Genomic DNA, 113,109 nt, shown 5'->3' with positions numbered 1-113,109 from the left:
GACCAGCGAACGCGAGCCGATCCCCCGCTTCATCACCTCCGGCGCCTGGCGGGACCACGTCTCCCCCGGCGGGGTGCTGACCCCGGCACCACTCGCCCTGGACGTCTACCCCGACGGCCAGCGCTGGCAGGCGTACGCGCTGGCCAACCGGCAGGGCGAGTTCGCCATCCCGTCCGGGTTCTTCCTCGGCCCCGGCGGCCCCGACGGCCGGGGCCGGATCGGACCGGTGCCGCGCCCCTTCGGCGCGCTGCTGGACCAGGCTGCCCGCAGCGGCCTGCCACCGATCGTCACCGAGGGCACCCGCGATGAGGTACGCGCGGACCTGGAGCACTGGCAGATCGAAACGGTGGTGCTCCCCGACGCCGTGCACGGCGCGAAGTGGGCGGTCGACGAGGACGCCATCCGGCAGACCCTGATCATGCTGTTCGGCGAGCCGGAGCGGGTCGAGGACGTCTGGCTCTGGCGGGTCCGGGAGAGCTGAGCGGGGTCGCCCGGGCCCAGCGGGGTCGGCGCGGGCTGGCCCGGGCGGTGAGCCGGCTCACCGCTGGTGCAGCACGGCCACAGGGCTAGGCTGAATGCCGTGACCACGACGACCTCCGGCCTGACGGCCATCCGTGCCGGTGTCCTCGACTACACCGCGGCCTGGGACGAGCAGCGCCGCCTGCACGAGGCGGTCGTGGCCAGTGAGAGCGGCGGCACCGTGCTGCTGCTGGAACACCCGAGCGTCTACACCGCCGGCAAGCGCACCGAACCGTGGGACCGTCCGGTCGACGGCACCCCGGTGGTCGACGTGGACCGCGGCGGAAAGATCACCTGGCATGGTCCGGGGCAGCTGGTCGGCTACCCGATCCTGCGCCTGCCCGACCCGGTCGACGTGGTCGCCTACGTGCGGCGGGTCGAGCAGCTGCTGATCGACGTGTGCGCCGAGGTCGGCCTGACCGCGGGCCGGGTCGAGGGCCGCAGCGGGGTCTGGGTGCCGGCCGACGAGCGGGGGCCGGCACGCAAGGTCGCCGCCATCGGCATCCGGGTCGCCCGTGGCGTCACCCTGCACGGCCTCGCCATCAACTGCGACTGCGACCTGACGCACTTCGACCGGATCGTGCCGTGCGGCATCCGCGACGCCGGCGTCACCTCGCTCACCACCGAGCTGGGCCACCCGGTCACCGTCACCGACGTCCTCCCGATCGTCGAACGCCACCTCCCCACCCTCCTCCCCACCCCCTGACCCCCATGTTGATCAATAGGTTTGCGTCAGGATCCGCGCCGGACACGACGCAAACCTTCTGATCAACCCTGGGTATCAGGGGGTGAGGCGGTGTCGGTCGCGGGGGAAGGGTGCCCCGGCGTTTTTCTGCCCTCGGTGGCCGGCGTCACAGGATTTCCAGGGTGACGGCCGTCGCCCGCCGTTCATCGACAGCCACCATCCGGCGTAGGCTCGTTTTGTGACGATCGAGCACTCCGCGCCGACGACCGGCCAGGCCGCGCGTACCGCGACGCCCGCACCGGAGGGACGCCGGCTGCTGCGGATCGAGGCCCGCAACGCCGAGACGCCGATCGAGCGCAAACCGCCGTGGATCAAGGTCAAGGCCAAGATGGGCCCGGAGTACACCCAGCTACGTGGGCTGGTCGCCCGCGAAGGTCTGCACACGGTCTGCCAGGAAGCCGGCTGCCCCAACATCTACGAATGCTGGGAGGACCGCGAGGCCACCTTCCTCATCGGCGGTGACCAGTGCACCCGCCGCTGCGACTTCTGTCAGATCGACACCGGCAAGCCGGCCGAGTTCGACGCCGACGAGCCACGCCGGGTCGCCGAGTCGGTCGTGTCGATGGGGCTGCGGTACGCCACCATCACCGGCGTCGCCCGTGACGACCTGCCCGACGGCGGCGCCTGGCTGTACGCCGAGACCGTCCGGCAGATTCACGCCCTGCAGCCCGGCTGCGGTGTCGAACTGTTGATTCCCGACTTCAACGCCGTGCCCGCGCAGCTCGCCGAGGTCTTCGGTGCCCGGCCCGAGGTGCTGGCGCACAACGTCGAGACGGTGCCGCGGATCTTCAAGCGGATCCGGCCGGCGTTCCGCTACGAACGTTCCCTGGACGTCATCCACCAGGCCCGCGAGGCCGGCCTGGTGACCAAGAGCAACCTGATCCTGGGCCTGGGCGAGGAGCGCGCCGAGATTTCCCAGGCGCTGCGCGACCTGCACGTGGCCGGTTGCGAGCTGATCACCATCACGCAGTACCTGCGTCCCTCGCCCCGGCACCACCCGGTGGAGCGCTGGGTGAAGCCGGAGGAATTCGTCGAGCTGAGTTCCGAGGCCGAGGAGATCGGCTTCTCCGGAGTGATGAGCGGCCCGCTGGTTCGCTCGTCCTACCGCGCCGGCCGCCTCTACCAGCAGGCCCTGGCCGCCCGCAGGACCACCCCCCTATCCGCCCGCTGACTCACCTCGTTCCGACCCTGGCCCCACCCGCCCGGCTCCGTCAGCAGGATCAGCGAGCAGCCGCTCTGGGCCGTCGCTCTTGCCGGAGATCGTCAGCATCGGCCTCGGCGGTCCAGCCGCCGTGCCCCGCGCAGCGCTGTCCACCCGACGGGGCATGAGGTCAGCGCCTGATCTGTGCCCGCTCGCCCGCCTTACCCGCGACCGTACGAAGCGTCGAAAGGCGGCGCAAGGCACTCAGCCGGCCGAGCACCGGGCGCGGATCAACACCACGTCGGGCGACCACTAGACTCGACGCCATGGCAAAGCCCCAGGAGAAGGTCTCGTTCGGCCAGCGGCTGAAGCAGATCGGGTTGGTGTTCCGGTTCACCGCCAAGCAGGACAGATGGTTCGCGCCGATGGCCACCGGCGCGGTGCTGATCCCGCTCGCGCTGACCGTGGTCGCGATCATGCGCTGGGGCTGGCTGTGGTTGCCGTTGGGCATCCTGTTCGCCCTGCTCTTCCTGCTGATCGTGCTCAACCTCCGGTCCAACCGGGCGATGATGAACGCCGCCGAGGGCCAGCCGGGCGCCGCCGCGCAGATCATGGAGAACATCCGGGGCGACTGGCGGGTCTCACCCGCTGTCAGCTCGACCACCCAGATGGACATGGTGCACCTGGTCATCGGTCGGCCCGGCGTGATCCTGCTGGCCGAGGGGGACCCACAGCGGGTACGCGGACTGCTCGGCCAGGAGAAGCGCCGGCTCGCGAAGGTGATCGGCAACGCCCCGCTCTACGACTACGTCATCGGGCAGGACGAGGGCGAGCTGCCGATCCGCAAGCTGCGGATGACGTTGATGCGGCTGCCGCGAAACCTCAGCGGCAAGGACGTCAACTCCCTGGACAAGCGCCTCAAGGCGCTGACCGCCCGCCCTCAGATGCCCAAGGGCGCCATTCCGAAGAACCTCCGCCCGCCCCGCAGCGCCTTCCGTCAGTCCCGCGGCCGCTAACCCCCTTCTCCCTCCTGGTCCCGTCCGCCTTCAATGCCCCGCGATCATGCAGTTGTGGTCGCCACCTTGTCGGTTTCCCGCCATATGTCACCGCCAGAACCGCATGATCGCGGGGAGGCGCGGGTGGGTGGGGGTCAGGCGGGGGTGGTTACCGAGCCGGTCAGGCGGTCGTGCAAGCCACGGCGGTGACGGTCCATCAGCAGCGCGGGGACGACCAAGGCCAGCAGCACGCCGCGCAGCAGGGCGCGGGGCAGGCCGATCCGACCGCCGTCGGTCCAGTCGACGCAGCGGATCCGGGTGAGGTACATGCCGGGGGTCTGGGCGAACAGACCGAGGAAGAAACCGTACGCCACGATCAGCACGACCACCGGCGCCCAGGCGTCCCGGGTGGGGCTGGCGAACAGGCCCGACGCGAGCAGGCAGAGAATCCAGTCGATGACCAGCGCCCCGAAACGCCTGCCCAGGTCGGCCGGAGTGAATTCGGGGTCCGCGGCGGGTGGCGGTGCACGGTGCGGCTGGGCGGTCACAACGGGCAAGCCTAGTCAGCGCCGGCGGTCGCACCGGCCCCAGCCCCGACAGCGGCGCCGACGCCCAACTCCCCACCCTCAGCCCTGACCTAGTCGACTCGCGGCACACGGGCCAGCCGACTCGCGGCACGCGCGCGGCGCCGAAAAGGACCAATGACACCAAGTGTCACTACACTGGCACCAGTCGGACCAGTTCCTCGGGCTCCGGTGTCCGCAACGGACGCCGGGGCGACCTATCGCGAGGGACGTAACACGGCAGAAACACTGGAGACATGGCAGGGCAACCCTCCGGCCATAGCGTCGCCAGGAGCCTAGCTACCCGTGGACGTGCCAGGAGGACGAGTGTTCGCCAATCCCGAGGAACTCCTGCGTTACCTCAAGAACGAGGACGTGAAGTTCGTCGACGTTCGTTTCTGTGACCTGCCCGGCGTCATGCAGCATTTCAACCTGCCGGTGGAGTCCGTCGACGACAACTTCTTCACTGACGGTCTCGCTTTCGACGGGTCGTCGATCCGCGGCTTCCAGGCGATCCATGAGTCGGACATGCTCCTGCTCCCGGACGTCGCCACCGCCTTCATCGACCCCTTCCGCGCGCAGAAGACCCTCGCGCTGAACTTCTTCATCCACGACCCGTTCACTCGCGAGGCGTACTCTCGCGACCCGCGCAACGTGGCGAAGAAGGCCGAGGCGTACCTTGCCGCCAGCGGCATCGCCGACACCGCCTACTTCGGTCCCGAGGCGGAGTTCTACATCTTCGACTCGATCCGCCACGAGACCTCCGCCCACCAGGCCTTCTACTACATCGACTCGATCGAGGGCGCCTGGAACACCGGCCGCGAGGAAGAGGGCGGCAACCGCGGCTACAAGACCGCGTACAAGGGCGGCTACTTCCCGGTGCCGCCGGTCGACCACTACGCCGACCTGCGCGACCAGATCGTCCGCAGGTTGATCGACACCGGCTTCACCGTCGAGCGCTCGCACCACGAGGTCGGCACCGCCGGCCAGGCGGAGATCAACTACAGGTTCTCCACCCTGCTGCACGCGGGTGACCAGCTCCAGCTCTTCAAGTACATCGTCAAGAACACCGCGTGGGCTGCCGGGAAGACGGCGACCTTCATGCCGAAGCCGCTGTTCGGCGACAACGGCTCCGGCATGCACACCCACCAGAGCCTCTGGCTGGGTGGTGAGCCGCTGTTCTACGACGAGACCGGCTACGCCGGCCTGTCCGACACCGCCCGCTGGTACATCGGCGGTCTGCTGCACCACGCGCCGTCGCTGCTGGCCTTCACCAACCCGACGGTCAACTCGTACCGCCGCCTGGTGCCCGGCTACGAGGCGCCGGTCAACCTGGTCTACTCTCAGCGCAACCGCTCCGCCTGCACCCGCATTCCGGTCACCGGCAGCAACGCCAAGGCCAAGCGGGTCGAGTTCCGGGTGCCGGACCCGTCGGCCAACGTCTACCTCGCCTTCTCGGCGATGCTGATGGCCGGCCTGGACGGCATCAAGAGCAAGATGGAGCCGCCGACGCCGATCGACAAGGACCTCTACGACCTCCCGCCGGAGGAGTGGGGCGACGTCAAGCAGGTGCCGGGCTCGCTGCCGGCCGTGCTCGACTCCCTGGAGGCCGACCACGACTACCTGCTCGACGGCGGCGTCTTCACGCCGGACCTGATCTCCACCTGGGTGGACTGGAAGCGGGCCAACGAGGTCGACCCGGTGCGTCTGCGCCCGACCCCACACGAGTTCGCCATGTACTTCGACTGCTAAGCCCGATCAAGGCACTGACCTGCACCAACAGGGATTGACACTGATCTTGGGTACAGCTTGGGTACAAGCTCACGGACGGCGGTCATGCCCGGCTCACAGCCGGCGTGGCCGCCGTCTCGTGTTGACCGAGCGCGCCGTCAATGAGCAGCCGGGTCCGGTCGAGCACGTCCGGCCGCACGTGGGGCCACTTTCGCCGGCCGTCCGCGCCTTGCCGCTTCGCTCCCCGGCGCGGCCCGGCGGTGGCGACCGCGAGACCGGGTAACGATGGAAGTTGATATGTGACGGACGACCTGCCCAGCGGCTTGATCGACGCCCCGCCCCAGGTCAGCCACCATGCGCGGTTTGTTCGCCATGCAGTTCGACTGCCGATCCAGTTCAGCCTTGTTCGGGCTGACTCCGCACCGCGGGGTCGGACCGGGTGCGTGGCGGGCACCAATACCTTCGCGTCCGATATATTGAGGTGTGGACACACCGCTGCGGGAACCAACGTTCCTGATCCTCACCGCGCTCGCCCGCAAGCCGATGCACGGCTACGGGATCATCGGCGAAGTCGCCGCCCTCTCCGACGGGCGGCTGTCGCTACGCCCCGGCACCCTCTACGGCGCGCTGGACCGACTCGCCGACGCCGGCCTGGTCGAACTCGACCGTGAGGAGACCGTCGACGGTCGGCTGCGCCGCTTCTACCGCCTCTCCCCCGCCGGAGACACCACACTTACCGAAGAGACCGAACGACTGCGACGCAACGTCGAGGCGGCGAGCGCCCAGCTCCGCGCCCGCTCGGCGCGCCGAATCGCCACCCGTACCGCCGAGAGCCTGGCATGACCGCGCTCGAACGCCGCTACCGGCGACTGCTGCTGGCCTACCCGGCCGACTACCGCCGCGACCGGGGCGACGAGATCGTCGGGACGTACCTCGACCTCGCCGACGGCGGACGGCGCTGGCCCTCCCCGTCGGACGCCGCCGACCTCGTGCGAGGCGGCCTGCGGCAGCGGTTGCGGGCCGCCGTCGCCACCGACCTGATCCCCGGGGTACGCCTCGCCGGGCTGCTCGCCCTGGCCACCGCCACCTTCCTCGCCGGCTTCTGGATGGTCGTCGAGCAGCAGCAGCCCGTCGGGGCCGGCGTGCCAGGGTTCGGGCCCTTCGTGTCGGCCGGCGTCGTCCTGTGGCTCGTCTGGCTGCTCGCCGCGCTACTCGTACTCGTCGCGCCGGGCCGGCCCACCCACGTCACCATCACCGTGGCGATGCTGGCCACCACGGCGGTGCCGGCGCTGAGCCTGGCCGCCGGCCTGCCCCGCCCGCCGCTGCTGGTGCTGGCCCCGCAGGTAGCGCTCGGCGTGCTGGCGCTCGCGGTCGACAGGCACCTGCCGCTGACGGCCCGGTTCTTGCCGATCGTCACGGCCGCGAGTGGCGGCGCATTCGCCTCCCGGGCTGGCGGCAGCCTCTACTGGGGCTCGTACCGGTGGACGTCCGAGCAGCTGTTGCCGGCGACCGGTGCGGTGCTGCTGGTCGTAACGGTGCTGCTCGCCGTCGGGTTGGCCATCCGGCAGGATACGAGGGGCGGCTGGGCGGTGCTCGCCCTGCTCACCCCGAGCGGCCTGCTCAGCGTGCACATCCTGGCCAGCGCAGTGGACGGCCTCGGTGGAGCCCCACGGCCCACCTACCCGACCCTGGTCGGCACCGCCCTCGTCGTCGGCCTGCTCGGCCCGACCGTGCTGCCAGCGGCCGTCGCGCTGCGCCGCCGGGCCGGCATCCTCTCTGCCGGCCCCCGCCCCACCAAACCCTGCCCCACCTGCGGCACCCACCGCTGACCACCACCCACTCCGCCACCACCCACTTCGCCACCGCCCCCGTCAGGCCCCAGCCCACCCGCCACGCCCATCCGCCCGATCCGCTCGCCCCGATCCGTGGCGGTCGAAGTGGCCGACACGCCGGGACAGCAGCAGCTGAGCTGCCACACATCACGGTGGCCGTCGACCGGTCAGGTGGGTCACGGCCGGTTCGTGGTAGGTGCCCGGCCGGAGGACGGGGGGTGGCGCCGCAGCTGGCGGCGGAGCCGGGGCTGGGCCCAGACCGCCACGGCGATCACCAGCACCGTCATCGCCACCGCGCCGGGCGCCTTCGCCAGCCGGGCCAGGTTGGTGCCGTCCGGCAACGCGAGGAAGGCCGCCACCGCGCCGGGCACCACGAACCAGGCGGTCCGGGTCGCCGTCACCGCGAGCAGGACCAGCGGCCAGGTCGCGTACCAGGGATGGAACACCGGAGCCAGGGCGACGGTGAGGGCCAGCGCCAGCCCGGCGCCAAGCAGCGTCAGGCGGGTACGGCCCGACTCCACTGAGCCGTACCGGCCGCGCACCGCCGACCAGGTCCGCCACCACAGCATCGCCAGCAGCCCAGCCAGCACGACCAGTCCGACGACCCGCGCCACCGGTACCGCGCCGGGTTGCCGACCAACCAGTTCGCCAGCGTAGTCGACGACCATGCCGACGGCGGTCGGCGGCGATGTCCACTGTTCGGTGTCGCCGCTGCGGTCCAGCCCGCCGAGCCAGCCGAGACCGAGACCGGAGAGCAACGAGCTCGCCACCAGCCCGCCGAGCACCCCGCCGGCGAGCGTGCCGCCGTCGCGCAGCAGCGCCGGAACGGTGAGTCGGCCGCGTACCGCCACCAACGCCACGAACGGCAGCACCACCACGGCGGTCGCCTTCACCGACACCGCCAAGCCGAGCAGTACCCCGGCAGCCAACAGCACCCCGACTGTCGCAACGGGCCCGGGCCCAGCCGACCCGACAGGCGCGACCGGTCGGCGGACCAGCAGGAGCAGGCCGAGCAGGAGCAGGCCGAGCATCACCGCGTCGTTGTGCGCGCCGGCCACCAGGTGCACACCGACCAGTGGGCAGGCCAGCACCAGCCAGGTGACCCGTCGGGTCGGCGTCCCGGCCGCCCGGGCCAGGCCGGGCAGGCAGCACGCCACCAGCAGCAGCCCGGCCACCGCCAGCGACCGCAGCAGCACCACCGCGCCGACCAGGCCACCGCCGAGCAGCACGGCCAGCGCGGCGAGCAGCACGAAGAACGGGCCGTACGGGGCCGGGGTGTCCCGCCAGACCGGCGCGACCGCCTCCACCCAGGGGCAGCCGGCGGCAGCCGCCCCGGTGGCGTACGGGTCGCCGCCGTCCGCGTACACCCAGCCCTGGCAGGCGTACGAGTAGACGTCGCGGCTGCCCAGCGGCGCGGTCAGCAGCAGCGGCAGGGTCCACGACCCGGCGGTGACGTACGCCCACCGGGTCGACGGGGCGCCGTCGCGCAGCGACCACCAGGCGGCCACCATGGCGGCGGTGCCGAGCAGCCACAGCGCCACGGTCAGCGGGCCGTCGCCGGAGTGCCACACCCGGACGGTGGCGGTGCCGGGCAACGCGCCGCCGAGATACCCGGCGACCGCCAGCAACAGCGCGCCCGCCAGGCCGCCGTAACGGGCGAGGCGGGCACCGGGGACGGTCACCGGCGGACCTCTCCTCTACTCGACGGGAACCGGGCGGCGGGCCGCCCGCACCGCCCGCGCCGACCGTACCAAGCGAACGGTCACCACGATCACCAACAGCGTCATCAGCGGCGCACCGACCGTCTTGGTGTACCGGGCCAGCCCGGTCCCGTCGGCCAGCACCAGGAACGAGGAGGCCACCGTCACCACGCTGAACCACCGGGTGCGCCGCGCGGTGGCGGCGAGCAGGGCCAGCGGCCAGAACCAGTACCAGGGGTGGAACAGCGGGGCGAGCGCGACCGTCGCCGTCAACGCCAGCGCGGCGTGCCACAGCGGGTCGCGGGTGCGCGCCCGGAACCACAGCCACACCAGCACCCCGGCCAGCACCGCCACTGCGATGCCCCGGGTCACCGGCAGCGCGTCGACGTGCAGCCCGAACGGCAGCACCAGATAGCCGACGGTCTGCCCGACTGCGGTGGATGGTGACGTCCAGGCGACCACGTCGTTGCCGTGCGACAGCCCGATGATCCAACCGAAGTCCAGGCCGGCGGCGAACGTCACACCGAGCAGCGTGGCGACCGCCCCGCCGACCACCGGCGTGCCGTCGCGCAGCAGCGCACGAACCGAGAACCCGCCGGCGATCGCGGCGAGCGCCGCGAACGGCACCACCACCAGCACGGTCACCTTGATCCCGGCGGCCATGCCGAGCACCACCCCGCCGGCCAGCAGCGGCCAGGGCCGGCCCGGCCGGCTGACCACCACCGCCAGCCCGGCCACCATCAGCCCGATCATCAGCGCGTCGTTGTGCACGCCGGAGATCAGGTGCACGCCCACCAGCGGGCTCGCCAGGGCCAGCCATAGCGCCCGGCCGGCCGGCACGCCGCTGCGGCGGGCCAGCACCGGCAGGCAGACCGCCGTCAGCACCACGCCGGCCACCGCGAACACCCGGAACAGCGCGATGCTGCCGAGCAGTGAACCGGTCGCGGCGACCACCGCGCCGGAGAGCACCACGAACAGCGGACCGTACGGGGCCGGGGTGTCCCGCCAGATGTGCGACATGCTGTCCAGCCAGGGGCAGGGCAGCGTGGACACGCCGTACTCGTACGGGCTGATGCCGGCCGAGAAGCTCGCCCCCTGGCAGGCGTACGCGTAGCCGTCCCGGCTGCCCAGCGGCGGCGTGAACAGGAACGGCAGGATCCACAGCCCGGCGGTGACCAGAGCCCACCGGGCCGAGGGCACCCGGTCGCGCAGCACCCACCAGGCGGCGGCCAGCACGGCGGTACCGACCAGCCACAGCCCGATGATCAACGGCCCGTTCGGGCCCAGGAAGATCTTGACCGGGTTGGTTCGCAGGTCTCCGTCGGGCATGGCGCCGCCGAGGAACGCGGCCACGGCGAGCATGATCGAGCCGGCCAGTCCGGTCCAGCGTACGAGGTGATGGGACACGCCCGACATGCTGCCAGTACCGTGATCGCGATACGGAGGTGGGCATGCGCACCTAACAGTGGCCGGACGGCCTCAGGCTGCTGGTGACCTGGAAGGTGCCCGGCGTACGGACCCGCACCGTGGCCCATTCGTCCGAGCCGGGGCGTAGGCATCCGTCCCCCTCACCGAGCGACAGCCAGCGGGACCAGCGGACGCGGACGCTGACATCGGCCGGTGCGTCGACCGTGAAGCGCACGCCCGCGTCGTCCGATTCGACCAGCCGGGCCGGTCGGGAGACCAGTGGTTCCGAGCCGAGCACCTGGTAGAGACGCCACTGCCCGGGTCGACCGACCTCCCGCAGGTACGGCTGGCCCGCCAGCACGAGCGTCGCCTCGTCCCTCCCGTACCGGTCCCGTGCCGCGTCCGGTGCAACGGCGACGTAGCTGACGGCGTTGCGGTGCAGCCATTCGCCGTACCGTTCGGCATCGAGTCGGTCGCCGTAGAACAGGGCGTTACGTCCCGCGTCGGCCTGGCGCTCCCAGCCGCGGGCCAGCGGTACGACCTGCGCCACGTACACGCTCTCCCAGTGGTCACGAAGCGGCACCACCTCGACCCGACCCACCGGTGCCCGCCGGTCCAACTCCTCCAGCAGCGGCCGGTAGAAGGCGACGTGTGCCGGCGCCGATCCGCGGCGGGCGATGTCGTTGGTCATCACCGGGGACTGCCACCAGAACAGCGCAACGAGCAGCGCGACCAGCCACCGCCGACGCAGCGTGACGAATGCCGCGAGGAGCGGCAGGGCGAAGAGCATCGGCAGTCGCAGGGCGTTCGATCCGATCGGGCTAGGCAGGTGGTAGGCCGCGACCAGAAGCAGCGCGGTGAGTGCGGCGCCGATCCGCAGCGCCCGGACCGGTACGAGCGCGAGCACCACCACGGCCAGGGCAAGGTTGATCCGCAACGACTCCGCGCTGAACGGCTGCCGACCGCCGTTGCCGAAGAGCACCGCCATCGGGGCCACCGTCACCAGCGGCGCCAGGCAGAGCACCAGGGCACCGGTCCCGGGCCGCCGCTCCCGCCAGATGTCGAGGACCAGCAGCGCGCTTCCGGCCAGGCCGGTGAAGAGGCCGGCGACCGGGCTGGCGGCAGTCGCGAGAACCGCCGCCAGGCCGGCCGTCGCGAGCCACAGCCCACGCGGCCCTCGGGGCGCGGCCACCGCACAAAGCGCGAGTAGCGCCCACATCAGCCCGACCGCGAAGGTGAGTCGGCCGCTGGCCAGGTTCCCGACGAGTACCACCGCACCCAGCACGCCACCGAGCAGCGGCCGGCGTGCACCCGTTACGGTAAGCAGCCACGCCAGCGCCACGGAGGCGACGACCGCCGCGACCGCGCCGACCGTACGTACCCCCAGGAACGCGCCGAGCGTCTGGGTGTAGAGGCTGTATCCGAACTGGTTGACCCCGCCGTACCACGAGAAGTCCAGCGGGGCGAGGGCGTTGCGGTCAGCGAAGCCCGCGCGGGCCACCTGCGCGGAGAGGTCGGTCCCCATCGGCGGAGCCAGCAGGAACGCGACGGCCAGCAACAGCGACACCACCAGGGCTGCGAGCACGGGATAGGCCCGCCCGGGTCCCCCGGCAGTTGGCGAGAGCCCGGCGCCGTGCATGTCCGGGGCGGCAGCATGGGTCGATGTCGGCACCGAGCAGTCGTACCACGGGGGCCTGGGTGTTAAGCAGGGGCCCCTGCTCTACCACAGGCGTGACAGGGTGCCCTTCCTTACATCTCCAGGACGCGTTCGGTGGCGGCGCGGGAGCGGCGGCCGGTGCGCAGGTACTCGTCGAGGAACTCGCCGGGGTCGTCGCGGCCGAGCAGCCGGACCACGCCGGCCAACTCCACGCCGTGCCGGGGCAGTTGGTCGCCGGCGCGGCCACGGACCAGCATCAGCGCGTTGCGGACCTGCGCGGCAAGCGTCCAGCCGGCCGTCATCGCCTCGGCGTCCGCCGGATCGACAAGGCCCGCGTCCCGAGCGGCGGCGAGCGCGTCGAGGGTACGCGTGCCGCGCAGCGCCGGGTACGCTCCCGCGTGCCGCAGTTGCAGTAGCTGCACCGCCCACTCGACGTCGGCCAGGCCGCCACGTCCCAACTTGGTGTGGGTGGCCGGGTCGGCGCCCCGGGGCAACCGCTCGGTCTCCACCCGCACCTTGATCCGGCGGATCTCGATGATCTGTTCCCGGGTGAGCCCGTCGGCCGGGTACCGGACCGGATCGACCATCTGCTCGAACCGGGTACCCAGGTCGGCGTCGCCGCAGACGCACCGGGCCCGCAGCAGCGCCTGCGACTCCCACACCCGCGACCAGCGGGCGTAGTACTGCTGGTATGCGGCGAGGCTGCGGACCAGGGGCCCCTGCCGGCCCTCGGGACGCAGGTCGGCGTCGACGCCCAGCGGCGGATCGGGGGCGGGCATGCCGAGCAGCCGACGCAGCTCCTCCGCCACGGTGTGGGCGGCGGCACTGGCCTCGCTCTCGCTGACGCCCGCCGGCGGGTCGTAGACGAAGAGCACATCGGCGTCGGAGAGGTAGTTGGACTCGTACCCGCCGAGGCGGCCCACCCCGACGACCGCGAACCTCAGTCCGGGCATGGCCGGCGCGGCCGCCCGAGCGGTCCGCAGCGCGGCGGCGAGGGTCGCGTCGGTGACCGCGGAGAGCGCGGTGCCGACCGCCGTGATGTCGGCCAGGCCGGGCGCCGGTCTCGCGCCGTCCGGGCGGGACGGGGCGAGCGACCCGGCGCGGCTGAGCACGTCGGTGCAGGCGAGCCGGAGCAGTTCCCGGCGGCGCAGCGCACGCACGGCACGGATCGCCTCGACCGGGTCGGTGTGCCGGGCCGCGGCGGCGGCGAACCCGTCCCAGAGCACCTCGCGCGGTCGTGGACTCAGCTCGCTCTCCTCGGCCAGCAGGCGCAGCGCCTCCGGCTCCCGGGTGAGCAGGTCCGCGACATACCGGGAGGAGGAGAGCACCCGGGCCAGCCGGCGGGCCACCGGCCCGGAGTCGCGCAGCAGCCGCAGGTACCAGGGGGTGCTGCCGAGGGCGTCGGAGACCTGGCGGTAGCTGAGCAGCCCCCGGTCGGGCTCGGGAGCGTCAGCGAACTCGCTGAGCAGGACCGGCAGCAGGGTGCGCTGGATGGCGGCCGTGCGGCTCACCCCGCCGGTGAGGGCCTGCAGGTGACGCAGCGCGCCGGCCGGGTCGGCGAAGCCGAGGATCTCCAGGCGGTTGCGGGCCGCCTCCGGGGTCAGCCGCAGCCCGTCGGCGGGTACCCGGGCCACCGACTCCAACAGCGGTCGGTAGAGCAGTTTGGCGTGCAGGCGGCGTACCTCGGTGGCGTGGGTGACCCACTCGGCACGGAACTCCTCGACGGCGCTGCGGCCGGGGATGGCGGTGTAGCCGAGGGACGTCGCCAGCCAGCGCAGCGCCCCCGGCTCGGTCGGCACGGTATGGGTACGCCGCAGGCCCTGTAGTTGCAGGCGGTGTTCGACGCCGCGCAGGAAGCGGTAGCCGCGCAGCAGCGCCTCCCCGTCGGCCCGACCGACGTAGCCGCCGGTGACCAGCGCCCGCAGGGCTGGGATGGTGCCGGGGGCACGCAGCGCCTCGTCGCCCCGGCCGTGCACCAGTTGCAGCAGTTGTACCGCGAACTCGATGTCGCGCAGGCCGCCGGGGCCGCGCTTGATCTCGCGTTCCATCTCCTTGGACGGGATGTTCTCGATGATTCTCCGGCGCATCGCCCGGACGTCCTCGACCGCCTCCGGGCGCTCGGCGGCCTGCCAGAGCAACGGCGCCAGCGCATCGATCCACTCCTGGCCGAGCGCCAGGTCACCGGCGGCGGGGCGGGCCTTGAGCAGCGCCTGGAACTCCCAGGTACGGGCCCACCGCCGGTAGTACGCCAGATGGCTGGCCATGGTCCGCACCAACGGTCCCCGGTTGCCCTCGGGCCGCAGCGCGGCGTCGACCGGCCAGGCGACCAGCCCGCAGATGTGGATCAGCCGGGTGGCCACCGTGGTGGCGGCGGTCAGGTCTTCGTCCTCGGCCGCCACGAAGATCACGTCCACGTCGGAGACGTAGTTGAGTTCGCCGCCGCCACACTTGCCCATCGCGACCACGGCCAGCCGGGGCTCCCGGGTGCCCTCGGGCAGCTCGGCGAGCGCGATCGTGTACGCCGCGGACAGGGTGGCGTCGGCCAGCGCGGAGAGCGCGGCCATGGTCTGCTCCAGGCCGCGACCGCCGGTCAGGTCGGCCGCCGCGATCCGCAGCAGCGCCATGCGGTACGCCAGACGCAACACCACGACGGGACTGCCGGCGGCGGTGACATCCAGGTGTCCGTTGGCGGCGGGGGCCAGCCCGTCGCGCTCGGTACTCAGCACCGGCCACTGTTCGGGGTTGGCGACGAGGTGGTCGCCCAGCGCCGACGACGCGCCGAGCACGGCGATCAGCCGGCGGCGCAGCCCGGGGTCGTCGTGCAGGGCGGCGAGCACCGCCGAGTCCGTACCGTTGCCGCGGTTCCGGGCCGCTGCCGTGCGTTGCTCGGCCTCGGCCAGGCGGTGCAGCTGGCGCAGGGCCAGATCCGGGTCGGCGGCCCGGGACAGCGCGGTGAGCAGCTCCTGGGCCCGCTCGTCGGTGGGTTCCTGCTGTTCCGCTCGCCACAGGTCGAGCCCGTCCGGCCCGAGCAGGTCGGCGGCCCGGGCGACCGCGGTGTCGTCGACGACGCCGAAGCCGTAGCGGGCGAGCCGGCCGTTGGCCCTGGTCGGCCGGCCCATCAGTGCCCGAGCAGCGGCAGGCTGCGCCGCGACCCGCCGTCGTCCAGCTCGCCGAGGGCCAGGGCGGCGAACCGTGCGGCGAACGGCTGCCAGACCTCCTCGACGTCGGCCATCACCGCGTGACACGCGGAGATCACCAGTTGCGGGTCGTAGCCCAGCTCGGCCAGCAGAGCCGAGTCGGTCGCCCACTCGGCGATCATCCCGGTGTCGCACTCGATGTGGAACTGCAACCCCCAGGCCCGGTCGCCGAGCCGGAACGCCTGGTGCGGATAGCGGGTGGAGGCGGCCAACAGGGTGGCGCCGACGGGCAGCTCGGTGATCTCGTCGGCGTGCCACTGGAGCACGTCGGGGATCAACGGGACGTACCGGAAGAGCGGATCGGTCTCGGCGGCGTCGCGTCTGCCGACGACGGCGGGGCCGACCTCCGGACCGGACGGGCTGCGCGCCACGGTGCCGGCGTGGGCGGTGGCGAGCAGCTGCGCGCCGAGACAGACACCCAGGGTCGGCACCCGGTACCGGACGGCCTTGCGGAGCAGCCCCTCCACGGCCGGGAACCAGGTCGTCCCCGGCGCTCCGTCGGGCTGCGGACAGGCGTGCTGGTCGCCGCCGAGCACCACCAGGGCGGCGTTCCCGTCGAGGTCGGCGGGGAGCGGGTCGCCCGCGTGCGGGCGGACCACCGACAGCTCCAGTCCGGCCTCGGTCAGCCACTCCCCCAGCCGACGCGAGTCGTCGGTCGGGTCGTTCTCGATCACCAACGCGGTTGCCACGCCGTCGAGGCTATCCGGTCTCGCCGACAGGGGCGGCGCGCGGGACTAGGCTCTGCCGCTGTGTCCGCACCCACCACACCCGACGACGTCGTACGCCCACCGGCGCTGCGCCCCGGCGACACGGTGATGCTGGTGTCGCCCTCCGGGCCGACCCGGCCGGAGCGGGTCGCCCGGGGAGTCGAGCTGCTCACCGGCTGGGGGCTGCGGCCGGTACTGGCGCCCCACGCTTACGCCCGGCAGGGCTATCTGGCCGGCTCGGACGCGCTGCGGGCGGCCGACCTGAACACCGCCTTCGGTGATCCGCGGGTGCGGGGCGTGATCTGCATCCGCGGCGGCTACGGCGCGCAGCGGGTGGTGGACTCGATCGACATGGACCTGGTGCGCCACGATCCCAAGGTTGTGGCCGGTTTCTCCGACATCACCGCACTGCAGTTGGCGCTCTGGCGAGGTGCCCGGCTGGCCGGCGTGCACGGGCCGGGCGCGGCCTGGCGGGACGAGCGCACGCCGCTGTCCTCGGCGGAGTCCCTGCACGCGGCGCTGACCACCACCGAGCCGGTGACCGTCCGTGCCGTAGAAGGCGAGGAGACCTTCGGCGTACGCACACCGGGCCGGACGGTGGGTCGCCTGCTGGGCGGCAATCTCTGCCTGGTGGTGGCCTCGGTGGGTACCCCGGACCTGCCCGACCTGACCGGGGCGGTGCTGCTGCTGGAGGATGTGCAGGAGCCGCCGTACAAGGTTGACCGGATGCTCACCCAGCTGCGCCGGGCGGGCGCGCTGGACAGGCTCGCCGGGGTGGCGGTGGGCCAGTTCACCGACTGCGCCGACGGCTGGGACACCGGCGTCGCCGACGTGCTTGCCGAACGTCTAGGTGACCTGGGCGTACCGGTGCTGGGCGGCCTGCCGATCGGCCACGGCCCCGGCCAGCTCACGGTGCCGGTCGGCACCCTGGCCACCCTCGACGCCGACGCCGGCAGGCTCACGGTCTCCCCCGCCGTCCGCTGACCGCTCGGCCGTCGGGGCCGGGCACCCGCCCGCGTGGGACCCCGGCCGCGACCGGGGCCGCCGCCAACCTGCCCGGTTTCGCCGGAACTGCCGGTTCATCCGGATCGGGGCGGGGATTGCCAGCCCGCTGACAGCGTCGCCACGGGCCACGCTTAGCCGAGATGGTCACTGTCGGTGATGTCATCGCATCACCGACGAGTTGGAGGACAGATGTCCCGCAACATCTCGAAGAAGCATCTGCTGGCCGGGCTGGCGGCCGCTGGCGTGCTCGGCGCAGGGATCGCCGCCCCCACCGTGGCGCTCGCCGACGACCGGAACACCCCGAGCGCCAGCGCCGAGGCGCAGCAGGGCGGCAAGGCCGACGGCGAGCGGCCGGGTCGCGGCGCGGCGTTCGCCGAGGCGCTGGCCGAGGAGTTGGGCGTACCGGCCGAGAGGGTCACCGAGGCGCTGGAGAAGCTGCGGGAGCAGCACCGTCCGGCGGATCGGCCGGGCGGCGAGGGCCGCAAGGGACACCCGGGTCGCGGCGACGACGAGGGTCGGCCCGGTGACCGCACGGAAATGCGGGCCGAGCGGCTCGCGCAGGCGGTCGAGGACGGCAAGCTCACCCAGGAGCAGGCCGACGCCATCACCGCCGCCGTCGAGGCCGGTGTCCTCGGCGGCCCGGGCTCCCCGGGCGGTCACGGCCCCACCGACGACTGACCCGCGGGCCGAGTGCCGCACGGCACTCGGTCACGGTCGGCCCCGCAACGCTGGTATGGCGGTGTCCGCGCCACGACGACACCGCCATACCAGCGGCACGGGGTGGATCAGGCACGCAGTTCGCGTGACTCAGGCGATGCAGGCGCAGACGATCAGCGCGGCACCGAAGTGGCTGGCGGCGCTGACCCGGGCAACCGGGTGCGGCTCGTCGGAGCAGACGACCTCACCGAGCTTGCCCGGGGTGATCAGGTCCAGCACGAAGAAGGCCAACGCCATGATGCCGAGACCGATCAGCCCGAAGATCACCGTCGAGGCCAGGCCCTTGGCGAAGTCGCTGTAGCTGGTCAGGATCGCGGTGAAGACGATGCCGGCGACACCGAGCTGGTTGGCGGCGAGCAACAGGCCGGCGTTGGCGTTGCGGCGTACCCAGATGAGGTCCCGCAGTCTACCTGGGGTGAGCAGGTCGACCAGCACGAAGCCGGCCGCCATCAGGCCGACCCCGACGACCCCGAACACCACGCTCTGCCAGGCTCCGCTGAGCAGATCCTCCAGCACCGGCTGCCTCCCGACCATCTCCGTCCGGCGGGTGCCGGCACGGTGATCGAGACGATAGCGGCACCACGCAACGCGGGACAGCCCGGCGGCTACAGCGACAGGTACCGCTGGCGCTCGTACGGGGTGACCTCGCGGCGGTACTGCTCCCACTCGGCGCGCTTGTTGCGCAGGAAGAAGTCGAAGACGTGCTCGCCGAGCACCTCGGCGACCAGTTCCGAGCCGGCCATCACGTCGATGGCCTCGGCGAGGTTCTCCGGCAGTGGCTCGTACCCCATCGCCCGCCGCTCGGCGCTGGTCAGCGCCCACACGTCGTCCTCGGCGCCCGGCGGCAGCTCGTACCCCTCCTCGATGCCCTTCATCCCGGCACCGAGCAGCACCGCGAACGTCAGGTACGGATTGGCCGCCGAGTCGGGCGAACGGACCTCCACCCGGGCCGAGTTCGGCTTGCCGTACGCCGGGACGCGGACCAGCGCGGAGCGGTTCAGGTGCCCCCAGCAGACGTACGCCGGGCTCTCCGTGACCCGGTCCGGCAGGGCCTGCGGGAAGAGTCGCTTGTACGAGTTGACCCACTGGTTGGTGACCGCGGTGTACTCCCGCGCGTGGGTCAGCAGTCCGGCGATGAACGCCCGGGCCACCTTGGAGAGCTTCATCGGGTCGCTGGCGTCGTGGAACGCGTTGCGTTCTCCCTCGAAGAGCGACAGGTGGGTGTGCATCCCGCTGCCCGGCTGGTCGGTGAAGGGCTTGGGCATGAAGGTGGCCTGCACACCGGTGGAGAGCGCCACCTCCTTCACCACGTGCCGGAAGGTCATGATGTTGTCGGCGGTGGTCAGCGCATCGGCGTAACGCAGGTCGATCTCCTGCTGGCCGGGGGCGACCTCGTGGTGGCTGAACTCCACCGATATCCCGATCCGCTCCAGCGACAGCACCGCCTGGCGGCGGAAGTCCCGCGCCACCGCGTGGGTGGTGTGCTCGAAGTAGCCGCCGGTGTCCACCGGCACCGGCACCGTGCCGTCCAGCGGCCCGTTCTCCAGCAGGAAGAACTCGATCTCGGGGTGGGTGTAGAAGGTGAAGCCCTTCTCGGCCGCCCGGGACAGGGCCCGGCGCAGCACGTGCCGGGGATCGGCCCAGGAGGGCCCGCCGTCGGGCAGCAGGATGTCGCAGAACATCCGGGCGCTCTCGCCGCTGACCCCGCCCTCGAAGGGGAAGACCTGAAAGGTGGTCGGGTCGGGCATGGCGACCATGTCCGACTCGAAGACCCGGGCGAAGCCCTCGATCGCCGAGCCGTCGAATCCGATGCCCTCCTCGAAGGCCGCCTCCAGCTCGGCAGGGGCGACGGACACGCTCTTGAGCGTGCCGAGCACATCGGTGAACCAGAGCCGGACGAAGCGGATGTCCCGCTCTTCCAGCGTACGGAGGACGAACTCCTGCTGACGGTCCACTGCCCCAACCTTCCGCGACTCTTGTCCGCCTTCGACCGGGCTTCGCCCGACCTGACCGACCAGTCTCCACCGACCCGATTACGCAGACGTTAACCGAACCGGCGCCGTCGCGTCCCGTCCAGTCCCGACCGTCGGTCGCGTCACGGCCCGCCGCCGCCCACGCCCGCGTGTCGAGCCCGCACGGCTGGGGCAAGATTGGGGCATGACCACCCTGCGTCTCGCCCTGTGCCAGGTCAACCCCCGCGTCGGCGACCTCACCGGCAACGCCCGCACCGTGCGTACCTGGGCCCGCCGGGCCGCCGGCTCCGGTGCCCAGCTGGTCCTGTTCCCGGAGATGATGCTGACCGGATATCCGGTGGAGGACCTGGTCTTCCGGCGGTCCTTCGTCGCCGCGTCGAAGGCGGCGCTCGAACAGCTCGCCCGCGATCTCGCCGCCGACCGGCTGGGTGAGCTGCCGGTCCTGGTCGGCTACCTGGACGCCGACGGTCCGCCGCAGGTCAGCGCAGACGCCGAGCCGGGCCGAGGGGCGCGCAACGCCGCCGCGCTGCTGCACCGGGGCGAGATCGTCGCCACCTACTTCAAGCACCATCTGCCCAACTACGGCGTCTTCGACGAGGACCGCTACTTCGTGCCGGGCGACATGCTCACCGTGGTCCGCCTAGGTGGCGTGGACGTGGCGTTGACCATCTGCGAGGACCTGTGGCAGGCCGGCGGCCCGTTCGCCGCAGCCCGGCGAGCCGGCGTGGGGCTGGTGGTCAACATCAACGGCTCGCCGTACGAGTTGAACAAGGACGACCTGCGCCTGCCGGTGGTACGCCGGCGGGCCGCCGAGGCCGGGGCCACCATCGCCTACGTCAACATGACCGGCGGACAGGACGAGTTGGTCTTCGAGGGTGACTCGATGATCGTGGAGGCGGACGGGACACTGCTGGCCCGGGCACCGCAGTTCGTCGAGCACCTGCTCGTGCACGACGTGGATCTGCCCGCCGCAGCAGAGAGCGGCACGGCGGCCGACGGGGTGGAGCCTGCCGAGGGGTTGCGGGTGGTGCGCCGTGCCGTCGAGGGCGCGCTGCCGGCGCCGACCGGCCCGATCTCGGCCGGTCCGGTGGCCACCGGCGGAATCATCGAGCCGGTCGCCGACGAGGCCGAGGTGTGGCAGGCGCTGGTGCTCGGGCTGCGCGACTACGTCGACAAGAACGGGTTTCCCTCGGTGGTGCTCGGGCTCTCCGGCGGCATCGACTCGGCGGTGGTCGCGGCCATCGCGGTGGACGCGCTCGGCGGTGGACGGGTGGTGGGGGTTTCCCTGCCCAGCCAGCACTCCTCGGAACACAGCCGCTCCGACGCGGCCGACCTGGCCAAACGCACCGGCCTGGACTACCGGGTCGAGCCGATCCAACCGATGGTCGACACCTTCCTGGCGAACATGTCGCTGTCCGGGGTGGCGGTGGAGAACCTTCAGGCCCGGGTACGCGGCGTCATCCTGATGGCCCTGTCGAACCAGGAGGGGCACCTGGTGCTGACCACTGGCAACAAGAGCGAACTGGCGGTCGGCTACTCGACTCTGTACGGCGACTCGGTCGGCGGCTACAACCCGATCAAGGACGTGTGGAAGACGCTGGTCTGGCGGCTCGCCAAGTGGCGTAACGCCGAAGCGAAACGGTCGGGTGGGACGCCACCGATCCCGGAGAACTCGATCGGCAAGCCGCCCAGCGCCGAGTTGAGCCCGGGCCAGCTCGACAGCGACTCGCTGCCGGACTACGACGTGCTGGACCCGATTCTGATCGGCTACATCGACGGCGATCTCGGCCGTGAGGGTCTGGTCGCCTCCGGCCACGACCCGGCCGTGGTGGACAAGGTGCTGCGGATGGTGGATACCGCCGAGTACAAGCGCCGCCAGTCCGCGCCGGGTACGAAGATATCCATGAAGGCGTTCGGTCGGGACCGGCGGCTGCCGATCACCAACCGGTGGCGCGAGCACGGCTGACCCACCTCCGCTGCAGTGACATCCTGCACTGCACCCTGCCGCCAGCGGGGCCGCCGGTGCGACGATCGCGGCATAACCCGGGGACCGCGTACGCGGCCTCGAGGAAGGAGAAGCCATGCGGGACTCCACTCCGGCCGAGGTGACCGCCCTGTACGGCGGTCCCGCCACCCGCCGGATCCGCACCCGCGACCTGCTCGCCGCCAAGGAGCGCGGCGAAAAGTGGTCGATGCTCACCTCGTACGACCAGTACACGGCCTCGATCTTCGACGCAGCCGGGATACCGGTGCTGCTGGTGGGCGACTCGGCGGCGAACAACGTGTTCGGCTACGAGACGACCCTGCCGGTGACCGCCGAGGAGCTGCTGCCGCTGGTGCGGGCGGTCGTCCGCGCCACCCGGCAGGCGTTGGTCGTCGGCGATCTGCCGTTCGGCTCATACGAGGAGGGTCCGACGCAGGCGCTGCGCACCGCCGTCCGGTTCATGAAGGAGGGCGGTTGTCACGCCGTGAAACTGGAGGGTGGCCAGCGCTGCGCCGCGCAGATCGAGGCGATCGTCGGCGCCGGCATCCCGGTCATGGCGCACATCGGTTTCACCCCGCAGCGTGAGCACACGATCGGCGGCTACCGGGTGCAGGGCCGTGGCGAGGCCGCCGACGAGGTGCTGGCCGACGCGCGGGCGGTGGCCGAGGCGGGCGCCTTCGCGGTGGTGCTCGAGATGGTGCCCGGCGACGTCGCCAAGCGGGTCACCACCGAGCTGCCGATCCCGACCGTCGGCATCGGAGCCGGCCCGCAGACCGACGCCCAGGTGCTGGTCTGGCAGGACATGGCGGGCCTGCGTGCCGGCAGGACGCCGCGTTTCGTCAAGCGTTACGCCGACCTGGCCGAGGTGCTCGGCGAGGCGACCCGCCGCTTCGCCGAGGACGTGCGTGGCGGCGAGTTCCCTACCGCCGAACACACCTTCTGAGTCCACCTGGTACCCGCCGCTGGCCGTCCCCGGCGGCGGGTACCAGGTGTCGACTGGACATGCGCTCAGGCAACATGGTCGTGAGCGTGGACCCGCCAGCCGGACCAGCCGGACGAAGCTGGCGCTGGTGGAGTGCGCTACGGCCCGGCCCCGGGCTGTTGTGGTGGCTGCCCGGGAGCACCCGTGCTCCTCTGGGTCCCGCCCTCGGCCGGCTCGCGACACTCCTGATCGGCGTCCTGGTCCTGGCGCTTGGCCAGATCCTCGGTTACCAGTGGTTGCCGCGCCTGGACGCCCAGCAGGGCGAGCGAGATTCCGGGCAGGCCACTAGGATCCTCACTCGTGAATCGATTTCGTACCTCCTTTTTTCCGTTGGCCTGCGCCGTGCTGCTCGCGCTGACCGCCTGCGGCGACGAGGACGGCACCGCCGAATCCTCGCCGTCGACCGCCTCGACCACCACCGCGGCTGCCCCCGCCACCGCGGCGCCGTCGACGGCCACGGCGGCGGACGTAGTGGGCGACAAGAAGCTCTGCGAGTCGGCGAAGGAGACCAGTCAGGAGATGAGGAACGCCCTCGTCGAGGCCGTCAAGGCCGGTGACGACCCGTCGCCGGCCCTGTTCAAGGAGATCCTCGGCGGGCTGGAGGAGAAACTGGTGACGCTGGCCGCCACCGGCACCGGCGACAGCAAGGTCGCCGCCGCGCTGGGCAAGTTCGGCACCGAGGCCGGGCGGGCGGCGGCAGCCCCGGATCCGGCAACGGCCGCCGACAACCCGGCCTTCGAGAAGGCCGGCGTGGACCTTAGCGCCGCCTGCAAGACGACCGGCGTCGACGCCACCTTCTGATCCGTCTTTCTCACGAGGGTTGCCCTCCACCGGCACGTCGCCCGCGGCGGGCGGACGCAGCGAATCCGCGCCGGCGGGCCGCAACCGTCCGGGCCACGAGACGGCCGGGTGGGCAAGGGCATCTCAGAGGTCGGTGACGCGGATCCCGGCGTGCGCCTTGTAGCGCTTGTTGATGGCGATCAGGTTGGCGGTGAACGCCTCGATCTGATGGGCGTTGCGCAGCCGCCCGGCGTAGAGGCCCCGCATGCCCGGGATGCGGGCGGCGAGCGCGCCGACTGTGCCGACCAGCTCCCGCTCCTCGGTGCAGATCAGCACGTCCAGCTCGATCCGGTCGATCTCAGGGTCGGCCAGCAGCGGGGCGCTGACGTGGTTGAACGCCGCGCAAACCCGGGAGTCGGGCAGCAGCGCGGCGGCCTGCTGAACGGCGCTGCCCTCAGGCACCGGCAGGGCGTACGGGCCCTGCTTGTCGAAGCCCAGGGGGTTGACGCAGTCCACGACGATCTTGCCTGCGAGTGGTTCGGCGAGGGCACCGACGGTGGCGGCGTGCCCGTCCCAGGGCACCGCGATGATCACCACGTCACTGCGGCGGGCCACCTCGTCGTTGTCGGCCCCGGTGACGCTGCCAGCGGACGGCACGCCAGGCAGGGCGGCGATCTCGGCGGCCGACTCGGCCGCCCGCTGCGCGGAACGGGACCCGATCAGCACCGCGAGGCCCGACCGGACGAACCGGTAGGCGAGCCCCCGGCCCTGGTCGCCGGTACCACCGATGATGCCGACGGTGAGCCCGGAAACGTCGGGCAGGGTGCTCGCGTCGTATGCCATGGTCGTCATCCTGCCAAACCCGCCGCCCGGCAGCAGCGGCCGGCGCTGTGACAATCCCCGCTGGCCGGGCCGGCGGTCCGGACGGTTCAGCTCGACCGGGCAGACCCAGCTCACGGCGGACCGGTCAGCCGGCCGCCTTCCGCGCGGTGCCGGAGCGCCCGGCTGACGCCGCGCGTCCGGCGCTCCTGGGAACCGCCTTCTTCGCGGGCGACCTCTTCGCCACAGCCTTCTTCGCGGCCGTCTTCCTGGCCGGGGCATTCTTCGCTGGGGTCTTCTTGGCCGGAGCCTTCTTCGCCGTCGCCGTCGTGCGCGCCGGGGTCCGGGATGCCGCCGAGGTGGTCTTGCGGGCCGCCGCCTTCTTCGCTGGTGCCTTCGCCGCCGTCGCCGTAGTGGTCCTCCGCGCCGACGCCTTCTGCACCGCCGAACTCGCCTTCTTCCCGGGGGCTGCCTTGCGGGCCGGGGCGGCCCTACGGGCGGGAGCCTTCGTCGCCGTGGTCCGCGCGGTCGCCGTCTTCTTCGCGGGCGTCCGTTTCGCCGATGCCGCGATCTTACGCGCGCCGCTCACGGTCCGCGGCGACGTCGAGGCGGTCTTCTTGGCGGACGCGGCCTTCGCGGCGCTCTTCCTCGCGGGTGCGGCCTTCGCCGACACGGTCTTCTTCGCCGGTGCCGTGGCCGCGATCGTCCTGCGCGCCGACGAACTGGCCCCGGACGTGGGCGCGGTGCCGCTCCCGCGACGGGTGGACTGGTTACGGGCGAGGCCCGCGGTGCGTTCCGTCGCGGCGGTCTTCCTCGCGGACGTACGCTTAGCTGCCGGGCGGGTGGCCTGTTGTGCTTCGGCCATCTCGGTTCCCTCCTTGGGGACGTGCTGCCGCCTTCGCGACGCACGCAGTACCTCGACGCGGGAGGCGTCCCGCGCCGTCTACTTCTCCTCCCCTGTCCAGCGGGCGTCCTCGGCCTCCCACGCCTCGTTACGCTCCCGCACCTGTTGCAGGGCGTTCTCCGCGTCGGCAGCCGAGTCGTACGGTCCAAGAACATGCCGGGCAGGGCACACGTCGGCATCGGTCTCGACCCGGTGGTGCCGCGTACACCAGTAGTGGTGTCCGCGTCCGCTGTCGCTCATGGGATCACTGTGCACCGGGAGACGACCGCCCGCCACCGGAACACCGCAAGTCACCAGGCTCTTCCACAGTAGACGTGCTCGGCGGACGGCGGGCCGAACCGCGAAAATCGGCACCCTGTCTCCCGGCTTCTCGACGCTGCACGCGGGCCGGTAGAACGATCAGGCCGGTAGCGGCTCCACCGGGATCCACAGCTCGGCGTCGGCATGGCCGCCATCCGCCGCGATCCGGGTACGGGAGATCTCCGGTCCGGGCCGCAGCTGGTACGGGTTGGACGGCAGCCACTGGGTGAAGACGTCCCGCCACAGGTGCTGCACCGCCGTCGGGAACGCCCCGGAGGTCTCGAACACCGCCCAAGCCCCCGCCGGCACCGGCAGCACGTCCAGGTCGCCGGGCACCTCGGCGTCGGTGACCACGCCGTACCAGTAGTCCAGCTCGGTGCCTTCCGCCCGGTCGCCGGTGAGGCCGTCGCTGACGTTGACGATTCCCGCCGGCTCCTGGTCGGAGAGTGCCTCGATCCGTTCGCGGACCGCCGGTTCGATGCCCTTGACGAACGCCACGATGGCCGGGTTCATGCCCTCGTGCACCAGCGGCACCCGGGCCCTACGCCCAGCCAGCTGGAACGATTCCTTGCGCACGATGCGGTAACGCATGCTGCTGCTCCCTTCGACGGTGAGGCGGAAGGACATCCGGGGCTGGGCACGCAGTTCGGCGCCGGTACGCCGGGCCTCGCCCGGACCGATCCCGTGCACGGCCTTGAACGCCCGGGCGAACGCCTCGGCCGAGCCGTACCCACAGCGGACCGCGATGTCGAGCAGTGTCTGCTGGCCCGCCACCACCTCCGCTGCCGCGACGGTGAGCCGGCGACGCCGCACATACTCCGACAGTCCGACGCCGGCCAGCGCGGAGAACAGCCGCCGGAAGTGGAACTCCGACGTGACCGCGATCCGCGCCAGCTCGGCGGCGTCCACCGGCCGGTCGAGGTGTCGCTCGACGTGGTCCATGGCCTGGTTTAGCCGCTCCAGCATCCCGGGTCTCCTTCCTTGTGCCAGCCACGCTATGACGTCGCCGACGCCCACGACCCGACATACTGTGCCCGGTCCGGTCGGGCGGCTAGCAGACGGACACGTTTACGAGACATCAGCCGCAGCGGCGGTTCCCGGCCGCCCCGGTGGTCACCCACCGTGGCCCGCTCAGCCTGTTCGCGCTGAGCAAGATGCGGACAGTAGGTTGCCTGTGAAACCCTCTTCCGAGAATCCCTCATCAGTCGACCCTGGAGACGCACGTGGCCAACCTCGACACCGCCCTGAAGGACGCCATGACGATCGACGGCGCGATCGGCATCGCGCTCGTCGACTACACCAGCGGGATGACCCTCGGCGTTGCCGGCGGCACCCCGGAGATCGACCTCACCGTCGCCGCCGCCGGCAACACCGACGTGGTACGCGCCAAGATGCGCACCATCGAGATGCTGAAGCTGAACGACAACATCGAGGACATGCTGATCACCCTCGGCAGCCAATACCACATCATCCGGCCGCTGAACGGCCCCAACGGCAAAGGGCTGTTCCTCTACCTGATGCTCAGCAAGACCCGGTCCAATCTGGCGCTCGCCCGGCACCGGTTGCGCAGCATCGAGGAGCAGCTGGAGCTGTGAACACCGGCGACGCCTTCCTGCCCCGCCGCGCCGCACAGCGACCGGACCTCCCGCCGCCGGTGACGTTCCCACCGTCGCTGGCCGGCAACCCGTCGCTGCCGTACCCGGCGATCGGCAACGAGCTGCACGAACTGCGTCTACAGATCCCCGGCGTACGGGGAAGTGTGCTGGGCGGCGTGGACGGCCTGCTCATCACGCACGACGTACCGGACGGCCAGGACCCCGACGACCTGGCCGCGATGGCGGCGGCGACCTTCGGCCTCGGCCGGCAGGTCAGCCTCCGCCTCGGTCAGGGCGAGTTCCGCCAGTCCACCGTCCGCAACGAGTCCGGCTATTTCGCCGTGTACGCCGTCGGCCCGCAGGCCCTGCTCTCCGTGGTCGGCGCCGACGCCATCAACGTGGCTCGCCTGCACCTGCACGCCCCACCGGTAGCGGAACGCCTCGCCAAACTCCTCGCCGACGCCTAAGCCAGCGCCGTCCCTCATCTGGGCGGTGGCCGGCGGGCGTGGACGCCCGGTCAGACCGCGCCCGTCGAGCCATCGGTCAGCTCACGCAGAATATCCGCATGGCCGGCATGCCGGGACGTCTCCTCCACCAGATGCACCAGGATCCACCGCAACGAAACCTCCCCGAGCTGCGGGTGGGAAACCACATGATCGAGGTCGAAACGCGCCGCCACCTCGCGGGAGTGGGCGCACTCCGCCAAGTACGCCGCGGACAACCGCTCGACGGTGTCCGCCTCGGCCAGGGCGAAACTGGCCGCCGCGTCCTCCTCGGAGGTGAGGTAGAAGTCCCCCGGCCCGGGGGCGAGCAAACACCGGAACCAGTTCCGCTCCACGACCGTGAGGTGCCTGACCAGGCCGGCGAGCGTCGTCGCCGACGGCACCAGCCGGTGGGCAGCGTCGGCGTCGGAGATCCCGTGCAGCTTGCGCAGCACCACGGCACGGTGAAAGTCGAGAAAGGCGTCGAGCACAGCGCGTTCGTCGCCTGTACTCGCCATGATCACAGCGGCTACATGATCGGGCCGGCCCTCCACCATCCCCGGACCCTAACGGCACCCCACGTACCCCCGCTGCCCCGTGCCCGGCGAGCGGGCGCAGCCGCCGTACCGGCAGACCCGGGAGCAGGCAACCTGAAGGGCGGCAACGAGCTGGTGGGCGACGGACGAGTCGACCTGTACGCCGGATTCTGTGCGCGGCGCGTACCCACAGGGGGCTTCGCGCCGGCGGCGGTCATCCATCTCGGCCTGCCGTTGCCGGCAGGCTCTTGCGGCCTACCCGCAGACATCGGGCGGGCAGCCCTCCAGCGTCTGCGCGGGTCGTCATCTTGCGGTGACGGCCCTTTCTTGGCCTTGCTCCGGGTGGGGTTTACCGAGCCACCCCGGTCGCCCGGGGTGCTGGTGGGCTCTTACCCCACCGTTTCACCCTTACCGGCCCCGTTGGGGCTGGCGGTTTGTTTTCTGTGGCACTGTCCCGCGGGTCGCCCCGGGTTGCCGTTAGCAACCACCCTGCCCTGTGGAGTCCGGACGTTCCTCGGCGACGGGCCGCAGCCCGCCGACGCGACCGCCCGGTCGACTCGTCCGTCGCGTACTCATCCTAGCGACACCGCGTCCGCGTCTATTGCCCTGGCTGCTCGGCGTTGATCGCGGGTGCCGGCGCCGGATGATGGCTGGGTGACGATGCCGCCGTTCACCGAGCGAGCAGCGGCGCAGCTGCCTGCCGTCCGGCTGGAGTTCACCTCAGTCGACATTTGTCGATGTACTGCCGGTGGGTCCGCTCCTGTCGGGCGGGTGACCTGGGAGAGTTCGAGGCAGGGGACTAGCCTGCGGATCATGGACCTTTCCAACGCCGCGTTGCTGCTCGCCGCCGGCCTGGCCGCGGGTACGGTCAACGCGGTGGCCGGGGGTGGTTCGCTGATCACGTTTCCGGCGCTGCTCGCGGTCGGGTTGCCGCCGGTGCCGGCGAACGTCACCAATTCGCTGTCGGTCGCGCCCGGGTACGCCGCCGCCGTGGTGGGCAGCCGGATGGACCTGCCGCGCCGGCGGCTGCTGGCCGCGATGCTGCCCACTGCGGTCGCCGGTGCGCTGGTCGGTGCCGGATTACTGCTGGTCACCCCGGCACGGGCGTTCGAGTTGGTTGTTCCCTTCCTGGTGCTGGGGGCGACCGCCGTGCTGGCGTTCCAGGATCCGTTGCGCCGGCTGGTCGGCAACCCCCGTGACCTGCTACCGCGTCGCCGGGCCGGCACGGTCCAGGTAGTGGTGGCGCTGGCCGCAGTGTACGGCGGCTACTTCGGCGCGGCCGTCGGAGTGATGCTGGTCGCCGGGCTGGCCCTGGCCCTGGACGCCACGCTGGCCCGGGTGAGCGCGATCAAGAACCTGCTGTCAGCCGTGATCGGCCTGACCACGGTGGTCGTCTTCGCCATCGCCGGGCCGGTGAACTGGGCTGGGGTGGCGGTGATCGCGCCGGCCACCCTGGTCGGCGGGTACGCCGGTGCCCGGCTGGTCCGCCGCCTACCGCCGGTGGTGTTGAAGACCGTCATCGTCGTCTTCGGCACCACCATCGGCCTATACCTGCTGTGGCGCGCGCTGTCCTGACCGCGCCGCGGCGGTGGAGTGTTGGCAGGGGGCCCTCCTTACACCTCGGCGAGGTGGGCGGTCTCGTTGACGGAGCGGACGGCGACACCGCCGTCGGGCCAGCGGTCCAGCACCGAGACGCCGGCGGCGTCGAGGTAGAGCCGGTGCAGGAAGGCGTCGCCGGCGGCGAGCGCGTCGCGCAGCATCAGCTTGATCGGTGAGACGTGTGAGACCAGCACGACTGTCTGACCGGGGTATGCGGCGAGCAGCCGTTCGGTCACCCGGGCGCAGCGCTGCGCGACCTGGGTGAACGACTCACCGTCCGGTGGGGCGATCCGGGGTGAGGCGAGCCAGGCGTCGAGTTCTCCCGCCCAGCCGGCGCGCACCTCGGCGAAGGTGCGTCCCTCCCAGGCACCGAAGTCGCACTCGATGAGGTCGTCGTCTCGGCGTACCGGGACGTCACCGACGGCGGCGGCGATCGCCTCGGCGGTCGCCGTACAGCGGGACAGTGGTGAACTGGTGACGGCCGCGACGTCGGGGGTGAGCGCGGCCACCCGGGCGGCGGTCGCCCGCACCTGGGCCCGGCCCTTGGCGCTGAGCGGGATGTCGCCGCGGCCGGAGTAGCGGCCCTGCTCGGTGTACTCGGTCTCGCCGTGCCGGACCAGGATCAGCCGGGTGGCGGTGAAGGTGGGCCGGGGTTCCCAGGAGACCGGCGCGGTGCTGAGGTCGGCCCCCGGAGCCTGGGTGCGGGCGGCCACCTCGGCCGCGCCACCGCCGGCCGGCTCCGGGCCGCCGAGGCGGCGCGGCGACTCGACCACGCGTGGCGGCGCGACGGCGGGTACGGCGGTGCCCGAGGTCGCGGCGGCATCCATGGCGGCGTTGGCGAGCGCGTCAGCGTGGGTGTTGCGGTCCCGGGGGATCCAGCTGAATCGGACGGCGGCGAACCGGCCGACCAGCTTGGCGGCCTCGGCGGCCAGCGGGCGCAGGCCGGGGTGCTTGATCTGCCAGCGGCCACACATCTGCTCGACCACCAGTTTGGAGTCCATCCGCACCTCGACCTCGTCGACGCCCAGTTCGGCGGCGGCGGCCAGGCCGGCGATCAGTCCCCGGTACTCGGCGACGTTGTTGGTGGCGGTGCCGATGGCCTCCTTCCGTTCGGCCAGTACCGCACCGGTCGCCGGGTCGCGGATCACCACGCCGTACCCGGCCGGGCCGGGGTTGCCCCGGGATCCACCGTCGGCCTCGACGACGACCGTACGCGGCGCCACCGCTACAGCCCGGACTCGTTGGTGCGGATCATGATTCGGCGGCAGTCCTCGCAGCGGACCACCTCGGCAGGGTCGGCCTTGCGGATGCGGGACAGGTCCGCGCCGGAGATGTCCAGCCGGCAGCCGCCGCAGCGGCCAGCGGCCAGCAGCGCCGCGCCGAGTCCGGTGTCACCGCGGATCCGGTCGTAGAGCTGCACCAGGTCGGCGGGGAGGTCGTTGGCGAGGGGCTGCCGGGCGGAGCGCTTGAACTCCTCCTCGCGGCCGATCTCGGCGAGGCTGTCGTCCCGCCGCTGTCCGGTGACGATCCGCCGCTCGCGCGCCTCGGTCAGCCGCCGCTCGATGCCGTCCAGTACCGCCTGGGCCGTTTCCCGCTGCTCCATCAACTCCAGCTCGGCGTCCTCCAGGTCGCTCTGCCGCCGGTTGAGCGAGACCAGTTCGTGCTGCAGGGCTTCCAGCTCCCGGGCCGGACCGGTACCGACGGCGAGCCGGTCCTCGTCCTTGGACTTGCGGGCCCGGACCTGGTCGACGTCTTTCTCCAGCCGGGCGATGTCGCGATCCAGGTCGTCGACTGCGACCTGGGCGCGGACCCGCTCGTCCTCCAGGGCGGACAGCTCGCGCGCGAGGGCCTCCAGTTCGGCGCGCTCCGGCAGCGACCGCCGCCGGTGGGCGAGCTGGGCGAGCGCGGTGTCGATCGCCTGGAGGTCGAGCAGGCGGCGCTGGACCTGGGGGTCAGCCTTCACGGGCGGGCTCCTTGTCGTCCGCGGCGGGTTCGCCCGCTGCGGGTGGGGCGGCGTGTACGGTCCACGGGTCGGTGGCCAGGTCGGACACCAGCGTCTCGACGCCGGGTGCGGCCCGCAGCACCGCGGCAAGGTCGTCCAGCCAGGGCCGCTCGGTGGCCCAATGGGTGGCGTCGAGCAACGCCGGTCCGTCGCTGGCCAGGTGCTCGCCGGCCGGATGGTGACGTAGGTCCGACGTGAGGTACGCGTCTACCCCGGCGGCGACCGCGTCGGCGAGGAAGCTGTCTCCCGCGCCGCCGCAGACTGCCAGGGTACGCACACTCCGGTTCGGGTCGCCGGCCGCGCGTACCCCGACGGCGGTTCGTGGGAGTACGGCGGCGGCCCGCCGGGCCAGCTCGGCCAGGGTCAGCGGCTGCGGCAGCCGGCCGATCCGACCGGCTCCCCGGCCCTGTCCGGCGGCGGGGGTACCCGGACGGGACGGTTGCAGCGGGCGTAGGTCGACCAGACCGAGCCGGGCGGCGAGGGCGTCGGAGACCCCGGGGACGGCGACGTCGGCGTTGGTGTGCGCGACGTGGAGTGCCACATCGGCCCTGATGAGCTGGTGGATGATCCGACCCTTGTACGTCGTCGGGGCCACCGAGGAGACTCCGCGCAGCAGCAACGGATGGTGAGCGATGATCATGTCGGCGCCGGTGTCGAGCGCCTCCGTGACGGTCTCGGGCACCAAGTCGACGACGCAGAGGATCCGGCGTACGGGGGCGCACGGGTCACCGAGCACCAGCCCGACCCGGTCCCATTCCTCGGCCCAGGCGGGCGGGTAGCGCCGTTCCAGCTCGGCCACCACGTCGGCGACGGTTGGCGCGGCTGTGGTTGTGCTCACGGCGGGCCAGCTTACCGGCGTCGCTGCCTCCTCGGGACGTCACCCGGTCGGACCGGGTGCGAGCCCGGGCCGCGGCATTCGCCGCGGCCCGGTAGGACGTGTGTGCGCCCGCCGGAGAGGCGGGTGCCGGTGACCCGGGGGCGGGGTTGTTGACCGGGGGCTTCCGCCACCGGAGGCGTTAGTCGGGGGCCCTTCCTTTCATCCGGTGCGGCAGAGGTGGTCGCGGACGGCGGTCAGGGGCAGCGCCCAGGGGAAGGCGTGCTGGTGCCGCTCACCCGTGCCGGGTGGGTGCAGCGGAAAGACGTCGTCGCCGAAGAGCACGCTCACCCCCCACTCGGCGAGCCGGGCGATGCCCGCCCGGAAGGCGGGGTGGGCGGCCATCGCCGCGTTGGTGTACGGGACGGCCACCAGCGGCACTCCCCTGCCCTGCGCCTCGACCAGCAGCCCGAGGGCGAGGGTGTCGGTAATGCCGGCCACCCACTTGTTGATCGTGTTGACGGTCGCCGGACAGACGATCATGGCACCGGCGGTCGGCAGCACGTCCGGGTCGCCCGGGTTCTTGTAGTGCGTACGCACCGGGTGGCCGGTCTGGCGGGCCAACGCGGTGCGGTCGACGAACTTGGCGCCGTCCGGCGTGGTGATCACGCAGACGTCCCAGCCGTCCTGCTGGGCCAGCTCGACGAGCCGGCCGACGTCTCGGGCCAGCGGCGAGCCGCAGGCGATGATGTAGAGCACCTCGCGGTGCCCGTCGTGGCGGTGCGAACCGGTCATGCCGGCTCCGAGGTCATACTCCTACTCCCATGTGCTCAGCCAACTCCGCGATCGGAGAAGGCGGCGCACCACGTGTGCGACGCAGGACGTCCGACATCACCTCGTGGGCGATCGGTCGGCAGCGGACCTCGGAGGGTGCCAGCCGGTCACCACGCAGCAACATCTCGCCGGCGTTGGCGGCGTCGCCGATCTGGGCATAGGCCCGGGCCAGGTCGAGCAGGTGATGCGCCCGGCGTTCGGGCAGCATCGCGTCGAGGAGCACGGGTTGGATTTTGGTTTGGTGCACCTCGATCGCCCGCCCGCCGTCGCCCAGCTCGACTGCCGCCGCGGCTCGGTGCAGCTCCACGTTGGTCGGACCGAAGGAGGTCCAGTAGTGGTTCAGGTCACTACCGAGTTCGGCCGCCGCCTCGTACGCCCCGTTGAGCAGATCCTCCACGGTCGCGGCGTCGCCGATGCGGGACGCGGCCATCGCGCCCTGGAGAAGCAGCATGCCGTAGACGGAGAGCCGCTCGGGCCGGCTGTCGTTGTGGCCACCCGGCGCTAGCTGGTTGGCGATCCGGACGTTCAGCTCCAGGGCCGGCCGGGATCGGCCCATCGCCGCCAGGGCGTTGCAGACCCGGGTGGTGGCGACGCCGGCGAGCAGGCGGTCGTCGGCTCGTTGGGAGACCGCGATGGACCGGTCGGCGGCGAGCCAGGCGAGTTCGCACTCACCCAGCTTGCGCAGCACCGAGGAGGCGATCTGGTAGACCTGCCCGAGCAGGTTCGCGGCGCGTCGCGACTGGTCGCCGCCGTACACCGCGTCGGCCGCCTGCGCGTCGCGCAGCAGCTTCGGCAACGCCCGGGTGAGCATGCCGTAGCGGCCGTACTGGTACGTCAGCCAGGCGTGGGTGACCGCCTTGCTCATGTCGGCCAGCGGCGGCGGGCAGGGCGCCGCGTCGAAGTAGGCGCTGATCGAGTCGTACCGCTCCAGGGCCGCCCGGATCTCGTCGACCTCGATCTGGTCGATACAGTTGAGCGCGTCCGTCCGCCGTTCGGGATCCTTGCCGAGCAGCAGTTGCACGTCGATCTGGAGGATGTCGGCGATCTCGTAGAGCACGGAGAACTTGTCCAACCGCCGCACGCCGCGCTCGACCTTGTCGACCCAGCTTTTCGACTTGCCCAACCGGTCGGCGAAGACCTGCTGCGACATCTTCCGGCGGCCCCGCCAGTAGGCCACCCGCCGCCCGATGGGTAATTCGTCCATCTCCCGGTCCTCCCCTTGCTGGTGCCCTGGCCAGGAGCCGGGGGCCGACTGTTGGGCGCGGTGATCCGTCCGTTACAGGTTCCGCTGGTCGCACAGGAAGTGCGTCAGCCATCTGGCTGATTCTCGTACTTTTCGTGCATGTTGCATGAGCCACTTTGTGAGGTCAACGAGCGCCGTCTACGACAGTGACGCTGCTCGACGTACGAGCTGACGCCGGCCAACTCCGGCGAGGGGAGATGGCATCAATGTGGGGAAATGTCGGACCGCGCGTGGCGCGTCTGTCGCCGTTGGAACGGGTCCGGCTGCGCCGGGTAGCGGTCCGCTACGCCATGCACGGCTGGGAGGTGACCCCGGGCGCCTGCCTGGTGCGAAGCCGCTTCGTCTGCGGGCGGGCCGGCTGCCCGACAGTCGGCTGCCATCCCGCTCTGGAGGACTGGGAACACGCGGCAAGCGCCGATCCGGCGAGGGTGGCGACCTGGTGGCAGACCCGGCCATACGGCGTGCTGCTGCCCACTGGTCGCTCCTTCGACGTGCTGGAGGTCCCCGCCCACCTCGGCAGGCCGGTCCTGGACGCGGTACGGGTCCACCCCGTCGGTCCGGGCGTACGCGGGCCGGTGCTGGTCACCCCGACCGGGCGGTGGATGTTCCTGGTCCGGCCGGGTGACCCGCTGCGACCCGAACTGGAGCACTGTCTGCACGTGGTGCGGCACGGACCGGGCTCGTGGATCCCGGCACCGCCCACCCGACTACCCGAGGGCCAGGTCCGCTGGGCGGTCGCGCCGGAGCAGGCCCGCTGGCAGCTGCCGGACTCCTACCTGGTGCAGAACACTCTGGTAGACGCGTTGCGGGTAGCCGGCATCACGCTGGCCTCGGCGCTGGTCCCCGGTCACCTGCCGCTGCCCCGCCGCGGTCGCTGACCGGCCTGCGAGCGGCTGCCGACGGCGGTCGCGGACAGGAAGCCGGCAGCGACCGGTGGCGCCGGGCGCTCGTTGAGCCCTACGACGGCGCACCGGCGCCGGGAGCGGGGATCAGATGTCCACCGACGACACCAGACACCATCCGGGCGGAGCCGAACCACCGCGGCGACACCAACCCGGCCGCCGCCCGGTGGCCACCCGGCCGTTGGGCACCCGGCCAGGACGACCTCGGCCGCCCGGCACCCGCCCGGCCACCACCCACCGTCCGGCACGCTGACCCTGAGCTGCCCGACCACGAACATCGTGCGGCCGGCCATGACCATCGGGACAAACCTCACGATCAGGCGTACCGGAGCCGCCACGGCCGCTCGTGACGATCCCGCCCACCGAACCCACACGCAGGGCCGCCCGCTCCTCCGCGGCGGCAAAGTAGCAGCAGGATGAGCGCGTGAGTCCACACCACAGCGGGTATTCCGCCACGCCGTTGCTGAACGCGTGAGGGGAAGGCACATGCTCAGCAAAGAGGATCAGCGCAGATTTGAGCAGATCACCCGGCACCTGCGGGAGAGTGATCCGGCGTTCTACGCCCGTCTCGATCATCGGGCCCGGATCCGGCGTGGCCGGTGGCTGTTGTTGATGACCATCGTGCTCTGGGCGGCGCTGCCGGCGACGACCGTGCTCGCCGGACGACTGGCGGGTGCAATCTTCGCCGTGGTCCTGCTGACCAACGCGGCGCTCATGTGGCGCTTCCGGCAACGCTGGCTCTGACCGCCCCGGATGGCAGGGGCGTGGCAAGGGCCGGCAGGGCTACTCGCCCAGCTGGCGGTAGGCGTGCCGCAGTCGCTCGGCCAGGCCGGGCCCACCGATGGCCGGCGCGGGCGCACCGAGCTGGCGCAGCAGCAGGTCCGGGCGGCTGGTCAGGCTGGGCGGACGGTCCGGCAGCGGCACGGGCGGCAGCCAGAACCGGTCGACCGCCTCGGCCAGGGGCGCGGCGGGCAGGTCGGCGAGGGCCCGTGCGGCCCCGGCGGCCGGCACATCCGCCTCGCCGTGACCGGGCGGGGCCGGATGGTGCTCGCGGCCGTCGTCGGTGGCACCGGACCTCGCCCGCGCCGGTCGGGTACCCGGCCGCGGATCCGGCAGCTCGCGCGCGTCGACGCCCGGTTCCGGCGCCGAGCCCACCGCGCGCAGCTCGCGTAGCCGGGCGAGCAGTTGCGCCCGGCCTCGCCCGCGCCAGTGCAGCAGCGTGAACGGATCCGCGTCGAACGCCTCGGCAAGCAGATAGAAGGTGGCGGCGAGGTGCTTGCAGGGCACCGCCGCGTCCGGGCATGAGCAGCGCTGATCCAGCTCCTCCACGGCAGCGGGAAACAGCGGCGCGCCGACGCCGGCGAACAACTCCTCCAGCTCGGCCGGTAGGTCACCGGCGAGCAGCCGGGCGCTGAAGAACGCCTGCGCAGCCAACTCCGCCTCGATCCGCGCCCACAGCCGCGCCGGAAAGGGTGGCAGCGCCACCTGGACCTGGTACGGCCGAGGACGGGAACCCTGCACGGCGGCCCGCACCACTCCCGGAGTGACGTCGAGGCTCACCACCTGGCCGGCGCGGGCGTAGGACCGGCCCCGGGTCAGCCTGGTGCCCAGCGCGAACGACTCCAGCACCTCCAGGAACCGGCGGGACCACCAGGAGACCCCGATCGCGCCACGGGTGCTGCGGGCCCGCAGGCCGCCGTCGACCCGACGGGGTCGGCCGTAGTCGGCGAACCCGCCACCACTGCCGTCGCTCACTGCGCCACCGCCCCCGCCTCCAAGCTGAACAGCTCACGCAGTTGACCAGTGGACAATTCGGTGACCCACTGTTCACCGGTGCCGACGACCGACGCGGCCAGGCCACGTTTCTCGGCGATCAGCGCGGCCACCTTCTCCTCCACCGTGCCGACACAGACGAACTTGCGGACCTGTACCCGGCGGCGCTGACCGATCCGGAACGCGCGGTCGGTGGCCTGGTCCTCCACCGCCGGATTCCACCACCGGTCGACGTGCACCACATGGTTCGCGGCGGTCAGTGTCAGCCCCGTACCGCCGGCCTTGAGGGACAGGACGAACAGCGCGGGGCCGCCGTCGGACTGGAAGCGGGCCACCATCGCGTCACGGTCGGCCTTGTTGACGCCGCCGTGCAGGAACAGCACCTCCCGACCGAACCGGGCCGACAGATGCCCGCGCAACATCCCACCGAACTCCGCGAACTGTGTGAACAGCAGGGCCTTCTCCCCCGCCGCCAGCACCTCGTCGACAATCTCCTCCAGCCGGGCCAACTTGCCGGACCGCCCGTCCAGCGACGAGCCGTCACGCAGGAGCTGCGCGGGATGGTTGCAGACCTGCTTGAGCCGGGTCATGGTGGCCAGCACCAGGCCACGCCGTTCGATGCCGTCGCTGGACTCGATCCGGGCCAGCATCTCGTCGACCACCACCCGGTAGAGCGCGGCCTGCTCGGCGGTGAGGTTGCAGAAGACTTCCATCTCCAGCTTCTCCGGCAGATCCGAAATGATCGTCGAGTCGGTCTTCAACCGGCGCAGCACGAACGGGCCGGTGACCCGGCGTAGCCGCTCGGCGGTCTCGGCGTCGCCGTGCCGCTCGATCGGCTCGGCGAACCGCTTGCGGAACGTGGCCGCCGGGCCGAGCAGACCCGGATTGGCGAACTGCATGATGGACCAGAGGTCGGCCAGCCGGTTCTCCACCGGCGTACCGGTCACCGCGATCCGATGCCGGGCAGGCAACGCGCGGACCGCCTCGGCCTGCCGGGTCGCGGCGTTCTTGATGGCCTGCGCCTCGTCGAGCACCACCCGGTGCCAGTCGATGCCGGCCAGGTCGACCGCGTCGCGGGCGGCCACCGAGTACGTGGTCAACACCAGGTCAGCCGCCTGCACGGCGGTCCCGAAACCGTCGCCCCGCGCCCGCTGCGCGCCGTGGTGCACGTGTACGCGCAACTCCGGGGTGAAGCGCGCGGCCTCCCGCTGCCAGTTGCCGACCAGCGACATCGGACAGACAAGCAGCGTCGGACCGGCCTGCTCCGGGTCGGCCGCCAGCAGGGCCAGCAGCTGCACCGTCTTACCCAGTCCCATGTCGTCGGCGAGTACCCCGCCGAGGCCCAGCGACTGGAGGAACGCCAGCCAGGCCAGCCCGCGCCGCTGGTACGGCCGCAGCGTGCCCCGGAAGGACGGCGGTTCCCGCAGCGGAGCGAGCCGGCGGTCCACCGCCCCGGCGAGCAGATCACCCAACGCGCCGTCGGCGGTCACCTCCAGCACCGGCAGGGCGTCCGGCTGCTCGGCGGCGGCCAGCCCGAGCCGCAGCAGGTCGACGACGCTAAGCTCGCCGGTGGAGTGCAGCAGCCGCAGACCGGCCGCCAGCCGTTTCGGGTCCAACTCGACCCAGCGCCCGCGCAGCCGGACCAGCGGGGTCTTCAGCTCCACCAGCCGGGCCAGCTCGTCTGCGGTCAGCGGCTCGTCGCCCAGGGCCAGTTCCCAGCGGTAGTCGACCAGGGCATCCAGCCCGACCCTCTCGGCCGGTCCGGCGACAGTGCCGGGCGCGGTCCGGGAGCTGGCCCTCAGCCGCGCCCCGAGCCGCGAGGCGGGACGCCGCCACCAGGACGGCAGCAGCACCGTGAAGCCGGCCGCGTGCAACGTCGGCGCGCCCTCACGCAGGAACCGGTGCGCGCCCTCGGCGTCCAGCTCCAGCCGTTCCGGTGTCGCGGTACGCAGCGCGACGTCCAGCTCCGGCCAGAGGCGGCTGGCCCGGCCCAGTTCGGCCAGCAACGTCTCCTGCGGCTGGTCGCCGAAGGCGTCGACGTCCTCACCCCGCCACACCTGGCCCGCGTCGACGTGCCGACCCGGCTCGTCGCTGGTGCGCAGCCCGAACTCCACCCGCCACTGCTCCGGTGCCGAGGCGCGGGCGTCGAGGTCGGCCGGTACCACTGTCACCGACTCGGTGATCTCGTCAGAAGGCGGCTCGACCAGCCGGAAGCTGGCTCGCACCGACCCACCGGCGGCGTCGCGCTGCCAGGCGTCCAGCTCGGCCCGCAGGGCGCGCAGCGCCGCCGGATCGGCGTCGAACTCACGGTGCGGCCCGGTCAGCACGTTCAGCCAGGCCGTCACCGCACCATTCGGTCGCACGCCCCGGGCCAGCATGGCCGGCAGCAGCGCCGCGCGCACGGCGGCATCGGTGAGCGCGTCGAGCCCCGCCGCGACCAGCGGCCCCGGCGCCTCGGTGGGACCGACCACCATGGTGGGCAGGTCGGCCTCGACGACAGCCCGGGCGGCCGGCGGCAGGGCCAGCGCCAACGACCGCGCCCAGGCGGCGTCCGTGCCGGTGAGCAGCGGTCGCCACACCGCCGAGGCGCGCATGCCACCGTCGACCGGGCCGGCGGGCCTCGCCGGGGCGGCACGACGGGTTCGGCCAGCACCACGGGTCGAGCCAGCGACGCCGGACTGGCCGGCAGCGATCGTCGAGGAGGCGTAGCGGGCCGACCGGGTGGCCGCGGGCAGTTCGGCGAGGCCGGGCAGGACGCGGCCACGGGCGGCCAGGTCGACGGCGAAGTCGGCCAACTCGACCAGGTGCCGCAGGCTGGCGCCTGGCGCGGCGGCCAGCCCGTCGAGGGCACGCAGCAGCGCCAGGGCGGCGTCCGGGGCGTACACCAGCATGGGGACCCGCCAGCCGGCCAGGGTGACCGGGCCACGGACCGGTGCCACGGCGGCGGTCCGGATCAGCTCCGGCGAGTCCAGCGGCGAGCCGGCCCGGGTTGGCAGGCACAGAAGTACGGTGCCCAGACCGGTCGGTTCGGCGGTCTCGGCCAGCAGGGAGACCAGCGTGGCGTGCCCGGCGGCGAACGGGTGCGGGCGGTCCCGGGGCGCACGGCCCGGTCGACGCGGCGCGTTCGACGCCAAGGTGCTGTCCTCGGCCCACACGACCAGGCCGGGGCCCGGCAGCCACGTCCCGTGCACGACCAGCACGCGCTCCCCCTCCGAAGGAAGGGCCCCTTGTTGACGCTCAAGTTAAGCAGGGGCCCCTCTGTTGACACCCGGGCCAGAATAGGCGGCGCCGGGGCGGACTACCGTCGGCACCATGTACGGCATGTTGGTGATCGGCAAGCTGGGGGCGCGACATGGGCGGAGGCGGCCGGCTACGCCACGCGCGTCGCCGCGGCGGCCTGCACCCACGACGGCATGGAGTACCCCCGGGGCCTGCTTCCCCGCGACCGACGGCTCCCGCTGGTCGGGCAGGTTGATGCGGCTAACCCTGCGGGCCGGCGGTGGGCGCGGCAGGATGGGCACATGGCATCATCGGTTGAGATTCCGCTGGTGGGCGGCGCAGCCGACGGCGAGCACGTCACCGTCGAGCTGGACCCGAACGGCAGGCCCCCGCTGACCCACCATCATCTGGGGCCGGCGGGCCTGGCGGCGGCGGACATCTACGAGCTGGAGTCGACCGACACCGACCGCCAACAGTGGCGCTACTGCTGGCGTGGCCCGGCGGTCTGAGTACGCCTCCTGCTCAGGCGCCGACCTCGACCAGGGACCGGTTGCGCAAACTGTCCAGCACCGCCCGGGTGACCTGCGAGGTGCCCCGCGCCTCGTCGCACACCTCGGCGACCCGCCGGGCGGTGGTTTCGGCCCGCTGGTCGCGCTCGTCCCACAGCTGGTCCACCTCCGCCAGCAGCGGGCCCTCCACCTCACGCTCCACGCCGCGCAGCGCCGGCACGCCCAGGCGCTGCGCGAGGTCGAAGACCTTGCCGGCGTACGGCAGGGGCAGGAATGGTGTACCCATCATCGCGGCGAAGATCAGGAAGTGCAGTCGCATGCCGACCGCGAGGTCGAAGTGGCGCATCAGACCCAGCACCTGCTGCGGCGAGTAGGTGCCGTGCAGGATCCGCCCCCGCTCGGCCGCGATCATGTGAGACAGCACGCCGTGCGAGTGCCGGATGTCGTCGCGCTCCATCGGCACGAACAGCACGTGCGCGTCGATCCGGTGCACCAGGAAGTCGCCGATCTGGGCCAGCAGCCGGTGGTACCCGTCCACGTCGAGACGTTCCGCCGCCCGGCCCGGCTCCCGCACACTCATTCCGACCAGCCGCTTGCCGTCCGGAACCCCCTCGGAGCGCAGCAGGTGCGCCGGGAAGTCCTCCGGTTCCAGCAGGAAAGCCGGGTCGGCGGTGACGGTGATCGGGTTGAGCAGGCCGGCCTCCTCCAGCACCATCCGCGATTCCTGGTCGCGTACGGTCACCTGGGTCGCGCCGGCCAGCGTCTCGCGGACCATGCCGGTGTCCACCATCTCGCTGAGCGGCCCAACGCCGACGGCGTACGTGAGCAGCGGCAGGCCCCGCTCCTGCGCCACCCGGACGACCCGCAGATAGCGGCGCGCCTCCTTGTCGTAGAGGATGCCGCCGCCACCCAGGATCAGCAGGTCGAGTTGGGACAGCACGAGGGCCGAGTCGGTTCGGCTGACCCCCTCCCACGGCACGGCCTCAACGTCCGGGTGGGCCTGCGAGGTGTGCGCCGGGTTCCGCGAGAACACGATGATCCGGGCGTGTGGCTCCTGCTGGCGCAGGTCGGTCAGCAGGCCGGTGAGGATGGCCTCGTCACCCAGGTTGCGCCCGCCGTACGAGCCGAGTACGCCGATAGTCAGTCCGGCACGAGTCATCCGTCGCTCCTCCCCAGGTGCGTCCGGTTCGACGTTTCCCCACTGCAGCGGCGAACAGTCCCCCGCTGACCTGCGTGGATCGGACGGCACGGCCAAGGGGGCTGCTCGTCGAGGAACGGGGCACGCGGGTGGAACGACATACGGGTGAGCACGAGGAATCGGCTTCGCCGGGCCGAGTCACCCCTTGATGTCCGGTCTGGGTGGAGAAGATCCTCGGCGACCGGAGGGATCACGCCGAGCGGTTCGGCAGGGTGTGGGTGAGGAAGGGCAGCACCGCCGCCGGCAGGGCCGGCGAGTCGACGATGTCGTAGTGGGTGAGGCCGGGCAGCACGGCCAGCCGTGAGGCAGGACGACCGGCGCCGTCCCAGGCACCGTCGCGGTGCCCGCCGCCGAGCAGGCCGAAGAACTCCACAATGTGGCCGGTACGGATCGAGTCGGCGTCGGCGAAGATCAGCAACGTCGGTGTGGTGACGGTGGCAACCTCAGGTGACCAGTCGTACTCGCGGCGCAGCAGTGCACCGGTCTTGGCCCAGAGTCGCGGCCAGTCCTGCGGGCGGGGCGCGACCTGCTGGTAGAGCTGTTCCGGCGGGGTGCCCCGCATCCGCTCGCCGGCTGACTCGTCGGGCTCGGGCATGTCGGCGAGCACCTCGGAAAACCAGCCCTGCCGCCGGCACGGCGCGGAGACCACCACCAGCCGGCGGAGCAGGTGCCGGTGCTGGATCGCCATCCGAAGGGCCACCCCGCCGCCGAGGGAGTAGCCCACCACGTCGGCCTCCGGCAGGTCGAGGTGGCTGATCAGCGAGGCCACGTCGTCGGCCAGCGACTCGTACCGCAACGGCCGGTCGACGTCGGCGCTGCGCCCGTGGCCCTGCAGGTCGACACTGATCACCTGGCGCCGCCGTGCCAGCGCGGGGCGGATCGCGGCGAACGTCTCCACCGCACCGAACCCGCCGTGCAGCAGTACCAGCGGCCGTCCCGAGCCGTGCGTCTCGTACCACAGCCGCACCCCGTTGACCTGCGCGTAGCCCATTCGCTCCTCCTATCTTCGGCTGGCCCGGTCGAGATCATCCTGCCCGGACCTCCGATGGCCGCGCAGGCCGACCTGGGCACTGATGTGCGACGGACCCGATTGCCCGTGGTCAAGGCGACCACCATCGTTGAGGTATGCGTCTCGACCTCTCCACCCGGCGAGCCGGACGAGGTAGGAGCCGAGTACAGGGCCAGCGACACCGGCGCGTCGGCGTACGCCGCGCGCAGCTCCCCGTCTGCGGGTGGGGCACGGCCAGGGCAGGTCACAGCCGCCGCAGCTCCACACCGGCAGCACCGGGCCGTGGCTGCTCACCGCACACCACCAGGTGCAGGTACTTCGGATCAAGGGCATGACCGAGACCTCGCCGGGCGTCGGCGTCTACGTCACCGAGTAGGCCACCACCCCGCTCTTTCGACCTTCAAAGCGCTTCGTCTGGCGGGGTCCGTCCGCATCCGCGACCTCGGACCGTTGTCCGCAGGCGGCGGTCTTCGACACGGCGATGAAGTCGTTGGCTGAGAGGACCACCCCACGCTTACCGGGTTGATGGCAAAGTGCTCAGTCGACAGGTTTTCGCGCCGGTCCTTCGGGTCGTCGACGCACTTGACGACCGCCGCCATGCGCCATGCGCTGGTGGTGCGTGGTGGGCGCGGCAGGTTTCGAACCTGCGACCCCTCGCTTGTAAGGCGAGTGCTCTCCCGCTGAGCTACGCGCCCGGGACGCCGTACGACGGACCGACGGTTGGCAACCCTACCCTGCCAACCGTCGGCCCCGCCGGACGGTCACACCGGTCGGGACCGGTCAGGCCGTGGCGTCCGCCAGGGCCTTGCGCCAGCCCTGCTGGTCGCGGGGCTCGCCCGGCATGTTCATCTCGGCGAAGCGGACCACCCCGGTCTTGTCGATGACGAAGGTGCCCCGGTTGGCGATGCCGGCGACCTCGTTGAAGACCCCGTAGGCCGTGGCGACGGCACCGTGCGGCCAGAAGTCGGACAGCAGCGGGAACTGGAAGCCCTCCCGGTCGGCCCAGATCTTGTGGGCGTAGACCGAGTCGACGCTGACGGTCAGCACCTGGACGTCGTCGCTCACGTACTCGTCGAGGTTGTCCCGCACCTCGCACAGCTCGCCCTGGCAGACGCCGGTGAAGGCCAGCGGGTAGAAGACCAGCAGGACGGCACGGCGTCCGTGGAAGTCGGCAAGCCGGACCTCCTGGTTGTTCTGGTCCTTCAACACGAAGTCGGGCGCCTCGGCGCCAACCTCGATGGGCATGTGTTCTCCTCGGGTCGGGATGGGATGGAATGGGCCTCAGCCGGGCGGTGCGGGCGGTGCGGGGCCTACTTCTTGCCCTTGACGCCGCGACGCAGCACGAGTCGGCCGCCGCTCCAGTCCTTACCGGCGTTGATGGTGGAGGTCTGCTGGAGGCCGGCGGTGGGTGCGGACTCGGCGATCTCGCTCGGCTCGACGTGCCCCTCACGGCCGGCCTTGGGGGTCAGCAGCCACACGACCCCGTTGTCGGCCAGCGGCCCGAGGGCGTCGACTAGGAGCTCGAAGAGATCACCGTCGCCGTCCCGATACCACACCAGCACCGCGTCGACCACCTCGTCGGTGTCCTCGTCGACCAGCTCTCCACAACGGTCGGTCAGGGCGTCTCGGAGATCCTGGTCGACGTCGTCGTCGTAGCCCATCTCCATGACGACCATCCCCGGCTCGATGCCGAACCGGTCCGCCAGGCTGCGTACCCCGTCAGCAGCCTGACCAGCGGTCGCGCTCACTGTCGCGTGCCTCCTCATCTCGTCCGTACCGCGGCGTCTGCTCGACGCCGTCAGGCAAGTCCACACAGTTGTGCCGTCCCGCGCAAGTGGCGCACCGGGTGGAACGAAATTTACCGTGCCAGCAGCGTACGGGCACCGTCGGTGATGGCCTCCTCGGACACCAGGACGTGGCGGGCAGCCGGACCCAGCGGCACAAACGAGTCAACTCCGGCCACTCGGCGCGCCGCACCCACATATCCGGCGTCGACCAGGGCGGCGATGACGCCCTCGCCCACCCCACCGGACCGGCGGGTCTCGTCCACCACCAGCACCCGGCCGGTCGCGGCGGCCTCCCGGATGAGGTCGGCGACCGGCAGCGGCGCGAGCCACCGCAGGTCGACCACCCGGCTGCCGATCCCCTCGTCGGCCAGCGCCGACGCCGCCCGCAGCGACATCCGCACCCCGTTTCCGAAGGTGATGATGGTGACGTCCTCGGCCGAGCCCACGCCGTACACCCGGGCCCGCCCCACCGGCACGTGCCCGCCGGCCCACCCGCCCGGCTCGGGATAGCCGGCCAGCCACTCGCCGTCGCCGTCGGTGTAGAGGTCCCGGGTGTGGTACAGCGCGATCGGCTCCAGGAACACGCAGACGCTGCCGTCCACGGCCGCGCTGGCCAGGCAGGTGCGCAGCATCGCCGCCGCGTCGTCCGGCCGCGCCGGCACGGCGATCACCACGCCGGGCACATCCCGCAGTACGGCCACCGAGTTGTCGTTGTGGAAGTGCCCGCCGAAACCCTCCTGGTACGCGAGCCCGGCCACCCGCACCACCATCGGGTTTCGCCACGTCCCCTGGGAGAAGAAGGCCATGCTCGCCGCCTCGCCCCGCAGCTGGTCCTCGGCGTTGTGCAGGTACGCCAGGTACTGGATCTCCGGCACCGGCAGCATCCCGGCCAGCCCCGCGCCGAGCCCGAGCCCGAGGATCGAGGTCTCGTCGAGCAGCGTGTCGAACACCCGTGCCACGCCGAACCGGTCACGCAGGCCCTTGGTCACCCCGTAGACCCCGCCCTTGGCGGCGACGTCCTCGCCGAAGACGGCCATCTGCGGGTGGCTGAGCAGCCCGTCGGTGAGCGCGGCGTTGATGCTCTGCGCGAGGGTGAACGGCCCGGCCAGTTCGGGCGGCTTGCCGCCGAACGCCTCGGCCCGCGCGGCAGCACCGGGACCGGCGGCCAGGGCGCCCGCGCCGGCGATCGCCCTGGCGACCCGCAGCGGACGCCGGGGCGCCAGCGGGGCGACCACATCCACCGGGCTGGTCAGCTTCGGCTCGTCGAGCACCTCCTCGGCGATCCGGCGGACCCGCCAGCCGATCTCGTCGTACCGTTCCAGCAGCTCCGCGCCGCCGGCCAGACCCGCGTCGACCAGCCGCCGCGCGGTGGCGACCACGGGGTCCCGGTGCACGTCGGCGGCGATCTCCTCGGCGCTGCGGTAGGCGCTCTCGGCGTCGGCGCCGGCATGGCCCATCAGCCGTACCGTGGTCAGGTGCAGCACGGCCGGGCGCCGTTGGCGGCGTACCCAGGCCGCCGCCTCGACCGCCACCTCGTACGCTTCGACCAGGTCGGCACCGTCGGCGGCAAAGTACCGGATACCCGGCTTCGACCGCAGCGCGGTCGCCACCCAGCCCTGCGGGGAGCGGACACTGATGCCCAGTCCGTTGTCCTCGCAGACGAACAGCACCGGAATCCGCAGGCCGGTGTGGTCGTACCAGCCGGCGGTGTTGAAGGCGGCGGTGGCGCTGGCGTGGTTGATCGAGGCGTCGCCGAACGAGCAGACCACGATCGCGTCCGCCGCCCAGGGCGCCGGGGCCGGCGGTTCGCCGGGCTGGGCCGGTCCGCGCCGGGCGTCCTGCCGGCGTAGCCGCTCCACCGCGAGACCCATGCCGACCGCCCGGGGCAGGTGTGAGGCGATGGTGGAGGTGGTCGGCACCACGGCGAGGTCGGCGCGGCCGAAGACCTTGTGCCGGCCGCCGGCGATCGGCTCCTTGCTGGAGGCGACCATGCCGCGCAGCACGTCCCGCGCCGCCTCGGTGTACGCCTCGGGCAGCGGCCGGCTCGCCGGCTCGCCGCCGGGCTCGACCCAGTCGCCTCCGACCGGCGTCGCGGAGCTCCGAACGGCGTCGGACGGTCCGGCCGCCGCCAGCACCCGATGGCCGGGCGCGCCCGCCGAGGAGTCCGTCTCCGCCCCAGGTTGCCCGGCAGCGCACTCGGGGTCGGCAGACGGCTCCGGGGCGGCGGGGCCAGCGTCGCTGGCGTCCGGCACGCCGTGGGCTGGGTCCGACGTGCCGTCACCGTGCTCACCGCCGGTTCCGTCGTCGTCGAGGGGTTCCGCGCCGCCGCCGGGGCCGCTTTCGCTCACACCGGTGGTGCCGACGAGGACCGTACCGTCGACGGCACGGTCATCGGTGGCGCCGTCGGCCGGGTCATCGACGTTCCGGTCCGCGACCGCCGCAGGGACCGCCGTGGGGACGGCGGCCTGGGCGGCCCGGACGCAGTAGAACGCGCCGGAGCGGTAGTGCAGCAACGCGGGGTCGGTGGGCCGCAGGGCGGCCGCCACCGCGGCGTTGCCCTCGTGGCCGGCGGAGCCGATCGTGTAGTAGCCCTCACCGAAGCTGCGCAGCCAGCGACCGGCCAAATCGAGTTGCCGGCTGGTGATCTGCGCGTCGAAGAGGTCGAGCAGCTGGGCACCGGTCAGCGCGGCGTCGTCCGCCACCGGTCGCGCCGGGTCGACGGGATGCTGCGGGTCGACGCGGGGCTGCGGCGCGGCGAGCGCGGCCAGGGACTCCCGGAACCGGTCGTCGAGATCCTGCGGCGTGGTCACGTCCGACAGCATTACCGACCGACGCACGCATCGCACAGTCGAGGGTGTTTCGGGAACCGGAACGCTGTCGCGGTCGACCCGTCAGGTCGCTACCGGCCGCAGTCCTGCGGGCAGCCGCCGTCGGAGACCTTCCAAACCAGGTCGCGCAGGACGGCCAGCTCCTCGGTGTCGAGCCCGGCCAGCAGCCGGGAGTCGGACAGCACCCGGTGTACCCGCTCGCGTATCAGCCGACCGGCGACGGTCACCACCAGCGCCTTCTGCCGCCTGTCAGCCAGGTCGACGCGACGTTCGACCAGCCCGGCCTGTTCCAGCTTGTCCACCAGCGCGGTGACGTTGGACCGGTCGCAGCGCAGCTGCTCGGCCAGGTCACGGGCGGGCAGTGGGTGGTCCGGGTCGAGTTGGTACAGCGCGCGGGCGACGGCGGGAGTCAGGCCCAGCGCGGCGATGTCGAGATCCTGGTGGTGTCGCAGCGCGGCGGCGACGTGCATGATCCGGCGCACCGCGTCACCGGCCAGCCCGGGGCGGTCGGTCCGGACTGGGACGACCGGTGTGAGGAGTGACCGCGACATGGTCACATCCTATGTTCGGCGATTCTGGCGCAGCTCAGACGCCCGGCGGGGCATCAGCCGGGCAGAAAGGAGAAGCGGACCTGCCGGGTGGTGTTGTCGCCGTTGGTGTCGACCAGGCAGACCGACTGCCAGGTACCCAGCGCCAGGCGACCGCCCAGCACGGGCAGCGTCGCGTACGGCGCGACGAACGCGGGCAACACGTGGTCGCGACCGTGCCCCGGCGAGCCGTGCCGGTGGCGCCACCGCTCGTCGGTGGGCAGCACGGCGTCCAGCGCGGTGAGCAGGTCGTCGTCCGAGCCGGAGCCGGTCTCGATGATGGCCACGCCGGCGGTGGCGTGCGGCACGAAGACGTGCAGCAGCCCGTCGCCGGCCCCGGCGAGGAACTGCTCGGCCTCGGTCGTGATGTCGCGGACGGTCGGCCGGGAACCGGTCCCGACGGTGATCACCTCACTGCGCATCCGCCCATCCTGCCCCTACTGACGCCGGCCGTTCGAGACCTTGGGCCGTAGCCGCCCTTCGGGAGGGGTCCCGCACCACGTTCTCGTCGGACTCGCCGGGTCGGCCCCGGCGGGCTCCGGGAGGGCGGGCCCGGACGAGCCGGGCGGACAGCGTTACTGGTGGGTACCTGTGTCGCGCGTCGCCCTTCCGCCGGGTGGACGTGACGCCGAGTGCCCCTACGGGGCAGGATGGCGCTAGAGACCTATCCCACACACAACCGAGGGAACGCCTGTGGCTACGGAACGCAAGCGCCCGGTGATCACGGCCGGCCTGCCGAGCCAGCTTCCGGACATCGACCCCGAAGAGACCAGCGAGTGGGTCGAGTCGCTCGACGGTGTCATCGACGATCGTGGCACCAAGCGGGCGCGTTACGTGATGCTGCGTCTGTTGGAGCGCGCCCGTGAGCGCCAGGTCGGCGTGCCGTCGCTGACCACCACCGACTACCTCAACACCATTGCGCCGGAGCGCGAACCGTGGTTCCCCGGCGACGAGCACGTCGAGCGCCGTATCCGGGCCTACGTGCGGTGGAACGCGGCGATGCTGGTGCACCGTGCCCAGCGGCCCGAGATCGGCGTCGGCGGGCACATCTCCACCTTCGCCAGCTCCGCCTCGCTCTACGAGGTCGGGTTCAACCACTTCTTCCGGGGCAAGAACCACCCGGGTGGCGGAGACCACATCTTCTACCAGGGCCACGCCTCCCCCGGCATGTACGCCCGCGCCTACCTCGAGGACCGGCTCAGCGAGGACCAGCTCGACGGCTTCCGGCAGGAGTTGTCGCACTCGGCCGGCAGCCTCCCCTCGTACCCGCACCCTCGGCTGATGCCGGACTTCTGGGAGTTCCCCACCGTCTCCATGGGGTTGGGTGGCCTGAACGCCATCTACCAGGCACGGTTCAACCGGTACCTGCAGCACCGGGGCATCAAGGACACCTCCGACCAGCACGTCTGGGCCTTCCTCGGCGACGGCGAGATGGACGAGCCGGAGAGCCTCGGCGCGATCGGGGTGGCCGCCCGCGAGGAGCTGGACAACCTCACCTTCGTGATCAACTGCAACCTGCAGCGCCTGGACGGTCCGGTCCGCGGCAACGGCAAGGTGATGCAGGAGCTGGAGGCGTTCTTCCGGGGCGCCGGCTGGAACGTGATCAAGGTGGTCTGGGGCCGGGAGTGGGATCCGCTGCTCGCCGCCGACACCGACGGCGCGCTGGTCAACCTGATGAACACCACGCCCGACGGTGACTACCAGACCTACAAGGCGGAGTCCGGGGCGTACGTGCGGGAGCACTTCTTCGGCCGGGACGCGCGAACCCGCAAGATGGTCGAGGGGTTGACCGACGACGAGATCTGGAACCTCAAGCGGGGCGGCCACGACTACCGCAAGCTCTACGCGGCCTACAAGGCGGCGACGGAGCACACCGGCCAGCCGACGGTGATCCTGGCCAAGACCATCAAGGGCTGGACGCTCGGCTCGCACTTCGAGGGCCGCAACGCCACCCACCAGATGAAGAAGCTGACGCTGGAGGACCTGAAGACCTTCCGCGACCGTCTCTACCTCGACATCCCGGACTCGGCGCTGGAGGAGAACCCCTACCTGCCGCCGTACGTGCACCCGGGCAAGGACTCCGAGGAGATGCAGTACCTGCACGAGCGGCGTCAGCAGCTCGGCGGTTACCTGCCTACGCGGCGGACGAGCCACAAGTCCCTGAACATCCCGGGTCCGGAGCGCTTCGCCGACGTCAAGCGGGGTTCGGGCAAGCAGAAGGTGGCCACCACGATGGCCTTCGTCCGCCTGCTCAAGGACCTGATGAAGGACAAGCAGTTCGGCAGGCGTTGGGTGCCGATCATCCCGGACGAGGCGCGCACCTTCGGCCTGGACTCGATCTTCCCGACCGCCAAGATCTACTCGCCGCACGGTCAGCGGTACGTCTCGGTCGACCGGGAGCTGTTCCTGTCGTACAAGGAGTCGACCACCGGGCAGATCCTGCACGAGGGGATCAACGAGGCCGGCTCGGTCGCCTCGTTCACCGCGGCCGGCACGTCGTACGCCACCCACGACGAGCCGATGATCCCGATGTACATCTTCTACTCGATGTTCGGGTTCCAGCGCACCGGTGACGGTCTCTGGGCCGCGGCCGACCAGATGACCCGGGGCTTCCTGCTCGGCGCCACCGCCGGGCGCACCACACTCAACGGCGAGGGCCTACAGCACGAGGACGGGCACTCCCTGCTGCTGGCCGCCACCAACCCGGCGGTGGTCGCGTACGATCCGGCCTTCGCGTTCGAGATCGCGCACATCATGGAGAGCGGCCTGCACCGGATGTACGGCGAGCAGCAGGAGAACGTCTTCTACTACCTCACCGTCTACAACGAGCCGATCCACCAGCCGGCGGAGCCGGAGGGGGTGGACGTCGAGGGGATCGTCAGGGGCCTGCACCGTTACGCCCCCGCCCCGTCGGTGGACGGTGAGGCGCCGCGGGCGAACCTGCTCGCCTCCGGCACCGGCATGCAGTGGGCGCTGAAGGCACAGCAGCTGCTCGCTCAGGACTGGGGGGTGGCCGCGGACGTCTGGTCGGTCACCTCGTGGACGGAGCTGCGCCGGGACGCCGTGGAGTGCGAGGCGCACAACCTCCTGCACCCGGGCGCGGAGCAGCGGGTGCCCTACGTGCAACGCAAGCTGGCCGAGGCCGAGGGGCCGAAGGTGGCGGTGAGCGACTGGATGCGCGCGGTGCCGGACCTGATCTCCCGGTGGGTGCCTGGAGACTGGACCTCGCTGGGCACCGATGGCTTCGGGCTGTCGGACACCCGGCACGCGCTGCGCCGGCACTTCCACGTCGACGCCGAGTCGGTCGCGGTAGCGACGTTGCGGCAGCTCGCCCTGCGCGGGATGGTACCGGCCCACGTCCCGGCCGAGGCCGCCAAGAAGTACGCGATCGACGACGTCAACGCCGCCCCGGTCGGCGAGACCGGCGGCGACAGCTAGCCGGCACCACGCCCGACGGGGCCCGGCGCGGTGGACACCGCCCCGGGCCCCGTCGCGTGTCGCCGGTATGACCCGTCCGATATTGACCGGCATCTTCTTCTTGCAACAGAAGGCATTCACAATTGCCGATAGGTGTTTGAGGTAGCCCACGAACACCAGGCTGGACCGGTGGACCTTCCCCGTCGCGCCCGTCCCCAGCCGACCGGGACGTCTTCGCCGGCGACGGCGCGACGGGAAGGAGCCTTCATGCGAATCATCCGGATCGGCCTCGCGCTGGCCGTCGGCACCCTGATGGTGTCGACGCTCGGGCCGGGCTCGCCCTCGGTGGCACACGACCCCGCCACCCCGGCCGGGCGGGCGTCGGCCCAGGAGTTCATGGCCCAACGCGAACCCAGCCAGCAGGTGGTCGCGGCCGCCGCGGCCACCTGCACCAACGGCCAGGCCGCCGGCTACCCGTGCCGCAACGTCGACCTGCTGTCGTTCCTGCCGTTGGCCAACATCGGTGGCAGCCAGGCCAACGACATCTGGGGCTGGACCGACTCCCAGACCGGCAAGGAGTACGCGCTGGTCGGCCGCCGCAACGGCACCTCCTTCGTGGACGTGTCCAACCCGACCGCCCCGGTCTACCTGGGCAACCTGCCGGCGTACCAGAACCGCAGCGCGGTCTGGCGGGACATCAAGGTCTACCGCGACCACGCGTACGTGGTGGCGGACGTCTCCGGGCACGGCATGCAGGTGTTCGACCTGACCCGGCTGCGCGGCGTGACCACGCCGCGGACCTGGACCGCCAACACGCACTACAGCCAGTTCGGCAACTCGCACAACATCGCCATCAACGAGCAGACCGGGTACGCCTACGCGGTCGGCACGAACACCTGCAGCGGCGGACTGCACATGGTCGACATCCGCACCCCGAGGTCCCCGGCGTACGCGGGCTGCGTCAGCAACGACGGCTACACCCACGACACCCAGTGCGTCGTGTACCGGGGCCCCGACACCACCTACACGGGTCGGGAGATCTGCGTCAACTCCAACGAGGACACGGTGACGGTGGTCGACGTGACCACCAAGTCCGCGCCCCGCCAGCTGTCCCGGATCGGCTACACCGGGCGGGCGTACACCCACCAGGGCTGGTTCACCGAGAACCAGCGGTACTTCCTGCTCGACGACGAGTTGGACGAGACCCGGCGCGGAGTCAGGACGCAGACCTACATCTGGGACCTGGCAGACCTGGACGCGCCCCGGCACATCGGCACCTACAGCGCCCCCAGCGGGGTCTCGGCCACCGACCACAACCAGTACGTCAAGGGCAACTACAGCTACCAGGCCAACTACCGGGCCGGGCTGCGCATCCTGGACCTGCGCAACGTGGCCGCCGGCCAGGCCACCGAGGCCGGCTACTTCGACATCTACCCGTCGAGCAACAGCGCCTCGATGAACGGGGCCTGGAGCACCTACCCGTACTTCCCTAGCGGCAACGTGGTGGTCAGCGGCATCGAGCAGGGGCTGTTCGTGCTCCAGCCCCGCTTGTCATGACCGCGACCGGCCAGCATCCGGCGGCCGTCATCGACACCGTCGAGGGGGCGCCCCAGCCGGGGCGCCCCCACCCCGGCGGGCCACTCGCGCCCCGACCGGACGCCGGCCGGGGCGCGCGCTACGCCGCCGCCGCGCTGGTACTCGCCCTGACCCTGGCGGTCGGCTTCTTCGCGGGGCGGGCCGGAACCGCCGCCGGCCCGTACCGGCCGGCGGCGGTCGGCGCCGGCGCACACACCAACCACGGCCCGGGCGGGCTGGAGGTGTCCCGCGACGGCTGGACACTGGCCCTGGACACCCCGGACCTGCGCGCCGACAGGCCGGGGGAGCTGGTGTTCCGGATCACCGACCCGGCCGGCACCACACTGACCACGTTTCAGAAGAACCACGAGCGGCGGATGCACCTGGTCCTCGTCGGCCGCGACCTGACCGGATACCAGCACGTGCACCCGGAGATGTCGCCGGACGGCACCTGGCGGGTCATGGTCACCCCGACCGCGCCCGGCCCGCTGCGGGCGATCGCCGACTTCTGGCCCACAGGGGCACCGGCCGGGGTCACCCTGGGCGTCGACGTGCCGGTCCCCGGCCGGTACGCCGCCACGCCGCTCGTCGAACCCGAGGAGACGGTCGTGGTCGACGACTACACCATCACCCTCGACGGTGGACTGCGCGCGGGCGAGTCGAACCAGGTGCTCGTCTGGCTCGGCCGCGACGGCCGGCCGGTGCCCGACCTGCAGCGACACCTGGGCGCGTACGGGCACCTGGTGGCGCTGCGCCAGGGCGACCTGGCGTACCTGCACGTTCACCCGGCCGCCGCGAGCCAACCCAGCTCGGTGGTGGCGTTCGGTGTCACCGTGCCGTCGGCCGGGACCTACCGACTGTTCTTCGAGTTCCGACACCTCGACGAGGTTCGCGTCGCCGCGTTCACCGTCGTCGTGTGAGGACCACGGGGACACGCAGCCGAAAGCGGTGGCGGCCCAGGTGCACCTGGTTGGGGCACCTGGGCCGCCACCGTCGCGGGTGACGCCGGGACGCGGCCCGTCAGCCGACGGCGGCCAGATCGGTCAGCCGGGCCAGCGAGTCCTCCAGGTCGGCGCCGACCCGACGCAGTCCGAGCCGGAGTAGGGCGGCCTTGACCGGACCGGCCGGCCAGCGCACGACGATGAGCCGTACGACCGTCCCGCTCTCCTGTTCGTCCGGGGTGAGCTGGACGTATATCTCGGTGCGCGCCTCCGCACGGGCACCGGCGCCCTTGGCGCGTTCGCGCCAGCCGATCAGGGTCGGCTCCTGGTAGGCGATCACCTCGGCCTCATGCGCGGCACCGCGTCCGGCCTGGACCAGCTGCCGCCGACCGAAGCCCTCCCCCGAGAGGACCTCGGCCGCACGGACGCCGGCCAGCCAGGCCGGCAACTGCTCGGCCCGCTGCACCACATCCCAGACCGCTTCCACCGGCGCCACCACGTGCGCGCTGCGTTCCACGAGGATCATTCTTCGTCTTCCTCCAGTGAGGACATCCCACGATATTTGGAACTGTATGCGCAAAAACGGACGTATGTGGACTTGTTCGTAAAAGACACGCCGAAACGTATTGCCTTCCGGTGCCTCGGAGCCTATGGCGTCCCGACAGGCATACCCCTAGAGTTCCGAATAGATTTCGCGTTGACCGGGAGGGCGCATGTCGACCGCTCCGATGCCCGAGTTCCCCACCGGATTCCGCTGGGGTGTCTCCACGTCCGCCTACCAGATCGAGGGCGCCGCCGGCACCGACGGTCGCGGACCTTCCATCTGGGACACCTTCGCCCAACCGCCCGGTCGGATCGTCGACGGCAGCAACGGCGACGTGGCCTGCGACCACTACCACCGGCACGCCGAGGACGTGGCCCTGATGGCCGGGCTCGGCGTCACCGCGTACCGCTTCTCGGTGGCCTGGCCCCGGGTGCTGCCCACCGGCACCGGCGCGGTCAACCCCGTCGGGCTGGACTTCTACGAACGGCTGGTCGACCAACTGCTCGACCACGGCATCGACCCGGTCGCCACCCTCTTCCACTGGGACCTCCCACAGCCACTGGAGGACGCCGGCGGCTGGCTGAACCGGGACACCGCGCACCGCTTCGCCGACTACGCCGACGCGGTGGCGGGCCGCCTCGGTGACCGGGTGAAGCTGTGGATCACCCTCAACGAGCCGTTCGTCCACATGAGCCTCGGACACGGCATCGGCGTACACGCGCCGGGCCGAATGCTGCTCTTCGATGCCTTCCCGGTGGCCCACCACCAGCTACTCGGCCACGGTCTCGCCGTCGCCGCGCTGCGCGCGTCGGGCAGCAGCCCGGTCGCGATCGCCAACAACTACTCGCCGGTGCGTGCCGTCGGTGACAGCCCGGCCGACGCCGCCGCCGCGGCGGCCTACGAGGCGCTGCACAACCGGCTCTTCACCGATCCGCTGCTCGGCCGCGGATACCCGCCCGAACTGGGCTTCGACACCAGCGTGGTACGCGACGGCGACCTGGACGTCATCGCCGCCCCGGTCGACGTGCTCGGCGTCAACTACTACCACCCCACCGGCGTACGCGCTGCCGAGGAGGACTCACCCCTCCCCTTCGACCTGGTGCCGCTCACCGGCTACCCGCGTACCGCCTTCGACTGGCCGGTCGTCCCGGACGGGCTGCGTGACCTGCTCGGCTGGCTGCGCGACCGCTACGGCGCGGAGCTACCTCCGATCCAGGTCACCGAGAGCGGCTGCGCCTACGACGACGTGCCCGACGCCGTCGGCCGGGTACCCGACCCCGACCGGATCGCCTACCTCGACGCCCACCTGCGGGCGGTACGCGCCGCGATCGACGACGGCGTCGAGGTGACCGGCTACTTCGTCTGGTCTCTGCTGGACAACTGGGAGTGGGCCGAAGGCTTCACCAAGCGCTTCGGCCTGGTGCACGTCGACTTCGACACCGGCCACCGCACCCCGAAGGCGTCGTACGCCTGGTTGCGTGAGGTGATCGCGACGGCCCGCCGGGGACCTGGACGGTGACCACCGTCGACCCCAACCCGACCTCGCCGCCGGCCGCCCTCGCCGAGCCGACCACCGCGGTCCGACGGGGGTGGATCGCGCTGCTGTTCGCCGCCAATCTGGGCGTCTGGATGGCCTTCTTCACCCCGATCCAGGTGCTGTTGCCGCAGCAGCTCGGGCAGATCGCACCAGCGAACAAGGAGACCATGCTGGCGGTGGTCACCGGACTCGGCGCCCTGGCCGCCGTGATCGCCAACCCGCTGGCCGGCGCACTGTCGGACCGGACCTGCCTGCGCGCCGGCCGGTGGGAGTTCGGCCGCCGGCACATCTGGACCCTCGGCGGCGCGGTCCTCGGCGCGCTGGCGCTGGTGCTCCTCGCGCAGGCCCGCACCGTGCTCGCGGTGACGGTGGGCTGGGTCGCCGCGCAGGTCTGCCTCAACGCGATGCTGGCCAGCCTGACCGCCGCCGTACCGGATCGGGTTCCGGTCACCCAGCGCGGCGGTGTCTCCGGCTGGGTCGGTATCCCGCAGGCGCTCGGGCTGGTCCTCGGCGTCGTGCTGGTCACGGCGGTGGTCACCGGCACCGCCGCCGGCTACCTGGCGTTGGCCGCGGTCGTCCTGCTGCTCGCGCTGCCGTTCGCGCTGCGAACCGTCGACGACCCACTGCCCCGCACGCACCGGCCGCCACTGCGCGGCCTGTTCCGGGGACTGTGGGTGTCGCCGCGCCGCTACCCGGACTTCGGTTGGGCCTGGATCACCCGCTTCCTGGTCCAGCTCGGAAACGCCCTGGGCACCCTCTACCTGCTCTACTTCCTCACCGACGAGGTGCGGGTGGCCGACCCGGAGGCCGGACTACTGGTGTTGATCCTGCTCTACACCGCCGGGTTGACGGCCACCACGGTGGTCGCCGGCCGGCTGTCGGACCGCACCGGCAGGCGCAAGGTCTTCGTGATCGCCGCCGGGGTGGTGATCGCGGTGGCGGCGCTGCTGCTGGCTATCGCGCCCACCTGGCCGATGGCGCTCGCCGCCGCGCTGCTGCTCGGCGGCGGCTACGGGGTGTACCTGTCGGTCGACGCCGCCCTGATCACCCAGGTGCTGCCGAAGGCCACGGACCGGGCCAAGGACCTCGGCGTGATCAACATTGCCAACTCGGCGCCGCAGGTGCTCGGCCCGGCCATCTCCGCGCCGATCGTGGTCCATCTGGGCGGCTATCCCGCGCTGTACGCCACCACCGCTGCGGTGACGCTGCTCGGCAGCGTCCTGGTCCTGAAGATCCGCTCCGTTCCGTGACCGGCCGCCGTGTTGAGCGCGGCCCGGTACCACGCAGGGCGACAACGAGGGGCCCTTCCTCGATGCCTGGCGGGCGTCCGTAGGCTGGGGGTTGTGACGGTACGTGTGCGCTTCGCCCCCTCCCCCACCGGTATGTTCCACGTCGGCGGCGCCCGCTCGGCGCTGCAGAACTGGATCTACGCCAAGCAGCAGGGCGGGGTGTTCGTGCTGCGTATCGAGGACACCGACGCGGCGCGGAACAGGCCCGAGTGGACCGAGGGCATCCTGGCGGCACTCGACTGGATCGGCATCGAACGGAACAGCTACGAGGGCCCGTACTTCCAGTCCTCCTACGCGGACGAGCACCGGTCCGCCGCCCGGCGGCTGCACGACTCGGGCCGGGCGTACTACTGCGACTGCACCCGGGAGGCGGTGCAGGCCCGCACCGGCAACCAGTACACCGGCTACGACGGGCACTGCCGCGACCGGGGGTTGCCGCCCGGCGAGGGCCGGGCGCTGCGCTTCCGCACCCCGGACGAGGGTTCGACGGTGGTCACCGACCTGATCCGGGGTGAGCCGACCTTCGAGAACAAGCTCATCGAGGACTTCGTCATCGCCCGGGGCGACGGCTCGCCGGTCTTCCTGCTCGCCAACGTCGTGGACGACATGACGATGGGGATCACCCACGTGATCCGGGCCGAGGAGCACCTGCCCAACACCCCGAAGCAGCAACTGCTCTGGGACGCCCTCGGGGTGAAGCCGCCGGTCTGGGCACACGTGCCGGTGGTGGTGAACGAGAAGCGGCAGAAGCTCTCCAAGCGCCGCGACAAGGTCGCCCTGGAGGCGTACCGGGACGAGGGCTATCTCGCCGCCGCGATGCGCAACTACCTGATGCTGCTCGGCTGGGCGCCCGCGGGTGACCGGGAGATCGTGCCCTGGTCGGCGATCGAGGACGAGTTCCAGCTGGCGGAGGTCAACCCGTCACCGGCGTTCTTCGACGAGAAGAAGTTGCGCGCGTTCAACGGGGAGTACATCCGGGCGCTGCCCGTCGAGGAGTTCGTCGAGGCATGCCGGCCGTGGTTGACCGGCACCGGCACCATCGCACCCCCGCCGTGGCAGCCGGAGGAGTTCGAGCCGGCCGCCTTCGCCGCGGTGGCGCCGCTGGCACAAACCCGGATCGCGGTGCTCAGCGAGATCGTGCCGAACGTCGACTTCCTCTTCGTCGCCACCCCGCTGATCGACGAGGCGGCCTGGGCCAAGGCGATGAAGGAGGGCTCGGCAGAGTTGCTGGATGCCGCGATCGCCGCCTTCGAGACCGTCGGGTCGTGGAACGCCGAGACGCTGAAGGCCACTCTTGAGGCGGTCGGCGCGGAGCGCGGCCTCAAGCTCGGCAAGGCCCAGGCGCCGGTACGCGTCGCGGTCACCGGACGTACCGTCGGATTGCCGTTGTTCGAGTCGCTGGAGGTGCTCGGTCAGGAGCGCTCCCTGACCCGGATGCGCGCCGCCCGGGTACGCCTGGTCTGACTGCCGCGACACCCTCGGGAGCCCTCGGCGGCGGGCGACACGCCGACGAGCATTACCCGGCGTACCCTGGGCGCGCTATTCTGCTCCCCATCACAGCCTTCGCAGAGGTAAGATCCGCTCGCTGGTAGCGGGCGGTCGTTGGTCGAGTCGCGATCGCAGACAGATCCGATTAATGTTTCATCAGCTGCAACCGATCGGCGTTCCGCGGAGTCTTTGAGGTGGGTACACCCGTCCTGTGGACGGTCACCGACGTCGGCCTTCCAACGTGTGACCCCTGCAGCACAGCCACCCATCGAACGGGGCGAGGAGGCGGCATATGGTCCGACGGTTCAGGCGACTGGCGGCGATGGTGGTGAGCGGGATCGCGGCCCCGCTGTTGGCGCTCACCCTGGCCGAGCCGGCGGTGGCGGCGCCGAAGACGCCACCCGCCGGTGTGGACATCACCGGGCACGGGCTCGGCCAGCCGCTGCGGCTACGCGCGGAATCCCACCCGGATCACGTCGTCGCCGTCATCGAGCAGGTCAACCACCGTGGCCTCGTCCGCCAGTCCGGTGGACCGAAAAAGGCCGAACTTGGTCCGAAGTACACGGTCGTGGTGCTGGCGGGCGACGTTCCGAAGCAGACCTACGACCTGTACCCGAAGGCGGTCGGCGGTCCCCGGGTGTACCGGCCGGCCAAGCAGCCGGACGACAAGGTCACCGCGAGCTGGTACCTGGGGCGGGTCAGCATGTCCGAGACGTTGCGGACCGCCGGTGTTCCGTTGGAGCGGACGTACGAGGCCGTGACGGGCGGCGTGGGTGGAGGCGAACGCATCATCCCGGAGGAGGCGCTGAACCCCGCCGAGGACCTCAACGAGGCGTTCGGTGACCTACAGCGTCTACTCCTGCTCAACGTGGCGGTGATGCTGGTGATCACCGTCGGCCTCGCCGGGATCGCGCTGCTGATCCGTCGCCGTACTCGCTGATCTGTCGCGGTACCGGAATCCGCTCAGCACCAGCGACGCGGCGGGCGTTCCCGCCGGGGGCTACGGTGCGCGGGACGGACCGGGCCGTGGCGGTGCGCCCCGGCCCAGCCGGGCAGGTCGCTGCGGCAGCCTCCGGTCGTCGACTCGGGCTGCCCGGCGGCCGGCGGCTCGGCGGCGCGCTGGCGGGGCACCGTCGGCTCGACGCCGCGGGGCCAGGTGGACGCGACGTCCTCCCCTTGGACGCAGCCGTGCTCGGCATCCCCCTGCGCCATCGGTGTCTCCTCACCCTCTCGCCCTCGCCCGCCGGTGCCCACCCGACGTGCCCTGTCACGGTACTGGCCGCATCCGACGGCCTGTGCAGCGCGTACCCGGTGGGCGTCGGCGGTCACTCCCGCCGACGCCTGCCGTCGAGGTCCAGCTCAGGGCATGCCAGGCTAGACCGGTGAGCGAGACGGGCGGGACGGACCTGTCGGCCACGCTGCGCCGCATCGAACGGGCGGCCGGGGCGCTGGCCACCGCGAGCGTGGCCCGGATGGACGACACCCTGCCCTGGTTCCGGGGCCTGCCGGCCGACCAGCGTTCCTGGGTGATGCTCGTGGCCCAGGCCGGCGCCCGCTCCCTGGTCCAGTGGTTGCGCTCCGGCGGTGGGGCCGGCGAGGGGACGCAGGAGGTCTCCGACGAGGTGTTCGCCACCGCCCCGCAGGACCTGGCCCGCTCGATCTCCCTTCAGCAGACCGTCGCGCTGATCAAAGTCACCATCGACGTGGTCGAGGAGCAGGTGGGCCTGCTGGCCGCCCCCGGCGAGGAGCCGCAGCTACGCGAGGCGGTGCTCCGCTTCTCCCGGGAGATCGCCTTTGCCGCCGCCCGGGTCTACGCCCGGGCCGCCGAGTCACGTGGTTCCTGGGACGCCCGCCTACAGGCCCTGCTGGTGGACGCGCTGCTGCGCGGCGACTCCCCGGACGTGCTGGCCAGCCGGGCCGCCGCCCTCGGTTGGACGGATGCGCCACCGGTGTCGGTGGCGGTCGGCCCCTCCCCCGGCGGCGAGGTCGCGGCCGTGCTGCACACCGTCTACCGTCAGGCCCGGCGGATCGGGGTGGAGGTGATCGGGGGGGTGCACGGCGACCGGCTGGTGATCGTGCTCGGCGGGGCGGCCGACCCGGTCGCGGCGACCGGCAAGCTGCTGACCGTCTTCGGCGACGGGCCGGTGGTCGTCGGTCCGGCGGTGCCGAGCCTGGACGAGGCCACCGAGTCGGCTCGGGCCGCGCTCGCCGGGTACCGGGCGGCACCGGCCTGGCCGGCCGCGCCCCGGCCGGTCCACGCCGGCGACCTGCTGCCCGAGCGGGCTCTCGCCGGTGACGCCGAGGCCCGACGGCGACTGCGCCACGACGTGTACGCGGTGCTGGTCCGCGCCGGCGGTGAGCTGCTGGAGACGCTGGACGCCTTCTTCGCCGCGGGTGGCACGTTGGAGAGCGCCGCCCGCACGTTGTACGTGCATCCGAACACTGTCCGTTACCGGCTGCGGCGGATCGCCGATGTCACCGGCTTCAGCCCGCTTGCCCCCCGGGACGCCTTCGCCCTGCGGGTGGCACTGACCGTCGGCCGGCTGGATCCGGTGGCACCGAGCCAGACATTGACCCCACCGGTCGGTAAAAGATCACAGGTTGGTGGTGACCAGCACCAATCTTTGTAGGATCCCTCCAACTGTTCTAGTGCGGTTTGGTGCCAGCCGGCACAGCGCAACCCGTGGGTATCCAGGAGAGTCATACACGTGCTCGCCGTTCTCAGCCCCGGCCAGGGTTCCCAGAAACCCGGCTTCCTGACCCCCTGGCTCGATTTGACCGGCGTCGAGGCCCGACTGCGCTCGTGGTCGACGCTGGCCGGCGTCGACCTGGTGCACCTGGGCACCGTCGCGGACGCGGACGAGATCCGGGACACCGCCCGTACCCAGCCGCTGCTGGTCGCCGCGGCGCTGCTCGCCGCCGAGCACCTGCCGATGCGCGACATCTCGCTGACCGCCGGTCACAGCGTCGGCGAACTCGGCGCGGCGGCGCTGGCCGGAGCGCTGCCTCCGGAGGCAGCGATCACCCTCGCCGGGGTACGTGGCCGGGAGATGGCCGCCGCCTGCGCGCTGGAGCCGACCGGGATGGCCGCCGTGCTGGGCGGCGACCCGGACGAGGTGGTCGCCGCGATCGCCGGGCACGGGCTGTACGCCGCGAACCGCAACGGCACCGGCCAGATCGTCGCCGCCGGCACCTCTGCCGGGTTGGAGAAGCTGGCCGCCGAGCCACCCGCCCGGGCGCGGGTCATCCGGCTGCAGGTGGCCGGCGCGTTCCACACCCCCCACATGGCTCCGGCGGAGACGGCGCTGGCCACGGTCGCGGCGGGGATCACACCGAGCGACCCGGCCCGGATCCTGCTGTCCAACGTCGACGGTACCGCGGTCACCGACGGGCGGGAGCTGCTGCGCCGGCTGGTCCGCCAGGTCACCGCCCCGGTCCGCTGGGATCTCTGCATGGCCACCCTGGCCGGCCGCGGCGTGACCGGCGTGATCGAGCTGCCGCCCGCTGGCACGCTCGCCGGGCTGGTCAAGCGCGAGCTCAAGGGCACCGGCGCCCCGGAGATCGTCACCCTGAACACTCCGGACGACCTGCCCGCCGCCCGCGACCTGGTCGCCCGGCACAGCGGCCGGGTGTCCGGCCACGAGGCAGTCGCCGAAGACCGCCCCAACCATTCTCCTGGCGAGACCGACCGTAGGGAGGCCTCGTCATGACGGGCAGCCGCATCCTGTCCATGGGGCACCACCAACCCTCCCGGGTGGTGACCAACGACGACATCGCGCAGCTGGTGGAGACCAACGACGAGTGGATCCGCGACCGGGTCGGCATCGTGAGCCGGCGGATCGCCGGTGACGAGACGGTCGCCGACATGGCCGCCGCCGCCGCCGACAAGGCGCTGGCCAACTCCGGCCTGACCGCCGCCGACATCGACCTCGTCGTGGTCGCCACCTGCACGTCGATCGACCGTAGCCCGAACGTGGCCTGCCGGGTCGCCGCCAAGCTGGGTATCGACGCGCCGGGGGCGTTCGACCTGAACACCGCCTGCTCCGGCTTCGCGTACGCGCTGGGCACCGTGGACCACGCGATCCGGGCCGGTGCTTCGCGCAACGCCCTGGTCATCGGTGCGGAGAAGCTTTCCGACTTCACCGACTGGACCGACCGCTCCACCTGCATCATCTTCGCTGACGGCGCGGGCGCCGCAGTGGTCACCGCCGCCGCCGGGGACGAGCCGGCCGGCATCGGCCCGGTGGTGTGGGGTTCGGTGCCGGAGCGCGGCGACGCGGTACGCATCGAGGGCTGGCGCCCGTACGTCGCCCAGGAGGGCCAGACGGTGTTCCGCTGGGCCACCACCGCACTGGCGCCGTTGGCCCTGCAGGCGTGCGAGCGCGCCGGGGTCGACCCGGCCGAGCTGGCCGCGTTCGTCCCGCACCAGGCCAACGCACGGATAATCGACGGGATAGCCAAGCGGTTGAACATCCCGCAGGCGCTCGTCGCCAAGGACATCGTCGAGTCCGGCAACACCTCGGCGGCCAGCATCCCGCTGGCCCTGTCCAAGCTGGTCGAGCGCCGTGAGGTGCCCTCGGGCGCCCCGGTCCTGCTGTTCGGCTTCGGTGGCGGGCTGACCTACGCCGGTCAGGTCATCCGCTGCCCCTGATACCCCCACGGCGTGACAGCGCCGAGGAGCGACGGGTGGCGTCGCCGCCCCGTCGAGAAACCCGATGAGAGGAACCCACCGCAATGACCCGTGACGAGATCACCGCCGGCCTCGCCGAGATCCTCGAGGAGGTTGCCGGGGTGAGCCCGAACGACGTAGCCGAGGGGAAATCCTTCACCGACGACCTGGACGTCGACTCGCTCTCCATGGTGGAGGTCGTGGTGGCGGCCGAGGAGAAGTTCGGCGTCAAGATCCCCGACAACGAGGTGCAGAACCTCAAGACGGTCGGGGACGCCGTGAGCTACATCGAGGCGCAGTCCTGATATGAGTCGCATCGACGTCGTCGTCACCGGGCTCGGCGCGACCACCCCGCTGGGCGGGGACGTCGCGTCGACCTGGGACGCCATGCTCGCCGGCCGCTCCGGGGTGGGCGCGCTCACCCAGGAGTGGGCCGGGCAACTGCCGGTCCGGATCGCCGCCGAACTGGCGGTCGATCCGGCCACCGTGCTGGATCGGGTCAAGCTGCGCCGGTTGGACCGGTCGGAGGCGATCGCCCTGATCGCCGCCCATCAGGCGTGGGCGGACGCCGGACTGGTCGACGCCGGTCTTGACCCGGAGCGGCTAGGGGTCAGCATCGGCTCCGGCATCGGTGGCGCGGTCACCCTGCTCGCCCAGGACGACATCCTGGAGGCGTCGGGCCCCCGCCGGGTGTCGCCGCACACCGTGCCCATGCTGATGCCCAACGGTCCGGCCGCCTGGGTGGGTCTGGAACTCCGCGCCCAAGCCGGCGTGCACTCGGTGGCCAGCGCCTGCGCGACCGGCGCGGAGGCGATCGCGCTGGGCCTGGACATGATCCGGGCCGGCCGCGCCGACGTGGTGGTGGCCGGCGGCACCGAGGCGGTGATCCACCCGCTGCCGATTGCCGGCTTCGCCTCGATGCGCGCCATGTCGACCCGCAACGACGAACCGGAGCTGGCCTCCCGGCCGTGGGACAAGGGCCGGGACGGCTTCGTCCTCGGCGAGGGCTCCGGCATCGTGGTACTGGAACGGGCCGATCAGGCGGCGGCCCGGGGTGCCCGGGTGTACGCGCGACTGGCGGGTGCCGGTATCACCTCCGACGGATACGACATCGTCCAGCCGCATCCGGAGGGCGCCGGCGCGATCCGTGCCATCGCGAAGGCGATCGCCGACGCGGACGTGGCGAGGTCCGACATCGTCCACGTCAACGCGCACGCCACGTCGACTCCGGTGGGCGACCTGGCGGAGATCACCGCGCTACGCGCGGCGCTGGGCGACCACCCGGTGCTGACCGCCACCAAGTCGATGTCCGGTCATCTGCTCGGTGCCGCCGGCGCGTTGGAGTCGATCGCCACCATCCTGACGATCCGCGACAGCCTGGTGCCACCGACGATCAACCTGGACGACCCGGACGACGGCCTCACCCTCGACGTGGTCGCCCACAAGGCACGCCAGCTGGACGTGCCCGCCGCGTTGAACAACTCGTTCGGCTTCGGCGGCCACAACGTGGCCCTCGTCTTCACCCGGGTCTGACCCGGTGGTGCCGCTTTGCTGACACGTCTCTGGATGAACGACGGGGAACGGACACCGTGAGTCGACGGGCGATCGCGACGGCGACGCTGATAATCGGGCTGCTCGGCGGATGCACCGGGGCTGAGCCGGGCGGGGTCGGCTCGACCGGCGAGCCGTGGCACGACGAGGTGGCCGCCGCCGTGCCGGCCGGCACGGTCGGCGCCGCTGGACCCTGCCCGCTGCCGGTCACGTTCGATCTGGCGCAGGACTGGCGGGCCGAGGCGGTCGAGGCGCCCGATCCCGGAAACGAGCTGGGCAACGCGGTGGCCGAGGCGCTGACCCGCCGGGGCGGGTCGACCGTGCGCTGTGAGCTGGACGGCCGGGCGGTGGTGCCGGGCTTCGTGCGGGTGTGGATCGTCGACGGCGAGGGCACCCCGGCCCGGCAGGCGCTGGAGGCATTCGTCGACGCCGAGGAGCAGGTGAGCGAGCCGCAGTACCGCGAGACCCGCCCGGGTGACCTCGACGTGGTCGAGGCGACCTGGCTGTCCCGGCGGGCGCTGACGGACTCTGACGTCCGGGAGTGGGCCCTGGCCGTGCAGCTGGGCCACCGGACGGTACTGGTCGAGGCGAGCACGACCAGCTTCGGCGAGCCGGTCGACGTGCTGCCGGCGTACCGGCTGGCCCGCGACACCCTCGCCGGTTCGGCCTGATCCGCGACCTCAGCCGGAGCAGGTGGTGGCGGGCAGCCCGGTCACCTTGACCGGGGAGCGGCCCTGCGGGCGGGCCTTGCCGGCGAGCACCTCGGCGAGCGCGGCCATCGAGGCCCGGCTCGTCGAATAGGTGGCCAGCAGCGTCGGCGAGGACGCCCGGGCCAGCACGTACGGGGTGTCCATGGCGACCGTGACGGCGGCGTCGGCGCGCAGGGCGCCAGCCCCGTCGCCGTACCCGACGAGGTGGACGACCGTGCCGCCGCTGGGCACCACCTTCATTCCGGCCGAGGTCAGCGCCTCGGTCAGGGCCGCCCGGGTGTGCGCCCGACTGTCCGAGGAGGTGACCGTCACCGGGCCGCGGACGCCGCTGGCGTCGCAACTGCCGCGCAGCACGGTGACCGCGCCGGCGGCGAGCGCACCCGCCGCCGCACGGTGGGCCTTGGAACTCAGCGTGGACAGCTCCGGCGTGGGCCGGTCGGCCAGGGTGAACTTCATGGTCAGCACGCGGGTGGCCGCCTCCACCAGCCGGGACCGGGGCAGGGTGCCCTCACGCAGCGCTGCCAGCAGCCCGTCGTAGGCCTGGCCGACGTTCGGCGGCATGAGGATCAGGTCGTTGCCGGCCTTGAGTGCCCGGACCGCCGCCTCGCCGGGCTCGAAGCGGCGGGCCGGCGGCATGTTCATCCCGTCTGTGATCACCACACCCTGGAAGCCGAGCTCCCCGCGCAGCACCTCGGTGAGCAGCTTGTACGAGAAGGTGGCGGCGATACCCGGGTCGACCGAGCGTACGTCGAGGTGGGCGGACATCACGGCCAGCGCGCCGGCCTCGATGCCGGCGGTGAACGGTGGCCACGCCTCGGCGGCCAGCTCGCCGCGCGACTGGTCGAGTACCGGCAGGTCCTTGTGTGAGTCCACGGCGCTGTGGCCGTGTCCCGGGAAGTGTTTCAGGGTGGCCGCCACACCGGCCGTCTGGAGTCCGCGTACCGCGCCGCCGACCTGGTTGGCCACGCGGTACGGGTCTGAGCCGAACGACCGGGACCCGATCACCGTGCTACGGGTCACCAGCACGTCGGCGACGGGTGCGAAGTCGACGTTGACGCCCATGGCGGCCAGTTCGGTGCCGGCGGCGTGCCAGGCGGCCTCGGTCAACGCCGGGTCGTTCGCGGCGCCGGCGCCGAGTGCGCTGGGCAGCATGGTCACCCCGTCAGTGATGCGGGTGACCACTCCGTGCTCCTGGTCGGTGCCGATCAGGAAGGGCGCGGCACCGGCGGGCAGCTTCCCGGCAGCCGTTCGCAGTCCGGTCGTCAGCTTCCGGACCTGCTCCGGGTTGTCGACGTTCGTGGTTTCCTGATTGCCCTGGGTGGGGTCGTCCGCGCTGAAACCGACCAGGATCAGCCCGCCGAGCCGATATTTCTCGATCATCTGGGCCGGCGTGTCCACCGCGCTCAGGGCCTGGTTGCCGGCCACCGAGCCGGCCGAGACCTTCGTCGCCTGGTCGCCGTAGGCATACGGCATCAGCACCTGGCCGACCAGGTCCTCGTCGGCGAGTTCGACGACGAGGGCGGCGGCCCGGGTCGCCGGGTCCGCTGGCGGGGCGGGCGACGGCGGGGCGGTTTCCGTGGGCGGGGCGGCGGACGGGCTCGGCCCGGGGCGCTGTCCAGCACCAGCGCAGCCGGAGACGAGCAGCGCGGTCACGACGACGAACGCGGCGGCGACGCGCCGAGGGGTGGTCGACACGCGGACCATCCCACCAGCTCACCGCGTACCGGGGCAACTCGACCTTCGTCGGGATGGCTGGCCACGCCTGCTCAGCCGACCTGGGTGAGCAGCGTCACCGGCGCGCCGTCACCGGCGTAGCGGTACGGCTCGAGTTCGGCGTCCCACGCGGTGCCGAGCGCCTTGTCCAGGGCGTGCGCGAGAGCCTCTGGCGCCCGCACGCCGGCCATGATGCTGCGCAAGCGGTCCTCACCGAGCTGGATGTCCCCGGCGACACCGACGGTCGCCCGGAACAGTCCTCGTCCCGGGACGTGCATGAAGCGTTCACCGTCTGCGCCCTGACTGGGCTCCTCGGTCACCTCGAAACGGATCATGGGCCACTGCCTGAGGGCAGCGGCCAGCTCGGCGCCCGTCCCCGGGCTACCGGACCACCCGCACTCGGCCCGGCGGGCGCCGGGATCGACGGGTTGGGCTGTCCACTGCAGGTTGACCGGCGCGACGAGGACGCGCGCGATCGCCCACTCGACGTGTGAGCACACGGCGAGTGGGGTCGAGTGGACATATACGACGCCACGCGTTGGCACGGTGACCTCCCGGAGTGCGAGGTGCGTCTTCCCCTACGACCTCGCCCGGGTGTTGCTGCAACACATGATGACTGGTGGGACAGATGGTGCGCCAGGGAATCGGGAAATCCGTCGGCCGGAAATACCCGGACAGGTGACCGCCGTTCCACCTCGTGACGGCCGGCTGACCAGCCGGCATCGTGTTCGTGTAAAGTTCCATCGGCGGCCTGTGCCGCGTAAGCCTTCGCGGGTCACACCCATCCGGTGCCGCCCGCATCAGCCCCCGGACGTCCAGTCCTCCGTACGTCTTCCAAGGAGTACCTCCGTGGCGAGCAACACCTCCAAGACCGCGCGCGCGTCAGTCCGGGCCGGCCAGGCTGGCCTGGGTGGCGCACTGAGCGTGCTGGGCGAGTTCAAGTACCTGATTCCGCTCAACGGCGGCAAGCACGCCTACGTGCGGAACCTGACCAACGGTAAGACCGCGCACCTGCGCACCGACTCCGAGGCTTTCGTCGAGGAGATCCGGGTGCTGGCCGCCGCCGGCCACGCCACCAAGATCCGCGCGGAGATCAACGGCCTGAACGACACCCACCCGGGTGACGGCTGGGACGCCACTGAGAAGCGCCTGGTCGAGGCCGGCGTCTTCGACTCCTGACCCTAGCCCGAAAATCACCCGCACCACCCCGAACGCCCGCCGGTCCCCGGCGGGCGATCCCTTCCCACCCCACCGCGTCGGTCATGCGGTTGCTACAGGGGGTCGAGGAGGGTGACTCTGCCGGTGGAGAGGGTGTAGAGGGCGCCGGTCACGGCGACGCGGGCGGCGTCGATCGATGGCCTCAGCGTGGGGTCGGCGCGTAACGTGGCCACCGTCCGGGCCACGTGGCGACGGGTCGCCAGCGGCTGCAGTTGGGGGTCGTCCAGGCCCACCTCGACCACCGCGGGGATGATCCGGTCGACCAGGTGGGCGAGCGCGCCCCCGGGTCGCCGCCCGGTACGCAGCGACTCGACCGTCGCCTGCACCGCCCCGCAGCGCTCGTGCCCCAGCACCATCACCAGCGGTACGCCCAGCACCTCGACCACGTACTCGATCGAGCCCAGCACCGCCCGGTCCAGCACCTGGCCACCCGTACGGATCACGCAGATCGACCCGAAGGTCTGGTCGAAGATCGCCTCCAGTGGCACCCGCGAGTCGATGCAGCCCAGCAGGACGGCGTATGGCTGCTGGTCGCCGGAGGCGCTCGCCGCAGCCGCGGTCACGTCGTGCCCGTGGATCGGCTGGCCGCTGACGAAGCGGCGGTTGCCGGTGAGCAGTTCGGCGAGGGCCGCTCTGGGCGTACCCCCGCGGGCCCGGTGCGCTGCCATGCCCACAGCCTGACCGGACCATCTCCGGCGCGGAGGGGCTTGGCGGGATCTTCTCAACACCCCGCTCCTCGTGGTGTCATGACGAGTAGCCCGTGTTACCACCGGGTATCCCCGGGCTTACGCATCCGTGGGGCCATGTGGAGGTGGCGATGCCGGAGCCGATCAAGGTGCGGCTGAGCGACGACGTACACCTGCACGTGGAGACCGTCGGCCCGGCGGACGCCGAGGTCACCGCGGTGCTGCTGCACGGCTGGACGTTGGACGGACGCACCTGGCACCGACAGCTGACCGCGCTGCGGGAGGCGTTCGGCACGATCCGGGTGGTCACCTACGACGCCCGGGGGCACGGCCGCTCCAGCTGCATGGCGCTGCCCACGGCCACCCTGGCCCAACTCGGCGACGACCTGGCCGCGCTGCTGGACGAGGTGGCCCCCGCCGGCCGGGTGGTGCTGGTCGGACACTCGCTGGGCGGCATGACAATAATGGAGTACGCGCACCGTCACCCCGAGCACTTCTCGCGACGCACCGCCGGGCTGGTCTTCGTCTCCACCACCGCCGAGGGGCACACCCACACCGTCTACGGCCTGTCGCCACGGATCGCCCGGCTCATCCGGCTGGCCGAGACCACCGGTGCCGGGCTGCTGGCCCGCTGCGGCGCCTGGCGGCCGCCCCGGACCCTGCTGCGCGCCCTGCGACCCAGCATCCGCTGGATGCTCTTCGGTGACCGTTGCGAGCCTACCGACATCCGGCTGGTGACCTCGGCTGTGGCCCGCGCCTCGCTACGTTCGATCGGCGGCTTCCGCGCCTCGATCGGCACCCAGCACCGCCTGACGACGCTCGCCGCCCTGGCCCATCTGCCGGCGGCGGCCCTGGTCGGCGACCGGGACCGGCTCACCCCGACGCCGTGCGCGGAGTCGATCGCCGCCGCACTGCCGGACACCGAGCTGACCGTCTGCCCCGGCGCCGGACACATGTTGATGATGGAGCGTCCCGACGAGGTCAACGCCGCCCTGCACGGGGTGCTGCGCCGGGTCCTCGACGCGGTGCCCGCCGGTTCCCGGATCGACGGTTGACGGAGGGCCCGCTCCCCGCCGACCGTCGAGAAGGTGCGCTTTCCCGCAGCTCGACGGTGGGGCGTAATCTCGTGCGGTTGGCCAGGCGGCGTCACGAGGAGAACAAGACGTGGATCAGAGCACCCTGGATCAGGAGATCGCCGTCGAGCAACGGCATCTCGACCGGGTGTACGCACGACTGGCCGAGCTGCGCCGCGGGGCGGTCCGCGCGGAGAAGGAGGGCTACCGCCTCGCCCGGGTGGGCAACTTCGGCGCGCTGGTCGAGCGGGACGCGATGGTCTTCCACGCGGCGCAGCGGCGTCACGTGCTGGACGCCGAGTACGAGGGGCTGGTCTTCGGCCGGCTGGACCTGCGCGACGGGCAGGTCCTGCACGTGGGACGGCTCGGCATCCGCGACGAGGACGCCGCCACGCTGGTGGTGGATTGGCGGGCCCCGGCTGCCGCCGCGTTCTACCAGGCGACTCCCGCCGAGCCGCTCGGCGTGGTGCGGCGACGGACGATCCAGTCCAGCGGGGAGCGGGTCACCCGGATCGAGGACGACCTGCTCGACCCGGACGCCGCGCCACCGGATCTGGCCGTGGTGGGTGACGGTGCGCTGATGGCCACCCTGTCCCGGACCACCGGCCGGGGCATGCGTGACATCGTGGCGACCATCCAGCGCGAGCAGGACGAGGCGATCCGCTCCCCCGGATCGGGGGTCACTCTCGTGTCCGGCGGGCCGGGCACCGGCAAGACAGCGGTGGCCCTGCACCGTGCCGCGTACCTGCTCTACTCCGACCGCAGCCGGTACGCCGGCGGCGGGATCCTGGTGATCGGCCCCTCGTCGGTCTTCGTCGAGTACATCGCCTCGGTGCTCCCGTCGCTGGGCGAGCACGCCGCCACCCTGCACTCGCTGGGCACCCTGTTTCCCGGGCTGACCGCAACCCGCACCGATCCGCCCGAGGTGGCGGCGGTCAAGGGGTCCGTTCGGATGCGCCGGGTACTGGAACGGGCCGCCCGGGACGCGGTGCCCGACTCCCCGACCGAGCTGCGGCTGCTGTACCGGGGGCAGTTGCTGCGGCTGGAGCGGGGCGACCTGGACGCCGTCCGGAACCGGGCGCTGTCCCGTGGGGGCCGGCGAAACGAGGTGCGGCGGGCCGGCTTCGACGGGGTGCTCGCCGCGCTCTGGGCGCAGGCCCGCCGCCTCGGCATGTCCCACCTGCCTGAACAGCGTGCCTTCGAGGACGAGCTGATCGACCGGACGGACTTCCGGGACTTCCTCAAGGCGTGGTGGCCGCGGTTGCACCCACGACACGTGCTCGGCTGGCTGGCCGATCCGCAGCGGCTGCGCCGGTACGCCGGGGGTGTCCTCTCCGGTGCCGAGATCCGGCTGCTCGGGCAGGCGTACCGGGAGTTGACCACCGATGGTCTGAGCGTCGCCGACATCGCCCTCCTCGATGAGTTGGACGCACTGCTCGGCAAGCCGATGCGTCCCGCACGGGTTAAGCGGGATCCGTTCCAGCTGGCCGGGGGGGTCCGGGAGTTGAGCACCCTCGGGGACCGGCAGCGGGCGGCCAGGGAGGCGGCCAGGGAGCGCCCCGAGGACTATCGCGACTACGCGCACGTGGTGGTCGACGAGGCACAGGACGTCTCGCCGATGCAGTGGCGGATGATCGGCCGGCGCGGGCGGCTGGCGTCCTGGACGGTGGTGGGTGACCCGGCGCAGACCGCCTGGACGGGCGACCCGCAGGAGCTGGCGCGGGCCCGCGAACAGGCGCTGGGTCGCCGCCAGCGGCACCGCTTCACGCTGACCACCAACTACCGCAACTCGGCGGAGATCTTCGCGGTGGCGGCGGCCGAGATCCGTCGGGCGTACCCCGAGCTCACGTTGCCCACCGCGGTCCGCTCCACCGGTGTCGACCCGATCCAGCTCGTGGTGCCGGCGCAGGAGTTGGAGACCCACGTCGTGGCTGCCGCGGACTACCTGCTCGGGGAGGTCGAGGGAACCGTCGGGGTGATCACTCCGGTGCCGCTGCGGCACGACGTCGCGGCCTGGCTCGGCGCTCTGGGCGGGCGGCGACTCCAGGTCGTGACGAGCCTGGAGGCAAAGGGCATGGAGTACGACGGCGTGGTGCTGGTCGCGCCGAGCAAGATCCGTGCTGAGCCGGGTGCCGGCGTGCGGAATCTCTACGTGGCGCTCTCCCGGGCCACCCAGCGGCTGACGACGGTCGACCCGACCGGCTGAGGCGGCGCCGGGACGGATCGACCGATGATTGAATACATGGCAATGTCGGCATAGAAATGACCTCGGGCGGGCGCACGGCGGAAGGTGTCTGGGTGGGCGCGGGTCATGACCACCACCATGCCGCGGTGTCGAACGCCGCGCATCGCCACTCTGGCCGGCTGTGGGCGTCATTCGCCCTGCTCAGCACCCTGATGGCGGTCGAGGCGGTCACCGCCCTGCGGACCGGCTCGCTGGCTCTGCTCTCCGACGCCGGGCACATGTTCACCGACGTGCTGGGCATTGGCATGGCGCTCGCCGCCATGGCCGCCACCCGACGGGCCGACGCCGACCCACAGCGCACCTTCGGGCTCTATCGGCTGGAGGTTCTCGCCGCGCTGGCGAACGCCGCACTGCTCTCCGGCGTCGCGGTCTATGTGCTGGTCGAGGCGGTACGCCGGTTCGGCGACCCGCCCGAGGTGCCCGCCGGGCCGATGCTTGTGGTGGCGACGCTCGGGCTGCTCGCCAACGTGGTCGCCTTCGCTCTGCTGAGACCCGGTGCCCGGGAGAGCATCAACCTGCGCGGCGCGTACCTGGAGGTGCTTGCGGACCTGCTCGGCTCACTGGGCGTGATCGGGGCGGCCCTGCTGATCGCGTTGACCGACTGGTGGTGGGCCGATCCGCTGGTGGCGGTCGCGATCGGCACGTTCATCCTGCCTCGGACGTGGCGGCTGGGTCGGGCGGCGGTACGCATCCTCGTGCAGGCCGCCCCGGAGCACCTCCAGGTCACCGCGGTACACGACCGGCTGGCCGCGGTTCCCGGCGTGGCCGGCGTCCACGACCTGCACGTCTGGACGCTCACCTCCGGCATGGAGGTGGCCTCCGCCCACCTGGCCGTCGCCCCCGGCGCCGATGTCGGCGTCGTGCTCACCGCCGCCGGGTCGGCGCTGCGCGAGGAGTTCCACATCGAGCACGCCACCCTCCAGGTCGAGCCGCGGGCGAACCCGGGCGACTGCGGGGCAGTCGAGTGGTAATGACACCACCTTCGGCGAACTGACAAAATTGTCGCTTTTAGCCTGGTTTACTAGTCAGCAAGTGAACACCAGTAGTAACACCAGCTGCACCGGTCGCAGGAGCACCGGTAGGCTCGGACCCGGCCTCCGCCAGGCGGCACCCGACGGTGCCGGCGGCGGCCGCCGCCTAATCGCCCGCCAGGGCGGACCGGGGAACCATGTTCCTGGGGTGCATCCGCGTCAGCGGTAGGGATCTTCCGTCCCGAACCCGTCAGCTAACCCGGTCGGCGGCTGACGGAAGGACATGTGCATGCCAGCAGTGGCAACAGCGAGACCGGCAGCCCTGATCGCCGCTGTACTCGCCCTCACCCTGGGCGCCGCGCTCGCCCCGTTCGCGCCCGCCTCGGCGGCACCGCAGGGGCTGCGCGCGGCAGCGCCCGTTGACGACGAAGGTGGCACCCCGGCACTCCGTGACCAACTGGAGGCCGCCAGCAAGGGCTACCTGGACGCCAGGACGGCGCTCGACAACTCGGTCAAGCGCCAGAAGCAGCTCGCCGAGCAGCTCGCGACGACCGAGAGCCAGCTCGCCGAGCGCAACACCAAGGTCGCGGAAATCGCCGCCCAGGCATACCGCAGCGGGCGCCTTGGCGCCGCGTCCGCGCTGCTCAGCAGCGGCTCCCCGGCTGGCTTCATGGACCGGGCAGCGGCGCTGGACGCGGTGGCCGCCAACGAGGACCGCGCGGTGCGCGAGCTCCAGGACACCCGCGACAAGGTCAGCGCGACCAAGCAGGCCCTGGACATCGAGGTTCAGGAGCAGCGCAAGCAGGTGGCCGTGATGGCCAAGCGCAAGGACCAGGCCGAGCGGGCCTTGACCGTGTCCGTCGAACGGGACAAGGCGGCGGAACGGGCCGAGGCCGCCGAGCGGGCGAGCCGCACGGCACCGCGGAGCAGCGGGTCCAGCCCAACGGCCAAGGCGGCCCCCCGCAACTCGGACGGCTCGTGGCCCTCGGAGTCGTGCAGCGTCAACGACCCCACCCCGGCCAACGGCTGCATCACCCCGCGCACCCTGCACGCGTTGAAACAGGCCAAGGCGGCCGGCTACACCCGGTACGTCTCCTGCTACCGCCCCGGCGGTTCCGGTGAGCACCCGAAGGGCCGAGCCTGCGACTTCGCCGCCCAGAAGGGCGGCTTCGGCGGAGACGCCACCGGCGGCGACCGCACCTACGGCAACAACCTGGCCGCGTACTTCGTCAAGAACGCCGACCGGCTCGCCGTGCTCTATGTGATCTGGTACCGGCAGATCTGGCTGCCCAGCAGTGGATGGAAGTCGTACAGCGGCGCCCGGGGCGACCCGTCCAGCGACCACACCAACCACGTGCACCTGTCGGTGTACTGACCTCCCCCGCACCGGATGGGCCGCCATGCGCGGTCCACCCGGTGCGGTGTTTCCACCGTTCGCCGGTGGGGCATCGACTCCTCGACGCGCGTCGTCGCGTCTTCTTGGTTACCGTCGGACCAAGAGGCAGACATATCGCCGCCAGCGGGAGGAACTGCATGAGCGGACATGTCATGGTCTTCGCACCGACCCCGCTGCTGACCGTCACCATCGACCAGCCGAACGACACGCCGGAACTGCACCTGCACCCCGGCGGCCAGGGGGTTTGGCAGGCCCGGATGGTGCTGTCGCTCGGCGTCGACGTGGTGCTCTGCACGGCGCTCGGCGGCGAGGTCGGGCAGGTACTGAGACCGTTGCTGGTCAGCGAGGGAGTCAACCTCAAGGTGGTGGCCCGGGACTCCGGCGGCAGCGGCGGGTACGTGCACGACCGCCGCGACGGTACCCGCCGGGAGATCGTCGAGGTGACCGGCCAGCCGCTGAGCCGACACGAGATGGACGAGTTGTACAACCTGACGCTCGGCGAGGGGTTGCGGGCGCCGGTCAGCCTGCTCAGCGGGCCGAACGATCCGTCACTGGTCCCCGCCGACCTCTACCGGCGCTTCGCCGCCGACCTCGGGGCCAACGGCGCTCGGGTGGTGGTGGATCTCTGCGGCGAGCATCTGACGGCGGTACTGGACAGCGGCGTCTTCTTCCTCAAAGTGAGCCACGAGGAACTGATCGCCGACGGGCGGGCGGCCGGCGCCGACCAGGAGCAACTCACCCGGGCGATGTACGACCTGCATGCCGAAGGTGCCGAGAACGTGGTGGTCAGCCGGGCCGACCAGCCGGCGTTGGCGCTCGTCGACGGCGAGGTCTTCGAGGTGCGGATGCCCCGGTTGGAGGCGGCTGATCCGCGTGGGGCGGGCGATTCGATGACCGCGGGGGTGGCCGCCACGGTGGCCCGGGGCCACGACGTCCGCACGGCGGTCCGCACCGGCGCGGCGGCCGGCGCACTGAACGTGACCCGGCACGGTCTGGGAACCGGGCGGCTCGACTCGATCACCGGCCTGGTCGACCGGGTTCGGCTGGAGCCTGCGGGCAACCGCCCCCAGGAACGCACCACCCCCGACGAGTTGGCCCAACGGGCGGGCGGCCGATGAGGCTTCGGGTCTTGATCACCAATGACGACGGGATCGCCGCTCCCGGCATCCAGGCACTGGCCCGGGCCGCGGTGCAGCGAGGTCTGGATGTGGTGGTGGCCGCGCCGCTGGAGGAGGCCAGCGGCACCAGCGCCGCGATGAGCGCCGTGGAACAGGACGGTCAGGTGGTGGTCCGCGAGCATCCGCTCCCGGAACTCGACGGGGTGCCGGCCTTCGGTGTCGGCGGCTCGCCCGGCTTCATCGCGCTCATCGCGGTGCACGGCGCGTTCGGACCGCCTCCATCCGTCCTCCTCTCCGGCATCAATCGGGGTGCCAACGCGGGACGGGCGGTGTTGCACTCGGGTACGGTGGGCGCCGCCTTCACCGCCGCCGCCAACGGCTGCCGGGCGATGGCCGTGTCGCTGGACGTGCTGTCGGTCGGTGAGGCCACCGCCGTCAGCGGTGGCGCTGCGGTCGCCGCCGCCGCCCTGGTGCGCGACGCCGAGCGCAACTGGGCCACCGCTGCCCAGGTAGCACTGGCCCTGCTCCCCCGTCTGACGGCTGGCCCGGCGGAGAGCGTACTCAACGTCAATTCGCCGGATCTGCCCCTCGATCGACTGCGGGGGGTGCGTCGAGGCACGCTGGCGACGTTCGGTCAGGTGCAGATGTCCGTCGCCGAATCCGGCCACGGCTTCGTGCGCACCTCGCTTGAGGAACCCGGCCAGGCGGTACAACCCGGAACGGACCTGGCTCTGCTCGCCGACGGGTACGCCTCGGTGACCGCGGTCCGGGCGGTGACCGAGGTAACCGACGTCGACCTGTCCGGGCTCAGCGAGGACTGACCCCCGGTCGTTCCTGGCGGCCCTGGGCAGCGTGCCGAGGGCCGGCGCAGGAGGCTCAGGCGCCGGGGATGACCTCGGGGGTTGTGGCGGCGCCCGCGTAGTAGGGCTCGGGCGCACCGAAGAGGCCGAGCAGACCGGTCACCCAGAGCTGACGGTGCACGAACCGGCTCGGTTCGGTGACGACCAGCTTCACGCCGCTGACCTCGGCGGTCTGGAAACCGGCGACCATCGCGCTGATGCCCACCGAGTCGATGAAGGTGACCAGCCGCATGTTGAGCTCGATCCGGGCTGGTCGCCCCTTGGCCAGCACCTCGGCAATGGCCTCTTTCACCTCGTACGCGGTGTCGACGTCGATCTCGCCCCGCGGGGCGATCTCGATGACACCACCGGGCCGAACCGTCTGCATGACTGTCAGGCTCACGCGAGCACCTCCACTCGCCCGCAATTCGGGCGCCTCATCAGTACGCGGGCCGCGACCGAGAGTATTCCTCCGATGGCCTCGGTCGCCACCCCTCGGGATGAGCAATTCTTGGACAGGGGCGCATCAAAACGCCCTTATCCTTACCTATCTACCCAATCTCTCGACGCACAGCACCGCTACGTCGCCGGACCAGGGTAGCGGGCCGAGGCCGAACCGTCCCATGTCCACGGCGCGCGGCGTGGCCGCCAGCGCTGCTGGCCCTCACCGACGAGCGAAAGGTGGCACGGTGTGCCTAGCATCACGGATGCGCCGGAATGTGCCCCGGCATCACGGACGACGCACGGGGAGGACGACGCGATGCTTCGCAGACTCACGGCGCTGGCCGGCGTCAGCGCCGTGCTTGCCCTCACCCTGACCTACGGGTTCGGCGGCCGCGACGATGACGATGACGACTTCGCCGGGGCGGCCGTCGTCGCGGTCGTGTCCCACTGAGCCGCACCGGATGACGGTGGGTTTGCGGCGACACCGGGCGGGGCACAGCCTCGGTTGGCGAACCGCCACACCCCGGGCAAAGCCGCCGACGTCTGATATGCGCACCGGCTTTCGCACTGTCGAGGAGGGAACCACATGTTCGGAATCAACCTGCTGGAACGCCGAGGCAAGCCCGAGCGGATCGCGGACCAGGCCTGGCACCACCTCGTCTCGGCGGTCAACACCGCTGGTGACAGCATCCGCGAGACCGCCCGCTCCGCCCGCCACAACTCCGCCGGGCTCGCCGATGAGGCCGGCGGCCTGATGGGGTCGGCCGCCGACGAAGCCCACCACCGCGCCGTCCGCGCCTTCGACGCGCTCGCCGGCCGCCGCCCCGCGCTGCCCTGGACGTTGCTGATCGGCGCGGCCCTGGTCGGTGCCGCGGTCGGCTGGGCCGCCGGCACGGCCGCGCGGGCCGCCGGCAGCCACGACCGGGCGTTGGAGGACATCGAGTTCGTCGACGTGCAGCGCCCCGACTCCCCCGCTGATCCGGCCGGTCCGGCCGACTGACGAGACGGCCGACTGACGAGACGGCAAGAGCGCTCCCCCGCCTCGCCCTTTCCGGGCGAGGCGCCCTCACCCGAGCCGCCAGCAGGCTCGGTGCCGGCGGAGGTCCAGCCCGGTCCACGCCCTGTCCTGAGGAAGGAGCAACCGATGGTGAGCGTCCCGACGATCGACCGCAGCGACCCGGAGGTCGCCGCCGCGGTCGAACACGCCCTGGAATGGCAGGCGTTCGTGCCCGTCGAGCGGCTCGACGTGACGGTCAGGCAGGGCTGGGTCACCCTGCACGGGCCGGTGGAGTGGGAATACCAGCGCCGCGCCGCCGAGCAGGCGATCGGCGGGCTGGCCGGGGTACGGGGGGTCAGCAACGGCCTCGCCGTCCGGCCACGGGTACGCCCCGACGGCGCAGATCTGGCCCGCCGCGTCGTCGACGCGCTGGCCCGAAACCACGCCACCCACGCCGAACACGTGGCGGTACGCGTCCACGGCGACACGGTGCTGCTGGGCGGGCTGGTGCACTCGATGCCCGAGCGTGCCGAGGTGGAGCGGGTTGTCCGGTCCACTCCGGGCATCCGTGCCGTGCGGAACCACATCGCGGTCGCCCCGGTGCTGCGCTGAACGGCCGGCCCGATGGCTCGTGCGGCGCGGTACCACCCGGGCCGGGTGAGCCGCGCTCACCCGGCCGGGTACCAGGCTGGCGGGTATGACCGATCGGCTGAGCACGCCACTACAGGTCACTGCGCGGCTGCGAACACCCGTCACCGACCAGGACCACGTCCGGGGGCCGGTGGACGCACCGGTGACGATCGTCGAGTACGGCGACTTCCAGTGCCCCTTCTGCGGCCTCGCCCACGCCAACCTGCGGGAGGTGCTGCGGCGACGGGCCGACACGGTACGCCTCGTCTACCGTCACTTTCCGATCGCCAACATCCACCCGTACGCGGAACGCGCCGCCGAGGCCGCCGAGGCCGCCGGTCGGCGAGGCGGGTTCTGGAAGATGCACGACTGGCTCCACGAACACCAGGACCAGTTGGACCCGGTGCACCTGACGCTCGGCGTCGAGCAACTCGGCCTGCCCGTCGACGAGGTGGAGGCCGAGATCGCGGGGCACATCCACGGCGACCGGATCCGGCAGGACATCGTCAGCGCCATCCGCAGCGGGGTGGACGCCACCCCCACCGTCTTCGTCAACGACGTACGCCACGACGGAGACTTCGACCTGGCCACCCTCCTCACCACGGTCGACGCCACGGCCCCTGCCTGACACCACCGCGGGCGGTCAGATGAGGTGGAGTTCGCGGGCTCGGCGGACGGCGTCGCGGCGGCGGGTGGCATCGAGTTTGCGGTAGATGTTGCGCACGTGGGTCTTGACCGTGTTCACCGACAGCGACAGCTCAGCGGCGATCTCCACGTTGGACAGAATGCTCTGTAGGTATCGCAGGATGGTCAGCTCCCGGTCGGTGAGCGGTTCGTCCGGCGAAGCCACCCGCGTCCGCCCACCGGGGACCGCGCCGTCGTCCGGCACGTCGGCGGCCCGGATCAGCTCGCTCACCAGCGACCAGTGGGCCGTACCGGAGTCGAGGTGGGCGGCGAGCAGGTCGCGCAGCTCCGGCCCGGCCCGGCTGAACGGGCGACGGCAGCCGTCCGGTGCGGCCAGCTCCAGCGCCTGCTCCAGCACCCGCACCGCCCGACGTCGGTCACCCGCCCGCGCGGCGAGCAACGCGGCGAGCAACGCCGCGTCGAGTCGGACCGGTAGCGGCCAGTCGGCCGCCGGTGCCACCGTCCAGTCGGGCAGCAGGTGGGCGGCGGCGCGTGGATCTCCGGCGCGGAGTTCGAGCCAGGCCGCCACCACGGCCAACGGGCCGGTCGGCTGGTCACCGGCGAGTTCCCGGGCGGCCTGCGGTTCACCCCGGGCGCCGCGCAGCTCCAGCTCGGCGACGAGCAACCACGATCCCAGCTCGCCGGCTCGGCCGGCCCAGCCGTCCCGGGCCCGCGTCAGCAACCGGTGGCCGGCGCTCAGGTCCCCCTCGTGGCACAGGTTCGCCCGGCACCAGTCGGCGACCACGCGCGCGGCCGGATCCTCGCTCGCCGGGGCGGCCAGCGCCAGGTTCGCCTCCGCCTCCGCTGCCTGGTCCCGCTGCACCGCCACCACCGCAAGCGCCAGGTACGCGTACCCGCAGTCGACCGGCGCCGACCAGCCCTGGCAGGGCGGCAGGGCGAGCGCGGCCAGGGCCGCCTCCTGCGCCGCCCGCAGCTGACCCCGCAGTGCCGCCAGCAGCGCCGACCGGCTGCCACAGACCAGCTCGGTGCGGGGTCGTCCCGCCTCCCGCGCCGCCGCCAGCGCCGCGGCGAAGCCGCTGCCCGCCCGAGCCAGATCACCGTCGTCCAGCGCGAGCAGGGCCAGCGCGGTGCCGGCGACCGCCCGCACGTCGGCATCGTCACCGGCACCGCCGCGCAGCTGCCCACCGGCCATGGTGGCCGATGCCCCGTCGGGCCACCCCTCTTCTGTGCTCACCTCGTGAGTCGGGCCGCCCGGTCCCGCCCCGGGCCCCGGCGGCGCGGCGAACACGTCGTGGGCCGCGCCGACGGGCCCCACCTCGGCCACACCGGGAAGGCGGGCGGCGAGCAGTCGGGCGGCCGCGGCGCGTACCGCCTCGGGGTCACCGGCCAGCCGCGCCAGGGTGAGTTCGACCGCGGCGACCAGCCGCCCGAACCGGGTCCGGCGCGGTTGCGGCAGGCGTGCGCCGTGCTCGATGGCCTGCCGCAGGTGGGTCCCTGCGGCCTCGACGTCACCGTCGAGGGCCCGCTGGGCGGCGCAGGCCAGCGCGAGTTCGGGATCACGCGCCACGGCCGCCGCCGGAGGCGGCAAGGGCACCGGAGCGTCGGCGGCCACCCGGTCGTGCGGCATCAGCTCCGGCCACCGGGCGACGAACAGGTCGGTGGCGCCCGACCAGTCGCCACCGGTAAGCGCGTGCCGCAGCGCGTCGGCGGAGCGGCCGTTGCGGGCGTACCAGCCGGCCGCTCGCAGGTGCAGGTCACGCAGGTCCTCGCCGGGCAGCCGAGCCAGCTCGCGGCGCAGCAGGTCGGCGAGGAGCGGATGACACCGGTACCAGACCGGCTGGCCACCGTCGCGGTGCAGCAGCCCAGCGCCCTCCGCGAGACCCCGCAGCCGTCCCTCCGCATCCGCGTCGCCGGTCAGCGCGGCGGCGAGACCGGCAGAGACGGTCTCCACGACCGCGGCCCGGCGGAGCAATTCGATCTCCGGCGGCGGCACCCCGGCGAGCAGCTCCTCACGCAGGTACCCGGCGATCTCCGGGTGGTCACCGCCCAGTTGGACGATCCAACGCTCCGGGTCGGGCTGACCGCGCAGGGCGAGCGCGGCGATCCGCGACGCCGCCGCCCAGCCCTCGGTACGCCGCCGCAGCCGCCGTACGGCAGCGACCGGCAGCGCCACCCCGTGTGCGCTGAGCAGGTCGGCGGTCTCGTCGTCGGTGAAGGCCAGCTCGGCCGGGCCGATCTCGGTCAACTCGCCGGCCAGCCGTAGCCGGTGCACCGCCAGCGGCAGCCCGGTCCGCCCGGCCGCCACCAGCCGCAGCCGCTGCCCGGCGTGGCGCAGCAGGAACTCCAGCCCGACCAGGGCCGCCGGGTCGCCGATCCGGTGCAGGTCGTCCACGACCAGCACCACCGGCCGCTCCCGGGCGGCCAGGGCGGCGGCAAGTACCTCCAGCTCGTCGGGGCGCGGCACCCGGTCGGGAACAGGCTGCCCGGTCGGGCCCAGCACCGAGCGCAACGCCGCCGTGAGATAGGACCAGAGGCGGTCAGCGTCGTCACCGACCTCCACCGACACCCAGGCAGGCACCGGAGCGTCCGGACCGGCCTCGCTCACCGATCGGCGCCAGGAGGCGAGCAGGGTCGTCTTGCCCCAGCCCGCGGGCGCCCGGACCAGGGTGACCGGGCAGGCCACCCCGTCGTCGAGCAGCCCGGCCAGGCGGGGCCGCAGCACCACCGGCTCGGGCAGCACTGCCGGCGTCAACCGGGACGCCAGCAGGGGCGGGCCGGCCGGCGAACGAACCGCCGTCTCGGCCCGGACAGTGCTGCGGTCATCCGGCATCCGACCCACCCCCACGGACGCGTTCACCTCCCCCCGGCCCTGCGGCGGGCGGTTACCCCGCCCGAGTCCGTTCACCCCTTCCGGGCGAGCCCGGTTCACCCGGCAGCCGGCGACGGTGGCGGTGTGCCGGGCAGGCGGGCGGGCGCAGACCGGCGTGGACACCGGCGGCCCCGCCGGGCAGGAAGAAACATGATCCGGAGGTGCGAGTGGGACGGATCGGGATGGTGTTCGCGATGGCCGGAGTCCTCGGCACGGCGGCGGCCGGCAGCGCGCGGGCCGCAGTCGCCCGTGGGCGCGCCGCCATCATCCACCCACACGCTGTCGGAGACCGCCCGCGCACCGCCCCGCTGCACCGGCGCGGCGACGTGAGCCGTCCACCGGCCGACTCCCACGACGGCCGGCCCGGGCGTTGGCAGGTGGTGACGGTGGACCGGTCACCGGAGGAGGTGCTGGCCGTGAGCGCCCGACCGGAGCCGCTACGCCGCCTCGGTGGCGGCGTCGAGGTCACCGTCCGGCCCGCTCCCGGGGGGCGGGGCACCGAACTGGCAGCCCGCCCGGTGCCCGGTGCCGCCTGGCCCGGGCTCGCCGCACATCTGCTGGGCGACGACTCCGCGCTGCTGGTGCGGCGCACGTTGTGGCAGGTCAAGCAACTCGTCGAGGCCGGCGAGCAGTTGCGCGCGGACCGTCCGCCCGACGAGCGCGCAGCGAACCAGCCCGGCGACAGCTGGCTGCCGCCGGCCGACCGGCCAGCCAGGTGAGGGCGCTGTGCTGGGCGCCGGGCGGGGAGCTGTCCGTGCGGCAGGTGCCCGATCCGGAACTGCGCAACGACCAGGACATGATCGTCCAGGTGCGGCTCAGCGCCACCTGCGGTGCCGACCTGCCGCTGCTCGCCGGAGGGGTGACGGGCCTGGCCGCCGGTGACGTACTCGGCCGCGAGTTCGTGGGCGACGTGGTCGAGGTGGGCCCGGCGGTACGACGGCACCGGGCCGGCGACCGGGTGGTGGTCTGCGCCTCGGTGGCCTGCGGCGCCTGCTGGTACTGCCGGCACGGGCTGCCCTCCTGCTGCGACAACGGCAACACCGACCCGGCCGAGGCCGAGGCCGAGTGGGGGCATCCGGTGGCGGGTGGATTCGGCCAGCCACGCGCCGCGGGCGGCTTCGCCGGCAGCCATGCCGAGTACGTGCGGGTCCCGTACGCCGACTTCGGCGCGTTCACCGTCCCGGAGGCGATCGGCGACGACCGGGCCGTCTTCGCCTCGGAGGCCGCACCGGCCGGCTGGATGGGAGCGGAGGGGGGCGAGGTACGCCCGGGGGACGTGGTCGCGGTGTGGGGGGCGGGGGCGGTAGGTCAGCTGGCCGCCCGGGCGGCCTGGCTGCTGGGCGCCGACCGGGTGGTCGTCGTCGACCGGCACCCCGCCCGCCTGCTGATGGCCCGGCAGCACTCCGGCGCCGAAACCATCGACCTGCGGCACACCGACGTGGCGGCGGAGCTGCGGGAGCTCAGCGGCGGGCGGGGCCCGGACGTCTGTGTCGAGGCGGCCGGCGGCCTCGCCACCGAACATCGCTCGCTCGCCGGCCGGTTCGCCGGGCGGACCCGGATGCCGGAGGCGATCCGCGAGGCGGTCTACGCCTGCCGCAAGGGCGGCAACGTCGTCGTGTTGAACAGCGGCGCCCGCTTCGTCGACGCCTTCCCCGTCGGCGCGGCCGTCCACAAGGGGATCACGGTGCGTGGGGCCCGACCACACGGCCAGCGCCACATCCCGATGCTGCTGGATCGGATGGCCCGCGGCGAACTGCGCACCGAACACCTGGCCACCCACCACTTCCCGCTGGAGCGGGCCGTCGAGGGGTACGCGCTGTTCCGGGACCGTCCCGAGGAATGCCTGCGCGCCGTCTTCACCCCGCAGGAGCCGTGATCGCCGCCGGGCGACATTGCGGTACGGGTGGCATGATCGCGGGATGGCTACCCAACGGTCGTACGACATCGTGCTGTTCGGGGCGACCGGGTTCACCGGTGGACTCACCGCCCGCTACCTGGCCCGGCACGCGCCGGCGGGGCTGCGCTGGGCGATCGCCGGGCGCGACGCCGACAAGCTGGGCGCGGTCCGGGACGGGCTGGCCGGGATCGACCCGGCGCTGGCCGATCTGCCGCTGCTCACCGCGGACGTCACCGACGCGGCGTCGATGCGTGCCGTGGCCGAGCAGGCCCGGGTGGTGGCGAGCACCGTCGGGCCGTTCGTCCGGTACGGCGAGCCGTTGGTGGCTGCCTGCGCCGCCACCGGCACCGACTACCTCGACATCACCGGCGAGTCGGAGTTCGTCGACCTGACGTACGTGCGCCACCACGCCGCGGCGGTACGCACCGGCGCCCGGCTGGTGCACGCCTGCGGATTCGACTCGATCCCGCACGATCTGGGCGTCTGGTTCACCATCAAGCAGCTACCCGACGGCGTGCCGATCACCGTGGACGGATATGTCCGGGCCGGGGGCCGGTTCTCCGCCGGCACCTACCATTCGGCGTTGACCGCCTTCTCACGTACCGCCGAGGCGTCTCAGGCGGCCCGCGAGCGCCGCGCCGTCGAACCCCGCCCGACCGACCGCCGGGTCCGTGCCGTGCCCGGCCGGCTGGCCCGCTCGCGGGACCTGCCCGTCTGGGCGGTGCCGCTGCCCACGATCGACCCGCAGGTGGTCCGGCGCTCCGCGGCGGCCCGCCCCGAGTACGGCCCGGACTTCCGCTACCGGCACTTCGCGGCCGTGAAACGGCTACCCACGGTGCTGACCGCCGGTGCCGGGCTGGGTGCGCTGGTCGGGTTGGTGAAGCTGCCGCCGACCCGACGGTGGCTGCTCGGCCGGCTCGCCTCCGGGCAGGGGCCGAGCGCCGAGCAGCGGGCGAAGTCGTGGTTCACGGTTCGGTTCGTCGGCAGCGGTGGCGGCCGACGGGTGGTGACGGAGGTGGCCGGCGGCGATCCCGGTTACGACGAGACCGCGAAGATGCTCGCCGAGTCGGCGCTCTGCCTGGCGTACGACGACCTGCCGGCGACCAGCGGCCAGGTCACGCCGGTCAGCGCGATGGGCGACGCCCTGCTGCACCGCCTCACCGTCGCCGGCATCACCTTCCGCGTCCTGAGCGAGAACGACACCGAGAGCGAAGGAAGGGCCCTCTCCTAACGCCTGAGGTAGAGCAGGGTCCCCCTGTCAACACCGCCGGAGCGGGCCAGGCTTGACCCTCGACCAGGTCGAGGGGGCAGGATCGGGTCGTGAAGAGTGACCTGCGCAGCATCGGCGAGCTGGCCCGGGCCAGCGGGCTGACGGTGAGTGCCCTGCGGTTCTACGACGAGGCCGGAGTGCTCGTCCCGGCCCAGGTCGACCCGGGTAGCGGATACCGCCGCTACACCGACGACCAGGTGGCACCCGCCCGGCTGGTGGCCGGGCTCCGCCGGATCGGAATGCCGGTGGCCGAGATCTCCCGGGCGGTACGCGCCGAACCCGTCGTCGTACACCTGCTGCTCGACGCGCATCTGCGCCGGTTGACGGACGGGCTGGCCGACACTCGCCGCGAGGTCACCCGGATCCGCGCCCTGCTCCCGGCCGGCCAGCCGTCGACGGCCACCCGGCTCGTCCTGGCCGGGGTTGACCTGGCCGCCGCCGTGGACGGGGTCCGGTTCGCCGTGGGTACCGACCCGCACCTGCCGGCGCTGGCCGGCGTCCTGCTCGACGTGACCGACGACGAGGTGCGGCTGGTGGCGACCGACCGCCACCGACTGGCGGTGGCTACGGCCGGTGCGACGGTGCACGGTCCGCCGGCCCGGACGCTGCTGCCGGTGGCCGCGGTCGACGTGCTGCGCCGGCTGCTGGACGATCCGCACCTCGACGCCGCCGAGGTGCGGCTGACGCTGGTCGGGCGGCAGTTCGTCGCCGACGTCGCCGGACGCCAGCTGCGAGCCACCGCCCTGCCGTACGGTTTTCCGGACTACCACGCCCTGTTGCCCGGTGTGGCCGGCGACCGACCGGCGCGCCGGTTCCCGGTCGACGCCGGATGGCTGGTCGGCGCGCTGCGGGCCGGCACGCCGACGTTCGTCCGGGAGTACGCCGGCAGCCCGCTGCCGGTGACCGTGCTGGGCCTCGGCGGCGGTGACGCCCTGCGACTGCTCGGTCCCGCCGATCTCGGCGGTGCCGGTGACATCGGCGGTGGTGAGCTGCGCGTCGGCGTCAACGGCCACTACCTGCTCGACGCGGCCGGCGGGCCACGCCTGATGCTGGAGCTGAACGGCCCGATCGCGCCACTGGTGATCCGCCGGCCCAACGACGACGACGCCTTCTCCATCCTGATGCCGATCCGCCTCTGAGCCACCGCACCCGGTCGGGTCGGGGCGTTCCGGACGCGGCGGTAGCATCTGGAGGTCCACCCCAGCCCGGACGGAGGCCACGGAGCAGCATGCTCGACATGGAGTTGATCCGGAAGGATCGCGACGCGGTGGCGACCGCGCTGGCGAAGCGGCTGGAGGCCGCCGAGGTCGACCGGGCGCTGGACGAGATCCAGCAGCTCGACCGGGCGCGCCGCCGGCTGATCAGTGAGATTGACGGAGAGCGCCAGCGCCGCAAGGCCGAGGCCCGGGCGTACGCGCAGGCGAAGCGGGACGGCGTCGAGCCGCAGTTGGGTTCCGAGGCTGGCCGCAAGCAGATCGCCGAGTTGGAGGCCGAGCTCGACGAGGTGCAGGTGCGGTTGCGTACCACCATGAGTGAATTGCCCAACCTGCCCGCCGACGACGTCGTCCCCGGCGGCAAGGAGGCCAACCGGGTGGTGAAGACCTTCGGCGAGCCGCCGGCCATCGAGAAGGTCCGCGACCACGTCGAGTTGAGCCGGATGCTGGGCCTGGTCGACCACGAGCGCGGCGTTAAGCTCGGCGGTTCCGGCTTCTGGATGTACACCGGGCTGGGTGCCCGGCTGGAGTGGGCGCTGGTCAACTGGTTGATCGAAAGCAACGTCGAGGCCGGGTACGAGTTCCTGCTCCCGCCGCACCTGCTGCTGGACAGCGCGGGCTTCGCCGCCGGACAGTTCCCCAAGTTCTACGACGACGTCTACCACCTGGACAAGCAGTCCGCCCCGCGTGGGCAGTTCCTGCTGCCGACGGCGGAGACGGCGATCCTCGGGGCTTACCAGGACGAGATCCTGGAGACCGCGAAGCTGCCGCTGAAGGTGTTCGCGTACACCCCCTGTTATCGGCGGGAGGCCGCCGGCTCGCACTCCGACGAGCGGGGCACGGTCCGCGGCCACCAGTTCAACAAGGTGGAGATCTTCCAGTTCACCCTTCCTGAGCAGGCCGACGCCGCACTGGAGCAGATGCTCGGGCACGCGGAGAGCCTGGTTGAGGCGCTCGGGCTGCACTTTCAGCGCAGCCTGCTCGCGGCCGGCGATGCCAGCGCCTCGATGCGCAAGACCCTCGACATCGAGGTCTGGATGCCGAGCACCGGCAAGTACAAGGAGGTCTCGTCGGTCTCCTGGGGCGGTGACTACCAGGCCCGCCGGGCGGCGATCCGCTACCGCGAGCCGGGAGGAAGGCAGACCCGTTTCGTGCATACCCTCAACGGCTCTGCCCTGGCCACCAGCCGCCTCTTCCCCGCCATCCTGGAGCAGTTCCAACAGCCCGACGGCTCGGTCCTGGTCCCCGACGTCCTCCGCGACCGCCTCGGCACCGACCGTCTCACTCCACGCTGACCGGGTCGTCGAGGGCCGCCACGGGCGGCCCTCGACGCTCGCGCCGATCGTCCCGCACCTCCGGCCTCCCGCACGGTCGTGCGCGCCGGCGCGGCGTGAACAGGGGGCCCTGATCTGTCAACAGGGGTCCCTGATCTACTGCAGGCGTCAACAAGGGGCCCTTCCTTCGCCTCGGTCAGCCGGCCAGTGCGGTGACCCGGCGGGTGAGGTCCTCGCCGTCCAGCCAACCCTGGTAGATCACCCGTCCGTCCCGGTCGATGATCACGAAGGTGCTCTGCTCGACGACCTCGAAGCGCCGCCAGAGCTCTCCCGCCCGGTCCTCGACCTGCGGCATCGGGCCCAGCTCGAACTCGGTGACGAAGTCGGTCATCGCTTTGCGTTCACCGAGCCCCGCGATCCCGACGATCGGCACGGTTTCCCGGAATCCTGGCTCGATCTCGGCGATCGTCCAAGCCTGACTCGCGCAGCTGGCGCACCAGGGCGCCCAGAACCAGAGCACCACCGGGCGGCCGGCGAGGGTGGCGGCGTCGAACGCGGCACCATCCAGGGTCTTTCCGGCGAAGCGGAGGGTCTCCGGCACCGACACCGGACTGGCCGGCGGCGAGTCCGGTGCGCTGGTTGGCGGCGAGCCGGGGGCACTGACCGGCGGGGTGGTGGCGGCCGGCACGTCGGGCGAGCGGGTCGCCTCGGCATCCGCGCCGCACCCGGCCAGGACGGCGGCGAGCAGGGCGGCGGTGAGCACGCCGGTGAACCGTCTCGTCATGCGTGCCGCCCTCATTTGTTTCTCCTCTAGTCGCTCAGGCCTGGGTCAGCCGCAGCGCCAGCTCCGGGCAGACCTTGACCGCCTTCACCGCGCCCTCCCGCAGCCAGGTCGGCACGGGGGTGGGCGGGAAGGCGGGGTATCCGTTCTGATCGAGCCGGATGAAGTCCGGCACCACGTGGGCACAGAGGCCGTGTCCGTCGCATCGGGACCAGTCCAGGACCAGCTTCTGCGGGTCGGCGTCGGGCGCGCCGGGCAGACCCATCACGCCCTTGACCCGCCGGCCGCACCCCTCGCCCGTGGTGTGCTTCCGCAGGTCGTCGGCGAAGACCTCCATCGCCGACAGCGCGAACCGGGACGTACCGTCGGGGTGGCTGCACGCGCCGCGTCCCTTGACGTCGCCGGCGGCGGCCCGGACAACCTCCACCGGCGCGCTCCCGGAGACTGCCAGGTCGACGGCGCGGGCCAGGTCGGGTAGCCCTCGCTTGCACGGGCCGCACTGCCCGGCAGACTCGCCGGACAGGTAGCGCACCACCTGGGCGGCCTCGCCGAGTGGGCAGGTGTCGTCGGCGAGCGGGACGATGATGCCGGCACCGAGGGTGCCACCGATGGCGGCGAGCCCCTTGCGGGAGACCACGGCCTTCCCGGCCGCCTCCCGGGTGACCCACTTTCCGTGGTAGCCACCCGTCAGGATGCCCGGGCCGTCGGGCACCTCGCAGAGCTCAAGAATCTCGGCCAGGGGCGTACCGGCGGCGCACTCGATCACCGCGTGACGTTTCGCCGCGCCGGTCACGCTGAGCAGCATGGTGCCGGGCTCGTCGTCGGTGCCGAGCGCCGCGTACTCGTATGGGCCGAGCCGAACGGCGATCGCCAACTGGGAGTACGTCTCGGCGTTGGAGAGCAGGGTGGGCAGCCCGCCGACACCGGTGTCACTGGAGCGCTTCTTGGTGCCGGGTGGGATGTGCGGCAGCCCGTTGATCCCGTTGACGAGTGCGCCGCCCTCCCCGCTGATGAAGCGGTGCGGCACCGTAACGACGCTCGTCGGCACCGGCATCCGGCGCTCGTCCAGCGCCTCCATGAGGGAGTCCCGGCCGATCATGTCGTCGGCCACGCAGAGCACGATTTCCTCGGCGTCCAGCGCGAACGCGGCCAGGGCGGCGCCGTCGAGGATCAGGTGCGGCGCCCGGGTGAGGATGACCTTGTCCTTCCAGCTGGCCGGCTCGCCCTCGGTGGCGTTGACCACCACCACCGGCGGTAGGTCCTGGCGTTCGCAGGACTCCAGCACCGCGCGCAGCTTCTTGGCGAACGGGAAACCGGCGCCGCCCTTGCCCTTGAGCTGGATGCCCTCGGCCAGCCTCAACAGGTTGGACGGCTCCAACGGGCTGATCGGGCCGTGCACCATCTCGTGGGCCCGCAGGTCGAGCCGGCCGAATTCGGCGAATCCGGCGGTGAGCCGGGGTTCGCCGATGCAGGCCACCGGGGGAACGGTCGTCCGCATCGTCACTTGGCCTCACCCTGCAGGCCGGCCCAGTAGGCACCGTCGACCGAGTCCGGGGCGGGCCGCCGCCGACGGTCTGCCGCCGCCCGTCGGGCACGTCGGGAGGCCAGGTCGACCAGGGTCGGGGTGTCGTCGGCCTCGTCCTCCGGGGCGTACCGTGCCGGCGGACGCCAGTAGTCGGTTTCGGTCATCGGCAGCTCGTCCTCGACGCTGTGGCGTCCACCGCCGCTGCGGGGCGCGGCGGAGATGGGCGAGCCGGAGATCGGTGCTCCGGAGATCGGGTCGGCCGAGATCGGGACGGTGGACTCCCAGCGGCGCGGGCTGTCCCAGGGCTCCTCGGGATCCTCCAGGGACCGCTGCGGCGCAGCCGAGTAGCGGCTGCCAGTCTCGGCGTCGGCCCGGGAGCGGCGGGATCGGCCGATCACCTCGTCTGAGTCGTCGTGGCTGCGCCGACGGACCGGCTCGCGGTCGTACTCCAGCATGTCCTCGTCGCGGCGGGTCGCCCGACGGCCGACCGGCTCGCGTTCGGACTCGTGCCGCGGACGACGGCGGGGTTCCTCGTCTCGACGGCCTCGACCCGGGTGGAGCGGCTCCCGCAGCGTGCCCGGCTCCGGAACGACCGGCACGGTGAAGCGTTCCGGGTCGTTACGCCGGATGGTCGGGCTGGCCCAGGTGCCGGAGGTGCGGTCGGCCCAGCTGGTGTCGCGGCGCACCCGCTTCTCACGGCCGTCGTCGACCTCGGCACGCCGGCCGGTCAGGTTGCCGAGCAGCGACTTGCTCCGGGTCTCCTCGGTGGACTTGCTGCCGGTCATCGCCTCGTTCAGGGCGGCGGCCTGCTGCCGCTCGCGGCTGCGCCGCTGGAGGGTGACCGAGAGGCGGACCATCAGCGCCATCACGACCAGCACCACGCAGGCGACGTAGCTGAATGTGACCCAGCCGGCGGGCGGGCGACCGGCACCGAGGCCGTGGATGATCCCGAAAGGCCAGGAGACGTACGCCATCGAGTGCAGGGCACGCCACAGCCACTTCGGGCCGACGTCGGCGAAGCGGGCCCGGATGATGCCGGTCCACAGCACGCTCACTACGAGCAGCGCGGCGATGGTGCCGAGACCGATGTAGAGGCCACGGCCACCGACGAAGGGTACGGCGGCGTCGGTCACTCCCGCCCGGCCGCTGGCGATCTTCGTGATCACGTGGAAGACCAGGCCGGCGACGCCGAGGATGCCGGTGGCCCGGTGCGCGGACTGCAACAGCACCCGGTGCCTGATCAGCAGCACCAGCCGGTCGGTGGCGAGCAGGCCCATCATCACCGTCAGGCTCAGCGCGACCAGGGCGATCACACCGGCGAAGAACTCGGTGAAGAAGAATCCCATGGCGTACGCCTTCTGGCCCGCGCCGGTGAGCATGGTCAGCGCCCACAGGGCGGCCAGACCACATGCGGAGACCGCGATGACCTGGCCGCGGGACCAGACTCGGATCCCCCGGCTGCTGCTGCTGGTACGGACGGCAGGCGTCTTTTCGTTCTGCGTGGCCCGGGCCATCTGCTCCTCGATCGTCTAGCGGCGGCGCACCGCCGGCCGACCTGTTCCCCACTCCAGTACGCACCGCAGGGGCCGGTCGGATCAGTGTCGTAAGAAGAAATTTCTGCGAGTTGTCGAACCGACCCGCGATCCGGCGCGTATAGCGGTCCCCGCCGCGCCCACCGGCGGTAACCATCCATGCCCATGCATTGACAGCGAATGAAGCGAGCTTGTAATCTTGCGGAAATTTTTCAGCCAGATTGCAAGGTCTGGACAGCACCACCACCGCCCCATCGCCCGACACCCCAGGAGCACCCGATGCACCGACGTCGACTCCGCCCGGCGATCGTCGCCCTCGCCGTGATCGCCAGCCTTCTCCTCACCCCCAGCGCCGTAACCGCGCCACCGGCCGCCGCCGCCCCGTCGGGCGGCAAGAAGGTCATCGCCAACCTCTTCGAGTGGAACTGGCCCTCGGTCGCCAGCGAGTGCACCAGCACGCTGGGCCCGAAGGGCTACGGCCACGTCCAGGTCTCACCACCACAGGAACACGTACGCGGCAACCAGTGGTGGGTGGCGTACCAACCGGTCACCTACCGGATCGAGTCCCGCAAGGGCACCCGCGCCCAGTTCAAGTCCATGGTCGACACTTGCCACGCGGCCGGCGTCAAGGTGATCGTCGACGCCGTGGTCAACCACATGTCGGGCCAGGACAACGGCGGCACCGGCTGGGCCGGCTCGTCCTACCAGCACCACGTCTATCCCGGCATCTACCAGGCACAGGACTTCCACTACTGCGGCCGTAACGGCAACAACGACATCGTCAACTACAACGACCGGTACGAGGTGCAGAACTGCGAGCTGGTCAATCTCTCCGACCTCAAGACGGGGTCGGGCCACGTCCGCTCCCAGCTGGCCGCGTACCTCAACGACCTGCTGTCGCTCGGCGTGGACGGCTTCCGACTGGACGCCAGCAAGCACATGCCGGCCGCCGACATCGCCGCGATCCTCGGTCGACTGAGCCGACCGGCGTACGTGGTGCAGGAGGTCATCCACGGCGCCGGTGAACCGATCACCCCGATCGAGTACACCGGCAACGGCGACGTGCACGAGTTCCGCTACGGCAAGGATCTGGCCCGGGTCTTCCGCTCCGAACGGCTGGCGTACCTGCGCAACTTCGGCGAGGGCTGGGGACACCTGCCCAGCGGCGTGTCATCGGTCTTCGTGGACAACCACGACACCCAGCGCGACACCGGCGGCGTGCTCACCTACCGCGACCGGGGCATCTACGCGCTGGCCAACGCCTTCATGCTGGCGTGGCCGTACGGCTCACCGACGATCATGTCGAGTTACACCTTCAGCGGTCGCGACGCCGGCCCACCCTCCGACGGCACCAACAAGACGCTCGACACGGCCTGCTACTCGGGTTGGGAGTGTGAGCACCGCTGGCCGGTGATCGCGAACATGGTCGGCTTCCGCAACGCCACCGAGGGCGCCGGCGTCGCCAACTGGTACGACAACGGCAACAACCACATCGCGTTCAGCCGGTCGGGCCGAGGCTTCGTCACCATCAACGACGAGGACAGCGCGGTCAACGGCCGTTCCTACTACACCGGGCTGCCGGCCGGCCGCTACTGCGACGTCATCCACGGCACCTTCTCGAACGGCACCTGCAGCGGTCCAGTGATCACCGTGGACGGCAACGGCTGGTTCGCCGCCAACATCCCCGCGCACGACGCCATCGCCATCCACCTCGCCGCCCGCCTGCCCTGAGGTCCCCACCCCAGTGGGGAGAGTGGGAGTTTCGGGGTTTTTGAGGTGTTTGAGGAGTACGGTTGTCGCGTGGGCTTCGAGAGCATCCTGGGGTCGCCGGGGCGGCGGAGGGCTGCTGCCGCATTGGGTGTGGCTGTGCTGCTGGGCGGTGCCGCGTACACCGGATGGGCGCTGACCCCGACGTCCGGCCCGGCGACGGTCGCCCGGCCCGGCGACGTCACGTCGACTGCGGCGGTGCCGTCGGCCGCTGAGGCCGTGCCGTCGGCCGCGCCTGCGCCCGACACACTGCCGGAGATCGACTACGACCCGGCTCCGGCCGGCTTCCCCGACGATCCGGAAACCCTCGACACCGCGCCGCTGGACCGAGGCCTGCACCCGACCCGCAGGCTCGCCGCCTACGACGCGCCCGGGGGGCGTCCGCTGGCCTTCCTGATGCCGAGCATCAGCGGGGTGGAGCTGACCGTGCCGATCGCCGACCGCGAGTCCGGCTGGACGGCTGTGCTGCTCCCGTCGGCCAACCGCAAGCTGGCCTGGCTGCCGCCGGGCGGATTCCGGACCGTCGAGCTGCGCGACCAGATCGTGGTGGAGCGCGTGCCCTTCCGGCTCACCTGGTACCGCAACGGCACTGCGCAACGATCCTGGCCGGTCAGCCTGGGTCAGCGCGGCCAGGAAACCCCACTCGGCCGGACCTTCGTGCTGGGCCGCACCCCACCACCGGAGTCGGTCTACGGCGGGGTGGACATCTTCGCCCTCGGCTCGGTGCCCGACGACCCCGACTCCGTCCCCACCGGCCTGCGTGGCGCGCACATCGGGGTGCACACCTGGCACCACGACGGCGAACTCGGCCAGCAGACCACCAACGGCTGCGTCCGGCTGACCGCCAGTGGCCAGCGGTTGCTGCTGAAGGAGGTACGGCCGGGCACTCCCGTGGTGGTCGTAGACGAGTTACCGGCACCGCCGCCGACCGCCTGATCCGCACCTGGGCGGTGGCCCGGGCCCGTCTCCAGCCGGAGGTCGCGCGTCGACTTGATCGGCGGGCGCGTAGCGCCCCGACAGTCACCAGAACGACATACCGCTCTGGAGACCGGCACACATCCCCTGCGGTGGGCTGGGCGAGAGACGTCACGATCGCGTCCGAGGTGCCCTGACGGCAGGTGACGGTGTCAGCCGCCGCCAGAGGAACTCCAGCGCCAACGCCTTGATGAACGCCCGCTGCTCGTTGTTGGCAGCCGCGCCGTGCCCACCCTCGACATTCTCGTAGTAGGCCACGTCGTGGCCGTGCTCGCGCAACCGGGCGGTCATCTTCCGGGCGTGCCCGGGATGCACCCGGTCGTCGCGGGTGGAGGTGACGAACAGGACCGGCGGGTACCGCACGTCGGCGCGTACGTTGTGGTACGGCGAGTACTCCCGCAGGAAGACCCCGTCTGCCGCCACGTCCGGGTCACCGTACTCGGCCATCCAGGAGGCGCCCGCCAGCAGCCGGTGGTAGCGGCGCATGTCGAGCAGCGGAACGTGCGCGACGACGGCACCGAAGAGGGTCGGGTAGCGGGTCAGCATCACCCCCATCAGCAGGCCGCCGTTGCTGCCGCCCTCGATACCCAACTGGTGCACCGTGGTGACGCCCCGGGCCACCAGGTCGGTGGCGACCGCCGCGAAGTCCTCGTACGCCCTCGGCCGGTTCTCCCGCAGCGCCGCCCGGTGCCACCGGGGGCCGTACTCCCCGCCGCCCCGGATGTTGGCCACCGCGTAGCTGCCGCCGCGCGCCAGCCAGCCCCGGCCGGTGATCCCGCCGTAGCCGGGAGTCATCGACACCTCGAAGCCGCCGTACCCGTGGAGCAATGTCGGCCCGGCCGGGGCGGCCGGATCTCCTACCACGAAGTACGGCACCCGGGTGCCGTCGGCGGAGGTGGCGAAGAACTGGCGTACCGCCAGGCCGTCGGTGTCAAAGAAGGCCGGTGCCCGCTTGAGCGTCTCGACGCCGCCACCGACCTGCCCGAGCCGCAGCGTGGCCGGTTGGAGGAAGCCCTCCGAGGCGACCAGGTAGGCGTTGCCCGACTCGGGGTCGGTCTCGACGAGGCAACCGTCCTCGTCCGCCGGCACCCCCGGCAGGGGTTCACGTCGCCAGCCGGCCTCGCCAGGAGTGCAGATCTCCAACCGGCTGCGCACATCGGTGAGCGTGGTCAGGATCAGGTGATCTCGGGTCCAGGTGAAGCCGCCCAGCGAGGTGTGCTCGTCGGGCCGGAACAGCGCTGTCAGCTCCCGACTGCCGGCGAGGAACGCGTCGAAGCGGATCGCCAGCAGGGCACCCGCCGGGTGGGTCGACTCACCCAACGTCCACGGCGTACGCGGCCGGACCAGCAACCACTCCCGGTGTACGTCCCACCCGGCGTCCTCGGGCACCGGGATTCGGAACCGCTCCCCCGTCCCGGTCAGCAGGAAGCTCTCCGCCCGGTAGAAGTCGCGGCTGCGGCCGACGAAATCACGCTCGAATCCGGGCGTAGCATCGTGCCAGCCGTGCGCGCCGACGTCCCCGGTGGACGCCTCGTAGACCAGTTCGGCCTCGGCCAGCGGTGTGCCGCGCCGCCACCGGGCCACCGTGCGGGGATAGCCGGAGTCGGTCAACGAGCCCGGCCCGAGGTCGGTGCCCACGAAGATGTGATCCTCGTCGATCCAGCTCACGTCGGTCTTGGCCTCGGCGACGCTGAAACCGCCGTCGACGAAGGCCCGCCCGCCCAGGTCGTACTCGCGCACCACCACCGCGTCCGCACCACCCCGGGAAAGGCTGACCAGGCAACGCCGGTGCTCCGGCGGCAGCGTGCTCGCACCGCCCCACACCCAGTTCTCGCCCTCCCGCTCGGCCAGCGCGTCGAGGTCGAGCAGCACGTCCCACTCCGGCTCGGCCCGCCGGTACTGGTCGAGCGTGGTACGCCGCCACAGCCCGCGCGGGCGGGCGGCGTCGCGCCAGAAGTCGTAGTAGAAGCCGTCGCCGCGCCAGACCGGGTACGGGATGCGGTCGTCCGCGTCGAGCACCTGCCGGATCTCGGCCTTACGGGCAGCGAACGCCGGGCCGCCGGCCAGCGCCGCGACCGTCTCGGTGTTGCGCTCGCGCACCCACCCGACGGCCCGCGGGCCGTCGAGGTCTTCCAGCCAGAGGTACGGGTCATCGCCGGCCCAGTTCATGTCTGCCACGTCCGAACTATCGCCGACAGTCGGGCCGATCCCTGCCCCTGCAGTTGTCGACATGGCGACTTCGGGCCCCCATTGACGGCAGGATCCCGCAACGGTCGTTTGGACGCACCGGTGACGTTCGCCTCTGGTATGGGCGCAGGCTGCGGGGGTATGACCGGAGCATGAAGGCGAGTTTCCGGCTCGGTCGGATCGTGGGCGTACCTGTCGGGGTCAACTGGAGTGTTCTGGTCATCTTCGCGCTGATCTGGTGGGGGCTGTCGGCAAACCTGTTTCCCCAGTCGTACCCGGACCGTTCGGTGCTCGCGTACGCACTGGCGGGGCTGAGCGCGGCGGTGGTCTTCTTCCTGGGTCTGCTGGCCCACGAGGTGTCCCACGCGGTGGTGGCCAAGCGCAACGGCCTGGGGGTGCAGGGAATTACCCTGTGGCTCTTCGGCGGGGTGGCCGAGTTGCGTGGCGAGCCCCGGTCCCCGGGTGCCGAGTTGCGGGTCTCCGGTGTCGGGCCGCTGGTCAGCCTGATCATCGGGGCCTTCTTCGGTGGGATCGCGATGCTGCTCGCCCTCGCCGGGGTGCAGGGGCTACTACTGGGCGTGATGGCCTGGCTCGGCGGCATCAACCTGCTGCTCGCCGTATTCAACATCCTGCCGGCGGCGCCGCTGGACGGTGGACGGCTGCTGCACGCGGCAGTGTGGAAAGCCACCGGCGACCGTACCCGCGCCTCGGTGGTGGCGGCCCGGGCCGGCTGGATTCTCGGCGTGGCGCTGATCGGGTTCGGGCTGTGGCGGTTCCTCACCGGCGCGGGCGTCGGCGGGCTGTGGCTGGCGCTGATCGGCTGGTTCCTGATCGGCGCCGCCACCATGGAGGAGCGGCAGGCCCGGCTGGGCAGTGCGCTGCGTGGGATGCGGGTCGCCGATGTGATGACCCCCCAGCCGCAGACCGCATCGGGCGAGCTGACGGTGGCCGACTTCGTGAACAACTACCTGTTCGCGTACCGGCACACGGCGCTGCCGCTGACCGCCGACGGCCGGCCCGTCGGCTTGGTCACCCTCGACCGGGTACGCGGCGTGCCGTCGGACGCCCGGGCCAGCACCACCCTGGAATCGGTCGCGTGTCGGGCAGACGACCTGGTGATCGCCTCTCCCGACGAGCCGTTGACCGATCTTCTGCCCCGGCTCAACGAATGTGCCGACGGCCGGGCGCTGGTCGTGGTCGACGGTCGCCTGGTCGGCATCGTCTCGCCGAGCGACATCAGCCGCGCCGTCCAGCGCGGCAGCATGCGCGATCAGCTCGCCGCGAACCGCTGAGGGCGGCTCAGCGGGGGAAGAGGCGTTCCAGCTCCTCGGTGTGGAACTTCGCCGTCGGGTCCAGGCGGGCCACCAGCGCGGCGAAGTCGGGCCAGCGGGGGTAGGTGGGGGCGATCTCGGCCCGGGTGATCGTGAAGACCTTGCCCCAGTGAGGGCGCGGAGCGAAGGGGGCGAGTGCCCGCTCGACCTCAACGACCACCGGCAGCACCTTCGTGGGGTCGGCGATCCAGGTGAGGTGGATGGCGAGGCTGTCCCGGCCGTGTTGGGGGCTGAGCCAGAGTTCGTCGGCGGCGATCGTGCGCAGCTCACTGGTGAGCGCGACCGGGGCGATCAGGTGCGCCACCTCGTCCAGTGCGGCCAGCGCGTCGGCGGCCACCGCCCGCGACAGGTGGTACTCGGACTGCAACTCGTCGCCGTTGCTGGGGGTGAAGCCGAGCCGGAAGTGCGGCAGTCGCTCGTGCCAGGGGCCGGCCATGCCGAGTTGCTCGGTGCAGTTGACCACCGGCATGCCTGGTACCGGATGCCAGGGCCGGTCGGCCGCCGTGGTGCCGAGCCAGTCCGCCGGGGGCGCGGGCTGGTTCGCGAGCTGCTTGCGCCAAACCTGGGTGCCGAGGGTGGAGCGCCAGTCGGTGAAGACGCTGACGCTGTACGCCGAGGCGAGCGCCGCGTCCAGGGCCGCGCGGGGCAGGTCCAGGCGGACGTACTGGCGGACGTCGAAGGTGGGCACCACGTCCAGCGTCAGGCGGGTGACAATGCCCAACACGCCGAGGGAAACCACCATGCCGGGGAAGTCCGCGTCGCCACGTCCCACGGTGCGCAGCCCACCGTCGGCGGTGACCAGCTCCAGGCCGGCGACCGCGGTGGCCAGGTTCCCGATGGTCTCGCCGGAGCCGTGGGTGCCGGTGGCGACCGCGCCGGCCACCGAGATGTGCGGCAGCGAGGCGAGGTTGGCCAGCGCGTACCCGCGCTCGTGCAGCCAGGTGGCCAGGTCGCCGTAGCGCAGCGCGGCCGGCACGTGGACCACCCGGCGGTGCTCGTCGAGCTGCACGGTGGCCGGCAGCCCCGTCAGGGTGACCAGGTCGCCGGTGGTGTCGCCGAGCCGGTTGAAGGAGTGCCCGCTGCCGACCGCCCGAATCCGGTCGCTGCCGGCGACCAGCTCGCGCAGCTCGTCGACAGACGACGGCCGGTAATACGCCCGGGCCGCGTACTCGACGTTGCCGGCCCAGTTACGGTGCGTCGACACTCCGCCCTCCTCTCCGCGCCGGCGGTTAGCGCCAGCTCCGTCGGGGAACCCTACGCCGATGAGCAGCTACCGTGATCCCGCCCCGCGCGGCGACGTGTACCCCTCCGAGGAGGAGATCGACCCGGCCGGCACCGACGCCGGGCCGTGGGCGGGCCAGCCGGTTCCGCAGCCGATCCCCACCCCGAACCGGTTCCGGAGCCGCCGCAATCGGAGTCGCAACACGCCGACCGGTCAGAGCTGCCGGATCACCTCGGTGGCCACCAGGTCCAGGTGGTCCAGGTCGGCCAGGTCCAGTACCTGGAGGTAGAGGCGCTGGCTACCGACCGCCGCGTACCGGCCGATCTTGTCGACCAGCTCGGCGGGGGTGCCGGCGAGCCCGTTGTCGCGCAGCTCGTCGGTTTCCCGGCCGATCGCGGCGGCCCGGCGGGCCACCTCGGCGTCGTCCCGTCCGCAGCACAGCACCAGCGCGTTGGACCAGGTCAGCTCGGCCGGATCCCGACCGATCCCCGCGCAGGCGGCCCGGACCCGCTCGAACTGGGCGACGGTGTCGTCCAGCGAGACGAACGGCAGGTTGAACTCGTCGGCGTACCTGGCGGCGAGCTGCGGCGTACGCTTCGCGCCCATGCCGCCGATCAGGATGGGTGGATGTGGCTGCTGGACCGGCTTTGGCAGCGCGGGTGAGTCGCTGACCTGGTAGTGGTGGCCGGTGAAGTCGAACGTCCCGCCCGACGGGGTACGCCACAGACCGGTGATCACCGCCAGCTGCTCGTCCAGCCGGTCGAATCGCTCCCTGAGTGCCGGGAACGGGATCCCGTAGGCGCGGTGTTCGGCGTCGTACCAGCCGGTGCCGATGCCCAGCTCGACCCGGCCGCCGCTCATCTGGTCGACCTGGGCGACGGTGATGGCCAGCGGGCCGGGCAGTCGGAACGTCGCGGCGCTCATCAGCGTGCCGAGCCGGATGGTGCGGGTGTCGCGGGCCAGCCCGGCCAGCGTCGTCCAGGCGTCGGTGGGGCCGGGTGCGCCGCTGACCGATCCTATCTTGAGGTAGTGGTCGGAGCGGAAGAAGGCGCCGAAGCCGGTCTCCTCGGCGCGGCGGGCCACGGCGAGCAGGTCGTCGTAGCTGGCGCCCTGCTGGGGTTCGGTGAAGATCCGCAATTCCATGGGTCGAGCATAGAAAGCTGACCGAGGGTGTGACCCTGGCAGTCGGAGAAGCTGCACCACCAAGGACGCGCGTACGCAACATTTTGCAGACCTTGCAGATCGTCTCAAGAACCTTCTCGCCATACCGCTGGTTGTTGCGCAGAGGTTCTCAACGATCATCAGCCCGCGAGGCGAGGCCGACGATGATGCCGAGCGAGGAGCATCCCCCGGGAGAGCTTGCGCACGTTGCGTCCCGGCGGCAGCTGGAACACCTCGACCAGCTCGCTGGGCGAACTCCTCGTCCCAGCCCGGATGGACCAGGCCGGCCCGCCCGCAGGACGTGCCCCACGCGCAGGTTCGATGGGTAGGTCTGGCTCTCCTTGATGAAGGATAGCCGGGAGAGCACCCGCTCGTTCTCATACGGGTGCTGCCCGAAGACGGCGACGGCCCCGCTGGTGGCGAAGTTCTGCGCGGTGAGGATCTGCATCAGGGTGGTCCTGCCGGCCCCGTTGCGCCCCAGCAGGCCGTGGATCTGATTCTCGGTGAGCGAGAAGCTGATCTCGTCCAGTGCGGTGACGCCTCGGTACCGTTTGGTGAGGTCGGTGACGGTGACGACCGGGCTCATCGGCCCTCCTCGCAGGTGTCGATCATGTTCTTGAGTTCCGCCGGGTCCATGCCGGGCTTGCGCGCCTCGGCCAGCAGCGGTCGGACGTACTGCCGGGCGAACTCGTCGCGGCGCCGGCCGCGCCGCTTCACGCGGGCGCCGGGAGAGACGAACATGCCGATTCCTCGTTTCTTGTAGAGGATTCCGTCGTCGACCAGCTTGCTGACCCCTTTGGCGGCGGCCGCGGGGTTGATCCGGTGGAAGGCCGCCAGCTCGTTCGTCGACGGGACCTGGTCCTCCTCGGCGAGCGTGCCGTCGAGGATCGAGTTCTCCAGCAGCTCCGCGATCTGGAGAAAGATCGGCCAGTGGCCCTGCTGCCAAGGTCGGTGCCGGGGCAAGGATCCGACCGATCGGCCCACCCGGCCGCGACCGCCCGGTCCGGGGCGATCCCGGACCGGACGGGCATGGCGGGATCAGACGTACGGGGACCGGGCGTACGCGGCCCGCAGTGCGGCCAGCCCGGTCGCCTTCGGGCTGAGGGTGCCCCAGCCGGAGTTGAAGTAGTTCGTCCGGGCGATGAACGGACCCCGTTCGGCGTTGAGCCGGGCGATCGCCGGGGGCACCGTGGCGATCCAGCCCGCCTGGTCGGGAATCTCGGCCACCCGCACGCCCCACTCGGCGATGAGCACCGGACGCGACAGCGCCACCGGACCGAGATCGGCCACCGCCCAGTCCTTGGTCCGCCGGAACCGATCCAGGGCGGTGTGCCCGGGGCTGGTGGCGTAGACGTTCCACTGGAGGTAGTCCAGCCGCGCCATCAGCGCCTCCGGGTGGGTGCGCTGGAAGCAGGGCCGGTCGAAGCCGCCCAGACCCACCGAGAAGGTGGTGCCCTGGGGCAGCGCCCTGGCCCTGAACCAGTCGACGATGTACGTCATCGCCTGCACGGCCCGCGAGTCCGACTCCGCCCAGGTGTACGCCTTTCCACCCTCGGTGGTGCCGAACTCGTGGTCGGTGTCCAACTCGGAGGCGAGCTGGATGTTCACCCCGAACCCCATCGTCCGGTACTGCGACAGCGCCCGGGCGAACAAACCGTCGCACTGCCCGGCGAGCACCTGGCCGTACCCGTACGCCTTCGGCCAGACCGCGCCCGGACGCTGCTGGATGGTCATGGTCGGCGCCGGCACCGTGTACGTCACACCGTCCACGACGAAGGTCTGCGGCCCGGTGTCGGGCGCACCGTAGTGCTTCAGTTCGAGCACCATGTTGAGCAGCACCCCGGAGCTACCGAGGGTGACCAGCCACGGTCGGTTGTAACCGGGGAAGACGTAGGCGTCGGCGAAGCTGCGGTACTGGGTCAGCGACCGGAAGTTGCCCCCGGCCATGTCGGCGGTCGGATCCGCTCCGCCGGATAGGTAGTAACCGCCGAGCGCCGGCGGCGCGATGGTGTAGTTGGCGGCGGCGGTGGCGGTCTGCCCCGCGGAGTCACTCACCGTCACGGTGACCCGGGACATCACGCCACCGCCCGGTAGACGGCCACCGAGCCGTTGTCCGACAACCGGGTCCAGGCGCGACCCGAGGTGTCGGTGACGGTGAGGGTGAGCGGATCGATGACCGCGCTGACCTTGACCGGGGCGCTGCTGTTGCCCTGGGCGTCGGTGACCACGACGGTGACGGTCAGGGCCTTGTTGTCGGGGTCGCCGTAGGTGATGGTGAGCAGCATCGTGGCACCGGGGGCGAAGCTGGTCGCGTTGAGTGAGGCGGTGACGGTGGGAGCGGCCATTGCTGCTCCTTCCTGGCTCGTCGCCGCCACCGGCGGTTGTGCCGTCGGCGCGCGGCGGGTCGACGGCCGGAGAGTCAGCTTCGGCCCGCCCAGCCCTCGCTATCTGCTACAACAGTGCGTCGGGGTGGGGCCGGTCGTCCTGTCTACTTCTGTACATCTTGACCATAAAATCTTGACCATTATGGAGATGAAACGTGAAGTACCTGATCCTCATTTACGGCAACGAAGAGGTCTGGGGCAGCCTCCCCGAACGTGAGCTGGCCGCGCTGATCGGCGAGGTGGACGCCTTCAACGAGGCGCTGCGCGTCTCCGGCGAGCTGGTGGACTCGCAGGGGCTGGAGATCAGGGCCCGCACGGTACGGATGGTCGACGACGCCCCGGTCGTCACCGACGGGCCGTACCTGGAGGCCAAGGAGTACGTCGGCTCGTACTTCGTGGTCGACGTCGGCAGCGAACAGCGGGCGTTGGACATCGCCCGGTCGTACCCGGGGCTGCGGATCGGCTCCGGCATCGGTGGCGGCCTCGAGGTCTGGCCGCTGATGAACCAGGACGGGGCATCACACTGAGCCTCGACGAGGCCACCGTCGGCCTGCTGCGCCGGCTCGCGCCACAACTGCTCGGCACGCTGGTACGCCGCCACGGCGACTTCACCCGGGCCGAGGACGCGGTGCAGGAGGCACTGGTCGCCGCCGTCGAGAGATGGCCGCGCGACGGCGTACCGGAACATCCCTCGGCGTGGCTGCACACCGTGGCTGCCCGCCGCTACGTCGACCAGGTGCGCACCGAAACCGCACGGACCCACCGGGAACGCGCGATGCTCGACGCCACGCCGCGCGACGCGCTGGTCGCCCCGCCGCCGGACGCCGAGCCGCACCGAGACGACCTGCTGGAGCTGTTCCTGCTCTGCTGCCATCCGGCACTCCCCCCACCCGCGCAGCTGGCGCTGACCCTGCGCGCGGTGGGCGGGCTGACCACCGCGGAGGTCGCGGCAGCGTTCCTGGTGTCGGAGAAGACCATGGGGCAGCGGATCTCCCGGGCCAAGCAACGGCTGCGGGATGCCGAGGCCAGGTTCGAGCTGCCGCCGCAGGAGGAACAGGGCCGGCGCCTGGCAGTGGTCCGCCAGGTGCTGTACCTGATGTTCAACGAGGGTTACAGCGCCAGCAACGGTCCTGACCTGCGTCGCGCGGAGTTGACCCAGCAGGCGCTACGGCTGACCCGACGGCTGCGGGACCGGCTGCCCCACGACGGTGAGACCGCGGGCCTGCTCGCGCTGATGCTGCTGACCGAGTCCCGGGCCGCGACACGAGTCGGGCCGGACGGCGAGCTGGTGCCGCTGGCGGAACAGGACCGCAGCCGGTGGGACCGGGTGGCGATCGAGTCGGGACGGGCACTGGTCACGCAGAGCCTGGCCGCCTCGCCGCCTGGGCCATACCAGGTGCAGGCCGCCATCGCGGCCGTGCACGCCGAGGCGCCGAGGGCGCAGGACACCGACTGGCCGCAGGTGCTCGCCCTCTACCAGTTGCTTGACCGCCTCGCGCCCAACCCCGTGGCGACACTGAGCCGGGCGGTGGCACTCGGCATGGTGCACGGACCGGCCGCCGGGCTGGCCCTGCTGGCCGAGGTGGACTCGGGCCTCCTCGCCGGTCACCACCGGCTGCACGCCGTACGCGCCCACCTCCTGGAGTCGGCCGGCGACCGGGCGGCCGCCGTGGTGGCCTGGCGGATGGCGGCGAGTCTCGCCGGCAACGACCCGGAACGGCGACACCTGCTCAGCCAAGCCGCCGCAGCGGGTGACCTGAATCACAACCAGGTCTAGTAGAAGTGGCGCGTCCGGCTCCGATCCACCAGCGAGCGGGCACCCGTGACGGCTGCCCCCCGGAACCCTGGAGGAACGGATATGACGAAGGTGACCGCGCAGCTGTCGGTGTCGCTGGACGGCCACTACGCCGGCCCACGGCACGACGGGGACGGCGACTGGATGCAGTCGGCGGAGAGCCACGGCTTCTTCCGGGTCACCCGGTGGGCCACCGAGGCGATGGCCTGGCGTGAACGGCAGGGCTTCGCCGGTGGCCGGCACGACGCCGACTCCGAGATCATCGCCGAGTCGTTCGCCGCCGCCGGCGCGTACGTCATGGGTCGCCGGATGGCCGACGGCGGCGAGGCGCCATGGGGCGACGACCCGCCGTTCCGTGCCCCCGTCTTCGTGGTGACCCACCGGCCCCGGCCGAAGCTGCAACGCCAGGGCGGCACCAGCTTCACCTACGTCACCGACGGGGTGGCCAGCGCCGTGGCACAGGCCCGTGCGGTGGCCGGCGGCAAGGACGTCGCGGTGGCCGGCGGAGGCAGCCTGGTCCGGCAGGTGCTGCGGGCCGGCCTGCTCGACGAACTGGAACTGCACGTGGTGCCGGTCGTGCTCGGCACCGGGCTCCGTCTGTTCGACGCCGACCTGGGCCTCGACGACTTCGAGGCGATCGAGCTGACCCCCACCCGCGTCGTGCCCACGCCGCAGATCACCCACATCCGGTACGCCGTCCACGGCCGCTCCCCGCTGGTCCTCGACGACCGCGGCGCCGGCACATCCAAATAAAGGGAAGGGCCCCTGTCAACGTCTCGCGTAGTAAGGGGGGCCCTGCCAACGCGACTACCAGGTAGCAACCCTGCGGGGCTGGGGCTCCGGGGCGGCGTTGGGGCGGCGAGGGGGCAACGCGACAGGGTGACCGCCCCCTATAGTGGCGGCAACCTGTCGATCTAGGAGGGCGCGGTGTCCGAGCCGCCACCCGTCGAGGATTCCCCGAGCACCGGCGAACCCGACGAGGTCACTGTCGCATCCGGCGCCATCCCGGCAGATCCGGCCGCGACGAGCCCCCGGTTGCTGGTCATGCCGCCTGCCGAGGAGCTGCGATCCATCGTCTGGCCCGGTCCGGTGGACCAGCCCGCCTGGGCGATCCCGGTGACCGTCCCGCCCGGTACCCTGGGCTACGCGATCTTTCTCCCACTGCTCGGGCCCGGGGAACCGGCCAACCCTCCCGGCACCACCAGCGTGACCGGCACCACCAGCCCGCATCGCACCACCGGCGCGGCCGGCACCACCAGCCCGTCCGCGCCGGCGGCCACGCACGCCGCCGGGCATTCGACCACGGTGCCCGGCCCGACCGAGGCATCCCGGCCGACGTTGCCGTCGCCGCGGACGGCCGAAACGACACCAGCCCGTACGCACGACCCGGCCCCCGCCGCCACGACCACCGACACACCCCACGTCACGGTGACCGCCGCCACCACATCGAACGGCACAGCGGCGACAACACCGGCACCACATGATGTACCCCCGAGGACCGAGACGCCGCCCGCCAGCGCGCCGGCGAGTGGGACAAGTCCGGCGGGTGGAACAAGCCCGGCCGCTGGGACGGGCCCGGTTCGGTCCGCGGCCGGGAACCGGCTCGGCCCACCGGTGGCAGCCGCCGGCCCGACCGGTCCCCCGCGGCACGAGTCGCCGTACGCCTTCCGACCGTTGCCGCCGCGATCGTCGTTCTTCGACCGGGTGTGGCCCGGTCCCGGACCGGCCCGGGACCGGGCCACACCACTGGCCGTCCTGCTGGGAGCGCTGGGCGTGGCCGCCCTGGTGCCGCTGGGCCGCACCGGCGTCGGCTGGTTCCTCGGCTGGCTGATCCTCACCGCCGGTGTCACCGTCGCGGTACGGCGCCACACCGCCGAGATGCCCCGAGCACAACGCTGGGTCCGAGCCGGCTGGGCCGCCGCGGCTCTGGCGCTGCTCGCCGTGCTCGCCTTCCGCAACGCCTGGTGGTTGGTCACGTTCTGCGTACTGGGGGCGTTGGGCTGCGCGGCGCTGGCGATCGTCGGTGGCCGGCAGGTCCGGTCGATCCTGTTCAGCCTGGTGGCCACCCCGATCGCGGCGGCACGCGGACTGCCCTGGGTCCGCGCCCACGTCCGGGCGCCTGACCGCGACCCGGGGAACGCCCGCCGAGTCGTCGGCTCGGTCGCCGCCACCGTGGCGGTCCTGGTGGTGTTCGGGGCGCTGCTCTCCTCCGCCGACGCCGCGTTCTCGCAGGCACTCGGCGCCATCGTTCCGGAGATCAGCGTGAGCGGCGTATTCCGCTGGCTCTTCCTGGCCGCCGTGGGTGCCCTGGTCGCCGTGGCCGCGGTGTACACGATCGCCGCCCCGCCCGACCTGTCCTCGGTGGACCGGCCGACGACACGCAGCCTCAGCCTGGTCGAGTGGGCTCCGCCGATCGCCACCCTGACCGCCCTGTTCGGCGGCTTCGTCACCGTGCAGTTCACCGTGCTCTTCGGTGGGCAGCGGCACGTGCTGGACACCACCGGCCTCAGCTACGCCGAGTACGCCCGCAGCGGCTTCTGGCAACTGGTCGCGGTGACCGTGCTGACCCTGGTGATGCTCAGCGGGGTGACGCGGTGGGCCTGCCGCGACCGGCGGTGGGAGCGAGTCGTGCTGCGGATCCTGCTGGGTCTGCTCAGCGCGCTGAGCGTGGTCATCGTGATCTCGGCGCTGTCCCGGATGTACACCTACCAGAAGGTTTACAGCTTCACCGGCGAGCGGATCTTCGTGATGGCCTTCGAGCTGCTCCTCGGCGCCGTCTTCGTGATGATCCTGACGGCCGGCGTACGCTGGCGCGGCGGCTGGATTCCCGGGCTGACCGCGGCGCTCGCGGCGGTGATGCTGCTGGGTCTGGCGGCGCTCAACCCGGAGGGCTACGCGGCCCGCCGCAACGTCGCCCGGTATGAGCAGACGGGCCGGATCGACGCCTGGTACCTGCGGGCGCTCTCCGCGGACGCCACCTCCGCCCTGGGCGCACTGCCGGACCCGGTACGCCGGTGCACGCTCAGCTGGATCGCCGACGACCTGGCCGAGCCGGACCCGTGGTATGCCTGGAACCTGGGCCGGCAGCGCGCCCGGACGGTGCTCGACCGACTGGGACCGGACGCGATCGGCGACCAGCGCGACTGCCGCCGCGCCGACCAGTTCGACCTGCCGAAGAGCCCTCGGTAGGCGTCGACGGTAGGCTTTTCCGCCACCGGAGGCAGCAGGCAAAGCCGGGACGTGCTGCGAATCCCGCTCCGGCACGGCACAGTTGTCCCGAGGGGACTGCGCCGCATCCAAGTGGATGCGGCGCAGTCCTGTTGCGTTGGGCTAGTGCGGTGTCCGGGATCGTCGGCGGTGTCGCGGCGGGGCCCAGGCGGCGATCCGGCGGCGTCGGGCTCGGCGCGGCCCGGTGTACGTTCCTGGACACCGTGCTAGCTGATCTTCTTGCGGTAGATCGCTGTCGCGGCGACGTAGGCGGCCACCAGCAGCCCGGCGCACCAGGCGAGGGCGATCCAGATGTCGTTGCCGGCGGGTTGTTGCGCGAACAGCGCACGGAGCGTGTTCACGATGGACGTCGCGGGCTGGTTCTCGGCGAACCAGGCGACCGGGCCGGGCATCGAGTCGGTCGGGACGAATGCCGAGCTGACGAAGGGCAGGAAGATCAGCGGGTAGCTGAAGCCGCTGGCGCCGTCGATGGTCTTGGCGGTCAGGCCGGCTATCACGGCGATCCAGGTGAGGGCGAGGGTGAACAGGGTCAGGATGCCGACGACGGCGAGCCAGTCGACTACGGATGCGCCGGTGCGGAATCCCATGATCAGCGCGACGCCTGTGACGATCACGATCGAGGCCAGGTTGGCGACGAGTGAGGTCAGGACATGCGCCCAGAGCACGGAGGGCCGTGGGATCGGCATCGACTGGAAGCGCTCGAAGATTCCGCTCTGCATGTCCAGGAACAGGCGGTACGCCGTGTATGCGATGCCGGAGGCGATGGTGATGAGCAGGATGCCCGGTAGCAGGTAGTTGATGTACGACTCGTCGGATCCGGTGTTGATGGCACCGCCCAGCACGTACACAAACAGCAGCATCAGCGCGATCGGGGTGATCGCTGTGGTGATGATGGTGTCCGGGCTGCGCAGGATGTGACGCAGCGAGCGGCCGGTGAGGGTTCCGGTGTCGCTGAGGACGTGGGCGGTCATCGGGATTCCCCTCCTGCGGGCATGGCGGCCTCGTCAGTGGTGTCGTTGGTGTCGCGCACGAGGGCGAGGAAGACGTCCTCGAGGGTCGGCTGCTTCTCGACGTACTCGACCTCGGCGGACGGGAGGAGCTGTTTCAGCTCGGCGAGGGTGCCGTTCTGGATGATCGTGCCCTCATGCAGGATCGCGATCCGATCGGCGAGTTGCTCGGCCTCGTCGAGGTGCTGGGTGGTCAGCAGGATGGTCGTGCCATCCTCGGCGAGCTGCTTCACCGTCTGCCACACCTCGATGCGGGCCTGCGGGTCGAGGCCGGTGGTCGGCTCGTCGAGGAAGAGGACAGGCGGATCGCCGACAAGGCTCATCGCGATGTCCAGCCGCCGTCGCATGCCGCCCGAGTACGTCGCCGCCCGGCGGGTCCCGGCATCGGTGAGCGAGAAGCGGGCGAGCATGTCGTCGGCGATCGCACCCGGGTTCTCCAGGTGGCGGAGCCTCGCGACCAGGACCAGGTTCTCCCTGCCGGTGAGCACTTCGTCTACTGCGGCGAACTGGCCGGTCAGGCTGATCGACCTGCGTACGTCGCCTGGAGCCGAGGAGACGTCGAAGCCGTGGACAGTAGCGGTGCCGGTGTTCGCCTTCAGCAACGTCGACAGGATCCGTACCAGTGTGGTCTTTCCGGCGCCGTTCGAGCCGAGCAGGGCGAAGATACTGCCGGCTGTCACATCGAAGTCGACCCCCCGCAACACGTGCAGGTCCTTGTAGGACTTTGTGATGGCCTGCACCCTGATCGCGGGTTCGCGCGTCCTGGTGGTCATGCCCTCTTCTCCTCGCCGTTGTCGCCGGCGGCGATCGCCTTTTGGAGGCGCTCGCGTTCCTTGTCTATCCACTGCCTGCCGGAGTACGCCTTCAGGAACGTCTCGGCGAACTCGACCGGGTCGTCGCCGACCACTGCGCGCACCGGCGTCCCGTCGACCACGGCACGCTCCCAGAGGTCGACGAAGTCGCCGAGCATCGTGATGAGGGTGTCGCCGTCGAGAACCCCGCCGCTGTACATGAAGTACCGCTGAAGAGCCTTGGCCGCGCCGCGATAGGGCTCCGGCAGGGCCTCGATTCGGGCCGTGTGCCGCCTGTACTGCTTCTTCTGCTCGATCGACCCGACGAGCGTCTCGATCCACTTCGTGGCCATGCTCATGCTCCTCCGTCGTGTCGGTTGTCGTTGTGATGGAGGTACTCGATGCGTTCCGCGAGGACGCTCCACGTCGTCCAGAACTCGGCGAGTTGGTCCCGCCCCTTCGCGTTGAGCGAATACACCTTCCGCGGGGGCCCCTTTTCGGAGGGAACCTTCTTCACGTCCACGAACCCGCGCTGCTCGACGCGGACGAGCAGCGCGTAGATGGTGCCTTCCGCGATGTCGGAGAATCCGCGGTCACGCAGCCACGCGGTGATCTCGTAGCCGTACGCGGATCTGCGGCTCAGAATCGCCAGGACGATGCCCTCAAGGGTGCCCTTCAGCATCTCTGTCATCTGGTTGCCCATGCCACCGCCCGCTACCTAACGTCACTTACTACCGGTAGACCGTAACACTAGGTACCAGTAGCTAGCAACGCTTAATACCGAGGGATCTCAAGCCCGGGCCACTCGACGCGAGGTCCAGATCACGATCGCGGGCGGTCCAGGCGCACGGACCCCTCACCGCCAGGACCTGCACGTGGGAGCCCGGCTCATACCGCACATCGTTGAGGCGGATCGCGCCGCTATGAAGCGCCAGCCGGAACGCGCCCCACCTCAGCCCCGTGCAGCCCTGCCGCGCCTCCGGCCGCACGGTGCCGGCCTGAAAGCGGTCGGGTAGCCGCAGCCGCTACCGCCAGCCAGAAGACGTACGGGTACGGCTGCCCGAGACCGAACATCGCCGACTCCGTCACCTGAACCAGCAGCCCGACCGCGACCAGCCACACCAGTCCACCGCCGACCCCGGCCAGCGGCGCCCGCAGTACCACCCACATGCAGACCGTGAGCGCGGCGCCGAGCGGCACGGCCCCGACCAGCCCCAACTCCAGTAGCCACTGGAGGTAGCTGTTGTGGACGTAGTTCACCGCGCTACCGAACAGGTCGGCACCTCGGGTCAGCTCGAACAGTCGCGGACCAGCCGAGTACCCGTAGCCCACGACCGGCTGGTCGCCCCACAACTGGACGGCCGCGTGCCAGGCGCCGGTGCGCCCGCTGGAGTAGTCGCCGCCGGCCGGGTCGGTGAACCGCTGGGTGAGCGACCCCACCCATTCCGCCTGAACAACCAATGCGGTCGCCCCCGCCAGGTAGGAGACCCCGACGACAGCGGCCGACGCACCGGCCAGTCGGGCGACTGACCCGGCGCCGTGACGGGCGATGGCCCATACCGCCCCGACCACGGTGGCGAGCAGTGCAGTGCGCGACTCGGTGAGGACCAGGGCGACCGCGACCGGCACGAAACCGAGCAGCACCGGCCGCCGCCGTGTCTGCCGGTACACGGCCCAGCCCAGGGGCAGCGTCACCGCGCACAACAAGCCCGTCAAGTTCGGGTTGGCGTAGATGCCCTGGAGTCGCCCGTCGAACGCCCACGCCGAATCGACACCTCCGAACGCGGCAGCGAGGCTCACGATGATCGACACGGTGAGGACGACGTAGGCGACCCCGAGGTCACCGGCGATGCGGCTACGGTCGACCCAGCGGCGCAGGACAAGACCGTGGATCAACGCAACGAACAGGAGCATCGCGGCGGCCTGCTGGAGAGTGTGGGTTGGCGACACGGACCACATGCTGCTCAGCGTGGCGAGTGCCGCAGCGGCCCACAGGGCACCGATGAGAACCTGCGCGGGAAGGCCGGAGCGCGACTGGGGCCGGGACGGACTCGCGGCGAAGGTCAACACGACGAGAAGACCGAGTGCCGCATACCGGAGGTAGAAACTCCCGGCGGCAAGCTGTGGTTGGGTCGACGTAGCGGCGACAAGCAGCGTAATGGTGATCGCGAACAGTCGGCGCCAACCGTCGAGGCGACGGGTGAGGTACAGCAACACGATGAGCGTGATCAGCGTGCTGCCGATGGGCGGGTGCTGCACCCCTACCCCAGTTGCGGCGGCCACCACACAGAGGGCCCCTGCGGTGCGGGCTGCTATGCCCCAACGGTCCGTCATGCGGGTTCTCACATTCGTTGTCACTGCCGACCCGGGTGCTCTGTCTGACCGCCAGGCTGGCGCAGGAAGCACTTCCACTGACTTGTCCGTTTAGGCAACTTTGCACAGATTATCGCAGTATCTATCTCCGGCAGGTGCGGCGACCGGCGCGGCCCGACGCGGAGTACGAGACGGTCGATTCGGCGACAGCCACCTCCTCGCGGTCGGGGTGGTGCGGCTATCGCAGGGCGCCGCTAGTGTTCTGTCTCAGTTTTGAGTAGCCGTTTGTTGGAGGGCGACACGTCCACGTCGGAC

At 71.9% G+C, this 113,109-nt stretch carries 99 protein-coding genes, 1 tRNA gene, 1 other RNA gene, 7 pseudogenes and 1 riboswitch (1 of these 109 only partly in view); of the genes and pseudogenes, 56 read left to right on the top strand and 52 right to left on the bottom strand.

Going from position 1 to position 113,109, the window contains the following annotated elements:
- From ACFHWY_RS10035 to ACFHWY_RS10020, 4 genes are all read left to right on the top strand, one after another.
- On the top strand, positions 1–481 hold the 3' end of the coding sequence (locus ACFHWY_RS10035) for a DUF2079 domain-containing protein (RefSeq protein ID WP_416579846.1). 1,337 nt of this gene lie to the left of the window's left edge; the window shows 481 of its 1,818 coding nt (coding positions 1,338–1,818); its start codon lies off the left edge, out of view; it ends in the stop codon at positions 479–481.
- Positions 482–580: 99 nt separating this feature from the next.
- Complete coding sequence (gene lipB, locus ACFHWY_RS10030) at positions 581–1,225, top strand: lipoyl(octanoyl) transferase LipB (RefSeq protein WP_416579845.1); 645 nt, start codon at positions 581–583, stop codon at positions 1,223–1,225.
- Positions 1,226–1,442: 217 nt separating this feature from the next.
- Positions 1,443–2,435, top strand: a complete 993-nt coding sequence (gene lipA / locus ACFHWY_RS10025) for a lipoyl synthase (RefSeq protein WP_416579844.1) — start codon at positions 1,443–1,445, stop codon at positions 2,433–2,435.
- Between the two features lie 296 nt (positions 2,436–2,731).
- Entirely contained in the window at positions 2,732–3,421 is a 690-nt protein-coding gene (locus ACFHWY_RS10020; protein ID WP_416579843.1) for a DUF4191 domain-containing protein, read from the top strand.
- Positions 3,422–3,555: 134 nt separating this feature from the next.
- Here ACFHWY_RS10020 and ACFHWY_RS10015 read toward each other — a convergent pair whose 3' ends face one another.
- Positions 3,556–3,885: an RDD family protein gene (locus tag ACFHWY_RS10015; RefSeq protein WP_416579941.1), complete on the bottom strand. Its 330-nt coding sequence runs from the start codon at positions 3,883–3,885 to the stop codon at positions 3,556–3,558.
- Positions 3,886–4,290: 405 nt separating this feature from the next.
- On the opposite strand from ACFHWY_RS10015, the gene glnA (ACFHWY_RS10010) reads away from it, so the two are divergent.
- The 3 genes from glnA (ACFHWY_RS10010) to ACFHWY_RS10000 all read left to right on the top strand — a co-directional run bounded on the left by glnA (ACFHWY_RS10010) (position 4,291) and on the right by ACFHWY_RS10000 (position 7,523).
- Positions 4,291–5,715, top strand: a complete 1,425-nt coding sequence (glnA, locus tag ACFHWY_RS10010; protein ID WP_416579842.1) for a type I glutamate--ammonia ligase — start codon at positions 4,291–4,293, stop codon at positions 5,713–5,715.
- Positions 5,716–6,177: 462 nt separating this feature from the next.
- Complete coding sequence (locus ACFHWY_RS10005) at positions 6,178–6,537, top strand: PadR family transcriptional regulator (RefSeq protein ID WP_416579841.1); 360 nt, start codon at positions 6,178–6,180, stop codon at positions 6,535–6,537.
- A complete protein-coding gene (locus tag ACFHWY_RS10000) occupies positions 6,534–7,523 on the top strand; it encodes a hypothetical protein (protein WP_416579840.1) in 990 nt (329 codons plus the stop codon). The genes ACFHWY_RS10005 and ACFHWY_RS10000 overlap by 4 nt, the downstream gene beginning before the upstream one ends.
- 179 nt (positions 7,524–7,702) lie before the next feature.
- Here ACFHWY_RS10000 and mptB (ACFHWY_RS09995) read toward each other — a convergent pair whose 3' ends face one another.
- The 5 genes from mptB (ACFHWY_RS09995) to ACFHWY_RS09975 all read right to left on the bottom strand — a co-directional run bounded on the left by mptB (ACFHWY_RS09995) (position 7,703) and on the right by ACFHWY_RS09975 (position 16,176).
- Positions 7,703–9,208, bottom strand: a complete 1,506-nt coding sequence (mptB, locus tag ACFHWY_RS09995) for a polyprenol phosphomannose-dependent alpha 1,6 mannosyltransferase MptB (protein ID WP_416579839.1) — start codon at positions 9,206–9,208, stop codon at positions 7,703–7,705.
- Between the two features lie 15 nt (positions 9,209–9,223).
- Entirely contained in the window at positions 9,224–10,633 is a 1,410-nt protein-coding gene (gene mptB / locus ACFHWY_RS09990; RefSeq protein WP_416579838.1) for a polyprenol phosphomannose-dependent alpha 1,6 mannosyltransferase MptB, read from the bottom strand.
- A 52-nt stretch (positions 10,634–10,685) separates the two neighbouring features.
- Positions 10,686–12,305 (bottom strand): hypothetical protein, encoded by a 1,620-nt coding sequence (locus ACFHWY_RS09985; protein WP_416579837.1) that lies wholly within the window; start codon positions 12,303–12,305, stop codon positions 10,686–10,688.
- Between the two features lie 77 nt (positions 12,306–12,382).
- Positions 12,383–15,409, bottom strand: coding sequence for a bifunctional [glutamine synthetase] adenylyltransferase/[glutamine synthetase]-adenylyl-L-tyrosine phosphorylase (locus tag ACFHWY_RS09980; protein ID WP_416579836.1), 3,027 nt, complete (start codon positions 15,407–15,409; stop codon positions 12,383–12,385).
- A complete protein-coding gene (locus tag ACFHWY_RS09975) occupies positions 15,409–16,176 on the bottom strand; it encodes a type 1 glutamine amidotransferase (RefSeq protein WP_416579835.1) in 768 nt (255 codons plus the stop codon). Before ACFHWY_RS09975 ends, ACFHWY_RS09980 begins: the two co-directional genes overlap by 1 nt.
- Positions 16,177–16,302: 126 nt before the next feature.
- On the opposite strand from ACFHWY_RS09975, the gene ACFHWY_RS09970 reads away from it, so the two are divergent.
- Together ACFHWY_RS09970 and ACFHWY_RS09965 are read left to right on the top strand one after the other, a co-directional pair.
- On the top strand, positions 16,303–17,178 hold the full coding sequence (locus ACFHWY_RS09970; RefSeq protein WP_416579940.1) for a S66 peptidase family protein: 876 nt from the start codon (positions 16,303–16,305) through the stop codon (positions 17,176–17,178).
- Positions 17,179–17,388: 210 nt separating this feature from the next.
- Positions 17,389–17,877, top strand: a complete 489-nt coding sequence (locus ACFHWY_RS09965; RefSeq protein ID WP_416579834.1) for a hypothetical protein — start codon at positions 17,389–17,391, stop codon at positions 17,875–17,877.
- Positions 17,878–18,006: 129 nt separating this feature from the next.
- On the opposite strand, the gene ACFHWY_RS09960 is transcribed toward ACFHWY_RS09965, so the two are convergent.
- On the bottom strand, positions 18,007–18,432 hold the full coding sequence (locus ACFHWY_RS09960) for a DUF350 domain-containing protein (RefSeq protein ID WP_416579833.1): 426 nt from the start codon (positions 18,430–18,432) through the stop codon (positions 18,007–18,009).
- An 89-nt stretch (positions 18,433–18,521) separates the two neighbouring features.
- Positions 18,522–19,871 carry a type I glutamate--ammonia ligase gene (gene glnA, locus ACFHWY_RS09955; RefSeq protein ID WP_416579832.1) on the bottom strand — a complete coding sequence of 450 codons (1,350 nt, stop codon included), beginning with the start codon at positions 19,869–19,871 and terminating at the stop codon, positions 18,522–18,524.
- A 202-nt stretch (positions 19,872–20,073) separates the two neighbouring features.
- On the opposite strand from glnA (ACFHWY_RS09955), the gene ACFHWY_RS09950 reads away from it, so the two are divergent.
- The 3 genes from ACFHWY_RS09950 (at position 20,074) to ACFHWY_RS09940 (ending at position 23,656) form a co-directional block, all read left to right on the top strand.
- Complete coding sequence (locus tag ACFHWY_RS09950; protein WP_416579831.1) at positions 20,074–21,855, top strand: NAD+ synthase; 1,782 nt, start codon at positions 20,074–20,076, stop codon at positions 21,853–21,855.
- A gap of 115 nt (positions 21,856–21,970) precedes the next feature.
- A complete protein-coding gene (panB, locus tag ACFHWY_RS09945; RefSeq protein WP_416579830.1) occupies positions 21,971–22,816 on the top strand; it encodes a 3-methyl-2-oxobutanoate hydroxymethyltransferase in 846 nt (281 codons plus the stop codon).
- 339 nt (positions 22,817–23,155) lie between these two features.
- Complete coding sequence (locus tag ACFHWY_RS09940; protein ID WP_416579829.1) at positions 23,156–23,656, top strand: hypothetical protein; 501 nt, start codon at positions 23,156–23,158, stop codon at positions 23,654–23,656.
- 123 nt (positions 23,657–23,779) lie between these two features.
- Here ACFHWY_RS09940 and npdG read toward each other — a convergent pair whose 3' ends face one another.
- Complete coding sequence (npdG, locus tag ACFHWY_RS09935; protein ID WP_416579828.1) at positions 23,780–24,478, bottom strand: NADPH-dependent F420 reductase; 699 nt, start codon at positions 24,476–24,478, stop codon at positions 23,780–23,782.
- Between the two features lie 146 nt (positions 24,479–24,624).
- On the opposite strand from npdG, the gene ACFHWY_RS09930 reads away from it, so the two are divergent.
- Entirely contained in the window at positions 24,625–25,572 is a 948-nt protein-coding gene (locus ACFHWY_RS09930) for a hypothetical protein (RefSeq protein ID WP_416579827.1), read from the top strand.
- 185 nt (positions 25,573–25,757) lie between these two features.
- Here ACFHWY_RS09930 and ACFHWY_RS09925 read toward each other — a convergent pair whose 3' ends face one another.
- Entirely contained in the window at positions 25,758–26,624 is an 867-nt protein-coding gene (locus ACFHWY_RS09925) for an AraC family transcriptional regulator (protein ID WP_416579826.1), read from the bottom strand.
- A gap of 257 nt (positions 26,625–26,881) precedes the next feature.
- Between ACFHWY_RS09925 and ACFHWY_RS09920 the strand changes: the two genes are divergently transcribed.
- Positions 26,882–27,253 (top strand): hypothetical protein, encoded by a 372-nt coding sequence (locus tag ACFHWY_RS09920; RefSeq protein WP_416579825.1) that lies wholly within the window; start codon positions 26,882–26,884, stop codon positions 27,251–27,253.
- A complete protein-coding gene (locus ACFHWY_RS09915) occupies positions 27,250–27,720 on the top strand; it encodes a roadblock/LC7 domain-containing protein (protein WP_416579824.1) in 471 nt (156 codons plus the stop codon). The genes ACFHWY_RS09920 and ACFHWY_RS09915 overlap by 4 nt, the downstream gene beginning before the upstream one ends.
- A gap of 50 nt (positions 27,721–27,770) precedes the next feature.
- Here the strand turns inward: ACFHWY_RS09915 and ACFHWY_RS09910 are convergent, their stop codons facing one another.
- Complete coding sequence (locus ACFHWY_RS09910; protein WP_416579823.1) at positions 27,771–28,292, bottom strand: DinB family protein; 522 nt, start codon at positions 28,290–28,292, stop codon at positions 27,771–27,773.
- Positions 28,293–28,414: 122 nt separating this feature from the next.
- Positions 28,415–28,831, bottom strand: an RNA gene (rnpB, locus tag ACFHWY_RS09905) — RNase P RNA component class A.
- A 253-nt stretch (positions 28,832–29,084) separates the two neighbouring features.
- Between rnpB and ACFHWY_RS09900 the strand changes: the two genes are divergently transcribed.
- Positions 29,085–29,846: a sulfite exporter TauE/SafE family protein gene (locus tag ACFHWY_RS09900; RefSeq protein ID WP_416579822.1), complete on the top strand. Its 762-nt coding sequence runs from the start codon at positions 29,085–29,087 to the stop codon at positions 29,844–29,846.
- Between the two features lie 38 nt (positions 29,847–29,884).
- Here ACFHWY_RS09900 and ACFHWY_RS09895 read toward each other — a convergent pair whose 3' ends face one another.
- From ACFHWY_RS09895 to ACFHWY_RS09875, 5 genes are all read right to left on the bottom strand, one after another.
- Positions 29,885–31,093, bottom strand: a complete 1,209-nt coding sequence (locus ACFHWY_RS09895) for a bifunctional RNase H/acid phosphatase (RefSeq protein WP_416579821.1) — start codon at positions 31,091–31,093, stop codon at positions 29,885–29,887.
- A gap of 2 nt (positions 31,094–31,095) precedes the next feature.
- Positions 31,096–31,833, bottom strand: coding sequence for a zinc ribbon domain-containing protein (locus ACFHWY_RS09890; RefSeq protein WP_416579820.1), 738 nt, complete (start codon positions 31,831–31,833; stop codon positions 31,096–31,098).
- The gene (locus ACFHWY_RS09885; RefSeq protein ID WP_416579819.1) at positions 31,823–32,710 is read right to left on the bottom strand and encodes a Nif3-like dinuclear metal center hexameric protein; all 888 of its coding nucleotides are present in this window, start codon (positions 32,708–32,710) and stop codon (positions 31,823–31,825) included. Before ACFHWY_RS09885 ends, ACFHWY_RS09890 begins: the two co-directional genes overlap by 11 nt.
- A gap of 198 nt (positions 32,711–32,908) precedes the next feature.
- Complete coding sequence (locus tag ACFHWY_RS09880; RefSeq protein ID WP_416579818.1) at positions 32,909–33,481, bottom strand: flavoprotein; 573 nt, start codon at positions 33,479–33,481, stop codon at positions 32,909–32,911.
- Between the two features lie 13 nt (positions 33,482–33,494).
- Entirely contained in the window at positions 33,495–34,724 is a 1,230-nt protein-coding gene (locus ACFHWY_RS09875) for a helix-turn-helix domain-containing protein (protein ID WP_416579817.1), read from the bottom strand.
- A 245-nt stretch (positions 34,725–34,969) separates the two neighbouring features.
- Between ACFHWY_RS09875 and ACFHWY_RS09870 the strand changes: the two genes are divergently transcribed.
- Together ACFHWY_RS09870 and ACFHWY_RS09865 are read left to right on the top strand one after the other, a co-directional pair.
- Positions 34,970–35,641 carry a bifunctional DNA primase/polymerase gene (locus tag ACFHWY_RS09870; RefSeq protein ID WP_416579816.1) on the top strand — a complete coding sequence of 224 codons (672 nt, stop codon included), beginning with the start codon at positions 34,970–34,972 and terminating at the stop codon, positions 35,639–35,641.
- A gap of 510 nt (positions 35,642–36,151) precedes the next feature.
- Positions 36,152–36,409: a DUF3040 domain-containing protein gene (locus ACFHWY_RS09865; protein WP_092381867.1), complete on the top strand. Its 258-nt coding sequence runs from the start codon at positions 36,152–36,154 to the stop codon at positions 36,407–36,409.
- A gap of 39 nt (positions 36,410–36,448) precedes the next feature.
- Here ACFHWY_RS09865 and ACFHWY_RS09860 read toward each other — a convergent pair whose 3' ends face one another.
- The 3 genes and pseudogenes from ACFHWY_RS09860 to ACFHWY_RS09850 all read right to left on the bottom strand — a co-directional run.
- Positions 36,449–37,420 (bottom strand): SWIM zinc finger family protein, encoded by a 972-nt coding sequence (locus ACFHWY_RS09860; RefSeq protein ID WP_416579815.1) that lies wholly within the window; start codon positions 37,418–37,420, stop codon positions 36,449–36,451.
- A pseudogene (locus ACFHWY_RS09855) lies at positions 37,417–39,558 on the bottom strand (DEAD/DEAH box helicase); the annotation flags it as partial. The gene ACFHWY_RS09860 and the pseudogene ACFHWY_RS09855, both read right to left, overlap by 4 nt.
- Positions 39,559–39,623: 65 nt before the next feature.
- Positions 39,624–40,638 (bottom strand): annotated as a pseudogene (locus ACFHWY_RS09850) (ATP-dependent helicase); the annotation flags it as partial.
- Positions 40,639–40,959: 321 nt separating this feature from the next.
- Between ACFHWY_RS09850 and ACFHWY_RS09845 the strand changes: the two are divergent.
- Complete coding sequence (locus tag ACFHWY_RS09845; RefSeq protein ID WP_416579814.1) at positions 40,960–41,166, top strand: hypothetical protein; 207 nt, start codon at positions 40,960–40,962, stop codon at positions 41,164–41,166.
- Positions 41,167–41,179: 13 nt separating this feature from the next.
- Here ACFHWY_RS09845 and ACFHWY_RS09840 read toward each other — a convergent pair whose 3' ends face one another.
- The 3 genes and pseudogenes from ACFHWY_RS09840 to ACFHWY_RS09830 all read right to left on the bottom strand — a co-directional run bounded on the left by ACFHWY_RS09840 (position 41,180) and on the right by ACFHWY_RS09830 (position 43,667).
- Positions 41,180–42,325, bottom strand: a complete 1,146-nt coding sequence (locus ACFHWY_RS09840) for a polysaccharide pyruvyl transferase family protein (protein WP_416579813.1) — start codon at positions 42,323–42,325, stop codon at positions 41,180–41,182.
- Positions 42,326–42,558: 233 nt separating this feature from the next.
- Positions 42,559–43,355 (bottom strand): annotated as a pseudogene (locus ACFHWY_RS09835) (alpha/beta fold hydrolase); the annotation flags it as partial.
- A gap of 9 nt (positions 43,356–43,364) precedes the next feature.
- Positions 43,365–43,667 (bottom strand): annotated as a pseudogene (locus tag ACFHWY_RS09830) (hypothetical protein).
- On the opposite strand from ACFHWY_RS09830, the gene ACFHWY_RS09825 reads away from it, so the two are divergent.
- Positions 43,597–43,749, top strand: coding sequence for a hypothetical protein (locus ACFHWY_RS09825; RefSeq protein WP_416579956.1), 153 nt, complete (start codon positions 43,597–43,599; stop codon positions 43,747–43,749). The pseudogene ACFHWY_RS09830 and the gene ACFHWY_RS09825 sit on opposite strands and share 71 nt — an antisense overlap.
- 244 nt (positions 43,750–43,993) lie before the next feature.
- Here the strand turns inward: ACFHWY_RS09825 and ACFHWY_RS09820 are convergent.
- The 7 genes and pseudogenes from ACFHWY_RS09820 to ACFHWY_RS09790 all read right to left on the bottom strand — a co-directional run bounded on the left by ACFHWY_RS09820 (position 43,994) and on the right by ACFHWY_RS09790 (position 48,997).
- Positions 43,994–44,068, bottom strand: a tRNA-Val gene (locus tag ACFHWY_RS09820).
- A gap of 85 nt (positions 44,069–44,153) precedes the next feature.
- Positions 44,154–44,618 (bottom strand): peroxiredoxin, encoded by a 465-nt coding sequence (locus ACFHWY_RS09815; RefSeq protein WP_416579812.1) that lies wholly within the window; start codon positions 44,616–44,618, stop codon positions 44,154–44,156.
- Between the two features lie 65 nt (positions 44,619–44,683).
- Entirely contained in the window at positions 44,684–45,121 is a 438-nt protein-coding gene (locus ACFHWY_RS09810) for a DUF3052 domain-containing protein (RefSeq protein WP_092381877.1), read from the bottom strand.
- A gap of 110 nt (positions 45,122–45,231) precedes the next feature.
- Positions 45,232–47,217 (bottom strand): annotated as a pseudogene (locus ACFHWY_RS09805) (thiamine pyrophosphate-dependent enzyme); the annotation flags it as partial.
- 339 nt (positions 47,218–47,556) lie between these two features.
- Positions 47,557–47,982: pseudogene (locus tag ACFHWY_RS09800) on the bottom strand (transketolase); the annotation flags it as partial.
- Positions 47,983–48,059: 77 nt separating this feature from the next.
- On the bottom strand, positions 48,060–48,539 hold the full coding sequence (locus ACFHWY_RS09795; protein WP_416579811.1) for a MarR family winged helix-turn-helix transcriptional regulator: 480 nt from the start codon (positions 48,537–48,539) through the stop codon (positions 48,060–48,062).
- Between the two features lie 53 nt (positions 48,540–48,592).
- Positions 48,593–48,997: a YjbQ family protein gene (locus ACFHWY_RS09790; protein ID WP_416579810.1), complete on the bottom strand. Its 405-nt coding sequence runs from the start codon at positions 48,995–48,997 to the stop codon at positions 48,593–48,595.
- 271 nt (positions 48,998–49,268) lie between these two features.
- Here ACFHWY_RS09790 and aceE point away from each other — a divergent pair, with 271 nt between their 5' ends.
- The 3 genes from aceE to ACFHWY_RS09775 all read left to right on the top strand — a co-directional run bounded on the left by aceE (position 49,269) and on the right by ACFHWY_RS09775 (position 54,487).
- Positions 49,269–52,013, top strand: coding sequence for a pyruvate dehydrogenase (acetyl-transferring), homodimeric type (aceE, locus tag ACFHWY_RS09785; RefSeq protein WP_416579809.1), 2,745 nt, complete (start codon positions 49,269–49,271; stop codon positions 52,011–52,013).
- A 246-nt stretch (positions 52,014–52,259) separates the two neighbouring features.
- Positions 52,260–53,549, top strand: coding sequence for a choice-of-anchor B family protein (locus ACFHWY_RS09780; RefSeq protein WP_416579808.1), 1,290 nt, complete (start codon positions 52,260–52,262; stop codon positions 53,547–53,549).
- Positions 53,546–54,487, top strand: a complete 942-nt coding sequence (locus ACFHWY_RS09775) for a hypothetical protein (protein ID WP_416579807.1) — start codon at positions 53,546–53,548, stop codon at positions 54,485–54,487. Before ACFHWY_RS09780 ends, ACFHWY_RS09775 begins: the two co-directional genes overlap by 4 nt.
- A 100-nt stretch (positions 54,488–54,587) precedes the next feature.
- Here ACFHWY_RS09775 and ACFHWY_RS09770 read toward each other — a convergent pair whose 3' ends face one another.
- On the bottom strand, positions 54,588–55,034 hold the full coding sequence (locus ACFHWY_RS09770; protein WP_416579806.1) for an SRPBCC family protein: 447 nt from the start codon (positions 55,032–55,034) through the stop codon (positions 54,588–54,590).
- A 187-nt stretch (positions 55,035–55,221) separates the two neighbouring features.
- Between ACFHWY_RS09770 and ACFHWY_RS09765 the strand changes: the two genes are divergently transcribed.
- From ACFHWY_RS09765 to ACFHWY_RS09750, 4 genes are all read left to right on the top strand, one after another.
- Entirely contained in the window at positions 55,222–56,571 is a 1,350-nt protein-coding gene (locus tag ACFHWY_RS09765) for a GH1 family beta-glucosidase (RefSeq protein ID WP_416579805.1), read from the top strand.
- Positions 56,568–57,839: an MFS transporter gene (locus ACFHWY_RS09760; protein WP_416579804.1), complete on the top strand. Its 1,272-nt coding sequence runs from the start codon at positions 56,568–56,570 to the stop codon at positions 57,837–57,839. The genes ACFHWY_RS09765 and ACFHWY_RS09760 overlap by 4 nt, the downstream gene beginning before the upstream one ends.
- A gap of 93 nt (positions 57,840–57,932) precedes the next feature.
- On the top strand, positions 57,933–59,342 hold the full coding sequence (gltX, locus tag ACFHWY_RS09755; protein WP_416579803.1) for a glutamate--tRNA ligase: 1,410 nt from the start codon (positions 57,933–57,935) through the stop codon (positions 59,340–59,342).
- Positions 59,343–59,658: 316 nt separating this feature from the next.
- Entirely contained in the window at positions 59,659–60,306 is a 648-nt protein-coding gene (locus tag ACFHWY_RS09750; protein ID WP_416579802.1) for a hypothetical protein, read from the top strand.
- A gap of 23 nt (positions 60,307–60,329) precedes the next feature.
- Here the strand turns inward: ACFHWY_RS09750 and ACFHWY_RS09745 are convergent, their stop codons facing one another.
- Positions 60,330–60,578 (bottom strand): hypothetical protein, encoded by a 249-nt coding sequence (locus ACFHWY_RS09745; RefSeq protein WP_416579801.1) that lies wholly within the window; start codon positions 60,576–60,578, stop codon positions 60,330–60,332.
- Between the two features lie 83 nt (positions 60,579–60,661).
- Here ACFHWY_RS09745 and ACFHWY_RS09740 point away from each other — a divergent pair, with 83 nt between their 5' ends.
- From ACFHWY_RS09740 to ACFHWY_RS09715, 6 genes are all read left to right on the top strand, one after another.
- Positions 60,662–61,996: a PucR family transcriptional regulator gene (locus tag ACFHWY_RS09740; RefSeq protein ID WP_416579800.1), complete on the top strand. Its 1,335-nt coding sequence runs from the start codon at positions 60,662–60,664 to the stop codon at positions 61,994–61,996.
- Between the two features lie 78 nt (positions 61,997–62,074).
- Entirely contained in the window at positions 62,075–63,076 is a 1,002-nt protein-coding gene (locus tag ACFHWY_RS09735; protein ID WP_416579799.1) for an ACP S-malonyltransferase, read from the top strand.
- Positions 63,073–64,017, top strand: a complete 945-nt coding sequence (locus ACFHWY_RS09730) for a beta-ketoacyl-ACP synthase III (protein ID WP_416579798.1) — start codon at positions 63,073–63,075, stop codon at positions 64,015–64,017. Before ACFHWY_RS09735 ends, ACFHWY_RS09730 begins: the two co-directional genes overlap by 4 nt.
- A gap of 83 nt (positions 64,018–64,100) precedes the next feature.
- A complete protein-coding gene (locus tag ACFHWY_RS09725; RefSeq protein WP_416579797.1) occupies positions 64,101–64,340 on the top strand; it encodes an acyl carrier protein in 240 nt (79 codons plus the stop codon).
- 1 nt (position 64,341) lies between these two features.
- The gene (fabF, locus tag ACFHWY_RS09720; RefSeq protein WP_416579796.1) at positions 64,342–65,568 is read left to right on the top strand and encodes a beta-ketoacyl-ACP synthase II; all 1,227 of its coding nucleotides are present in this window, start codon (positions 64,342–64,344) and stop codon (positions 65,566–65,568) included.
- 56 nt (positions 65,569–65,624) lie between these two features.
- Positions 65,625–66,257, top strand: coding sequence for a lipoprotein (locus ACFHWY_RS09715; protein WP_416579795.1), 633 nt, complete (start codon positions 65,625–65,627; stop codon positions 66,255–66,257).
- A 9-nt stretch (positions 66,258–66,266) separates the two neighbouring features.
- On the opposite strand, the gene ACFHWY_RS09710 is transcribed toward ACFHWY_RS09715, so the two are convergent.
- Together ACFHWY_RS09710 and ACFHWY_RS09705 are read right to left on the bottom strand one after the other, a co-directional pair.
- Positions 66,267–68,000, bottom strand: coding sequence for a glycoside hydrolase family 3 protein (locus tag ACFHWY_RS09710; RefSeq protein WP_416579794.1), 1,734 nt, complete (start codon positions 67,998–68,000; stop codon positions 66,267–66,269).
- A gap of 62 nt (positions 68,001–68,062) precedes the next feature.
- Positions 68,063–68,554: a DUF3145 domain-containing protein gene (locus ACFHWY_RS09705; RefSeq protein ID WP_416579793.1), complete on the bottom strand. Its 492-nt coding sequence runs from the start codon at positions 68,552–68,554 to the stop codon at positions 68,063–68,065.
- A 304-nt stretch (positions 68,555–68,858) separates the two neighbouring features.
- Between ACFHWY_RS09705 and ACFHWY_RS09700 the strand changes: the two genes are divergently transcribed.
- On the top strand, positions 68,859–69,188 hold the full coding sequence (locus tag ACFHWY_RS09700; protein ID WP_416579792.1) for a hypothetical protein: 330 nt from the start codon (positions 68,859–68,861) through the stop codon (positions 69,186–69,188).
- A gap of 92 nt (positions 69,189–69,280) precedes the next feature.
- Here ACFHWY_RS09700 and ACFHWY_RS09695 read toward each other — a convergent pair whose 3' ends face one another.
- Positions 69,281–69,895: a carbonic anhydrase gene (locus tag ACFHWY_RS09695; RefSeq protein ID WP_416579791.1), complete on the bottom strand. Its 615-nt coding sequence runs from the start codon at positions 69,893–69,895 to the stop codon at positions 69,281–69,283.
- Between the two features lie 149 nt (positions 69,896–70,044).
- Between ACFHWY_RS09695 and ACFHWY_RS09690 the strand changes: the two genes are divergently transcribed.
- The 6 genes from ACFHWY_RS09690 to surE all read left to right on the top strand — a co-directional run bounded on the left by ACFHWY_RS09690 (position 70,045) and on the right by surE (position 77,537).
- The gene (locus ACFHWY_RS09690) at positions 70,045–70,968 is read left to right on the top strand and encodes an alpha/beta fold hydrolase (RefSeq protein ID WP_416579790.1); all 924 of its coding nucleotides are present in this window, start codon (positions 70,045–70,047) and stop codon (positions 70,966–70,968) included.
- Between the two features lie 109 nt (positions 70,969–71,077).
- Positions 71,078–73,192, top strand: coding sequence for a HelD family protein (locus ACFHWY_RS09685; RefSeq protein WP_416579789.1), 2,115 nt, complete (start codon positions 71,078–71,080; stop codon positions 73,190–73,192).
- 92 nt (positions 73,193–73,284) lie between these two features.
- The gene (locus ACFHWY_RS09680; protein ID WP_416579788.1) at positions 73,285–74,202 is read left to right on the top strand and encodes a cation diffusion facilitator family transporter; all 918 of its coding nucleotides are present in this window, start codon (positions 73,285–73,287) and stop codon (positions 74,200–74,202) included.
- Between the two features lie 153 nt (positions 74,203–74,355).
- Positions 74,356–74,487: riboswitch (cyclic di-AMP (ydaO/yuaA leader) on the top strand.
- A 4-nt stretch (positions 74,488–74,491) separates the two neighbouring features.
- A complete protein-coding gene (locus ACFHWY_RS09675) occupies positions 74,492–75,577 on the top strand; it encodes a coiled-coil domain-containing protein (protein WP_416579787.1) in 1,086 nt (361 codons plus the stop codon).
- 158 nt (positions 75,578–75,735) lie between these two features.
- Entirely contained in the window at positions 75,736–76,716 is a 981-nt protein-coding gene (locus ACFHWY_RS09670; protein WP_416579786.1) for a 1-phosphofructokinase family hexose kinase, read from the top strand.
- On the top strand, positions 76,713–77,537 hold the full coding sequence (surE, locus tag ACFHWY_RS09665; protein WP_416579785.1) for a 5'/3'-nucleotidase SurE: 825 nt from the start codon (positions 76,713–76,715) through the stop codon (positions 77,535–77,537). The genes ACFHWY_RS09670 and surE overlap by 4 nt, the downstream gene beginning before the upstream one ends.
- 55 nt (positions 77,538–77,592) lie before the next feature.
- Here surE and ACFHWY_RS09660 read toward each other — a convergent pair whose 3' ends face one another.
- Positions 77,593–77,958, bottom strand: a complete 366-nt coding sequence (locus tag ACFHWY_RS09660; RefSeq protein ID WP_416579784.1) for an STAS domain-containing protein — start codon at positions 77,956–77,958, stop codon at positions 77,593–77,595.
- 357 nt (positions 77,959–78,315) lie between these two features.
- On the opposite strand from ACFHWY_RS09660, the gene ACFHWY_RS09655 reads away from it, so the two are divergent.
- The 4 genes and pseudogenes from ACFHWY_RS09655 (at position 78,316) to ACFHWY_RS09640 (ending at position 80,254) form a co-directional block, all read left to right on the top strand.
- Positions 78,316–78,450, top strand: coding sequence for a hypothetical protein (locus ACFHWY_RS09655; protein WP_416579783.1), 135 nt, complete (start codon positions 78,316–78,318; stop codon positions 78,448–78,450).
- A gap of 135 nt (positions 78,451–78,585) precedes the next feature.
- Positions 78,586–78,999 (top strand): hypothetical protein, encoded by a 414-nt coding sequence (locus tag ACFHWY_RS09650; RefSeq protein ID WP_416579782.1) that lies wholly within the window; start codon positions 78,586–78,588, stop codon positions 78,997–78,999.
- A 168-nt stretch (positions 79,000–79,167) separates the two neighbouring features.
- Positions 79,168–79,608 (top strand): annotated as a pseudogene (locus ACFHWY_RS09645) (BON domain-containing protein); the annotation flags it as partial.
- Between the two features lie 97 nt (positions 79,609–79,705).
- A complete protein-coding gene (locus ACFHWY_RS09640; protein WP_416579939.1) occupies positions 79,706–80,254 on the top strand; it encodes a DsbA family protein in 549 nt (182 codons plus the stop codon).
- Between the two features lie 15 nt (positions 80,255–80,269).
- Here ACFHWY_RS09640 and ACFHWY_RS09635 read toward each other — a convergent pair whose 3' ends face one another.
- On the bottom strand, positions 80,270–83,200 hold the full coding sequence (locus ACFHWY_RS09635; RefSeq protein ID WP_416579938.1) for a LuxR C-terminal-related transcriptional regulator: 2,931 nt from the start codon (positions 83,198–83,200) through the stop codon (positions 80,270–80,272).
- A 101-nt stretch (positions 83,201–83,301) separates the two neighbouring features.
- On the opposite strand from ACFHWY_RS09635, the gene ACFHWY_RS09630 reads away from it, so the two are divergent.
- The 5 genes from ACFHWY_RS09630 (at position 83,302) to serS (ending at position 88,816) form a co-directional block, all read left to right on the top strand.
- Positions 83,302–83,859, top strand: coding sequence for a hypothetical protein (locus ACFHWY_RS09630; protein WP_416579781.1), 558 nt, complete (start codon positions 83,302–83,304; stop codon positions 83,857–83,859).
- Entirely contained in the window at positions 83,856–85,016 is a 1,161-nt protein-coding gene (locus tag ACFHWY_RS09625; RefSeq protein WP_416579780.1) for an alcohol dehydrogenase catalytic domain-containing protein, read from the top strand. The genes ACFHWY_RS09630 and ACFHWY_RS09625 overlap by 4 nt, the downstream gene beginning before the upstream one ends.
- A 43-nt stretch (positions 85,017–85,059) precedes the next feature.
- Positions 85,060–86,268: a saccharopine dehydrogenase family protein gene (locus ACFHWY_RS09620; RefSeq protein ID WP_416579779.1), complete on the top strand. Its 1,209-nt coding sequence runs from the start codon at positions 85,060–85,062 to the stop codon at positions 86,266–86,268.
- Between the two features lie 101 nt (positions 86,269–86,369).
- Positions 86,370–87,446, top strand: coding sequence for a MerR family transcriptional regulator (locus ACFHWY_RS09615; RefSeq protein ID WP_416579937.1), 1,077 nt, complete (start codon positions 86,370–86,372; stop codon positions 87,444–87,446).
- 89 nt (positions 87,447–87,535) lie between these two features.
- Positions 87,536–88,816, top strand: coding sequence for a serine--tRNA ligase (serS, locus tag ACFHWY_RS09610; RefSeq protein WP_416579778.1), 1,281 nt, complete (start codon positions 87,536–87,538; stop codon positions 88,814–88,816).
- A gap of 175 nt (positions 88,817–88,991) precedes the next feature.
- Here serS and ACFHWY_RS09605 read toward each other — a convergent pair whose 3' ends face one another.
- The 3 genes from ACFHWY_RS09605 to ACFHWY_RS09595 are packed head-to-tail and all read right to left on the bottom strand — an operon-like array spanning position 88,992 to position 92,615.
- Positions 88,992–89,579: a redoxin domain-containing protein gene (locus ACFHWY_RS09605; RefSeq protein WP_416579777.1), complete on the bottom strand. Its 588-nt coding sequence runs from the start codon at positions 89,577–89,579 to the stop codon at positions 88,992–88,994.
- A gap of 34 nt (positions 89,580–89,613) precedes the next feature.
- Complete coding sequence (locus tag ACFHWY_RS09600) at positions 89,614–91,074, bottom strand: NADH-ubiquinone oxidoreductase-F iron-sulfur binding region domain-containing protein (protein WP_416579936.1); 1,461 nt, start codon at positions 91,072–91,074, stop codon at positions 89,614–89,616.
- Between the two features lie 2 nt (positions 91,075–91,076).
- Positions 91,077–92,615, bottom strand: coding sequence for a hypothetical protein (locus ACFHWY_RS09595; RefSeq protein WP_416579776.1), 1,539 nt, complete (start codon positions 92,613–92,615; stop codon positions 91,077–91,079).
- Positions 92,616–92,912: 297 nt separating this feature from the next.
- Here ACFHWY_RS09595 and ACFHWY_RS09590 point away from each other — a divergent pair, with 297 nt between their 5' ends.
- Both ACFHWY_RS09590 and ACFHWY_RS09585 read left to right on the top strand, forming a co-directional pair.
- Positions 92,913–94,364 carry an alpha-amylase gene (locus ACFHWY_RS09590; protein WP_416579775.1) on the top strand — a complete coding sequence of 484 codons (1,452 nt, stop codon included), beginning with the start codon at positions 92,913–92,915 and terminating at the stop codon, positions 94,362–94,364.
- 69 nt (positions 94,365–94,433) lie between these two features.
- Positions 94,434–95,336, top strand: coding sequence for a L,D-transpeptidase family protein (locus ACFHWY_RS09585; protein WP_416579774.1), 903 nt, complete (start codon positions 94,434–94,436; stop codon positions 95,334–95,336).
- A gap of 150 nt (positions 95,337–95,486) precedes the next feature.
- Here the strand turns inward: ACFHWY_RS09585 and ACFHWY_RS09580 are convergent, their stop codons facing one another.
- The gene (locus ACFHWY_RS09580; protein ID WP_416579935.1) at positions 95,487–97,544 is read right to left on the bottom strand and encodes a prolyl oligopeptidase family serine peptidase; all 2,058 of its coding nucleotides are present in this window, start codon (positions 97,542–97,544) and stop codon (positions 95,487–95,489) included.
- A gap of 170 nt (positions 97,545–97,714) precedes the next feature.
- On the opposite strand from ACFHWY_RS09580, the gene ACFHWY_RS09575 reads away from it, so the two are divergent.
- Positions 97,715–98,854, top strand: a complete 1,140-nt coding sequence (locus tag ACFHWY_RS09575) for a site-2 protease family protein (RefSeq protein ID WP_416579773.1) — start codon at positions 97,715–97,717, stop codon at positions 98,852–98,854.
- Positions 98,855–98,861: 7 nt separating this feature from the next.
- Here the strand turns inward: ACFHWY_RS09575 and ACFHWY_RS09570 are convergent, their stop codons facing one another.
- The 6 genes from ACFHWY_RS09570 to ACFHWY_RS09545 all read right to left on the bottom strand — a co-directional run bounded on the left by ACFHWY_RS09570 (position 98,862) and on the right by ACFHWY_RS09545 (position 103,621).
- Positions 98,862–100,097, bottom strand: a complete 1,236-nt coding sequence (locus tag ACFHWY_RS09570) for an FAD-binding protein (RefSeq protein ID WP_416579772.1) — start codon at positions 100,095–100,097, stop codon at positions 98,862–98,864.
- A 231-nt stretch (positions 100,098–100,328) separates the two neighbouring features.
- Positions 100,329–101,258: an LLM class F420-dependent oxidoreductase gene (locus ACFHWY_RS09565; protein ID WP_416579771.1), complete on the bottom strand. Its 930-nt coding sequence runs from the start codon at positions 101,256–101,258 to the stop codon at positions 100,329–100,331.
- 148 nt (positions 101,259–101,406) lie between these two features.
- Positions 101,407–101,862: an ATP-binding cassette domain-containing protein gene (locus tag ACFHWY_RS09560; protein ID WP_416579770.1), complete on the bottom strand. Its 456-nt coding sequence runs from the start codon at positions 101,860–101,862 to the stop codon at positions 101,407–101,409.
- Positions 101,859–102,239 (bottom strand): GntR family transcriptional regulator, encoded by a 381-nt coding sequence (locus tag ACFHWY_RS09555; protein ID WP_416579769.1) that lies wholly within the window; start codon positions 102,237–102,239, stop codon positions 101,859–101,861. Before ACFHWY_RS09555 ends, ACFHWY_RS09560 begins: the two co-directional genes overlap by 4 nt.
- 75 nt (positions 102,240–102,314) lie before the next feature.
- Entirely contained in the window at positions 102,315–103,352 is a 1,038-nt protein-coding gene (locus tag ACFHWY_RS09550; protein ID WP_416579768.1) for a hypothetical protein, read from the bottom strand.
- Positions 103,352–103,621 carry a hypothetical protein gene (locus ACFHWY_RS09545; RefSeq protein WP_416579767.1) on the bottom strand — a complete coding sequence of 90 codons (270 nt, stop codon included), beginning with the start codon at positions 103,619–103,621 and terminating at the stop codon, positions 103,352–103,354. The genes ACFHWY_RS09550 and ACFHWY_RS09545 overlap by 1 nt, the downstream gene beginning before the upstream one ends.
- A gap of 194 nt (positions 103,622–103,815) precedes the next feature.
- Between ACFHWY_RS09545 and ACFHWY_RS09540 the strand changes: the two genes are divergently transcribed.
- The 4 genes from ACFHWY_RS09540 to ACFHWY_RS09525 all read left to right on the top strand — a co-directional run bounded on the left by ACFHWY_RS09540 (position 103,816) and on the right by ACFHWY_RS09525 (position 108,644).
- Positions 103,816–104,187, top strand: a complete 372-nt coding sequence (locus ACFHWY_RS09540; RefSeq protein ID WP_416579766.1) for a YciI family protein — start codon at positions 103,816–103,818, stop codon at positions 104,185–104,187.
- A complete protein-coding gene (locus ACFHWY_RS09535) occupies positions 104,184–105,437 on the top strand; it encodes an RNA polymerase sigma factor (protein WP_416579934.1) in 1,254 nt (417 codons plus the stop codon). The genes ACFHWY_RS09540 and ACFHWY_RS09535 overlap by 4 nt, the downstream gene beginning before the upstream one ends.
- Positions 105,438–105,518: 81 nt before the next feature.
- Positions 105,519–106,208, top strand: a complete 690-nt coding sequence (locus ACFHWY_RS09530) for a dihydrofolate reductase family protein (RefSeq protein WP_416579765.1) — start codon at positions 105,519–105,521, stop codon at positions 106,206–106,208.
- A 174-nt stretch (positions 106,209–106,382) separates the two neighbouring features.
- The gene (locus tag ACFHWY_RS09525) at positions 106,383–108,644 is read left to right on the top strand and encodes a DUF4153 domain-containing protein (RefSeq protein WP_416579764.1); all 2,262 of its coding nucleotides are present in this window, start codon (positions 106,383–106,385) and stop codon (positions 108,642–108,644) included.
- Between the two features lie 245 nt (positions 108,645–108,889).
- Here ACFHWY_RS09525 and ACFHWY_RS09520 read toward each other — a convergent pair whose 3' ends face one another.
- The 5 genes from ACFHWY_RS09520 to ACFHWY_RS09500 form a co-directional block, all read right to left on the bottom strand.
- Entirely contained in the window at positions 108,890–109,654 is a 765-nt protein-coding gene (locus ACFHWY_RS09520; protein ID WP_416579763.1) for an ABC transporter permease, read from the bottom strand.
- Entirely contained in the window at positions 109,651–110,463 is an 813-nt protein-coding gene (locus ACFHWY_RS09515; RefSeq protein WP_416579762.1) for an ABC transporter ATP-binding protein, read from the bottom strand. Before ACFHWY_RS09515 ends, ACFHWY_RS09520 begins: the two co-directional genes overlap by 4 nt.
- Positions 110,460–110,834, bottom strand: a complete 375-nt coding sequence (locus tag ACFHWY_RS09510) for a DUF1048 domain-containing protein (protein ID WP_416579761.1) — start codon at positions 110,832–110,834, stop codon at positions 110,460–110,462. The genes ACFHWY_RS09515 and ACFHWY_RS09510 overlap by 4 nt, the downstream gene beginning before the upstream one ends.
- A gap of 2 nt (positions 110,835–110,836) precedes the next feature.
- A complete protein-coding gene (locus ACFHWY_RS09505) occupies positions 110,837–111,184 on the bottom strand; it encodes a PadR family transcriptional regulator (RefSeq protein ID WP_416579760.1) in 348 nt (115 codons plus the stop codon).
- A 218-nt stretch (positions 111,185–111,402) separates the two neighbouring features.
- Positions 111,403–112,815, bottom strand: a complete 1,413-nt coding sequence (locus ACFHWY_RS09500; protein ID WP_416579759.1) for an O-antigen ligase family protein — start codon at positions 112,813–112,815, stop codon at positions 111,403–111,405.
- Positions 112,816–113,109: the final 294 nt, after the last annotated feature.

This window comes from Micromonospora sp. LOL_024 (assembly GCF_048060415.1).
GTDB lineage: Bacteria > Actinomycetota > Actinomycetes > Mycobacteriales > Micromonosporaceae > Micromonospora.
Note: the sequence above shows the minus strand (reverse complement) of the source record. Positions and strands in the feature narration are given on the sequence as shown.

Excerpts from the sequence above, each read along its gene's own strand:
- ACFHWY_RS10020 (WP_416579843.1), top strand. The coding sequence starts at position 2,732 with ATGGCAAAGCCCCAGGAGAAGGTCTCGTTCGGCCAGCGGCTGAAGCAG.
- ACFHWY_RS10000 (WP_416579840.1), top strand. The coding sequence starts at position 6,534 with ATGACCGCGCTCGAACGCCGCTACCGGCGACTGCTGCTGGCCTACCCG.
- ACFHWY_RS09980 (WP_416579836.1), bottom strand. The coding sequence starts at position 15,409 with ATGGGCCGGCCGACCAGGGCCAACGGCCGGCTCGCCCGCTACGGCTTC.
- ACFHWY_RS09970 (WP_416579940.1), top strand. The coding sequence starts at position 16,303 with ATGCTGGTGTCGCCCTCCGGGCCGACCCGGCCGGAGCGGGTCGCCCGG.
- ACFHWY_RS09965 (WP_416579834.1), top strand. The coding sequence starts at position 17,389 with ATGTCCCGCAACATCTCGAAGAAGCATCTGCTGGCCGGGCTGGCGGCC.
- ACFHWY_RS09950 (WP_416579831.1), top strand. The coding sequence starts at position 20,074 with ATGACCACCCTGCGTCTCGCCCTGTGCCAGGTCAACCCCCGCGTCGGC.
- panB (WP_416579830.1), top strand. The coding sequence starts at position 21,971 with ATGCGGGACTCCACTCCGGCCGAGGTGACCGCCCTGTACGGCGGTCCC.
- npdG (WP_416579828.1), bottom strand. The coding sequence starts at position 24,478 with ATGGCATACGACGCGAGCACCCTGCCCGACGTTTCCGGGCTCACCGTC.
- ACFHWY_RS09925 (WP_416579826.1), bottom strand. The coding sequence starts at position 26,624 with ATGCTGGAGCGGCTAAACCAGGCCATGGACCACGTCGAGCGACACCTC.
- ACFHWY_RS09910 (WP_416579823.1), bottom strand. The coding sequence starts at position 28,292 with ATGGTGGAGGGCCGGCCCGATCATGTAGCCGCTGTGATCATGGCGAGT.
- ACFHWY_RS09900 (WP_416579822.1), top strand. The coding sequence starts at position 29,085 with ATGGACCTTTCCAACGCCGCGTTGCTGCTCGCCGCCGGCCTGGCCGCG.
- ACFHWY_RS09880 (WP_416579818.1), bottom strand. The coding sequence starts at position 33,481 with ATGACCGGTTCGCACCGCCACGACGGGCACCGCGAGGTGCTCTACATC.
- ACFHWY_RS09875 (WP_416579817.1), bottom strand. The coding sequence starts at position 34,724 with ATGGACGAATTACCCATCGGGCGGCGGGTGGCCTACTGGCGGGGCCGC.
- ACFHWY_RS09870 (WP_416579816.1), top strand. The coding sequence starts at position 34,970 with ATGTGGGGAAATGTCGGACCGCGCGTGGCGCGTCTGTCGCCGTTGGAA.
- ACFHWY_RS09865 (WP_092381867.1), top strand. The coding sequence starts at position 36,152 with ATGCTCAGCAAAGAGGATCAGCGCAGATTTGAGCAGATCACCCGGCAC.
- ACFHWY_RS09845 (WP_416579814.1), top strand. The coding sequence starts at position 40,960 with ATGGCATCATCGGTTGAGATTCCGCTGGTGGGCGGCGCAGCCGACGGC.
- ACFHWY_RS09840 (WP_416579813.1), bottom strand. The coding sequence starts at position 42,325 with ATGACTCGTGCCGGACTGACTATCGGCGTACTCGGCTCGTACGGCGGG.
- ACFHWY_RS09815 (WP_416579812.1), bottom strand. The coding sequence starts at position 44,618 with ATGCCCATCGAGGTTGGCGCCGAGGCGCCCGACTTCGTGTTGAAGGAC.
- ACFHWY_RS09795 (WP_416579811.1), bottom strand. The coding sequence starts at position 48,539 with ATGTCGCGGTCACTCCTCACACCGGTCGTCCCAGTCCGGACCGACCGC.
- ACFHWY_RS09790 (WP_416579810.1), bottom strand. The coding sequence starts at position 48,997 with ATGCGCAGTGAGGTGATCACCGTCGGGACCGGTTCCCGGCCGACCGTC.
- ACFHWY_RS09780 (WP_416579808.1), top strand. The coding sequence starts at position 52,260 with ATGCGAATCATCCGGATCGGCCTCGCGCTGGCCGTCGGCACCCTGATG.
- ACFHWY_RS09775 (WP_416579807.1), top strand. The coding sequence starts at position 53,546 with ATGACCGCGACCGGCCAGCATCCGGCGGCCGTCATCGACACCGTCGAG.
- ACFHWY_RS09770 (WP_416579806.1), bottom strand. The coding sequence starts at position 55,034 with ATGATCCTCGTGGAACGCAGCGCGCACGTGGTGGCGCCGGTGGAAGCG.
- ACFHWY_RS09765 (WP_416579805.1), top strand. The coding sequence starts at position 55,222 with ATGTCGACCGCTCCGATGCCCGAGTTCCCCACCGGATTCCGCTGGGGT.
- ACFHWY_RS09750 (WP_416579802.1), top strand. The coding sequence starts at position 59,659 with ATGGTCCGACGGTTCAGGCGACTGGCGGCGATGGTGGTGAGCGGGATC.
- ACFHWY_RS09745 (WP_416579801.1), bottom strand. The coding sequence starts at position 60,578 with ATGGCGCAGGGGGATGCCGAGCACGGCTGCGTCCAAGGGGAGGACGTC.
- ACFHWY_RS09730 (WP_416579798.1), top strand. The coding sequence starts at position 63,073 with ATGACGGGCAGCCGCATCCTGTCCATGGGGCACCACCAACCCTCCCGG.
- ACFHWY_RS09725 (WP_416579797.1), top strand. The coding sequence starts at position 64,101 with ATGACCCGTGACGAGATCACCGCCGGCCTCGCCGAGATCCTCGAGGAG.
- fabF (WP_416579796.1), top strand. The coding sequence starts at position 64,342 with ATGAGTCGCATCGACGTCGTCGTCACCGGGCTCGGCGCGACCACCCCG.
- ACFHWY_RS09710 (WP_416579794.1), bottom strand. The coding sequence starts at position 68,000 with ATGGTCCGCGTGTCGACCACCCCTCGGCGCGTCGCCGCCGCGTTCGTC.
- ACFHWY_RS09695 (WP_416579791.1), bottom strand. The coding sequence starts at position 69,895 with ATGGCAGCGCACCGGGCCCGCGGGGGTACGCCCAGAGCGGCCCTCGCC.
- ACFHWY_RS09690 (WP_416579790.1), top strand. The coding sequence starts at position 70,045 with ATGCCGGAGCCGATCAAGGTGCGGCTGAGCGACGACGTACACCTGCAC.
- ACFHWY_RS09675 (WP_416579787.1), top strand. The coding sequence starts at position 74,492 with ATGCCAGCAGTGGCAACAGCGAGACCGGCAGCCCTGATCGCCGCTGTA.
- ACFHWY_RS09670 (WP_416579786.1), top strand. The coding sequence starts at position 75,736 with ATGAGCGGACATGTCATGGTCTTCGCACCGACCCCGCTGCTGACCGTC.
- surE (WP_416579785.1), top strand. The coding sequence starts at position 76,713 with ATGAGGCTTCGGGTCTTGATCACCAATGACGACGGGATCGCCGCTCCC.
- ACFHWY_RS09655 (WP_416579783.1), top strand. The coding sequence starts at position 78,316 with ATGCTTCGCAGACTCACGGCGCTGGCCGGCGTCAGCGCCGTGCTTGCC.
- ACFHWY_RS09650 (WP_416579782.1), top strand. The coding sequence starts at position 78,586 with ATGTTCGGAATCAACCTGCTGGAACGCCGAGGCAAGCCCGAGCGGATC.
- ACFHWY_RS09620 (WP_416579779.1), top strand. The coding sequence starts at position 85,060 with ATGGCTACCCAACGGTCGTACGACATCGTGCTGTTCGGGGCGACCGGG.
- serS (WP_416579778.1), top strand. The coding sequence starts at position 87,536 with ATGCTCGACATGGAGTTGATCCGGAAGGATCGCGACGCGGTGGCGACC.
- ACFHWY_RS09605 (WP_416579777.1), bottom strand. The coding sequence starts at position 89,579 with ATGACGAGACGGTTCACCGGCGTGCTCACCGCCGCCCTGCTCGCCGCC.
- ACFHWY_RS09600 (WP_416579936.1), bottom strand. The coding sequence starts at position 91,074 with ATGCGGACGACCGTTCCCCCGGTGGCCTGCATCGGCGAACCCCGGCTC.
- ACFHWY_RS09595 (WP_416579776.1), bottom strand. The coding sequence starts at position 92,615 with ATGGCCCGGGCCACGCAGAACGAAAAGACGCCTGCCGTCCGTACCAGC.
- ACFHWY_RS09590 (WP_416579775.1), top strand. The coding sequence starts at position 92,913 with ATGCACCGACGTCGACTCCGCCCGGCGATCGTCGCCCTCGCCGTGATC.
- ACFHWY_RS09580 (WP_416579935.1), bottom strand. The coding sequence starts at position 97,544 with ATGAACTGGGCCGGCGATGACCCGTACCTCTGGCTGGAAGACCTCGAC.
- ACFHWY_RS09575 (WP_416579773.1), top strand. The coding sequence starts at position 97,715 with ATGAAGGCGAGTTTCCGGCTCGGTCGGATCGTGGGCGTACCTGTCGGG.
- ACFHWY_RS09565 (WP_416579771.1), bottom strand. The coding sequence starts at position 101,258 with ATGGAATTGCGGATCTTCACCGAACCCCAGCAGGGCGCCAGCTACGAC.
- ACFHWY_RS09560 (WP_416579770.1), bottom strand. The coding sequence starts at position 101,862 with ATGAGCCCGGTCGTCACCGTCACCGACCTCACCAAACGGTACCGAGGC.
- ACFHWY_RS09550 (WP_416579768.1), bottom strand. The coding sequence starts at position 103,352 with ATGTCCCGGGTCACCGTGACGGTGAGTGACTCCGCGGGGCAGACCGCC.
- ACFHWY_RS09545 (WP_416579767.1), bottom strand. The coding sequence starts at position 103,621 with ATGGCCGCTCCCACCGTCACCGCCTCACTCAACGCGACCAGCTTCGCC.
- ACFHWY_RS09530 (WP_416579765.1), top strand. The coding sequence starts at position 105,519 with ATGACGAAGGTGACCGCGCAGCTGTCGGTGTCGCTGGACGGCCACTAC.
- ACFHWY_RS09520 (WP_416579763.1), bottom strand. The coding sequence starts at position 109,654 with ATGACCGCCCACGTCCTCAGCGACACCGGAACCCTCACCGGCCGCTCG.
- ACFHWY_RS09515 (WP_416579762.1), bottom strand. The coding sequence starts at position 110,463 with ATGACCACCAGGACGCGCGAACCCGCGATCAGGGTGCAGGCCATCACA.
- ACFHWY_RS09510 (WP_416579761.1), bottom strand. The coding sequence starts at position 110,834 with ATGGCCACGAAGTGGATCGAGACGCTCGTCGGGTCGATCGAGCAGAAG.
- ACFHWY_RS09505 (WP_416579760.1), bottom strand. The coding sequence starts at position 111,184 with ATGGGCAACCAGATGACAGAGATGCTGAAGGGCACCCTTGAGGGCATC.
- ACFHWY_RS09500 (WP_416579759.1), bottom strand. The coding sequence starts at position 112,815 with ATGACGGACCGTTGGGGCATAGCAGCCCGCACCGCAGGGGCCCTCTGT.